The following is a 100,709-nucleotide window of genomic DNA, read 5'->3' as shown; positions in this document are numbered from 1 at the left end:
AGGCCGCTGTGCTCTTGCTGTTGATCTTGGGCGCCCCGTTAAACCACGCTGGCCGAACGCAGGCTTCGGAACCCCGCATAAGTTATCCGGCTATTGTTACTTCACCTGCCCGCCACACACCGGCCACTTATCAATAAGCACACTTGATGTTGCAACTTCCCCAACCTTCTATCTGAACAAACTCTGAACCAGTAACAATTTAAGTCATTAAACGTTGACATCCGGCAACTGCCTGAGTAAATTCCCCGTGCCTGCAACTCAGGGCCATTTTTCAACCTCACAAAAGAAGCCAATGGACACAGTATCTAGTCGTTGTCCGATCACCGTGAATGCGGCGAATCGGGTGCCAAACCCAGAAAAAATGACGGGACTCGCCTTTCCGGCCGAGTAAGCTGCGCTAGAGCCTGACGCTCCAACGTAACTGCCTCACCGGATGCCAGTCCGGTCCCGAGGTGTGTTATGACCTTTCAACTGATTGTTTTACCTGATCTGCGTACGCTGGCTAACGCCCTGCGTGCCAAATTGCGCCGCGAGCCCGTAGGCTTTTCCCCTACCCGCAGCACCTTTGTGACCTCATCCCCCCGCGTGTGCCCGACTCCCCGGGCACACTGGCGTATCTGCCCCACCACCGGCCACCTGGTCCAGCAATGGGATCACGCCGACCCTCAAGACCCACAGAGACGGGACGTTTCCAGCCTGGTCGCGCAAGCGAGCCTGATGCTGAGCCTCTACGTGGACGCTCGCGCGGCATAAGCCAGCTGGAAACAGCAACTTCCTGATTATCCGTTACTTGATTAGCTGGAGTTCTCTATGGACGAAGCCAGTAGTAGCCCGCTGCGCGCTAGTTAACTAACGCGCTGTTAGCGGGCCTGTAGAAAGTTACCCAACACTTTATTTAAACCGATCGCGAAGTCAGCGACTCGGCATGCTTTCGCTCGCCTGTCATCAGGTAAGTACCGGGTATGTTTTGTCGAAAAATTGGCGACAGGAGTACACACAATGAGCGCAGTAAAAAACCCGAAACTGCACAAGAAAAACGGCACGGATACCGACACCAAGCTGTCGATGCGTGCCGCCCGCGAAGCCCAGAACGGCCTCTCGGCAACCCTCGCCAATGTCCGGGCAACCAAGGATGGCCTGACCGAACTGGATGCCTCTGCTCGCCTGCAACGTGAAGGCTACAACGAGGTGGCCCACGACAAGCCGCCTCACGCCATCGTGCAATTCCTCCAGGCCCTGAACAACCCGTTCATCTACGTGCTGCTGACCCTCGGCGCCATCAGTTTCTTCACTGACTACTGGCTGCCACTGCAGGCCGGTGAAGAAGCCGACCTGACCAAGGTCATCATTATCATGACCATGGTCATGCTCAGCAGCCTGCTGCGCTTCTGGCAGGAGCATCGTTCGGCCAAGTCCGCCGAGGCCTTGAAGGCCATGGTGCGCACCACCGCCACGGTGTTGCGTCGCGAGCAAGTGGGCTCCAAGCCGACCCTGCGGGAAGTGCCGATGCGCGACCTGGTGGCCGGCGATATCGTGCAACTGTCTGCCGGCGACATGATCCCGGCCGACATCCGCCTGATCGAGTCCCGTGACCTGTTCATCAGCCAGGCCGTGCTGACCGGCGAAGCCTTGCCGGTAGAGAAGTACGACACCCTCGGGGATGTGACGCAAAAATCCGCCACGTCCACGGCGGCCGACCAGGGCAACCTGCTGGACCTGCCGAACATCTGTTTCATGGGCACCAACGTGGTCAGCGGCCGGGCGAAAGCCGTGGTGGTTGCCACCGGCCCGCGCACCTACTTTGGCTCCCTGGCGAAGGCGATTGTCGGCTCCCGGGTGCAAACCGCATTTGACCGCGGGGTGAACAGCGTCAGCTGGCTGTTGATCCGCTTCATGCTGGTAATGACGCCGATCGTGTTCTTCCTCAACGGCTTCTCCAAGGGTGACTGGAGCGACGCGTTGCTGTTCGCCCTGGCAGTGGCGGTAGGCCTCACCCCGGAAATGCTGCCGATGATCGTCAGCGCCAACCTGGCCAAGGGTGCAACCGCCATGGCCAAGCGCAAGGTGGTGGTCAAGCGCCTCAACGCGATCCAGAACTTCGGTTCGATGGACGTGCTGTGCACCGACAAGACCGGCACTTTGACCCAGGACAAGATCATCCTCGAGCACCACGTCAACGCCTTTGGCAACCGTGATGATTCGGTGCTGACCCTCGCCTGGCTCAACAGCCATCACCAGAGCGGCATGAAGAACCTGATGGACCAGGCGGTCGTACAGTTCTCAGAGCAGAATCCGAAGTTCCAGGTGCCGTTTGCCTACAGCAAGGTGGATGAGTTGCCGTTCGACTTTATTCGCCGTCGCCTGTCGATCGTGGTCAAGGACGCGCAAAACGATCACCTGCTGGTGTGCAAGGGTGCGGTCGAGGAGATGCTGAGCATTTCCACCCACGTGATGGAAGGCGACGTGGCCGTCGAGCTGGATGATCGGCGTCGCAACGAGTTGCTGGCGATTGCCCAGGACTACAACGAAGACGGCTTCCGGGTGCTGGTGCTGGCCACCCGCAACATTCCCCAGGCACTCGCCCGCAAGCAGTACACCACGGCCGATGAGCGCAACCTGGTGATCCGTGGTTTCCTGACCTTCCTTGATCCACCAAAGGAAACCGCTGGCCCGGCGATCGCTGCCCTGCGCGAAATTGGCGTGGCCGTCAAAGTGCTCACCGGCGACAACGCCATCGTCACCAGCAAGATCTGCCGCCAGGTCGGCCTGGAGCCAGGCGTACCGTTGCTGGGGACGGAAATCGAAGCGATGGACGACGCCACCCTCAAGCTGCGGGTCGAGGAGCGCACGGTGTTCGCCAAGCTGACGCCGCTGCAGAAGTCGCGGGTGCTCAAGACCTTGCAGTCCAACGGCCACACCGTGGGCTTCCTCGGCGACGGCATCAACGACGCTCCGGCCTTGCGGGATGCCGACGTGGGCATCTCGGTGGACAGCGCGACGGACATTGCCAAGGAATCCGCCGACATCATCCTGCTGGAAAAGAGCCTGATGGTGCTGGAAGAAGGCGTGCTGAAAGGCCGCGAGACCTTCGGCAATATCATGAAGTACCTGAACATGACCGCCAGTTCCAACTTCGGCAACGTGTTCTCGGTGCTGGTGGCCAGTGCGTTCATCCCGTTCCTGCCGATGCTGTCGATCCACCTGCTGCTGCAGAACCTGATGTACGACATCTCCCAGCTGGCCTTGCCGTGGGACAAGATGGACAAGGAATACCTGGCCAAGCCACGCAAGTGGGACGCGAAAAACATTGGCCGCTTCATGATCTGGATCGGGCCGACCTCGTCGATCTTCGACATGACCACCTTTGCCCTGATGTGGTACGTGTTCTCGGCCAACAGCGTGGAAATGCAGACCCTGTTCCAGTCCGGCTGGTTCATCGAGGGGCTGCTCTCGCAAACCCTGGTGGTGCACATGCTGCGCACCCGCAAGATCCCGTTCTTCCAGAGCAACGCCGCATGGCCGGTGATGATGATGACCTGCATCGTGATCGGGCTGGGCATCTACGTACCGTTCTCGCCGCTGGGCGCGATGGTTGGCCTGGAGCCGCTGCCACTGGCGTACTTCCCATGGCTGGTGGGCACCCTGGTCGCCTACTGCTGCGTGGCACAACTGATGAAAACCCTCTACATCCGCCGCTTCAAGCAGTGGTACTGATCAACCGCCCCTGAAAGCGCTGGCTATCGGTAGATAGCCAGTGCACGCGGAGACAGACAATGAACACACTTATGAGCTACCTCGACAACGCTGCTCGCGCGCTGCTGGTGTTCGGCCTCGCCCAGGCGGCCAAGGCGGTGATGGTGCTGGGCGTACGGCTGTACGCGCGCAACGTGCTCAGCGCCGTGGAAATGCGCTTCATGCTGGGTTTTTCCAGCAGCTTGAACAGTACGTGCATCCGCTTGCTGCGCCCGCGTCGATAAATGGCAATACGCACTACAAGGAAACATCATCATGCGCGTCTTGATCTGTGCAGGTCGTCATTACGCCGATACAAAAATGTCCCGCCAGGTGCTGGACGCCTACCACCGCCTGCGCCCGGTGCAGGTGTTGATCCACGGTGGCAGCCAGTTCCTGGGCAGCGACGTGGAAGACTGGGCCCGGGAAACCGGAGTGGATGTGGTGCGTTACCCACCCAACTGGCAACGCCATGGCAAGCAGGCCGAACGCCATCGCAACCAGTTCATGCTCACCGACAGCCGGCCCGACGTGATCATCGCGCTGCCCGGTGGCGACGACACCTCGGAACTGGTGAGCCAGGCCAGGGCCAGTGGCATCCATGTGCTGACTGTAGACAGCTGAATCAACCCTTATTGGAGTATCCAGGCATGAACGAAGAACCCCGTTGTAGCGGTACCCCGTTGCACACTTTTTTCTATTTGAAACACGGCGCGTCCCTGCCAAGTCCGGTCGGGGCGCGCCACCGGCTGTTGATCGAGGTTCACCATGTACAAGAAACACACCCCTGACGGTTTCGCCAAATACCGCAACCGCACCACCCACGTTACCTTCCATCCCCTGCCCGCCTCCAAGCTTCGGGCAGTGCGGCGCAACCTGATTTTCGTCGGCGTGACCGCGGGCATCATGCTGGTGCTCAGCCTGATGTCGAATGCCCATGCGGCAGGCGGCTCCTACGTGGTCGACGACGGCGCAATCAACGCCCCGGGCGAATGCAATGTCGACGCCTGGTTCACCGCCAACCGGCACGCGGGCTCAACCCACAGTGAAACCCTGGCGCCGGCCTGCACCTCCGCTGCCATTCCTTGGTTGCAGTGGACTGCCGCCGTGTCCCGGGCCAACCATGATGGCGACGGCGAAACCCAAGTGAATCCGCAGCTCAAGGCACAGTTGTGGGCCCGGGAAGACCTGGGCCTGGAACTGGCCGCGTCTGCGGGCGTGCATTACGCGCTGAACCGCCAGCACTCGTTTGATGGCGCGGACTTGAATGTGCCGTTTACCTGGCAGCCCATGGAGGCCCTGCGGCTTAACTTCAACGCCGGCTGGAGCCACGCTTATAACGACGGCGACCAGACCCATCGGCCGACCTGGGGCACCGGGTTTGAATACAGCCTGATGGACTCACTGACACTGATCGCCGAACGCTACGGCCAGCAAGGCGGCGACCAGGCGTGGCAAGCCGGGCCGAGGATGCATATCGGCAAGAATGTGGACGTGGACCTGGTGGTAGGACGCAGTTTGATCGGGGATCAGCATCAATGGCTCACGACGGGGGCCACACTGCGGTTCTAACCCGCAGACGATGATCCCAGTGGCGAGGGAGCTTGCTGTGGCGAGGGAGCTTGCTCCCGCTGGAGTGCGAAGCGCTCCCAAAATTTCCGGGGCCGCTACGCAGCCCAGCGGGAGCAAGCTCCCTCGCCACAGGCTTGGTATGACCGTAAATAGCGATTTAAACCTGCCCCTTGGCCTGCTGCTCCAGATGCACCTGCAACGCAGGATCAATCTTCAACTGCGCCGCCAGCTCATCCAGATAATTGCGCTCCGCGTCCCGCTGGTCATCCACCAGCAGCACACTGACCAGGTACACCTCCGACGCCACCGCCGGGTCGCCGGCAAACTCGGCAAAATCCGCCGCATTCAGCGGTTTGGCCACCTCGGCATCCAGCCACGCCTGCAATTGCGGATCATCGGTGTGCTTGCCGATCTCGGCCGAGATCATCTGTTGCTCCCGCTCATCAATCTCGCCATCCGCCTTGGCTGCCGCGATCAATGCACGCAGCACGGCGTGGCTGTGTTCTTCGACCTGCGCGCCAGACAACTGGTCAACCGTCTGCAACGCCTGCTGCGGCGCCGACGCCTGTTGCCGCTGCCAGGCCTGATACGCCTGGAACGCCATCATCCCCAACGACGCCAGCGCCGCGTAGTTGGTGCCGCCGGTGCGCCCCTGAGGCGCCGCACGGGTTCCGCCGAGCATGCCGCCCAGGCCACCGAGCAAGCCACCAAGGCCGCCACCGCCTGAAGCCGAAGCAGCGCTGCCGCCCAGCAAACCGCCAAGCAAGCCGCCCAAACCACCGAGCCCGCCCTGAGACCCGGGTGCAGCGCCGCCCTGCTGGCTGGACGAGGCCTGGCCCGCCCGCAGCAATTGTTCCAGTAGATCGCCGGTATTCATGGTGTCACCCTCCCAGGGCGCAGAGTTCCAGATCAACAACAATAGCTGCGCTGCGCGAGAACACCATGACCGCCCGGCAGGCTCGCATTATCATGGCGACGCCCCCCCATCGAGGAACCTCACGTGACCCGTACCGAGCAGATTGCCTTGATGGCGACCTATAACCAGTGGATGAACCGCAAGGTGTATGAAGCGGCCCACGGCCTGAGCGACGAAGACTTGATTGCCGACCGTGGCGCGTTCTTCGGGTCGATCCTTGGCACGCTGAACCACCTCGCCCTGGGTGATCGCGTCTGGCTCAAGCGTTTCGCCGAGCATCCGGCAGGCTTTGCCGCGCTGGTACCGTTAGACGCGTTGGGGTTGCCGCCACGTCTGAATCAACTGGCCTTCGCCGATATCCGTGAACTGTCGGCCCACCGCGCCTGGCTCGACCAGCTCATCATCGACTGGGTGCAGTCGATCAGTGAGTCGGACCTGGATCAGCCCCTGCAGTACCACAACATGGCGGGCACGCCCATGAACAAGAATTTTCATGCCCTGCTCGTGCACTTCTTCAATCACCAGACCCACCACCGGGGCCAGGTGACAACGCTGCTGACCCAGGCCGGGCGCGACGTGGGCGACACCGACCTGCTGGCGCTGATGGACTAGCTCAACCGCCGCTGTACTCGGCGTACGCCTGTATCAGCGCGGGGAAATTCTCCCTCTCCGGGAGCTGCGCAAAGCTGTGCTGCGCCGGGGTAGTCGCCCACGGCAGCTTTTCACTGGTCCAGGTCTCTATGAATGGCACATAGCCGCTGGCGTCATCCAGCATGGTGGGACGCAGGTTGATCAGATCTTCCACGCCATTGGGGCGGGAAAACATCCAACTCATGCAGTGGGGGCAGCAGTAGTGGCGGTCTACGCCATGCAACCCGCCGATCACCGGGTTGCCCTGGGTGATGGTGAATCCGTGGCTGGGGATCAGCGCGCTCAGCGAGAACGCGCTGGATGACATCTTCTGGCACCCGGTGCAGTGGCACGCCATGGTGATCAATGGTTTTTCGGTTACGGTAAAACGCACCCGGTCACAACGGCAGCCGCCTTCCTGGGACTCTTGATTGCTCATCTTCCACTCCAGTCACATTGTGTGTGTGACCGGAGGATAAACGAGCGGGTGCGTCGCGAACAGCAATGCCGGTCAGGTTACGGCGCGGCAATCACCATGGATACGCCAGGTACTTCTGCAACTGGCCTTTGCGTCACCAGCAAGCGCAATGGGTGTCGAAAGGAGCGCAATACCCTCAAACGAACGCATGGAGCAGCGAACTGTCATAAAAGACAGAGCGGTGAACATCAGCCAATGGCTGCCCCGCCCTGCCCGCGCGCATCAGCAGATTACCGATGCGACGCATCCCCCAAGAAGGAGACGCTTACATGGTCATTCACTTCAAGGTCGCCGGGCATCTTGCCTGCGGTCATCACGGCAACAACCTCCCTTCCAGCACCGAGCTGAATCGGGTCAAGTGCCGTACCTGCCGTAACACCGAAGTCTTCAAGGAAGCCCGCCGCACCCAACGCAACGCCGCTCGGCGTGCCGCGCGCAAGTCCAAAACCGCCCATGCCGCCGGTGACTGGCGCAGTGCCTGGACCCAGCGCCTGACCGACCTGCCAGGCCGTCAGCGCCTGCCACGCGGGTTCCACGGCCAGCCATTCGTTTAAGTTACGCAGCCGGGGCACGACGGTAAGCGGCCAGCAGCACGCCCATCGTCATCAACAACCCACCCGCCCCGCGATTGAAATGCTGCAAATGTGCGGGCCGCAGGCGACTGAGCAAGCGTGCCCCGCATACCGCGTAGAACATCATGATGCTGACATTGAGCACGCACAGCGCCAGCAACAGGCACGCGTACTGCGGCAGTTGCGCCTGGGTGCTGTCGACAAATTGCGGCAGGAATGCCGACATGAACAACAACGCCTTGGGATTGGAAATCGCCACCAGGAAACTGCGGGTGAAAATACTCGCCGAGCGGGTGCCGCCATCCTCACCTTCGCCCACCGATGGCAACGCCGCCTGGGGTGATCGCAACATCTGCCAGCCGATCCAGATGAGGTACGCCGAACCGATCCATTTCAGCGCCTGAAACAACCCTTCGCTGGCCGCCAGCAGCAATCCCAGGCCACACGCCACCGCCGTCACCAGCAACGCGTCGGCCAACACCGCCCCGGCCATGCCCCAGAACGCCGCCTGCAAACCATGGCGCGAACCATTTTGCAGGGCCAACAGAACCGTCGGGCCAGGTATCGCGATAATCGCGGCGCTCATCATGACGAACAGAAATAAGGTTGCCAGGGACATGACAGGTTCCTACGGGCTGATCAGCTGCGAATCATCCCACCATATCCACTGTGTGGCGAGGGAGCTTGCTCCCGTTGGGTTGCGTAGCGGCCCCAAAATCCTGGGAGCGCTTCGCACTCCAGCGTGAGCAAGCTCCCTCGCCACCGTTTATGTATTGCTCAAGCGAGACCCAATAAAAAGCCCCGGATTGACCGAGGCTGTTGAGGGCTCATGCATCATTGGCGACCGGCCTCGACCGTGCCTTGTAACCCGGTAGCGCCGCGGCATACGCCAGCGCCTGCTCACGGGAACCGAAGGATGCCAGGCGATCAGCCTTGGTACAGACGCGCCACGGGCCGCTGTTGACCTGCACGATGTCATAACCGTTGAGATGCAGCTTGTTCAGCATGGGAGTGCTCATAGTCACCTCTCTCTCCAGAGATAATCCAGGTGTTTGCCCGGTCTACCATACACCCGCTGACGACGAGGCAGCCTACCGGACGTCGAGTCAGCGGTAGGCTGGCAACCCCCATCGCGCGAGGTCAAACGCCTCCAGGCTCAGCAGTCTTCCATCCGCATGCAGGAACTTCTCCTGCGGCATCGCCGGGTCCGGGATGGCCACGGCGTACATCCCGGCCGCCTTGGCCGCAGTGATGCCAAATGGCGAATCCTCGAACACCAGGCATTCAGCGGGCGTCACTCCCAGTCGCTCGGCAGCCACCAGGAAGATATCCGGCGCCGGCTTGGCAGCGCCTACCTGGGGGTCATCGGCGGTGACGATGGCATCGAACAAGCAGAACCAGTCGCGGTGCAAGGTGGTTTTCAGTTCGAAATAGTGCCGCGACGAACTGGTACCCACCGCAATCGGCACACCGTGGGCCGACAAATGCCGCACCAGCGCCTGGGCCCCGGCCATGGCCGCCGCCTGGGGAAACCGCGCATTCATCAATGGTGTGCGTTCCTGCAAGAACGCCTCGGGGCTCATCGGCAAGCCCACGGCCTGCACGATATAGCTGGCCAGTTCATAAGCCCCCAGGCCGATGGTGTTCTGCTTCATGCTCCAGTCAAAGGTGCGGCCGTAGCGGTCGGCAATCAGTTGGGTGACTTCGGTGTAGATGCCTTCGGTGTCGAGCAGCAGGCCGTCCATGTCGAAGATCACGGCCTTGATCGGCGCGGGTAGCGGTGCATTCATCACGGTGTCCTCAGGTGCGCCCGGCGTAATGGTCGATCAAGCGGTTGAGCAAAATCGCCAGCACGATGATCACCCCGGTGATCGCCATCTGGTAGAACGAGCCCAGCCCCAGCAGGTTGAAGATATTGCGCAACACCTGCAGCAGCATCACCGCCACCGCCGTGCCTACCACGCTGCCGCGCCCGCCGAACAGGCTGGTGCCACCCAGCACCACGGCGGCAATTGCATCCAGTTCCAGCCCCTGGGCTGCGGTCGGTTGGCCGACGTGCAGGCGTGAGGTCATCAACAAGCCGGCGAATGCTGCCAGGCCGCCGCAGATGGCGAACACCGCAATCGTCACCGCCCGCACCGGCACGCCGGACAGCCGCGCAGCCTCCAGGTTGCCGCCGGTGGCCAGCACATACTCGCCAAACACCGTGTAGCGCAGCACCAGCCAGGCGATGACGGTGATCAGGATAAAGATCAGCCCCAGCACCGGAAACGCAATGCCAGCGCTGGGCCAGATGTCGATCATGGCCGAGCCGAACGAGGTGAAGCTGGCCGGCAATCCGCCAATCGGCGCACCGTCGGATGCCAGGAAGGTGGCCCCGCGCAGCGACACCAGCCCGGCCAGGGTGATGATAAAACTCGGCACCTTGCCAAACACCGTGAGGCTGCCCATCAAGGTGCCGATGGCCAGTCCCACCAGCAACGTGGCCGGCACCGCCAGCCAGCCGCTGACCTGCTGCTGCAGGAGCACCGCCACCAGGATCCCGCCGAAGGCACACAGGCTGCCCACCGACAGGTCGATATTGGCCGTAAGGATAACGAAGGTCATGCCGATGGCGATGATCCCGACAATCGCCCCCTGCTGGAACAGGTTGGCGATGTTGCCGAAGGTCAGGAAGTCGTCCGACAGGAACGTCGCCACCACCACCGCAAACAGGAAAATGAACACAAAGTTGTAGCGCATCACCCACTCCAGCACCGCACTGCGACGGCGGCTGGTGAGGGTGACGGGCTTATCGAAAACCGGGCTTGGGTTGCTTGCAATAGTCATGGTTCTACACTCGTTCTACCGATAAGGATGGCCTGGTCGATCTGGTCGCGACTGGCAGTCAAGGGGTCGAAACACAGCGCGTTGCGCCCCTCATGCATCACCCAGATGCGGTCGCAATTGACGTACAACTCGTCCAGCTCGCTGCTGGCGACCAGCACCGCCGCCCCTTCCTGCGCCAGGCTGCGGGCCAGGGCATAGAGGTCGGCCTTGGCGCCGACATCCAGGCCACGACTGGGCTCGTCCAGCAGCAACAGGCGCGCGCCGTCGATCACCCACTTGGCCATGACCACCTTCTGTTGATTGCCGCCGGAGAGCTGGCGTACCGGTTGCTCAAGGTTGTCGAGCTTGGTCTGCAAGCGCTGCAGCACCGGGCCGGCGCGGTCCTTGGCCTGGCGATGGGAAAACCAGTTCAAGTGCCGGGTGTGCACCAGGCAGGCATTGCGGTAGATCGGCGCATCCAGCAGCAGGCCTTCGGTCTTGCGGTTTTCCGGCACCAACCCGACGCCCTGGCGGATCGCCTGGCGCGAGGTTTGCGGCTGATAAGGCTGGCCAAACAGTTCAACATCGCTGTCGTTGCGCCCCACGCCAAACAAGGCTTTGAGCAACGTGCTGCGCCCTGCCCCGTTAAGCCCGGCAAGCCCGACAATTTCGCCCTGACGCACTTCCAGCCCCTGCACGTCCAGGCCCTGCTCGCCTTGCAGCCGGCGAATATTCAGCGCCAGGTTGTCCCGCGGCGCCTGACGCGGGCTGCGTTCCAGCAGGTCGCGGTGCTCGCCGACCACGGCGGCGATCAGCGCCTGGTCGTCGATCTGCGCCAGCTCGTGGGTTTGCAGGGTTCGCCCGGCACGCAGCACCGTGACCCGGTCGCCGATCTCGCGAATTTCATTCAAGCGGTGGCTGACATACAGCACCGCCACACCCGCCGCAGTGATCTCGCGAATCACCTGGAACACCCGCTTGAGTTCGGTCTCGTTCAGCGCCGCCGAAGGCTCATCCATCACCACCAGCCGGGCCTCACAGGTCAGTGCCCGGGCGATGGCCGCCAATTGCTGGTTGGCAATCGACAGGCTGCCCACCCGGTCGGAACTCGAGAAGTTGGCCCCGACCCGCAACAGTGCGGCCTTGGCCAACGCACTGCGCTTGCCCCGGGAAATAATCCCGAAGCGCTGGGGCGCATAGCCGAGCATCAGGTTCTCTTCGACGGTCATCTGCGGGATCAGGTCGAGCTCCTGATAGATCATCGCGATCCCGGCCTGGCGCGCCTGTTGCGGATTCTTCAGTTCCACCCGCCGGCCCGCCACCGACATCTCGCCGCCATCCGGGCGATGGGCGCCGGCGACGATTTTCAACAGGGTACTTTTGCCCGCGCCATTAGCGCCCAGCAGGCAATGCACCTCACCGGGCCGAACGTCGAGGGAGGCATCGGTCAGCGCCACCACATTGGGCGGAAAACGCTTGCTGACATGACGGATATCCAGGGCCAACTCACTCATGATCCTGCTCCAGCAAATAGCGGGCGGTGGCCGCGTCGGTGGCCAGCACATTGACATAGCCGGCCTTGACGCTGGCGTGGACGATGCGGTGCTTCTGCGCGCCGACGCACACGGCAATGGACCAGGCCTTGTCGCGCAAGGCGGCCAACGGCAGGCCCAGGGTGCGGGCGTCGAGTTCGGGCATCACCGGTTCACCGTCCATGCCGATAAAGCGGCCCATGATGTCGCCGACCGCGCCCAGGCGTTCCAGCTCTTCGAGCAATGGCCGGTCGATGTAACCCGACTCCATCAACACCGAATGATCAGACAACTCCCCCAGGCTGAAACACGCCACCGGCGCCTGTTGCCCGAGGCGCAATACCTGGGCGATCACCGGGTCCTGCTCCAGCGCTTCGCGGGTATGCGCATGCCCGAGAATCGCCGGCACCGGCAGCAACGTGGCCTGGCCACGGGCAGCCTGGGCGAAGCGCTCGGCGACGTTATGGCTGGACTCGCCCATCGAACGGGTATTGATCGCGCCGTTCAGCAGCACCACGTTGACCCCCTCGTTCCAGCGCGGCACCAGCCACTGGGCCATTTTGGTCAGGGTGCGGCCCCACGACACGCCGATCAGCGCCGGCATCGGCTGCAAGTTGCACAGGTAACGGGCGGCGGCCTGGGTCACCACGTTCAGCGCGGTGTCGGCATCTTCCACATCCAGCACCAATGCTTCACGCAGGCCGAAACGCCGTTGCAAGGCTACTTCCAGCTGCGGCAAGCGCGCCGAGCGGGCGACGATATCGATGCGCACCACCCCGCAATCCCGCGCCTCGCGCAGCAAGCGGCTGACTTGCCAGCGGGTCAGGCCGGTCTCCCGGGAGATATCGCTTTGGGTCTTTTCCAGGTCGTAATACAGCTTGGCCACCTGGACCATCAAGTCATCACGCTGGGAATCGGCCGACAACCGCGTGGCAAACGTTTCTTCAGGATGGGCGCTCATGCTGCCGGCCTTACGCCGAGCGTGCGGTTCGCCGGTGGCTTGCAACTGATGGGCGCGACGCTGTCGGTGGCGGCGCGGTAGCGGCCCAACAGCTCGATGTATTGCTCGTGGGCGTAAGGGTCGGGCTCGATCAGCCGGCCGATGGTGGTGAAGTCGGTAGCGGCTTCCTGCAAGGTGCCGAACTCGCCGAGGGCGCAGGCGGCAGCGGCGGCGGTGCCGATCAGGGTGAGGTTGTCGTGGGGCACCATTTCGAACGGCACACCGGTGGCATCCACCGTGGCCTGCAACCACAACGGGTTCTTCTGGAAACCACCGGCGGCGACCACCCGGGTGATCTCGATGCCCTCGGAGCGCCAGGTGTGAAAGATGTTCGCCGAGCCCAGGGCAATCGCTTCCACCGAGGCGCGGTACAGGTCATGCCGGTCATGGTTCAGCGACAGGCCCATGATCGCGCCGCGCATGTCCGGTGAGCGGTACGGTGTACGGTTGCCCATCCAGTAATCGAGCACCAGCAAGCCGGTGGAGCCGGGCTGCAGTTCTGCGGCCTGGCGGATCAGGCGCTGGTGCCCGGCATCGTCGAGGCCGAACATCTTTTGCGCCAGCCAGTTGAGGATCGAACCGGCGGAGACTTGCCCGCCTTCCATCAACCATTGGCCGTCGAGCAAGGCGCCGGGGTACGGGCCCCAGATGCCCGGTACGTCGATGCGTTGCGGGGTGTGCATCAGTTGCACCACCGAGGTACCACCGATAAACAACAGCTCGCCGGCGCCAGTGGTGCCGGCACTGAGCATTGCCATGTGGGCGTCGATTCCGCCCTGGGCCACCAGCGTGTCGCGGCTCAGGCCCAGATGATTGGCAGCATCGGCGCTCAATGGGCCGATCCGGCCACCAACCTTGATCACTTCCTGAGGGAGTTTTTGCGCCAGTTCAGGCACGCCCAGTTCGGCGTACAATTCCACCGGAAAACGCTGCTGCAAGGTGTCGTAATTCCACTTGCAACTGGCATTCAATTGGGAGCCGACCCAGCGCCCGGTCAACTGAAAGTTGATCCAGTCCACGGCCTCGCAAATACGCTCGGCGCGCTGGTAAACCTGAGGCTCGTGCTCGGCCAGCCACATGGCCTTGGGCACCAGCCATTCCACCGCGTCACCGCCCTGGTTCATCATCGGGTGGCTGACGTGGGCGGTGCGCGCCGACTCGGCAGCGGCGCGGCAATCCATCCATAACAACGCCGGGGCCAGGGGTTGGCCGTCCGCCTGGGCAACCACCACGGTGGAGGCTGTGGTGGCGACGCACACCGCCGCCACCTGCGGGTGCCCGGCCTGGGCCATCAACTGCCGGCAGGCCTTGCCCAGCGCCGACCACCAGTCCGCCGGCGCCTGCTCGGCCCAACCCAACTGCGGGTATTGCGTGGCATACGGCGCCTCGGCGACGTGTACCAGTTTGTGGCTGTGCAGGTCATACAAACCAGCCCGCACCCCACCTGTTCCGAAATCCAGTCCCAACAACAAGGTCATCGGTAGTTCTCCTGCGTCTTGTAACAACGCTTTTTGTTTTAAGCCCGGCAACGCACAGCGTCGTCGGGCTTGGCGACACACAGCTGACGCGGCTCAGGGACGGAAAATTACCTTGGCCGCGACTTCGCTGCGATCGGCATAGCGCTTGAACATCGCCGGCAACTCATCCAGCGGCAAGTCGTGGGTAATCATGAACTGCCACTGCAATTCACCGGAAGCCAGCTTGTCGATGGAGGCCGTCCACTCATCGCCCGGGAACGGTGCCGAGAACGAGTTCCAGGCGCCGTGCAGGGAGATTTCCTGGCGCAGGAAGTGCGAGAACGTCGCAGTGCTGAGGGCCACGTCACTGGTGGGAATGCCGATAAACACCACATGCCCGCCAGCCTTGGTCAGTTGCACGGCCTGGTTGATCGAGCTGGGATGGCCTGCCGCTTCAATCACCAGTTGGCAACGGGGCAACTCGGCATCCGCCGCGCCGCTGAGCAGGGTGTGGGTGGCGCCGGCTTCGCGGGCCATGGCGAGTTTCTCTTCGGCGATGTCGATGGCGACGATGTCCTTGGCCCCCATGATCCGCAGCCACTGGATCGCAAACAGGCCGATCGGCCCGCAACCTACCACCGCCCCGCTCTGCCCGGCCTTGAAGTCGGCTTTCCAGATCGCATGCAGGGCAATCGCCGCCGGGTCCACCAGGGACGCGGCAATCGGGTCCATGCCTTGGGGCACCTTGATCAGGTTGCTCAGGGGCACATTGACGTACTCGGCATACGCGCCGTCGCGGCGGCTGCCGAAGTAATCGTAGCGCTCCGAGCGGGACGGAAAGCCTCGGGCATATTGGTCGCTGCTGACGTCCGGGATCATCGGCGGCACTGTCACCAGTTCGCCGATGGCATAGCCTTCGACACCGCTGCCGATCTCTTCGATAAAGCCTGCGAATTCATGGCCGCAAATCAGCGGCATCACATGGGCGCCCTTGCTCAGCATGCGCGGGATATCCGAGCCGCACACGCCGCAGGCGGCGACCCGAACCAGCGCGTGGCCGGCCTTGACCGCAGGTTTTGGAACATCTTCGACCCGGATATCGCCCGGTTGGTACATGACGGCAGCTTTCACAGTGAATTCCTCTGTTGAGTGACGAGTGCGTTCGAACAGGCACCTCCCGCAAGAGGTGCCCGCAAAAATCCATAGCGTGGCGGCGCAGATCCGTCAGAGCGCGCCGGGGCGGTATTCGCCGAAGGTAGAGTCATGCTTGACCTCGGCCACGTTGGCCTTGGTCACCACCTGGGTGCCGGCGTCGACAAAGTTCGGCACCGACTTGCCGGCCGCCAGGGCCCGCGCCGCCTCAATGGCGACCTCGCCCAGGTAGCGTGGGTCGTTGAGGGCGGTGGCCACGTATTGATCGCCGCTCTGGATGGCATTCAAGGCCTCGGACAAGCCGTCGATCCCGGCCACGAGGACGTCTTTCTTGCCGCTTTCGGTAAGCACTTGCAGCGCGCCCATGGCCATGTCGTCGTTATGCGCGATCACCGCCTTGAGGTCCGGGTGCGCTTGCAGCAAATCCTGCATTGCCGTGACTGCGTTGGCGCGCATGTACTCGCTGTAGGGGCCGTCGATGATCTTGAAGTCGGTGCCGGCCAAAGCGGTGTGGAAACCCTTGCGGCGTTCTTTCATCACCGTACCGCCGGCGTCGCCCTGGATCTCGATGATCTTGCCCTTGGTCACACCGCGCTGCTTGAGTGCTGCAAGCAACGCCTTGCCGGACAGCTCGCCCATCTCGGCATTATTACGGCCAATGGTGGTGGCGACCGGGGCATTGATTGCGCGGTCGACGGCAATCACCGGCACCTTGGCGCGTTTGGCGGCGTCGAGGGCCGCGCCCACGGCGTCGGGGTTCACGGCGTTGATGATGAGGATGTCGACCTTGCGGGTCAGCAGGTCCTGGATATCGTTGTTCTGCTTGCTGATATCGCCGTTGGCGTCGAGGAAGATCAGCTCGTCGCCGCCCTTGGCCGCTGCAGCCTTGGCGCCGTCGCGCAGTTGTACGTAGAAGGGAGATTGCAGGGTGACCTGGCTGAAACCGATCTTCAGATCCTTGGCCTGGGCGTTCAGCGCCAGCGCCGAGGCCGCGACAGCCAGTGCAAGGGCCAGCACATGAACAGGTTTACGGGCTATCTGGAGCATGGTGATTCCTATTTTTATTGTTGTCAGGATTCGGGCACGGCCTTCAGGGAGGCCGTGCTCACAAATGTGAACCGCGATCACATTTGAAAAACTATGCCTTGCTCCCGAGAGTGTCAAGGCCAATTTGTTAAATTCCAAACAAATGAAATAAAAATCACAATGCTGTTTGAGTCAGATCAGCAGGATCGCCCCACTGTCCCTGATCACCTGCTGCTGTGCCGCCTCGAGCCCGGGGTCGCTGATCACCCGCTGGAAGTCCGACAGCTCGGCAAAGTGTGCCGCACGTACTTCGTCGAACTTGCTGTGGTCGGCCACCAGCACGCAGGTCTGCGCCCGCGCCATGACCCGGCGCTTGACCTCCACTTCGTTGAGGTTGTAGCAGGTCACACCGTGGGCGGCGCTGACGCCGGCCGCGGAAATGAACGCCCACGCCACACGGATGCCATCCAGGATGCCCGCCTCGGCATGGCTCTCGAAGACCATGTTGCGCCGGTGAAAAGTGCCACCGCAGAGGATGATGGTGCAGTGGGGCTTTTGCTGGAGCTTGAGCAATACGTTGAGGGAATTGCACAGCGCGGTGAACTCCAGGTCATCCGGCAACGCCTCGATAATGAACGGCGTGGTGGTGCCGCAATCGATGAACACCGTGTCGCCGGGGCGCACCAGGCTGGCGGCCAGCACGCCGATCTGACGCTTCTCGGCGACGTGGCGCTGGTCCTGTTCGGCGACCTGGTAATCGGGCTCCGGCGGCCCGCTGCGGGTTACGTGCCCGCCCAACAGGCGCAGGCCCTGGGGGCTGTCTGCCAGGTCGCGGCGCAGGGTCATTTCCGATACACCCAGCAATGCGGCCATGTCACGCAAGTGAATCGCCGACTCGCCCTGCAAGGCCTTGTGCATGGCCCGAAATCTTTCGCTTTTCTTTGAATCCACTGCGTTCCAACCCTCGTTGAATGCGTGCCCTTGATCAGGACAGTCACAAATTCCATTTACAATGTTATTTATTTCACATTTAATGCATCCAACTTAACACAAACCGCCTTTTCCCAGCACCTCATCCTTACAGGACACTTGCCATGCCGACTGATCCGTTGCCGCTCGCAGCCTATATCGACCACACCCTGCTGGCCGCCGATGCTTCCCAGGCGAGCATTCGCCAACTGTGCGCCGAGGCCCGCGAGCATGGCTTCAAGTCCGTGTGCGTCAACAGCGCCAACGTGCCGCTGGCCGCCGAATGCCTGCGCGACGCCGCGCCATTGGTCTGTGCCGTCGTCGGCTTCCCCCTGGGTGCGGGCTTGAGTGCAGCCAAGGCTTATGAGGCAAAGCTTGCGATCGAGGCCGGTGCAGGCGAGATCGACATGGTGCTGAACATCGCCTGGCTGAAGGATGGCCTGCTGGACCAGGTACGCGACGATATTGCCCAGGTGCTGGCGGCCTGCGGCGCGGTGCCGCTGAAAGTCATCCTCGAGACCGGCCTGCTGGATGACCAGCAGAAAACCCATGCCTGCAGCCTGTGCCGCGAGCTGAACGTGGCGTTCGTCAAGACCTCCACCGGTTTCGGCCATGGCGGCGCGACATTGGCGGATGTGCGCCTGATGCGCGGCGTGGTGGGGGCGCAGATAGGCGTGAAGGCGTCGGGCGGCGTGCGCGACCTGGCGACGGCCCAGGCGATGATCGAAGCCGGTGCTACGCGCCTGGGCAGCAGCTCCGGGATCGCCATCGTCAGCGGCGCAAAGGCGGCCGCGGGCGCCTACTGAGTTGAGTGCAGCGCTGGCGCCCTTTCACAACCCTTTCACAGTCGGGCGCCTATGGTCATCTCAGCTCCTGGTGAAAACCTTTAAGCCCGCGCTCCCCATCGCGGGCTTTTCTTTGCCCGGAATTTATCCGCAGGTCAGCTACAGCCGGCGTGGCGGTGAGCCGGCGCAGGCCACGCCCTCCAGGCAGAATACAAACGGGGCTACCACTTGAATTTCGCCTTTGAGCAGCATTGAGGGTGGAGGCGCAGGCACTGGCGACGCCGCCGGAACGAATCGCTCCACGGCGCTGACGAACAGATCCGAACCTGTATGGCTGATGACTTTGTGGCGTATCAGATTGCCTTTGGCGTCAACCACGAATTCAACCCTGACCAGGCCGGTCAATCCTTGCAGGCGAGCTTCTTCGGGGTACGACTTGAAGTGATTGAGGTGAGTGAGCAACTGGTATTCCCATAAGCGTTGTTCTGCCAGTTGTTCCCGGGTGGGGCCGCTCGTGCAGGCACAAAGCAGTAAGACAAGTGCGATCCAGCTGTATTTCATAAACGCAGTTCCGTTGACGTTTGGTGTGCAAGGTGAGGCTAATCAAGGCTCGGTGCGTCAGCGTGTTATCCAGGTCGAACAGAATGGCCCGTGGGTACACGAATGCTTCTTGTGGAAAACCAAATCTGCCTCTCAGGCGGTGGTACTGACGATGGAACCGGTACCGCTTCCACCGTCGGAAGTCAGTGCCTGCAACAACGCCGAAGACGCAGACTGCAATGCAGCTGCCGTTGCGGCAATCTGCGCCTGGGCGGCAGCCACGGCGGCCGCTTTGGCGTCTGCGCTTTGATTGCTGGCTTGGGCCTTTTGCATGTTTTGCTGCTGCTCTTGAAGCTGCTTTTGCAACTCCGCAATCTGCTTTTTCAGCGCCTTGACGGTGTCGGACTCCTGCGACATGGATGCCGCCTGGCCGCCACCTGCAGCGGGCGCACTTTTGGCACCCGTGTCCGGGTTGAGACTCAGGGTTCCAGAGTCTTCGGTCTTGGAGCTATCGTTGACGCTGGCCGGGCTTGGGTTGGCGGGTACTGAAGCGAGACTGCTGACGTTAGTGATCATGTCAAATATCCAATTCCGGTATCGATGTTAATTGATCGGCGCTTAAGCTGATTACTTTAACCCGTTATCGACCCTACCGAACCTGGCGACAACAGCGGACCGATTCAGCGGCAAGGTCTCGAAAAGACGTTGACCAGGCTTCCATCCGGATCACGCAGCAATACCGAAGTGTTGCCCCATGGCATGACCGTCACCGGCATCACCACGTCAGCCCGACCGATACGCAGCAGGACGGCCTCGACATCATCCACTTGAAACTCCAGGATCGCCGAACGGTTGCTGGCGGCGACTGCCAGTCCATCGTTGTGAAGGCGGACCAGGCGTTCATCGGCTATGGCCAGGACGACGCCGTCGAGGTGAATTTCAGCGAACCCGTCAGCCAGGTGCCTTGGCTCGACAGTCGAGAGGTTGTGATAGAACTGAACGAGCCGTTTAAAGTGGTTGGTAACGAGACGAACAGACGAGAATTTCATCATTTGACCTGACAGGAGTGAGAGAACTCACCTTAATTCAAGCCCGCGTCAGTTCCTGACAGTAGTGTTGTTATCGGCGTTCCAAACGACAGCCTGTGCCACCACCACGTACTCGCCATTGAAGGTTGCCGCTGGCGAGCCGTAAAGCTGGTAACCCAGCGCAAGCGCTTCAGAGACCCGGTGACAGAAGGAGGCATCGTCCTTGCCTGTCAGGATCCGATAGGTAGGTAGGCCTTCAGGAGGGGAATTCTGCATGGGAGCACCTGCTGGAACAGTTAAGGAAAGCCACTTGGCGATCGGGTGACGCCGGCTTGTGCCCGATGATATCAGTCAATGATCACGTCGCGACCCTCGGCCTTCAAGCGCGCGAGATTGTCCTTCATCTGCTGCAACCGTTCAGGCGGATGCCCGTGCCATTTCGTGACCTCCGCCACGACGCGCAAAGGGTCAGTGGAGCGATAGGAAAGCGTGGGATTGCCGGGAAACTTCTTATCCGTCACGTTGGGGTCATCCATGATTGCCCCCGTTGGCTCCACAACATAAATCCGTTCCCGCCCACTGCCGAGCGCCAGCTCAGCCCCCCAGATGGCGGCATCCAGCGTGCCCGCAAAGTAAACCCAGGACAGTGCTTTACCTTCTGTAAAGTTGGACGGGTAGCCGACGCGGATCAGATCGCCCGGCTCCAGGTCGGCCCGGGTACCGTGAAAGAACTGACGGATGAACATGCCAGCGGTATTTGACATGGGCTCGTTGCTCCGTGGATGAATGTTATGTTTGGATGCGAATGCCCCCATCGGCTGGGTTCCTCTATACCACCGCACCTCAGGAAACCGTTGTGACGAATCTGACCATACGACGCGCCAGTATCGACGACTTGCCTTTCATTGTTTTGCTGCTGGCAAATGACTCCCTGGGGGCTGTTCGAGAAGATAGCAGTCTTCCGCTTCAGAGTTCCTACACACGAGCGTTTGAGGCCATCAACGCAGACCCGAACCAGTTTCTTGCCGTCGCTGTGGCTGATGAAGAGGTGGTCGGTACTCTCCAACTTTCTTTCATTCCGAATATTTCTCATCGGGGCGCATGGCGAGCTCAAATCGAAGCCGTCCGCGTGCACGAGCGAATGCGTGGGAGCGGATTGGGCCGGCAATTCTTCGAATGGTCGTTTGAGCAAGCACGTCAGCGCCACTGCCAACTGATCCAGCTTACCTGTGATCGTACGCGGCCAGATGCTCATAGGTTTTATGAGTCCCTGGGGTTCTTGCCAACCCACACAGGCTTCAAGATGAAGCTGTGACCATTTGAGGCGAGCTGGCCCGGCGTTTGATTGCCGGGCCAGAGGGCGGAGTCAAAGCAATACAGTAGCAAGCATGCCCAAGGCGCCGAGGACAAACCCGATCAGTGCGCCACGCCCTGGTGCTTCATGGAACAGCGCCCAGACCACCACGGGCTCAAGCAGCAACAGGGAGGTGACTGAGACCACGGTGACGACCCAGATATCACCGACCGCCACGTACCCCAGCCAATACGCACCCAACAGGCAAAGCCCGGCAAAACACATCAGCACAACGGGAAGGACGAACGCCTCCCATGAACCATGCCCTGTCTGGGCAAGCCTGGCGGTTACCACCTCGCTGTAGATTGCACAAAACTCCCCCACCACCATCAACCCTAGAGCAGAAACTCCGAGTAGTTCTTTGGACATATCAAAAACTCCTTCGTATTCAACGCAATATTTTTCAGCTCCCAGCGAGCAATGCCGCTGCCCAGGAGCGTGATGCAGTGATACGAAGCAGCCTTGAACAGGCCTGAATTACCGAAGTGCTTTTCCATGCTCATGTCCTTCAAAGGGTGAGTCTCAGCGCCCGGAAAAGGGCGCTCGCTGCGATCATACGTTCCGACAGCCCGCCTGAACAACCTGCCCCCTCTCGGTCTGCCGCGAAGTGCTTCTGCAGGATCAGTGAGCGTTGAACCAGTCGGGGTGCACAACCGGAAAGTGCTTTTTCAGCCAATCCACAAATGCATTCACCTGGGGTGCAAGATGGGATCGGCTGGGGTAAAGCACGGAAACCAGGCGCGGTGTCGGACGAAGTGCGCCGAGTACTTCAACCAGTTCTCCACTGGCGAGGTACGCCCCGACGGTAATCCCCGGTGCTTGAATAATGCCGAAGCCTGCAACGCCGCATTGAACGTATGCGTTGGATTCGTTCACGGTGATACCGCCGCGTGGAGTGTGTGGATGGTCCTCGCCCGCCATCGAGAAGTGCCAAGGCAGCGGCCTGTTGTTTTGACCCGAAAGAAAGCCGACGCACCGGTGGCCGGCAAGGTCCGCCAGGGTTTCCGGTACCCCGTAGGCCTGGAGATAACTTGCAGATGCACAGGTCACCATGATTGCGCTGCCTATTTCCCTGGCTACCAGGCTGGAATCCGGGAGATCACCGATTCGCAATACGCAATCGATGCCTTCCGCCACCAGGTCTACCCTGCGGTCGGTCACGCCGAGTGCCAGTTCGATCTCGGGAAATGCCTCGGTAAATTGCCTGAGGCTTTCCATGAACCCGTGCTGGGAAAACGCTGTGGGAATATCAATCCGAAGCCGCCCACTCAGCGTCGAGCCACTGCGGTCGAACATGGAAGTGGTTTCTGCGATGGTGGCCAGAATCTCTTTGACACGCTCGTAAAATCGTTCGCCCTCAGCCGTCAGCTTGACTTTACGCGTCGTGCGCTGGAACAGGCGCACACCCAGGGACGCCTCCAGTTCCTGAATAGTGCGCGTGACATAGGGACGGCCGGTCTGCGTCGCCTCCGCGACTTTTGTGAAGCTGCCCAACTCCGCCAGCTTGGCAAATACCTGCATCGACTGTAGAAGCGCCATACGTCTGTCCCCGGGAAGCCGGTGAAGGGTTGATTGTTACTCTCCAGAATAACAATGCTGTTGGATTCTGCCCATTTATGCCGCGCTGCGAAACCTCAACAATGGCCCCAACAACAAGGAGGCACTTGCCTCCCCTGCCCATTCACCGTTGCTGGAGACAGAAAATGAAAGCGTGGCTTCTGAAAGATTTCGGTTTGGACAACCTGGTACAAGGGGACGCCGAGACCCCCGTCCCCAAGGCGGGAGAGCTGCTGGTAAAGGTGGGGGCCGTTTCGCTGAACTTCCGGGACAAGGCCATCGTCGATGGCATCTACGAGCCCCACAAGGTGCCCAAGCCATTGATTCCCGTCAGCGACGCGGCAGGCGTTGTCGTAGCAACAGGTGACGGTGTCAGCCGTTTCGCTATTGGCGACCGGGTCAACTCGCATCTCTACTCCCGCTGGCTGGACGGCATGCCTGGGCCGGATGAACCCGACTACTGCTTCGGCTCGCCTTTGCCCGGCGGCCTGGCGCAATACATGATCATCCATGAGGACAGCGCAGTACGTGTCCCCGACAACCTGTCGGATGAGGAAGCCGCGACTCTTCCGATTGCCGCATTGACGGCCTGGTACGCGCTGGTTGATTTCGGCCAGGTCGAGGCGGGCCAAACGGTGCTGGTTCAAGGTACCGGTGGGGTTTCGGTTTTCGCTGCGCAAATCGCAACCGCCCTCGGCGCCAAGGTTATTGTCACCTCCAGTCGGGATGAAAATCTGGAGGCTATGAAAAAACTGGGGGCGGTCGCCAGTGTGAACTATCGCACGCATCCTGGCTGGGCAGAGGAAGTCCTGAAACTCACCGATGGCAAGGGCGTGGACCTGCTCCTGGACGTCGCAGGCGGAGATGGCATCAATCAATCGATCGCCGCGACCAGGGTCGGTGGACGTATCGCCCAGATCGGATTCCTGACGGGCCAGACGTCTGCATTGAACCTGATGCCGATGATATTCCGGCAAACAACCATTCGCGGCATTGCCGTAGCGCCGCGCTCATCGTTCGACCGCATGAACGCGTTCCTGAGCGAGCACAGGATTCGCCCGGTAATCGACCGTGTGTACGCCTTCGATCAAGCGCGCCAGGCATACGAACACTTGGCCAGGGGCGCCTTTGGCAAAGTGGTCATCAAGGTCGGGTAAAGTCGACCGCCGGGCGTTTCACACAGGCAGGTGATTGCTGCGGGATTTGCCCAGGCGGTTCACGAATGACACCAATGGTCGTTCAAAGACCGGTTCCTGTTATTTATGGAGCAACGCAGGTTTGGTGTAGTCGAAAAGAGGCTTTGCGACTAAACCGGTATAGGGGACATCGCCAAATGAGCAAGGGTAGTCCCCCTACCCCCACGGTGGCCGAACACCCGGCGCACCCGGCACATTGAAGGACCGACGCCATGCAGAACCTCAAGATCGCGACATTCAATGTCAACGGCATAAAGACGCGACTGCCCAACCTTCTGCAGTGGCTGGAAAAGGAGCGCCCGGACATCGTCTGCCTGCAGGAACTGAAGGCGCAAGACAACGCGTTCCCCGCTGGAGAACTTGAGGCGGCGGGCTATGGCTCATTGCACCATGGCCAGGCATCCTGGAACGGAGTGGCAATTCTCGCGCGGGATTCCGAACCTCTTTTGATCCATAAGGGCCTGCCGGGAGCCAAGGACGACTCGCAGTCTCGATACCTGGAAGCGGCTGTCCATGGCGTGATTGTCGGATACCTGTACCTGCCCAACGGCAACCCTCAACCCGGGCCAAAATTTGATTACAAGCTCGCGTGGTTCGAGCACCTGATCTCCCACGCTGCAACACTGCAGGCTAGCGAACATCCGGTGGTCCTGGCCGGTGACTACAACGTGGTGCCCACCGACCTGGACATCTACAACACCCGCTCATGGCTCAAGGATGCCCTCCTCCAGCCAGAAAGCCGTGAGTGCTTTCAAAGGTTGCTTTCCCAGGGCTGGATCGACTCGCTGAGGCACCTGTACCCGGAAGAGCGGGTGTACACGTTTTGGGATTATTTCCGTCAGCATTGGCAGAAGAATTCCGGGCTGCGCATCGACCATCTGCTGCTCAACCCGGTACTCGCCCCGTACCTGAAAAACGTCGGCGTAGATGCATGGGTACGGGGTGAAGAGCATGCCAGTGATCATGCGCCGACGTGGATCGAGATCTCATCACGGCAAACCCGGTCAAGAAAGAAGCCAAAACGCAGTTGATCACAAGCCACGACGCTGACTACCGGCACGCGTGCCGGTACCCGACTCACCCATCCCAAGGTGTGATCCGGGCTTACTGATGGGGCACGAATTTCGTGAGCATCAGCCAGCGACTTATGGCCGCGACGAGTTCGGTCTTGCACTCCACCGGCAGCCAATGCCCGCCAGGCAGGCTCGTCACTGTGAGGTCTGCGCAGGCCGCGCGCATTGGATCGCCCAACTGATTGCCGTTGATGGTATTCATCGGGTCGTAATCACCGTTCACAAACAGGACGGGCATGGACAGGCGGCCGCCATCGGGTGCGCGATGGGCGTATTCGATGTTGGCGTCGTCGTTCAGATACCACGCGCAGGGCGTGCGGAAACCATGCTCCTCGAACGTGCGCACCAGTACCGCGAAGTCCGTCTCGGGCCAGAGCGCCGGGTCTGGTGGGGTCGGGGGAGCCCGGTGCGCTTCGCCAAACCGCCCGCCTTTGCGGGTCACTTCTGCATTGGAGGCGACCCTGGCGATGCTTGCAGGGTCGCCTCTTCGATAAATCGACGACAGCGATGCTGCTTTGTCCGCGTCAAGATCAGCCACGGCGGACGCAAAGTGCGTGTTGTAGTAGCGGTAATAGTCCCATTGGCCGTCTGGATACTGGTCGACCGGGTAAATCCGTCGGTCAACCAGCGGTATGAGCGTCGCCAGCGCGTTCGTGGAAGGAAAGTACGGGACCGAAACCAGCACCACGCCGCGGCTGCGCTGAGGTTCATGGGCGACCAGTTCACCGGCCACGACGCTGCCCCAATCATGGCCCACCCAGATGGCGGGCGTTCCACCGAGATGGTCATGCAGCTCTGTCATGTCTGCCACGATGTTTTCAATCGTGTACGCATTGATCGCGGCCGGCGCCGAAGAGCCGCCATAGCCGCGCATGTCGGGTGCGACGCAGTGCCAGCCTTGGGCAGCGAACGCTTCCATCTGTGCACGCCAGATCAAACCGAGTTCGGGCCAGCCATGCAGGAACATCATCAATGCCCCGTCGGCAGGTCCCGATTCCAGATAATGCGTTGTGTGACGGGGCGTACTGAAGATGCGCGAAGTCAGCTTGAAAGTGGACATAGGATCTCCTCATGTCATACCGGCGCGATGTTTCACTGTAGGTCACCTCGAGTGCGTGAGCACCACTGCCCGCGTATTTTCAGGTCGCGCTTATCCTGGGATCGGGAGCAAAAGAACTGAAGCAACCACACGTCAATCAACGTTGTAGAAAATTTGAATTAGCCAGTTGCCCGGCCGGTCAAGAATTATGAACGCAGTAAATCTGACGAGGTAACAGCAATGACTATCCAGGCAGAGACACTCGTACAACTGACCGAAGCCCTGCAAGAGCGAGGCATGCATCTGGTTTCAGATGTTCACTTCACCCGCGCGCCCTATCGGCAGAATCACCTCTGGGTCTGCACCGTAGCGTAACGATCCCTTATGATGCTTGCCTGCCAGAAGGTCGCCAACCGCGACAGATGGATCAATGCGAACACTCTTATGGATAAGCCCGATGCGGATCAACGTTCTGACAATTTCCCTGGCCACCTTGATGATGACCGGGTGTGCCAACCATGGCGCCAAGCCTTCGACGCACGCGCTGGCGACTCAAGATAACGTAGTTGGCATCTGGGCCATGGTTCCTCTGCGCAACGGAATTGCCAACGTGGTCGAATACAGCGCAGATGCCAAGGCCACCTTGCATCCATTCAACTGCGCTGAACCCGGGAAGCACCAGGAAAAAGAAGTGAGCGACTTCAAGGTGTCCGACGATGGAAAGGTCATCCATCTCAAATCACCTTCAGACAACTTCGACCTGAAGGTCCTGGCATTCGACCCGCAGACCATGACGCTGAGCATGGATGTTTCGGATACGAGCCTGACCTTCAACTACGTGAAAGTCAGTAACGTCGCACCGCTGTGTGCCCTTTATCCAAACGCCGCCGCTGAAGCTGCGCGCAAAACCCCTTTCAAGGCCAGTGACTTTGTAGCGGATCCCGGGATACCTGCCCACTCCGGTATGGAGCGATATATTGGCAAGTGGGCAAATGACAAAGGCGAGCTGGAGGTAGAAGTCATCATGGGTCCCAACGGCAGTGCCTACCTATACATGGCTTCCAGCAAAAACTGGCACTTCCTGTACAACGAGGTGCATTGGGTAGGCGACGAACTGCATTTTGAAAGCTATGCGTATTCAGACCTCCCCTCTCTTTACAGCCACCCTTTCCATAAATCCAAGACCCACAGCATTCTTCAGCCGAGCGGCGACGGAGGATTACGTTATTCGATCTTTATCGATAAGCGCCGGTACGAATTTCTATTGAGCCGGGCGAAGAACTGAGGTTGAGGTAGCGCAGTACTGTTGCGATGACCGGGCGGTGCATTTGCAACGCAGAGGGCAAGGAAGCCTCGCAAACGAAGTGGATTGCGGACCTGTTGAACAATTGCCGACCGGAAACAAACAAGGGCTTGCATCAGCTTTCGCCCGCAAACCCTTGGTTTTAGATGGTGCCCGAAGCCGGAATCGAACCGGCACGCCCTTACGAGCGGGGGATTTTAAGTCCCATGCGTCTACCAGTTTCGCCATTCGGGCGGTAGCGCTATGCAGCAGGCCAAGCAGCGTTAAAAGCCCTTGAGCGTTGCAGCAGGCTAGGGAATATATAGATCCAGCCCCCTCGATGCAAGGTCGGGTGCGGGCTTTTTCAAACAATCAAGCGGCGCCCTGGCAAACAAAAAAGCTCGCCAGATCAGTCATCTACAGATTTTGCAGGCGGGAGTGGGCAATGGCGATACCGACCGCTTCACCAGGTGCCGCACCCGTGCCCCACGTGCATCAGGAAAAATAAGTCATTACCGCAATAACCACTGAAACCCAAACCAGGGTCATCAAAAACGACAGCGCAGCCAATGTCTTGCCCATTTGCCTACTCGCCCCGATGAAATCACTTCAAGGAACCCTCCCAGCGCCGCTTGAGAATAGCCACGCACGACGCAGTTCGCCTTCAACCTCCCACGAAAATCGTGGATACGATACTCCACGCAAAAGGTTAGTTCCTTCAGCAGTCCCGCCCACACGTTACTGAGCCGCTGTTTATTCCCTGATACCCCAAAATGATCATCCCCGGCTTTCCTGCTCCTGCGGCGCCCCGGCCCATCTGATACGCTTTTTTCTTCTGCATCTGCCCCTGTATCGAAAACCGCCCTGCCCTGACAATACTCCCACTCCCGACACGCCCGTGGAGCCCGGCAGGAACCGTCCTGCCGGCCCGTTCATTTCGGAGGCCTTATGGCTAAGATGGCATTTTTCCTGTTCGGTTTTCTTGCGCTGACCATCGCAATTGGTCTGCTGGCCACCATCTCACCGGTCTAGGATCCATGGCCTGCTGACGCAACCCGCTGGAGGTCAGAGGGCGTGTCAGCCGGCAAAAAACATCGGATACAACGACAGCACCAACAGCCCCGCCATCGACCAGTTGAACACCCGCAACCAGCGTGGCTCGCGCAGTACATTGCGCAAGCCGCTGCCACAGCCGGCCCATACGCAAACGCTGGGCAGGTTTACCAAGGCAAACACCGCAGCAATCAACAGCACGTTGGTGACATAACCCTCGGCAGGCGTGTAGGTGGTGATCGCGCCCAGCGCCATGACCCAGGCCTTGGGGTTGACCCACTGGAAGGCCGCCGCGCCGAGAAACGTCATGGGTTTGCGCTTGTCATCGGTGTCATCGGACATCGCACTGGAGGTTGCAATCTTCCAGGCGAGGTACAGCAAATACGCCGCCCCCACATAACGCAATACGGTGTAGGCCCACGGTAGCGCCTTGAACACTTCTCCCAGGCCCAAGCCCACGGCGATCACCAACAACATGAAGCCGATGCTGATGCCCAGTGCATGGGGAATCGAGCGAATAAAACCGAAGTTCACCCCGGACGCCAGCAACATGGTGTTATTGGGGCCGGGCGTAATCGAGGAGACAAAGGCGAACAGCGCAAAGGCTGACAACAGGCTTGAAGACATGAACATGGGCAACATCCGAACGAAGTACTGTGGCCAAGACAGTAGAACGTTGCGTCGGTATTCGCCCCGTACAGCTACCGGGAGATACGGGCATACACTTCATCAGGCCCGGGCATTCAACAAACAGTAATAGCGCACATGCACTGCCAGCTATACACCAAGCGGTTCCTTGCCCTGTGCCATTAATCAGCGGACAGCGACGAAGTGATTTGCGCAATCGCCTCCTGATCCAGGCAGTCCAGCGTGCGGTATTGGTTGATAATCGATGTCTCCTTTTCACTCAGGTCGTCCTGGTTGATCGCCGCCCTCTCCCCCGTCAGCACGTAAATCACGTCTACCCCCTTGCGCCGAAGGGCAATCAGGTAATCGGACTTGGGCAGCCGCACTCCACTTTCGTAATGCACCTGGGCATTGGCGGCGACACCGCCAATCGCACCAAACTCCTGCTGGGAAAGCCCAAGGACCTTGCGTTCTTCTTTCAGGCGGGCGCCGAGCTTGTCGTCCATGGTGGGTACCTCAAACCGTGTTTAACATCCACCATACGCTTATACGCAGGACCGGAGTCCATTCATATTGACACTAACGGCGAATGCACCTTGCATCACCTGGACTCATTGCTCAGGATAGCGCTCTTGAGCTGAACATCGGCAGGGAAGCAGCAGGTTACCGAGGCCGAAAACACATGACGCTCCATGAAGATAGCCCGCTGCACATAGAGGTGTGCCAGCGCCAGAAACACCTCTGGTTCTGGCTCCCAATTGGTCTTTTGATGGTTTTCTTGACGGTTACCTCGACGATTTTACTGGGTACAAATCCGCCGGAATGGATGTTTGTCGCACTCAACTTTGGCTGGGCAATCGTCGCGCTGACACTGCTGGTGAAGCTATCGGGTGTTTGTTGCGCCAAGTGAAGCACCCAGGCGTTTCAGCTTGCATCGCGCATCACTCGGGCTCGTGCCCTCACCTTGATACGTCGTCAATGCCAGACAAACAACGTGAAACAACTCACATTTATGGAGTTTCACGGTTGAAGGTCAAAATTTGACCAAATATATTTCGCCCCACCCGAGCGCTCACCTCTATACGGATATTGTTCTGCGCCTGCTCGGGCCCCCGGAGATGCGCAGGCAATAAAACATTGAGGTTTGCCATGCGTCTTTCCAAAATCGCCCCAGCCGCCGCCCTGTTCAGCCTGTTCACTTTGCCCGCCCACGCCGCCGACCTGTCTGCCCTCACCGGTGCCCTGTCATCGGCATTGGGGGGGGCCGGCAACAGCAACAACACCGTCAACGCCAACAGTGCCTCCTGCCAGCAACAGATCCGCGACCTGCAGACCAATATCAATGCGGCCAATGCCAAGGGCGATACCTTGCGCGCGACCGCGTTCCAGGCAGCACTGACACAAACCAACAAGAGCTGCAGCAACAGCACCTACAACACCCAGGCACAAGTGGACACTAACCCTCAGCGCCAGCAAAACGTGAACAAGGCTGCGGATGCGATCAACGCAATTGGCGGCTTGTTCAAGTAAGTCGGGCTGCCCTGCGAGAAGGCCCGCGATTGCGGTTTTTTCGCCCATCGTACTTACCGGCAGACAATAAAAAACCCCGTAGACGTTAATCTACGGGGTTTTCTGGTGTGGAGGATTGTCGTCCCCCTTCACCTTAGCCAATGGCCGCCGACAGCTGCCATGTTCGCTTATTTCTTGGCCCAGTTGAGGATGTACTTACCGTAAGCACCTTCAAACCCATCGACGGCAATCGAATAGGTTTCACCCTTCTTGGCTGAAAAAGTCACAGCACTGGTTACATCATTTTCCGACTGGTTATTGTTCGTGCCGGCCACCGGCATCGAATTCAGGCTCGTGCTTTTATAAACGGCAAGCACGGTGTCGAATTTTGAGCCTGTGGTATCAAATGTGAAGCTTGCATCTTCTGGCGAAGTCCATTTGCACCAGACCGAATGGTAAGGCTTGGCAAAAGGAATATGTCCAGACTCACCAGCCTGGCTGGTGGCTAGTGTGGTGTCGCCGGCAACTGTACCTTTAACACCCTCGATAACCGTGGCTTGCGAGAAATCATCTGCGCAGCTCAGCGAGCTGCTTGTGCCGTTGAGGCCCTGATAGATCAGCGTGCCGGCTCCGAGCACGACAACAGCAATGGCTATTGGGAAAATAATGCGTGGTACGGCCATGACTCTTCCTTTTGAGGCGTATAGTTTCTGAACTGCTGCCATAGCAAGCGCAGCTTTAAATGGAAAAATGAATATCGGCTGATTAACGCCCATGAAATCATGCCATGGACGTTAAAAATGGCACATCAAGCTATAAATCTCAGGAAACAAGTGGATTTTCTCTCGACCAGCCTGCCCGCCAGAGGCCCCTCGGTCACGAGGGGTGGCGATATTAACATGATGCATGCACCTGATCATCCAACTCCTGTCATCCCGTAGATGTCTTTAGGGGTGTGAATGCGATACAGGTAGAGATCAATTTAAAAATCAATAAATCTATGCCGTCTCCCGCTCAAAAATGGAAGACGGAGTTCAAAATGGAACAGCAAATAAATCATTTCCCTTGGCATCCGAAGATTGCCGCAAGCGATATACCTCATATTCAAAACGTCAGCGTGACCGCAATCGTGTCGGTATAAGTGCCGGCCGGCAAACCCACCTTGCCTGGGGATTTACCGTAAATATTCACGGTTTGCGCAACCCCGGTGCTGGCCGTGAGATTGATAGTGCCGTTGTTGGCAAGAATTTGCGTGTGGGCGGCGTCGGTGTAGATGTCATAGGGCGCAAAGTGGCCGGCACCGTCTGCCAGGGCACGCGTTCCACCGGTGGATTTGCCATCATTGGCGCCGGACGTGATGGTCAATACCGGCGAAGTACCCGCCGAGCATTGAATAGACAAAGGCGCCCCGCCGCCGCCCAGCACTTGCCCATCAGCCTCTGTATACAGGGTGTTGGCGGTACCAAAGTTCAACGCACCGAAATTCAAGCCTGTGGTGCCTCCTACGCCGTTGACCAGGCAACTATTGATCAATATCAGCGACGCACTGATTTGACCGGTGACGGTGGTCGCGGCCTGGGAGCCGGACACCCAGGCCAGTGTCGTCAACGCCAGTAAGACTCTTGAGATAAGTCCATTCATGAAGCTCTCCTTATGACTTGCCAACCCAGCGCGCCGGCTCAGTTCCCTGAGGTGGACCCTTGACACTTGTACAAGGATGGCCGTTGCGTAGAAGGTTAGTCAGTCAGGAGGAAACTGCCAGCCCGAGGCCAAATCGCTTTCACTTGCAGGCGGTTGCCTGGAGAGCTTTTCGGCCTTGTACCCGCAGGAGTCACTGGCCAGTTTTCGCTCCGTCGCTGCACGTCAGCGAACGGGTATCGGAACCGGAAATTACAGGTACCTCCCTATCGATGATAAGACTTCCGGTAGGTTGTGGGGCTCACGCCCACGATCGACAAAAAGTGCTGACGCAAAGACAGGCTTGTACCAAACCCGCAGGCATCAGCGATCGTCTCGACGCTGTGGTCGGTTGTTTCAAGTTGCAATTGGACGGCCTTGATTCGCTCATTCGTGAGCCACTTTCCAAACGTCGAGCCGGTCAGTTGCTTGAAGTGCCGGGTGAAACTGCGTCGACTCATCGCCAGCCTCGTCGCCACTTGATCGATTGACAACGGTTGTTCCAGGTTTGCCCGAAGCCAGTCCAGCAACTGGCCGAGACGCTGGTCGCTTGCGCCTTGAGGAACAGGCTGGCTGATGAACTGGGCCTGGCCTCCGTCGCGATGGGGGGAAACCAGCAGTTGACGCGCCAACGCGTTGGCAACCCCCCGCCCGTAGATCCGCCTGACGATATGAATACAGCAATCGAGCCCCGCGGCCACGCCTGCAGAGGTCAGGATTTGCTGCGCCTCGACATAGAGCACTTTGGGGTCCACTTCAATGCGTGGGAAATCTCGCGCCAGATGCGCCGCCCACGCCCAGTGCGTGGTAGCCCGCTTGTCGCACAGCAGGCCCGCATGGGCAAGCACGAACGCCCCCAGGCACAGGCCGACCACCAGCGCGCCCCGTTCATGGGCTGCCTGAAGCGTTTCGAGGAGTGCGCTCGGCGGCCTTTCGGTGACGTCCCGCCAGCTGGGAATGATGACGATGTCAGCTCCTGTAACCTGGTCCAAACCATGGTCACAGTGGATCGCGAAACCGGCGTTGGTAACCAGCGCCCCCTCTTCGCCCGCGCAGACCACCAATTCAAACCAGGGCGAATCCCCCACTCGGCGATCTTTACCAAATACGAGGCACGGCACAGAAAGGTGAAAGGGGCTGATGCCGTTAAAGGCGATGACTGCAACTTTCACACTTTTTTTCATAGGGCGGGCCTGATCGAGATTGGCCCGATTCTAATGAAAAATGGTCATTGGGCCAATGGTGTGAGTTCCCGGATGCGTTCACTCTGATCGCAGCTGCATTTCACCGGGAAATGCGCAAATCAGAGCTCAGGGCCTCAATGAACATCGCCACCTTTTGCACGCTGGGAGCACTTATGACCACTCTTTCGATGACCGCACCGGCACACGCCAGCGAACCGGTGCCGTCCGTCCCCTATACCACCGAGTCCACTGACTATCATTGGTCCAGTGTGGACGGCGTGAGGGTTTTCTATCGCGAGGCCGGCCCCAGGGACGCGCCGCCCCTGGTGCTGCTCCATGGCTACCCTTCGTCCTCGCGCATGTGGGATTCGCTGATCCCGCTGCTTGCTGACCGGTATCACGTGATCGCCCCCGACTACCCCGGGTTCGGCAGAAGCGACGCGCCCTCGGCCGCGACCTACACCTACACGTTTGACCATCTGGCCGACACCATGAGCAAGCTGCTCACGCAATTGCAAATCCATGAATACACCCTGTTTATGCAGGACTACGGCGGCCCGGTAGGCTTTCGGATGATCCTCAACGCGCCGCAAAAACTGCACGGCATCATCATCCAGAACGCCAATGCCTATGACGAAGGCCTGGGTGCCAAGTGGGCGAACATCGCCAAGTACTGGAAGGCTCCCGCCGAACATCCCGAACAAGTCGATGGGTTCACGGGGTACGAGGGCACGAAGCAGCGCCATCTGGGCACCAGCCCTCATCCCGAGCGTTACAACCCTGATGCCTGGGAGGACGAGTTTGCCGCCTTATCCCGTCCGGGCCAGCGGGCGATACAGTCGGCGTTGTTGCTGGACTACCAGAACAACGTGGCCTCTTACCCAAAATGGCAGCAATGGTTGAAAGACAACCAACCGCCGATGTTGGTCATGTGGGGAAAATACGACCCGTCGTTCATTGTGCCGGGAGCCATGCGCTACAAGGATGATGTGCCGGGGGCCGAGGTTCATATTCTGGACGCGGGGCATTTCGCGCTCGATGAAAAAACCGAGCAGATCGCCAGCCTGACGCGTCAGTTCATGGCGCGTATCACCGCCGGTAAATAGTAAAGAGTGGGAGGCCCGCGCCCGACTGATCGTCGGGTAACCCTGCAGTTCGTCGCCTCAAGCATTCCACTTCACCCAATCTCGAATACTGTATACACATACAGCACTCGAAATACCTCCTATGAATATCGACGAAGACACCTGCGGGTGGCTTGGCATCCCCACGCCTCTCGAAATGCACAAACAACATGCCCGGCTGCTCGAGAACGAGATCCAGGAACTGAACCTGCAACTGCGCAAGGCCCGGGCGGATATCTTCGGCCTAGTCGCGATGCTGACAGAAGCACAGGCAAAGAACGAAGAGTTTGCCGGATACCTCAGGCTGCGCGGTGCCGAAGCTGCAGCGATGAGGAAGCAGATCGCCAACCTCACCACTTCAGATCGACTCAGCACGCGCGAGGCCGAGAGGCTGCGCAGTGTGCTGAACGAACTGATGTCTCACCCGAAAACCATTGTCTAAGCTCAGGTTTCAGGTTGAGGGCTTGGCCATGTGCGGAAGACTTTCCCAGTACAGCGGCATTCACGACTTCGTCGCGGCGCTGAGCATGCCCAATGCCCTGGCGAACTCCGTGGGTGAGTTGCCGCTGGGAGAAAATCGACCTGCAACCGAGTGGAAGCTGACGCTGTTGATGACGGCGCTGAGGATCGCGCCAATCATCGTTTGGCTGAACGCAAACGCAGCCAAACCACCCCGACCAGCCCCAACGGCACCCCCAGGCTGAGCCATGAAAGCAGGTCATAGACGCCGTCACCAATCAGCGCCGAGAGCAATCCGAACAGGCTTAGAACAAAGAGCAACAGCGGCCAGCGAAAGATCATCCACAGTCCGCGCCTCATGATCGGCCCCCCATTTCCGGCCCGTTGGCATGCAATTCATCCAAGCGTTTTTGCAACGGTACCTTGCGACGGCTCAGCCACAGGTAGAGCCCACTGCCGAGGATGACGATGCTGATGAGATCGAGCAGCGTCCAGATGATCTTCAGCGGCACACCACCGTAATCACCAAAATGCAGCGGCTGCGAAACCAGCAAGGTTTTCACGTACAACGGCATCTCACGCATGTCGGTCAGCTCGCCGGTACTCGCATCCACCAGGGCCGGCTTGAGCAATCGCGCAGTGAGCGGCGTGGTGCCGCGCATGAACACTGCGTAATGGTGCTGGCTGCTGAACTGAGTACCGGGAAAGGCGATGAAGCTGGGCTCCATGCCTGGCGCCGCCTTACGCGCGGTATCCAGCGCTTTTTGCAACGACCCGAGGCGCTCCAGCGGCGGCGCATCCTTGTAGGGCGCGGTCATCTGCGCCAACTGGTCACTCTGCCAAAAGTCGAAAATGGGCAATGCCAGCGTATTGATCACGCCTGTCAGCCCCACCACCAACACCCAGGCGAGGGTGACGATGCCGAGCACGTTATGCAGGTCCAGCCACTTCAAGCGTGAACTGCGCCCGTTGCGCACGGTGGCGAAGTCCAGCTTGCGCATGAACGGTGTGTACACCACCACGCCGGACACCAGCGCCGCGACCAACAGCAGCCCCATGAAACCGAGGAACAGATAACCGGGCAACCCCATGAATAAATCGGTATGCAGGCGCAACATCAGGTTCATGAACCCTTCGTCTGGCGGCACCGCAGGAAATAACTCGCCAGTGCGTGTATCGAACGACTGCGAATGCCCCTCGATCGGTGGCGGCATAATGCTCGTTGCCGTGTACACCGTACCGAGCGGACTTTCCGGATCGAAACCGACAAAACGCACGACCTCCCCCGGCTGCGCCACCAATGCACTGGCAATGACGGTGTCGTAGTCGATTGGTGGTGTATCGGCGGTCAGCGGGCGCAGGGGCGGCGGCGGCTCGAAGTAGTGCTCAATCTCTTCATGAAAGATCAGTGGCAGCCCCGTCAGGCACAGCAACAACAGGAAAACGGTAGCGATCAGGCTGGTCCATTTGTGGACCAGAAACCAGATACGCAAGGTGCGTGCAGTCATGCTCGGTGTTTTTCCTTAAAGCGCCAGGCTCGCCGCGCGTCACGGGGCACAGCGAGCCCCCAGGCGGTATCAGTATTTCCAGGTAACGGAAGCTACCAGGTTACGCGGGGCGCCGTAGCTGGCGGTCGTGGCGCTGTTGTACAGCGATAGCAGGTATTTGCGATCGGTGACGTTGTTCAGGTTCAGCGACGTGCTCCAGTTGCTGTCGATGTCATAGCTGGCCATGAAATCGAGCAACGCGTAGGCGTTCTGGTGGATGGCACTGTTCGTGTCGTTTTCCACTGCACTCTGCCAGCTTACCCGTGTACCGATCTTGGCTTGGGGCAAACTTGGCAAGCGATAGGTGAGCATGCCGCGCACGCTATGAGTTGGCACATACTTACGGGCCTTGTCGCCATCGTCGTTGTCGATGCGCACGTAGGTATACCCGGCGAGCACGTCCAGGCCGGGTAGCGCTTCGCCAGAGGCTTGCAGCTCTACTCCGTGACTCTTGTAATCCATGGGGTCGTAAACGGACCGGCCACCCACCAGGCCGACATACTCCGCGACATTCTGCTGTTCGGTCTTGAACGCCGCGGCGGTGACGTTGAGGCGGTCATCCAGCAAGCTGCCCTTCACACCGGCTTCCATGCTTTTGCCTTCAAGCGGAGCAAGCAGTTTGCCGTCCCTGCCCAGGTTGTACTGAGCGCTGTAGATTTTCGTCCAGCTGCCATACACGCTCCACTGCTTGTCCAGGTCGTAGACCAGGCCGGTGTAAGGCGTCACCTTGCCATGTGCGCGGGTGTAGTAGTCGGAACCATAGCTGTCGCCGGAAGCGTCCAGGCTGATCATCCGCGCGCCGGCGATCCAGTGAAGATCATCGGCCAGACTGAATCGGGCACCGGCGTACACGCTTTTCTGAGTGTCCGTGAAATTCTGCGTATTGGCGTCGCTGGTAAACAGGAACGACGGATGCGCCAGATTGCCCGCCAGCACATCCGAGAATGAAACGTCGTAGTAGCCATCTGCAGCCGCATCGTATTCCCGGGCCTTCTGATGGGTGCGGCCATAGGCGGCACCGAGGGTCAACTCATGCTCTCGGCCAAACAGGCTGAACGGGCCGGAGACCTTGGCCTCGCCCAGCAACTGATGAGCCTCGCTGGTGGTATTGGCGGCAAACACTGAGGCGTCATCACCGCTGACCCCGGCGACATACATCATGTTGGTGTCTTGCTTTTCGGTGATGCCCGTAGCGGTGACCGTAGCGTTCCAGCCGTTGCCAAAATCATGCTTGAGCTCAGCGAATGTGCGCTGGGTACGCAGGTTCCAATAGGTCCACGGCTGGCCGATGCTGGAGCTGCGGCTGCCATAGTGAATGGCGTTGCCATCGTTATCCACCAACGGCAAGTTACCCCAGGTGCTGCCGTTTGAATTGCTGTCGTGCTGGGAGAAACCCACGGTTACGGTGTCGGCATCGGACACATCGAACGCCAACAACCCGGCAGCGACGTTGCGCTCATGGCTGTATCGATCCATCCACGAGTTGCCCTTGTCGTGGGAGTAAATGAAGCGGCCGCGTACGTTGCCGGTATCCGTCAACGGCCCGGAAACGTCCACGTCCACACGACGGCCATCCCATGAGCTGACGCTGGTATCGATTTGCGCCTGGAAGGTCTCGGTCGGACGTTTGCGTACGAAATTGACCGTGGCCGACGGGTTGCCAGCCCCGCTCATCAAACCATTGGCGCCATGCAGGATGTCGATCTGCTCGAACTCGGCCAAGTCCTGATCACCGACCAATACGGTTCCCACGAAGGGCATGCCCACGCCATCGTATTGGAAATTGTTGATATCGAAGCCGCGCGAGGTGAATTCCGTACGATCGGTTTCGGTTTGCTCCACGGTCACCGAGGGCGCAGCACGCAGCGCATCCTTGATGCCCGTAATCTTGAAGTCATCCAGGGCTTGCCGAGTGATGGTGGTCACGGCCTGCGGGGTTTCCTTGTCCGTCAAGCCCAGACGGGTAGTGCTGGACGACGGGTTGCTTTTGTAGCCCACGGTTGGACCGTCAATAGGTTCACTACTCGCTTCGATCTGGGTAGTCGGCAACGTCAAGTCTTCGGTGGCGTGAACGAGGGACGCAGCGCTGCAAGCGCCAGCAAGCAACAGACTGGCAGAAAAGTGATGTTTCAAAACGAGGATTCCTACGACGAGTGGGTCAAGCGCGTTAACATTTCGAGAATGCTAATAGGAATCTAACTCAATTACCAAGTTATGTCGGACATTTTTTTCACATTTCGAAACATTTACCGTCCGGTACATTTGGCTACATTTTGGCGTTTCAAAATGAGGAGGTGCGGAACACTGAAGATTCGCCCTTGAGGAGGTTTCGGCCGCGGCTCAGGCCGCGAGATTGAATGAGGGCGACTGATTCTGCACCGAGTGGCTCCGACTCCACATCGAGCCATGTACTACCCAGTAGATTCGTCGGGAGCTGAAGCTGATGAAGCGCGAAGGCCTGTCAGCAACCTCACTCCAGTAAGAACCCATCCGCACACTCCTTTTTATGGGCACAAGGGTATTCACATGCCTCAGAAAGAAGGTTCAGGAACAGCGTCTGACTGAGATTGGCTGGGGAGCCAGGGCGCTAGTACCGTAATCGTGGAAGGAATCGCCGGGGTCAATTCATGAACTCCGGCCGAAGACCGCAAAGAAGATTGATGCCTGCGTTGGAGCTATCGCTAAACGACAAAATGGAAAAGATCCGGGGGGCGGCTCTTTTTTCGAGCTCAATAAAAAACCCCGTAGACGTTAATCTACGGGGTTTTTAAGAGTGGAGGCCGAGGTCGGAATCGAACCGGCGTAGGCGGATTTGCAATCCGCTGCATAACCATTTTGCTACTCGGCCTCAAACGATCAATGCCCTACAACCGACATTCACCGCATACAAACTTGAGTGGGCTATGTGAAGCTTGCCTCTACTCTATCTCATTGAAAACATTGAAGTTTTTAATGCTTCAGTGCGTTCGATGGGCGCAATTATGTACTCATTTGCCAGGGCTTGCAACCCCTTGATTTCAAAAAATATTCTCTCAAGGGGCAGGCATTCCTGGTGGGCTACCCTACCGCCCGGCTTCTTCCTTGTCACGGATAACCTGCAATTGATACTGCGGGTCCGCCTTGATCTGCTGTTCGGTAAACGGCAGCGGGCTGAGTTTTTTCTCGGAAAACGCCTGGGTCTGGTCCTTGAAGTATTTCGACGCGGGGTCGCTGGACAAGGAGAATGCCAGCACACCTTCGGCATTGGGCCCCTTCTCGTCGAACGTCACGATCTGCAGGTAACTGCTGCCGCTGACTACCTCGCGCTTGCCATCGGCCCGAGGCACGCTTTGCATGGCGTTATAAACGCCCAGCTCTTGCGGGCCGCCGTGGATCGGTGTCTGGCCCGAGACCTGAATATCACCCCAGCGGCTGTCCGCCGTCAGCCCGCGCTTGGCCACGTCGGCGGCTGACGCGAGCATCGCTTCATGCAGCGCCTTGGCCACGTTTGCCCGATCGACCGCCAGCCCACGTGGTGTGGTCAGGGGTTGTGCCGGATCGAAACCCACCTTCCACGCGTCCGGCGCTTGCGCCAGTTGCTCCGCCAGGTTGATGAAGTGCACCAGGCCCAGGCCGCTGTCGAGGTTGGCGCGCTGGTCCCAGTTTTTCAGGCTGTCGCACACCGATTTCACGCTGGCATCGGCACCCGCGCAGAACTTCAGCAAGTCCGGCATCACCTGGCTGGCAAGATACACCTGGTTGTCCATGACCATATTCTGCAGGTCGGCGACCTTGATCGGTTGCTTGTCGAGCTCCTGCAAGCGTTGCAAGGCAAAGCGCGCACGCGGGCCCAAGCCGATCTTGTCCTGGCTGATAACGGGCGAGAACCCGGTCAAGGGTGCCTTGGGGTTGACCAGCCAGGCCGAGTCATTGGAGTGCTGCACGTAGTCGGTGCGCTCCAGTTGCGGCAGTTGCTCGGCGGGGAAGATCCCGGTCTGGGCGGCACGCGGGTCCACGTCCCAGGCGCAGGCGCTGCGAGAGCCGTCGAGCATGATGAATTGCAGCCCGACCCGTGGGTCACTGCACTGTGCGAGCTTTTTCGCGCTGACGTTCGGCACCACCGACAGGTTCATGTACAGGCTTTGACCCTGGTCATCCGCTGCCACCGTGTTGACCCACGGGATACCTTGCAGGGTGTGTACCGAGGTTTGCAGTTCCTTGAGGTTCGCCGCGCGGTTCATCGCGTACCACTGTTGCAGCACACGGTCGTTGCCCAGGTTGGCATCCCGCAGGCTGAAGGCATATTTGGCGTCCCAGTCGAGTTTGCCCGGCCATTGCACGATGGGGCCGAACTGCGAGCTGTAGACCGTGCGGGACTGTTCCCGGGTACCGCCGTCGGCAGTTTTTACCGCTACCTTGATCGTGGTTTTATCCATGGGCACGGACTTGCCGTCCAGCAAATAGCGAGTCGGGTCCTTGGGGTCCAGAGTCAGGCGATACAGGGTGAAGTGCTTGGACGTATCAACGGTGTGCGTCCACGCAACGTGCTGGTTGAAGCCGATATTGATCACCGGCAGGCCCGGCAACGCAGCGCCCATCACATCCAGCTGGCCGGGGATGGTCAGGTGCATCTCGTAGAAACGCATGCCGCCCACCCACGGAAAATGCGGGTTGGCCAGCAGCATGCCGCGGCCGTTGAACGAACGGTCACGCCCCACCGCCACCGCGTTGCTGCCACGGTCCAGGGCGAAACGTTGCTGGTTGGCCGCCGCGACCTCAAACGCCTTGCTGTCCACCTGGGCGACGGTGTTGGGCGGCGTGGCCCCCACCAGGGCCTCGGCAAATTGCCCGACGCCACCTTCCACCAGCAGCCGGCGGGTCAGCTTGACCAGATCTTCGGCCGTGATCGGCCGTACCCAGGCCGCCTGGCACTGCGCCGGCAAACCCTGGGCAGTGCGCTCCTTGAGGTAGTGGTTGTAACCGGCAACATACCCTTCAATGCGCTGCTGCATCGCCGGGGGCTGGGCCTTCCAGAATGCCGCAACGGCCTGGGGGGTGTTCAGCCAGGTGAAGAACACGTCGTTGGCAAGGTTGTTACGCCCTTCCAGGGTCGCCTGCTCGGGACCAAAGTACCTGGCACGCTCGCCATTGACCGTTACCACCTCATTGGCCAGCAGGCACAGGTTGTCCTGGGCATAGGCATAACCGATGCCGAACCCCAGCCCACGCTCATCGTTGGCCCGGATATGCGGGACACCAAAGCTGGTGCGACGGATCTCGGCGGTGGCCTGTTGCTCCTGCACCCGCGCCGTGGCCGAAAGACTCAGCCCCAGCAACGCCCCTGCCACACACATCCTGAACAACCCGTTGGAAATAATCACGCAGACTCCACAGCCAAATTAAACACCGCGACGAGGGACAGCTTCGCCAACACCTCAGTTAAGACGTAAATACCGGGAATAATTTTAGCAGCCGCAGGCGTTTATTCGGACAGGTCGGTATGTCTCCAGGATGTTACCGACAAAATTTCTACATCCCCCGCTTCATGATTTGTGCAGCTCGTACGTCTTATTAACTAAGAGCGCCATCATTTTCCTGATCAGGCTCTGATAAGGAGTTTCTGCATGTACAACTCGCAACTGCCCACGGAAGGACACTCACCCATGCATGACGGAGGTTTTGCCACCGGCAACCAGGCGTTCGGCAAGGCGCCGGAACATGGCAACCAGCGTATTCGTCATTTGCTCAAATGCTTTGGCCTGCGCACCAGCCTGATCCGGCTGAAGGTCATCGACGCCCTGCTGACCGCCGCCGACAACCAGCGCACCCTCGGCGTGCGCGGCGTGCACAGCCATTTGCTGGAGCTGGGCATCCCGTTGTCGTTTCTCAGTGTGCGCGAGGTGCTCAAGCGCCTGTGCACCGAAGGCGTGATCACCCTGAACGCCGACAAGAGCTACAGCCTGCACGAGCAGGCTGCCAAAGTCCTGGAAGGCCGGGCCTGACTCAAAGGTTAGGCTTGACCTTGCGACGCATCACACCGTTGATCACCACCACGGTTACCGCTACCGCAATCGCGATGTACTGGAACGTCTTTTCGCTGATGACCCCGTTGTTCTGCAAGTAGGACAGGCCAAACATCGTCCCCAGCACCAGCAGGGAGATCAGAATCGAGTATTTCAAACGTTGCTTTTGGGTCATGACGGGTTCCTGAAGCTAAAAAATTGTGTCCACTTTGTATCGACTACCACACCAAGCACATACCTGTTAGCGGGGATGGATTGGGGTCGGCGGGGTCTCATGTTACAGGCGATGAAAAACTTTGGCTTGCCCAACGCCTGATTGAACCTGAGAGCCCCCTAGAGGATTTTGAAATGCTTCGTCGAATCACACTGCTGATTCCCTTGCTGATCATGTTGAGCATGAGCGGCTGCATTATTTTCCCCCACGGCGGCGGCGGTTGGCATGACCATCGCTACAGCGAAGGCGGACCGGGGTATTACCATCGCTGATCGGTCATCCGTACATTTTCTGACATCTTGAACACTTTACAGGCGGAGCCATTCCCCCTGCTTCCGACACTCAGCAAGAGCGTCCAGGAAGCAGGGAGGTTTTCCTGAAAGGCGCATTCCTGAATGAGCGTGCCTAAAGGTGTTCACGATGATAGTCAGCAACTCGGTTCCTTCCTCCACTGCATACCCACCACCGCCCCCTCCTCCGATACCACTCCCCGATATACCGTCATACCCCGATGAAATATTGCAAAGCGCAACGGACATTCCGGACCCCGCGGCTGACACACCGCCCCCCAATGGCCCGAAAGCCTTGGAGACCGCGCTGGCTGACCGAAAAAACTGGCAGGCACTGGCGCAGCAGCTCACTCATGTCGCCACGTTGGCAGGACCGAACGCGCCGTTTCTGGTGGTGCGATCTGCGCTGGGAAGCACGCTGATGGACCTCGCGCCCAACTCTTCTTACCCCCCAAATAGTGCTAACGCCGTGAGTCTTGCAAACTTTCTCAAGGCTATGGGCCTGCCCGAGCCAACCACCCATGATGAGCTGCTGACCCTGGCGCGCACATCGCTGACACGTTCCCACCCCCATCCATGGGGAAATCTGGGCGGCGCCTTGTCCTGGCCCCTGCCCTTGAGCACACCTCAGCAGAACGAACTGCTCACCGCCGCCAGAGAACATGCCGCTGGCGCTCCGGATGTTCAGCAAGCAAGCCAGCAGCGGGGGCTCCTGGAGTTTCTGAACGGTAACCTGCCGCTCTCCAGCGACGCCTCGAGCGATCCGGCCAAAACGCTGGAAGCCCTCATCCGTTCCCCCCGAGGCCAGGCGCTGGGAGAGGCCTTGCAGACCAAACTGGAGAGCATTCCGACTGATAGCAGTGTGAATGATCACGTACTGGCAGCCATCAACCTCGATCTGGATCAGGAATCCATCACCCAACCGCATCGCAACAAAGTGGCCGGATTCGACCTGTCACATAAACAATATTGGGGCAAACCCACCTCGGCGATCGTCGCCGGCCTGCGCGAGCACTTGAGTGATACCGGCAAAACCTCACCTGCCAACGCCTCGCTGGGTACGCATCTGCTGTTGATGCGGGCGGCGCCGCAGTTGCTGATCAAGGATATTCCCGACAGCGTGGTCTACGGCAGCCTGGCCTGGGCCAACCTGTGCATCGCGGCGGCCGCCATCGAAGCCAGGTCCCCTGGCAGCGTAGCGAACATGAGTTTTGCCGAAGTGATGATCGCCGCCGACTCAAGTGGGCCCGCGCCCGAAGCTGCCCAAACTGCGGCATTGTTGGACTGGGCCGTGGTCAATGGGGTGCTTGAGGCGAAAGACGACACGCTTTACGAAAAACCAGACATTGATACCGCCATGGACGTGTTCAACTATCAATTGGGCAAGCTGAAACACGCCTCCGGCTTGCTTGACACCCCGATGCCCAGCCGCAAGCAGATGGCGCTGGACCTGCTCAAGGAAAAATTTGGCGAAGGCGTCCCCTTTGAAGAGAAGGTGTTGCTCAAGCCCAACAAAACCGCCAACAAGACGATCCCCACTCGCGGCCCTTATTCCATGCTGGACCTGACCATGCAAGGCGAGAAAATAACGGCATCAGACTGGGAGCTCAAACCTGGAACGCATGGCGTCGACCTTGATGCCTTCGCCACCTTTACCCATGGCCCCGGCTTTAAAGTCCCCGACACCTTTGACAAAGCCATCAGCCAGACCATAAGCGACTATAAAACCGTCAAGAAATATTCCATCTTGAACGCCCTCGCCAACCTTCCACCGGAGGACAAAGAAAACTTGCGGTTAGGAAAGCTGAACTTCTACAAAGAAAAATCCTACAGAGTCAGCTGGACACCATTCGCGGGAGAAACCCTCTTCCATACAAGCAAAAAAATACTGGTCACCACAAAACACCAGAACAAGCCGTCCACCTATGAGTTCGATACCGAAAAAGGCAGCATCAGGAAAGTCAGCAACGCAGTTATCACGCGCCAGGACCAGAAGATCGCCAACGAAGTAACCCGAATAGAAGAGTTCTCCACCTTCGATGCCAAGCGCGACTATATAAAGCAAGAGAACCCGCTCGAGGGATCCAATCCCAACCTGTTCAGGAATTTCCGGGCGGAGTACCTTGCGGATTCAATTGTCGAGGGGCTCGATCTGGAAACCGTCAGGCAACAAGCGGCCGGAAGTACGCCGGATGAGCATAGAAGGACGGTCGCCAGCACCATCGGCAACTTTTTTCTCGACCTTGTTCCGCTCAGGTCGGCCATCGTCAACTTCAGTAATGGCAACTATAAAGATGGGTTCTCCGACCTGGCATTTGATGCGTTCGGCTTTCTCACGGCAGGTGCAGGCGTCGCCGCGAAGGTCGGAAAAACCCTGAGCACTGCCAGCAGCGCGGCCAGCAAAGCCCTCAAGCTGAGCAAGATTTTCGGGGTTACCGCACTCTCGGAACTCAATCCGCTGAGCGGACTTGGCGACCTGGTAGTCGGCGCGGGAAAACTCGCCATCGACGGCGCAAACGCAGCCACCCAGGGCTTGAAAACGCTCAAGGGTACAGCGAGCAACAGCGAGCTTGCCGCCGCCGGCACTCGATATGACGCAGCCGCTACCGGCTCATTCCAGATGGGCGAGCAGACGGTCGAGGGCAGCGCGGTGCAGATCAAGGGCAAGTGGTACGCTTTCGACGCACAAAAGCACCAGTCGTACGGCAGCCCCCTGCAAGCGTTCAGTAGCGCTGATACGCTGGAGCCCTCCCCCAACGCCTATGCCTCTTCGAGCAAGAGCACTCACCGGTTTAACCCGATAAACACTGTCAACCGCCCACCTCGAATCAGGAAGCCGTTACCGGAGGGCCAATACGTGGAAAGTTTGAAAGGACGGCTCGAAGTCGACCATTTCAAGCTCGACACCCGCGAGGCAACGCTGGATAAGTTTCGGGTGGAAATGGAGGACTATTATGAGGCGATCAAGGATGGAGGCCTTCCGCCGCGCCCTACAATCCCCGATATCCCCGTACCGATCCCCGCAGCCGATCTGATCACAGAGGCATTGAAAGCATCAAACGGCGTGGTGTTTGGAGAGTCTCACTCGCAGATGGCCAGCTTTAAAATGCTGTTCGACAACGTCGATACGCTAAAAAGCCAGGGTGTCAAAAAAGTCTATTTCGAAGGGTATATCGACTACATCGGTGGCCCCGTTGATGATGGAATCGGAATGCTCGGAAACAGCAACACTCGCCGCACGAATCCAACACTGGAGCAACTCAAGAAAAAATTTGAAGACAATGGAATAGAGCTTTTACCCCTCGATCACTATTACCTGACGCGACATAGACACGACAAATCCCGTGATCGCACCCGCACTGGCGTCAACTCTGAAAAGCGGCTCAAGGAGTTCAACTACTACGCTGCGGAAACCATCCAGGCAAACTCCGGCACCGAAAAGTGGGTCGCGTTAGTGGGAAGCGCACACATGAACACCTCCGAAGGTGTTCCGGGCTTGGCGGAACTGACGGAAAGCATCGGCATCGGGGTTTTTGACAACAGGAACATGACCCACAGCAGCATCGGGCTTAAAGCAAAAAACCCTGCGCCAGACCCGAACCGGCCATTACAGCCCAACGATATTCCAGGCGACCTGCGCATCTACGTGAAACCCTGAGCACATCGCAAAGGCCCGGAAAGCCTCCGAGCCTTTGCATGAGGTGTTCACCCTCCATGCACCCAGCGCTGATGCAACCAGCGCGCAAACGCATCCAGGGCAAAGCCCAACAAGCCGATCAGCAGCACCATCGCCATCAGCTCCGAGTAGGCCAGCCGGTCGCGAGTGTCGAGGATGTAATAACCCAGCCCGGCACTGACCCCGAGCATCTCGCACGGCACCAGCACGATCCACAGGATCCCGATGGCCAGGCGCACGCCGGTCAGTACGTGCCCCATCACCCCGGGAATAATCACCCGGCGCAAGGTTTCCCAGCGCGTGGCGCTCAGGCTCTTGCTCAGTTGCAACCAGCGCGGATCGAGCTGACGCACACCCGCCGCCGTATTCAGCAGAATCGGCCACACTGCAGCGAACGCAAGCAGGAAGTAGATCGGCTGGTCGCCCACGCCCATCAACATCACCACGATGGGCATCCACGACAGCGGCGAGATCATCCGCAGAAACTGGAACGCCGGCGTGGTTGCCGCCTCCAGCTTGCGCGAACTGCCCACCAGCAAGCCCAGCGGTACACCAATCAGCAATGCCAGGAACAGCCCGACGAAGATCCGCTTGAGGCTCACGGCTATGTTCAGGTACAGCTCGCTGCGGCCCAGCAACTCCCACAGGCTGGCGAGGGTCGCCGACAGCGAAAACCGCGCAGACAAACCGTCCGCGCTGCCAAAGACCTTCACCCCCAGCCACCAGAGCAACAGCAATCCCGCCAGCCCGCTCAAGCCAAGCAACCAGCCCGGCAACCCCAAGGTTTTGCCGTTGTTCAAACGCCAATCTCCTCGTTTCGCTCAAAGCCCTCAGGCAAGCCGAAGGTCTTCATACCGCCCACCGCCGCGATTGCATTGCGCACGAAGCGGTCGTCCACCAGGTCCTTGGCGACAAACGCGGGGTCCAGGTCGGCGAGGAATTTCTTGTCGCCCTCGATCAGCGTGTCTTTCAGGCGGCGTACCAGTTCCTCGGTGTAGCTGGGGAATGGATACGGCTGGAAGTCGATGCGGTGCTCGTCCCAGTTGGCGTGCTGGATCGCGCCGTCAGCCAGGTAAGCCGCACGGTCGCTGGCAGCCGGCGCCAGGACTTTGCGCAGCACTGGTTCGGCATGCGGGGTGTAGCGGTTCTCGCCGTCCTTGGACAGCAGCTTCACCGCCTCTTCACGGTTGTCGCGGGTCCAGACCTGGGCCTTGACGATTGCATTCACCACCTTCTGCGACCATTCCGGGCGGTTGGTCAGGTCATGCTCGTGCATGAACACCACGCAGCACGCATGGTTGCGCCACACATCGCCGGTAAAGCGCTGTACACGGCCCACGTTGAGGTTTTCCGCCAGGGCGTTGAATGGCTCGGCGACGATGTAGCCGTCGATGCGCTTGCTGGCCAGGGCCGGCGGCATGTCCGAGGGCGGCAACACGATCAGGTTGACCTCGTTGGCGGCAATCGCACTGCCGGCGGCACGGGCCACCGGGGTCAGGCCATTGTCGCGGAACAACTGCTGCACCACCACGTTGTGAATCGAGTACCAGAACGGAATCGCCACCGACTTGCCGCCCAGTTGCTTCACGTCGGTAATGCCCGGCGACACGGTCAAGCCCGAGCCACCCACATGGTTCCAGGCCACGACCTTGGCCGGGACCTTGCTGCCATACCGCGCCCATACGGTCATCGGCGACAGCAGGTGAATCACGTTGACCTGCCCGGAAATGAACGCCTCGATCACCTGCGCCCAACTGCGCAGCAGCACCGGGCGCTCGGCCTTGATGCCTTCGGCCTCGAACAGGCCATTGTTGTGGGCCACCAGCAACGGCGTGGCGTCGGTGATCGGCAAATAGCCGATACGTACCGGTGCGTCCGGCTCACTGGCCGCCCGGGCCTGCAAGCTGCTCAGCAGTGGCAAGGCTCCGGCGGCACTGAGCACGGCCGAGAGTTTGAGAAAGTCACGGCGCGAGTGAGTGAGGTCATCCAGACACATGGCAAGGCTCCAGCAGTTCAGGGGGTTGGGGGTCAGTGCGGCTCGCCCGCCGTAGGGTTTTGAGAATCTCGATGCGCAGGGTGCCGATGGCTTCCACCTGTTCTTCCCGCGGTTGCGGCAAGTCGATGCGCCATTCGCCGAGGGTCCGCGCCGGGCGGTTACCCAGTAGCAGAATCCGGTCGGACAACAGCAGCGCTTCGTCGATATCGTGGGTGATCAGCACCGCCGCCGAACCTTGCTCGCGATTGACCTTGAGCAGCAGGTGCTGCATGTCGGCACGGGTCACTTCATCCAGGGCACCGAAGGGCTCGTCCAGCAGCAATACCTGCGGCTGGCGTGCCAGGCAACGCGCCAGCGCCGTGCGCTGGGCCATGCCGCCGGACAGCGCCGCCGGGAATTGCTGGCGGGCGTGTTCCAGGCCTACGGCGTGGATCGCATGGTCGACCCGGCTGCGACGTTCTTCAGGGCTGAGGTGCGGCTGGCGGGCAAAGTCCAGGCCGAAGGCGACGTTCTTTTCCAGGCTCAGCCACGGCAGCAGGCTGGGGTCCTGGAACGCCACCGCCACCCGCGGGTGCGGGCCATTCAACGGCTCGCCCAACAGGCGGATGCTGCCGCCCTGGGGCGCTTGCAAACCGGCGAGCACCCGCAGCAGGCTGGACTTGCCAACGCCGCTGGGGCCGAGGATCGACACCACTTCGCCGGGCTGCAATTGCAGGTCGAAACCTTCCAGCACCGAATTGCCCGCATAGCCCAGGCAAATTCCCTGGGCGTGCAATACCGCCTGGCTCATAGATTGGCCTGACGGTTCAACTCGGTGCGCAACTGCACCAGGCTCGGGGTCACGATCGGCACAAATGCCGACTCGCGCCAGCGCCGGGCAAAACCGCTGCCGTGGGCCGTCAGGTAGGCCTTGCCGCCGCTGGCTTGCAGCTCCAGTTGCACAGCGCTGGCAGCGATTTCCGCGAGGGCGATGCGCAGGCGGAACAACGGTACCGGCTCAGTGCCGAAGCGGCCGGCCAGCAGGCCTTTCTTCAGGTCGTTGACCGCCTGCTCCAGGGAGGTACGCAACACTTCCAGCTCTTCACGCAATACGGTGCGGCTGGAGCCCAGGTGATTGGCCACCTCCGCCAGCGAGCGCCGCGCCAGGCCGATGGACATGCCGCATTGCAAGCCCAGAAACGCCGGGCGCACGGCCGGCAGGAACTTGCGTGCATCCTCATGCAACAACCAGTCGCGGCTCAGTTCCACGGCTTCAAAGCCGAGGGCCGCGGTATTGCTCGATTGCAGACCCAGCAGTTCCAGGTCGCGGGAACGTTGCAGGCCGGACACCGAGTCCGGGATCGCCAGGATAAACGGCGCGCCGCCCTGGGCATGCTCGATGGCGGCAGCCACCACAAACCCGTTCTTGCGCAGGTTGGTCACCCAGTGCAGGCGGCCATTGAGGTTCCAGCCGTCGTCGGTCGGCTCGGCGCTGATTTGCAGCGACTCGATGCCAGACAAAAACTTCATCGCGTTGGACAGCCCGGTCGCCCCGGCCAGCTTGCCGCTCAGCAGGTCCGGCAGCAGTTGCTCGCGCAGGCGCTGGTTCGGGCTTTGCAGCAGGTATTCGATAAACGAGCGTTGGCCCCAGCACACAAACGCCGACGCCAGGGAATGGCTAGCTACGTCGGCGATAGCTTCCACCGCGCCGGTGACATCGCCGCCCAGGCCACCGAGGTCCTTGGGCACACCGATACGTAATACATTGGCCTCTGCCAGCCGTGGCAGCACTTCCTGCGGATCGCAACTGCCCACATCCAGGGCCTGCGCTTGAACATCGAGCCAGCGGCTCAAGATTGGGTCAAGCATTCATGTTTCTCCTTGTTGCAGCATGTTTACCATCGCGAACGCTTGCGCGCCTTCAGCTAGCCGGTTTTTCCCAACGGTATTGCGCCAGTTCCGGATTCAACGGGGTACGGGCAAACACGTTGGCGAAGTTGCACAGGGTGGCCAGGCTCACACCCAGAATAACCTCAAGGGCATGACCGTCGGTGTAGCCTGCCTCACGGAACGCGGTGTAGCCGGCGTCGCTGACATCACCGCGGGTGGCGATCACTTCACGGGTGAACGCGGCCAGTGTCTCATAACGCTTGTTGGGCAGTTCGCCGCGCTGGCGCAGGGCGTCGATCACGTCTTCCGGCAGCTTGGCCTTGTTGCGCGCTACGGCAGTGTGCCCGGCGACGCAGAAATCGCAACCGTGGTTGGTGGCGGCAATCAGTTGCACCACTTCGCGGTCGGCCAGGCTCAGGTCAGACTTGGCGTTCAGGCCCGACACGGTGATGTAGGTTTCCAGGGCTGCCGGGGCGTTGGCCAGCACCGCCAACAGATTGGGGATGAACCCGGAACCCTTCAGGGCATTTTCCAGAAAGGGCTTGGCCGCCTCAGGAGCGGTTTCCAGGGTTAGCATCGGTACGCGGGACATGGAGTGGTCTCCTCATGGATTCGTGTACCAAGTCTGTTGGTTATAAAAAATCCGCTCAATAGTCTAAAGTAGCGATTACTTGCTCTAGAGTCTTTCCGTTAGATGAATTCGTCCAGTTCACTCGTCGATTGGTTATTAGATAGCCTTGAACTCAACACCAGCCTGTTTCACGTCGGGCGTTACTGCGGCGACTGGCACGCCAGCACCCATGGCCTGGCAAGCGCGAGTTTTCATCTGGTGGTGCAAGGGCAGTGCTGGATGCACATCGACGGCGACTCGACCCCTTACCCATTGAACAACGGCGATGCAGTCTTCCTGCTGCGAGACCTGGCGTACCGCTTGTCCAGCGATGGCACCGCCACCGGCGCCCAGGAATGCCCGCGCAAACCGATGCTGCCACTGGACAGCCAGGCCAGTGACGGCGTGGGCCTGGTGTGCGGGTTCTTTCACTTCCAGTCCGGGCTGTCGGCGATGATTGTCGACACCCTGCCCGCCTGGATCATCCTGCGTGCCGGTGATCCATCGCTGACCGCCGCGCGCAACCTGTTCGAACTGATCCTGCAGGAATGCGAGCGCACGCCGGCGCCCTCGCCCGCCCTGCTGGAGCGCCTCTGCCACCTGCTGTTCCTGTATGTGCTGCGCCAACAAGTGCTGGACAACACCGACCTCGGCGGCCTGGCGGCGCTGGCTCGGCAACCGGCATTTGCCAACCTGCTGGAGCAGTTGATCGCACGCCCGGCCGAGCCCTGGACCCTGGAAAGCATGGCCGCCTGCACCGGCCTGTCGCGCTCGGCGTTCTTCAAGCGCTTCAATGAACTGTGCGGGCAGTCGCCGGGGCAAGTGCTGCTGATGATGCGTGTGCGCCACGCCTGCCAACTGTTCAAGCAGGACCAGACCGTAGCGGACGTGTCCCTCGCCGTGGGTTATCAATCGGTGGCGGCGTTTACCCGGGCCTTCCATAAGGTCACCGGCTTCCAGCCCGGCGCCTACCGCAAGGCTCAAGGTTGACGCTGCAACCCATTGCCCGGCCGGGCACACAACTCCACCAGCCAATCGACAAACACCCGCACCCGTTGCGACAGCTGGCGATGCGGCGGGTACAGCGCCGTCAGCGGTAACCTGGGCGGCGGCTGATGCGCCAGCACCTCCACCAGCGTGCCCGCTTCCAACTGGCGAACGGCGTGGTAGTACGGCGTCTGTACCAGGCCGTAACCCGCCTCACAGGCCGCCAGGTAACCATCGGCACTGTTGACCGCCACTTGCTTGGGCAGGTCGACCAAGCGGATGTCGCTGCCGATCTGAAACTCCAGGCCATAGCGTTTGCCGCTGGTGCTGGAGAAATACTCCACCACTTGATGGCCGGCCAACTCATCCAGCGTCGATGGCACGCCGAACTGCTGCAAGTAGCCGGGACTGGCGCAGGTCACCTGATCCATCATCGCCAGCGGCCGGGCCACCAGCGACTCGTCCAGCGCCAGGCCGCCGCGCAACACGCAATCCACGCCTTCGCGGATCAGGTCCACCGGGCGGTCATTGAGGCCGATTTCCAGATCGATCTGCGGGTAACGCGTGGTGAACTCGGGCATTGCCGGAATTACCAGGAAGCGCCCGATCCCCGACGGCATATCAATGCGCAACGTGCCGCGCGGGTTGCGCCGGCTGGTGGAGAACACCGCCTCGGTTTCCTCAAGGTCCGCCAACAGGCTCACGCAACGCTGGTAGTAAGCGGCGCCGTCCAGGGTCGGGCTGACCTGGCGCGTGGTGCGCTGCAACAGTTGCACCCCCAGGTGCGCCTCCAGTTGCTTGATCAGGATGGTCACCGAGGCACGCGGCAGTTGCAGGCTGTCGGCCGCCCTGGCAAAGCCGCCCAACTCGACAATCCGCACAAACACGCGCCTGGCGTTGAAACGGTCCACTGGCTGGTTTCCTTCAGGGATTATTTAGAATTTCATAATAGTGATAGCGGTTTTAGCCGGTTTATCCCGCTTTTGTCGAGGGCAACAATGGAGGCCTTCCCACACAGGAGCTGGACCCATGCACACACGTCAACTCGGTAAAAATGGTCCCCAGGTGTCCGCCATCGGCCTCGGCTGCATGGGCATGACCGATTTCTACACCACCGGCACCGATACCACCGAAGCCATCGCCACTCTGCACCGCGCCCTGGAACTGGGGATCAACCTGCTGGACACCGCCGACATGTACGGCCCCCATACCAACGAAGAACTGATTGGCAAGGCCATCGCCGGCAAGCGCGACCAGGTGTTCCTCGCCAGCAAGTTCGGCATCGTGCGCGACCCGGCGAACCCGGCACTGCGTGGCGTCAACGGCCGCCCGGAATACATTCGCGAGGCCATCGACGGCACCTTGAAGCGCCTGGGCGTGGAAACCCTGGACCTGTATTACCAGCACCGCATCGACCCCGAAGTGGCGATTGAAGAAACCGTTGGCGCCATGGCCGAGTTGGTCAAGCAAGGCAAGGTGCGTTACCTGGGCTTGAGTGAAGCGTCGGCGGCTACCCTGGAGCGCGCTCACAAGGTGCATCCCATCAGCGCCCTGCAAAGCGAATATTCGTTATGGAGCCGCGATCAGGAAGACAACGGTTGCCTCGCGGCCTGCCAACGCCTGGGAATCGCGTTTGTGCCCTACAGCCCACTGGGCCGCGGCTTCCTGACCGGCGCGCTGAAAAGCCCGGATGACTTTGCGGCGGATGACTATCGCCGGTTCAGCCCGCGTTTCCAGGGTGAAAACTTCGCGAAGAACCTGCTGCTGGTGAAACAGGTACAAGCCCTGGCCGCCGACAAGGGCGTGACCGCCGGGCAACTGGCGTTGGCCTGGGTGCTGGCGCAAGGGGATTACCTGATCCCGATCCCGGGGACCAAGCAACGCAAATACCTGGAAGAGAACGTCGCGGCACTGGAGGTCAAGCTCAGCCCGACCGAGTTGGCGGCGCTGGAGGCCATCTTCCCGGCCAACGCCACAGCCGGGCTGCGCTACCCGGAAGCGGTCATGCAGATGCTGGACAAATAATCCTGCCACGCCGGATCGGGGCTGGCTCGCCAGCTCCGCGCCTTAAATCCCTGCCCTGGGTTTTCTTGCACGATAGTGCCTCAAGCTCGCCCGTCCCAAGCCGATAGCCCTTCGAAGCTCTAACAAAGCCGCGTCGCACAATAAACGCTTCGTAAGGACGACCCCATGCCCTCATTGCGCTCTATCCAAGCCCGCTACACCCTGTTCCTGGTGCTGTTCGTCCTGTTGTTATTCGTCTTGACGGTGGTGGGCATCGGACAGTTGGTGGCCCCCAAGCTGCGCCACACCGAAGAACAGGTGGCCCTCAATCGCATTGCCGAAGTGGCCGAGCAGATCCAGGGCGAACTGAACAAGGTTCAGGCCCAGCAACGCAGCATCACCCAAACCATCCCGCTGCTGGACAGCGACGCCATCGACAAGGTGCTGCCAGGCCTGGTGGACCAGTACGGCGAATTGAAAGTGTTCGGCGGCGGCATCTGGCCCCTGCCCAACCAACGCACCCCGGGACGCAACAAGCACAGCACCTTCTGGCACCGCGATGCCTCGGGCAAGCTGGCGGTGAATACCTTCTGGAACAGCGACGCGGCCCCCAACTACTACGACCAGAGCTGGTACAAGGGCGGCCTCGCTTCGCCCCGCGGCCAGTGCGCCTGGGCGGCGGCCTACAAGGATGACGCCAGCCAGGAGCCACGCACCAACTGCGCGATGGCGATCCAGCGTGACGGCGCAGCCTATGGCGTCGCCACCATCGACGTGACCCTGGGCTTCTTCAACGACCTGGTGGCCAGCAAGGAAAAAGACCTCGGCGGGCAAATGCTGATCGTCGAAGGCGACGGCAAGATCATCAGCAACAGCACGCGCATCAGCGGCCCCGTGGTGTTGAAGAACATCAGCGAATTGACCGGCACCTCGGCCTTTGCCGCCCAAGTCAGCGCCGGCCTGGCCCATCGTGATCAAACCCTGCAACGCAGCGAGTTCGACAACCAGGGCGTGGCCAGCACGTTCTTCATGCGCCCGATCGAGGGCACGCCGTGGTTCCTCGCTACTGCGCTGCCGACTTCGCTGATCACCGCCCAACGTGATGACGTACTGGGCACATTGGCGATGCTGCAAATCCCGATGATCCTGCTGTTGGTGCTGTTGGCGGTGTACGCCATCCGCCAGCTGGTGCACCGGATGACCGCGCTGAAGACCAATATCGACGCACTGTCCAACGGCGATGCCGACCTGACCCGGCGCATCACCATCCGCGCCGAGGATGAACTGGGGGCGATTGGCCATTCGGTGAACCGCTTTATCGTCTACCTGCAAAACATGATCGGAGAAGTGACCCTGGCCACCGGCGCCATGTCGTCGAGCCTGGCGCAATTGCAGCAGACGTCGGCCCAGACCAACCAGATCCTGGTGCGCCATGCCTCGGAAACCGACCAGACCGTCACGGCCATCACCGAGATGAGTTCCACCGCCGACACCGTGGCCGAGAACGCCGCCGAAACGGCTGCGTTCACCCAGCGCGCCAATGAGCACGCCGACCGTTCGCGGGTGGTGGTCGGGGAAGCTTCCCGCAGCGTCAGCGCGTTGATCGGCGAGGTCTCCAGCGCCACCCACACCGTGGAAAACATGCGCCAGGATGCCGCCCGCATCACCGAAACCCTTGGTGTGATCGGTGCTATTGCCGGCCAGACCAACCTGCTGGCACTCAACGCGGCCATCGAAGCCGCCCGGGCCGGCGAACAAGGCCGGGGTTTTGCGGTGGTGGCCGACGAAGTCCGCGCCCTCGCCGCCCGCACCCAGGCCAGCACCTCGCAGATCAATGAGATGCTGGCGCGCCTGACCACGGGCGTGAGTTCCTCGGTGACGGCCATGGAAGCCACCCAGGCCAGCTGCCAGTCTGCGGCTGACGCCACGGCCCGGGTGAACACGGGATTGGACGAGATGGCCGGCTCCGTCAGCCATATCAACAACCTCAGCACCCAGATCGCCACCGCCGCCGAACAGCAAAGCGCGGTGACCGAGGAAATCAACCGCAGCATGGTGCACATCCGCCACATGGTCGAAGAGCTGGTGCAAAGCGGCCACGCCACGGAGCACAACACCCAGAGCCTGCTGGATGCCAATGGCCGGGTTATTGCATTGATGGGTCGCTTCAAGGTGCGTTGAAAAAATAGCCTGAAAGCTCCCGTGCAATGCGCGGGAGCCGGACTATTCTGACAGTTCGCTCCGCCACACAGGAGGTGTGTCATGCACGCAGTTGAGCACCCGATCCGTCTGGAGCGGATCAGTCAGGAACGCTATATACAAGCCTCTATCGACGACGTTTACGACTACGTTACCCAACCGGATCGCTGGCATGAATGGCATCCGACATCCCTGGGCGCCGACACCGGTATCGCCGGCTCATTGCCTGCCGGTCATCGTTTCACTGAAACCATCGACCTGCTGGGTGTGCGGGTTCCCATGAGCTATCGCGTGCAGATTGCGCAGCGACCGCGGGAGTTCAAGACCGCGTTCACCTCATTGGCGGTCGATGGCTGTATTCATTATCTGCTGCAAGTACAGGGCAACGGCACGCTGTTCAAGCGCATCCTCACCTATGAAACCGAACTGCAACTGACCACCCTGCATGAGCGCATGATCGCACTGTCCAACCAGGCCCTTGATCAGCTCAAGCAGCGCCTGGAATCCCCGCCAGCCTGACAAAACCGTCATATCCCTCTCAGTTTTCCGACAGCACCAGGCGGTTATTCTGGTGCTGTCGGTTTTTCGTAAAACCTCGTAACACTCCCGGGAAACCCTTTTCCAAAAAGCAGGGAGAATGCCCCGCTGTTGCCCTTTATCCGACGAGATGACGATGAAAACCACCCTGCGACTGGCCGCACTGTCGGCCCTGCTCATGAGCACCCTGGCCCAGGCTGCCGAGCTGATCCCGATTGACGTGCACCGTGATGCCAACTGCGGTTGCTGCAAAAAGTGGATTGCCCACCTGGAAAGCAACGGGTTCAAGGTCAACGACCATGTGGAAAGCAACATGAGCGAGGTCAAGCAACGCCTGGGCGTGGCGCCGCGCCTGGCGTCTTGCCATACCGGCGTGATCGACGGCAAGTTCGTCGAAGGCCATGTGCCAGCCGACCAGGTCTTGGCCCTGCGCAAGCGCGACGACTTGCTGGGCATTGCGGCGCCAGGCATGCCCATGGGCTCGCCTGGCATGGAGATGAACGGCAGCAGCGATGCCTATCAGGTCATCGGCCTGACTCGCGATGGCAAAGACGTGGTAGTGGCTGACTATCCGGCACGCTGATTGATGCTTGCCGGTTACCTGGGACTGTTTTTCGCCGCCTTCGGCGCAGCCACGCTGTTGCCGATGCAATCGGAGGCGGTGCTGGTGAGGCTGTTGATCAGCGGGCACTACAGCCTGTGGTTGCTGCTCGGGGTTGCAACGGCCGGCAACGTATTGGGCTCGGTGGTCAACTGGCTGCTGGGCCGCTCGGTCGAGCGCTTCAAGGATCGACGCTGGTTTCCGGTCAGCCCCAGGCACCTGGAAAAGGCCCGTACCCATTACCAGCGCTGGGGCCATTGGTCGTTGCTGCTCAGTTGGGTGCCGATCATTGGTGACCCGCTGACCCTGGTGGCCGGGGTCATGCGCGAACCGTTCTGGCGGTTCCTGGTGCTGGTGACCCTGGCCAAAGGGGCGCGCTACGGGGTACTGGCCATGCTCACCCTGCACTGGATTTAATCTCCCGTTAATCCCCTCGCCACAGCATCCGGGCACTGTTCCCGGAGCTCTAACCATGTCCAAGATCCGCTCTCTGTGCGTCGCCAGCCTGTTACTCGGCAGCGCCCTGCCCGCCTTCGCCGCCAAAGAAGGTCCGACCTACGGCCCCGAGCTGCAAGGCTTCAAATACCCGTACCCGGTAGAGCACTTCACCTTCCAGTCCCAGGGCAAATCCCTGCAGATGGGCTACATGGACGTGCCGGCCAAAGGCAAGGCCAACGGGCGCAGCATCGTGCTGATGCACGGCAAGAACTTCTGCGGCGCCACCTGGGATGAATCGATCAAGGCCCTGAGCGACGCCGGCTACCGGGTGATCGCTCCCGACCAGATCGGTTTCTGCACCTCCAGCAAACCGGACAATTACCAGTACAGCTTCCAGCAACTGGCGATCAACACCCATCAACTCCTGGAAAAACTCGGTATTCAGAAGGCTACCCTGCTCGGCCACTCCACCGGCGGCATGCTTGCCACACGCTACGCCCTGCTCTATCCGCAGCAAACCGAACAACTTGCACTGGTAAACCCTATTGGCCTGGAAGACTGGAAGGCCATCGGCGTGCCCTACCGCAGCGTTGACCAATGGTACGAGCGCGAGTTGAAACTGACCGCCGAAGGCATCCGCAAATACGAGCTCGACACCTACTACGTCGGCCGCTGGAAGCCTGAATACGACCGCTGGGTCGATATGCTCGCCGGCATGAACAAAGGCCCCGGCCACACCCAGGTGGCGTGGAACTCGGCGCTGATTTACGACATGATCTTCACCCAGCCGGTGTACTACGAGTTCAAGGACCTGCAGATGCCCACCCTGCTGCTGATCGGCACGTCCGACAACACCGCCATTGGCAAGGACCTGGCGCCACCGGCGGTCAAGGCGAAGCTCGGCAACTACGCGGTGCTGGGCAAGCAAGTGGCCAAGTTGATTCCCCACGCCACCCTGGTGGAATTCCCGGGCCTGGGCCATGCACCGCAAATGGAAGAGCCGGCACAGTTTCACAAGGCACTGTTGCAAGGGCTGAACGCCCTTTAATCCAACCTTTTTCGAGGCATGCGTGAATGTCGGTACAGATCGCAGTGATTGATGATTGGCAGAATGTGGCCAGTGGCGTGGTGGACTGGTCAGTCCTGGCGTCGGTCGGCCAGGTGCACTTCCTCCACGATTACCCGGCGGACACCGCCACGTTGATCGAGCGTTTGCAGGGGTTCGAGGTGATCTGCGTGATGCGCGAACGCACCACCTTCGACCAGTCTCTGTTGCAAGGCTTGCCCAGGCTCAAGTTGCTGGTGACCGGCGGCATGCGCAACGCCGCCATCGACATTCCTGCGGCCAAGGCCCTGGGTATCCAGGTAGGCGGCACTGACAGTTACAAGCACGCCGCCCCGGAACTGACCTGGGCACTGATCATGGCGTCCACCCGCAACCTGCTGGCCGAAGCCAATTCCCTGCGCGCCGGGGGTTGGCAAGTGGGCCTGGGCGGCGATTTGTACGGCAAGACCCTGGGGATTCTCGGGCTGGGCAGCATTGGCCAGAAGGTCGCCAAATTTGGCCAGGCCTTCGGCATGCACGTAATTGCCTGGAGCGAAAACCTTACCCCAGAGCGCGCTGCCGAAAGCGGCGTGACCTGGGTCAGCAAGCGCGAGTTGTTTGAACAGGCAGACGTGTTGTCGATTCACCTGGTGCTCAGCGACCGCAGCCGCGGGCTGGTGGACGCCGAAGCGTTGGGCTGGATGAAACCTACAGCGCATCTGGTGAACACGGCACGCGGGCCGATTGTCGATGAGGCCGCCTTGATTGACGCCCTGGCCAATGGCCGGCTGGCGGGCGCGGCACTGGACGTGTACGCCCAGGAGCCGCTGCCAGCCGGGCATCCATTCCGCCAGTTGCCCAACGTATTGGCCACCCCTCATGTGGGGTACGTCAGCGAGCAGAACTACCGCCAGTTCTACCAGCAAATGATCGAAGACATCCAAGCCTGGGCCAAAGGAGTGCCCCTTCGCGCACTAAGCTAGTGCACACATTTCACCTCCCACTCCCCCCGTAGCAGCTGTCGAGCCTCAGCGAGGCTGCGTCGGGCGCACTGCCGATCCTGAACCGGAGCGCGCTCGACAGCTGCTACCGGGCTCATGAAAAAAATTTGTCCTACAAAAATACCCCACAGACCCCACAGGCTCTGGGATCTGTCCTAGACTCATGACCGATGGGTCCGATCCAAAACAAAAACCCCGCAAAAAATCGAAACTTTCCAACTCTGCCACAGGTCAGGTTTAAGGTAAGGCGAGTGCTGACGGTTCCCACCGAACGCCCGTCCATCCACTCTATTTAAGACTCCAGCACAACTGGCATAAGGCTTGCCAGTCTGTGTAGCGCTTGTGCGCCTGGCCGCAGGACGCGGTCAACCTTCGCTGATTGCCATATGCCATCAGCCGACCAGAACTCGGGAGAGAACTATGATCAGTGCCGCTGTAGATACTCAGGGAGAGCGTTTTAGTCAGCCGGTTGGCGGGCCGACCTCATTGGCCGACCTTCCCAACACGGTGCGGCCGGTCTCACGTGTGAATCCCAATCGCAAAAAAGTGCTGTTTGTCACTTCCGAACTGGCCGACTTGGTGAAAACCGGCGGCCTGGGCGACGTTTCCGCCGCACTGCCCCGCGCCATGGCGCACCTGCACGATGTGCGCGTGCTGATCCCCGGCTACCCGCAGGTGCTGGACAGCGACAACCCGATTCATATCATCGGTGAGCTGGGGGGCCACGCCGCGCTGCCACCGTGCAAGATCGGGCGCATGGACCTCAAGGACGGCCTGGTTATCTACGTGCTGATCTGCCCCGAGCTTTACGAGCGCGAAGGTACGCCCTACGGCGCCAACAACGGCCGTGACTGGCCCGACAACCATATCCGCTTCGCCCGCCTGGGCCTGGCCGCCGCCGATATTGCCGCCAACCTGGCGCAGATCCACTGGTGCCCGGACCTGGTGCACGCCCATGACTGGCCAGCAGGCCTGGCGCCAGCCTATATGCACTGGCGTGGGTCACGCACTCCAACGCTGTTCACCATTCATAACCTCGCCTACCAGGGCGTGGTCAGCCTGGCCTCGTGCCCGGAGCTGGGGATTCCCGAACACGCCTTGCAGCAAGAAGGCATGGAGTTCTACGGCAAGCTGTCATTCCTGAAGGCCGGCATGGCGTATTCCAGCCATATCACCACGGTCAGCGCCACCTACGCCCAGGAAATCACCACCCCCGAATTTGGCTGCGGTCTGGATGGCTTTCTCGCCAGCAAGACCCAGCAAGGCTTGCTCAGCGGCATTCCCAACGGCATTGATGAAAGCTGGGAGTCGTCCACCGACCCGCACCTGACCCACCCTTTCAACATTGGTGACTGGGAAGGCAAGGCACAGAACGCCGCCCATGTGCGCAACCTGTTTGGCTTGCACGACTCCACCGGCCCGCTGTTCGCCGTGGTATCGCGCCTGGTCTACCAGAAAGGCCTGGACCTGACCGAAGCGGTCGCCAGTTTCATCGTCGAAAATGGCGGCCAGATCGCGATCATCGGCCGTGGTGAGCCGGAAGAAGAACAAGCCATGCGTGCCCTGGCCCTGCGCTTTCCCGGCCAGATCGGCGTGCGCATCGGCTTCAACGAGACCGACGCGCGCCGCATGTTCGCCGGCAGCGACTTCCTGCTGATGCCGTCCCGTTATGAACCGTGCGGCCTGAGCCAGATGTATGCCCAGCGCTTCGGCTCGTTGCCGGTTGCACGCAACACCGGCGGCCTGGCCGACACCATCGAGGATGGCGTCACCGGCTTCCTGTTCAACGAATCCACTGTCGAAAGCTACGAAGCGGCCCTGAGCCGCGCGTTCAAGGTCTTCGCCTTCCCAGGCTTGCTCAACGCCATGCGTTGCCGGGCTATGGCCGCACCGTTCAACTGGTGCCAGGCAGTGGAACCCTATGCCGAACTTTATGAGCAACTGGTAGCGAAAGCGCTGGGAAGATCGGGGAAACAGTAAAAAGAGGTCTTCATAGATGCCGTCACGGACTCTGGAAACCTGGCCCCACGGCGCGATCATGCTGGATGCGGAACACACCCGCTTCGCGTTATGGGCGCCAGACGCGTTTTATGTCAGCGTTGAATTTGAGGAAGGAAAATCGGTAGCGATGCTGCCCCAGGCCGATGGCTGGTTTGTGGTGCAGCTGCAATGCCCGCCGGGCACCCGCTACCGCTACAACATCGACGGCGAACAGGACGTTCCCGACCCGGCTTCCCGGGCACAGGCCACGGACGTTCACGGCTTCAGCGTGGTGGTCGACCCCCTGGCCTATCAGTGGCGCCAAAGCCACTGGCAAGGCCGGCCGTGGCACGAAGCGGTGATCTACGAGATACACGTGGGCGTACTGGGGGGCTACGCCGAGGTCGAGAAACAACTGCCGCGCCTCGCCGAACTGGGGGTCACCGCCATTGAGCTGATGCCCATCGCGCAGTTCCCCGGCGAACGTAACTGGGGTTACGACGGTGTCCTGCCCTACGCTCCCCAATCCTCCTACGGTTCGCCCGAGCAGCTCAAACAGCTGATCGACAGTGCGCACCACTATGGCCTCGCGGTAATCCTCGATGTGGTCTACAACCACTTCGGCCCCGACGGCAACTACCTCGGCACCTACGCCAAGGGTTTCTTTCGCGAAGACGTGCACACGCCCTGGGGCGCGGGCATCGACTTTGATCGCCGGGAGGTCCGGGATTTCTTCATCGACAACGCCCTGATGTGGCTGCTGGAATACCGCTTCGACGGCCTGCGCCTGGACGCCGTGCACGCCATCAACGATCCCGAATTTCTGCAGGAGCTGGCGCAAAAAGTACGCCAGCAAGTCGACACGGGGCGGCATGTGTGGCTGGTGCTGGAAAACGAATTCAACCAGGCCAGCCTGCTGGAAAGCGGTTTCGACGCCCAGTGGAACGATGACGGCCACAACGCCCTGCACGTGCTGCTCACCGGCGAAACCGACGCCTACTACAGCGATTTCGCCCAGGACCCCACGGGAAAACTGGCGCGCTGCCTGAGCGAAGGATTTATCTACCAGGGCCACACCACGCGCCACGGCCACACGCGCGGCGAGCCCAGCGGGCACCTGCCGCCCAGCGCCTTTGTGCTGTTCCTGCAGAACCACGACCAGATCGGCAACCGCGCCCTGGGCGAACGCCTGCATCAACTGTGTTCGCCCCAGGCCCTGAGCGCCGCGACGACCTTGCTGCTGATGTCGCCGATGATCCCGCTGATGTTCATGGGCGATGAAGTCAACGCCGAGGAGCCGTTCCTGTTCTTCACCGACCATCACGGCGAACTGGCCGAGGCGGTACGTGAAGGCCGGCGCAACGAGTTTGCCGACTTTGCCGCGTTCAGCGACCCCGAACGCCGCGAACGCATTCCCGACCCCAACTCCCTGCAGACCTTCCGCCGCTCGGCACCCGCCCTCGCCGACTGCGGCGACTCGCAGCTCTACCGGCACCTGCTGAGCCTGCGCCACCAACATATCGTGCCGCACCTGCCCGGCAGCATGGCCCTGGGTGCGCACGTGCTGGCAGAGGGCGCGGTCACGGCGCGCTGGCGCCTGGGCAATGGCAGCCTGTTGCAGATCGACCTCAACCTGAGCGCCGATTCTCTGAACTACCCGGCTGCCGAGCACCTCCTATTTGTGACGCAGGCCAGCGGGGCCGAACAATTGGCTCCCCTCAGCGCCCGCGTCAGCCTCACCCATTCCCCTGTTGGAGAGCACCCTTGAGCGACGCGCAATTGGAAATACTCGCCAGCCGAGCGGGCCTGGCCGTCGATTGGATCGACGCGAATGGCCGCCCGCAACATGTAAAGCCCGACGCCCTGCGCGCCGTGCTCAAAGGCCTGGGCCACCCGGCCGACAGCGACGCCGAGATCGAAGCCAGCCTGCTGGACCTCGAACGCGTGCAACAAGACAAGCATCTGCCGCCCCTGATGACCGTCGACAGCGGCGCCGGCCTGGACCTGGCGCGCTACTTCGCCCCCGGTACGCCGTGCCAGATTCACCTCGAAGATTCCAGCGTGCTGGACCTGAGCCTGGACGAGAACGCGGTGTTGCCCGGCTCGATTCCGGTCGGCTACCAACAAGTGCATATTGCCGACCAGCATTTCACCCTGGCCGTGGCACCGACGCATTGCTACACCGTTGCAGAAGCGGTCGACATCCAGACCGCCCGCGCCTGGGGCCTGAGCGCCCAGCTGTATTCCCTGCGCCGCAGCGGCGACGGCGGCTTTGGCGATACCCAGGCCCTGGAACAACTGGCCCGCGCCGCCGCCGAACGCGGCGCCGACGCCCTGGCGATCAGCCCGATGCACGCGATGTTCAGCGCCGACACCGAGCGCTTCAGCCCCTATTCCCCGTCCAGCCGCCTGTTCCTCAACAGTTTGTACGCCTCCCCCGGCTGCATCCTCGGCGAACGTGCGGTGCAAACCGCCATCGAAGCCAGCGGGCTGGCCGACGAATTGAATGACCTTGAGCAACAAAGCCTGATCGACTGGCCGGCCGCGGCCAAAGCCAAGCAGCGCCTGTTGCGCACCCTGTATGACGACTTCCGCCAGGGCGACCACCCGCAACATGCCGACTTCCTGAGCTTCCGCCAGGCTGGCGGTGAAGCCCTGGAAAACCACTGCCGCTTCGAAGCCGTACAAGCCGAACGCGCGGCCAACGGCGAGAGCCTCGACTGGCGCCACTGGCCAGAGGACTGGCACAGCCCGCAAAGCCCGGCCCTGGTGCAGTTTGCCGAAGCCAATCGGGACGAAATCGGCTTTTACGCCTTCAGCCAATGGCTGATTGCCCGGTGCCTGGAACGCGCGCAACAAGCGGCGCGCGGCAGCGGCATGGGTGTCGGCCTGATCGCCGACCTCGCAGTGGGCGCCGACGGCGGCGGCAGCCAGGCCTGGAGCCGCCAGGATGAACTGTTGGCGGAACTGACCGTGGGTGCGCCACCTGACATCCTCAACCGTGCCGGCCAGGGCTGGGGTATCTCCGCGTTTTCCCCCGAAGGCCTCAAGCGCAACGGCTTTCGCGCGTTTATCGAAATGCTGCGGGCCAACTTCGCCCACGCCGGCGGCTTGCGCATCGACCATGTGATGGGCCTGCAACGCCTGTGGGTGATCCCGATGGACGCCTCGCCACGAGACGGCGCCTACCTGTATTACCCGGTGGATGACCTGCTGCGGCTGTTGGCCCTGGAGTCGAGCCGCCACCAGGCGATCGTCCTCGGTGAAGACCTCGGCACCGTACCCGACGGCCTGCGGGAAAAACTCATCGCGCGCTCGATCCTCGGCATGCGCGTGCTGCTGTTCGAACAAGACCACGGCGGCCAGTTCAAGCCGATCCTCGATTGGCCGGACAACGCGCTGGCCACCACCAGCACCCACGACCTGCCGACCCTCAACGGTTGGTGGCACAGCCGCGATATCGACTGGAATGTCCAGCTGGGCCTGATCGATGCACCCACCGTCGAGCAATGGAGCGAACACCGCCTGCGGGAACGCCAGGCACTGCGCCAGGCCTTGAGCCAGGACCCGCAGAACTTCATCGACGAAGTGCGCAACGAAACCGACCACGTCATCGACGCCAGCGTGCGCTACCTGGGCCACACCCGTGCACCCTTGGTATTGCTGCCGCTGGAGGACGCCCTGGGGGTCGAGGAACAATCCAACCTGCCCGGCACCACCGACACCCACCCGAACTGGCGCCGCCGCCTGCCGGGCGATGCCGCCACCCTGCTCGATGACGACAATGCCGCCCGCCGCCTTGAGCTGCTGGCCGTGGCGCGCATCCAGGCCCAAGAGCGTGACCGATGAAAGCATTGACGCTTCGGGCTACCCAGCGCCTGCAATTTCATAAGGGCTTCACCCTCGACGACGCCGTGCCGCTGGTGCCGTACTTCGCCGAGCTGGGCATCAGCCACCTCTACGCCTCGCCATTGCTGAGCGCCCGCGCCGGTTCGATGCACGGCTATGACGTGGTCGATCCCACCACCGTCAATCCCGAGCTGGGCGGCGAACCGGCGCTGCGGCGATTGGTTGCGGCGTTGCGCGAACATGACATGGGGCTGATCCTCGATATCGTGTCCAACCACATGGCCGTCGGCGGTGCCGATAATCTGTGGTGGCTGGACTTGCTGGAATGGGGTCGACTGAGTCCCTTCAGCGAATTCTTCGACATTCAATGGCACTCGCCAGACCCGCTGCTCAAGGGCCAACTGCTGATGCCGTTCCTGGGCAGCGACTACGGCGAAGCCCTGCAGTCGGGTGCCCTGCCGCTGCGCTTCGACCCGCTGCACGGCAGCTTCTACGTCGAGCATTACGAACATCGCTTCCCGATCTGCCCGCGGGAATACGGCGAGCTGGTGCCCGTCAAGTCACTGGCCGATCGCTTCAGCAGCCTGGCCTACCAGCCGGACGCCTATCCCCAGGCCGCCGCGCTGAAACAGATACTGATCGAGGCCGCCCGCGACCCCGAAACCCTGAAGGCCATCGAAGCGAACCTCGACCTCTACGACGCCCGCCATCCCGAAGGTTTCGCCCGCCTGCACCACCTGCTGGAACAACAAAGCTATCGCCTGGCCAGCTGGCGCACGGCAGCGGACGATATCAACTGGCGGCGGTTCTTCGACGTCAACGAGCTGGGCGGCCTGCGGGTTGAACGCAGCGCGGTGTTCGAAGCGACCCACGGCAAGATCTTCCAGCTGATCAGCGAAGGCCTGATCGACGGCCTGCGCATCGACCACATCGACGGCCTCGCCGACCCGCGCGGTTACTGCCGCAAGCTGCGCCGCCGGGTGGACTCGCTGGCGATTGGGCGGCACTTGCCGATCTTCGTCGAGAAGATCCTCGGCGAAGGCGAAACCTTGCGTGAAGACTGGCGCGTGGACGGCACCACCGGCTACGAATTCATGAACCAGCTGTCATTGCTGCAACATGACCCGAAGGGCTTCGAACCCCTGGCCGAGTTATGGACCCGCCACACCGAACGCCCGTCTTCATTTATCGAAGAAGCCTGGCTGGCCCGGCAGCAGATCCTCAACGGTTCCCTGGCCGGGGATTTTGAAAGTGTGGCCCAGGCCCTGCTGCAAGTGGCCCGGGACGATGTGATGAGCCGCGACCTGACCCTGGGTGCAATTCGCCGCGCGTTGCAGGAACTGATCGTGCATTTCCCGGTGTACCGCACCTACATCAGCGCCCGGGGCCGCAGCGAACTGGATGACGTGTTTTTCCTGCAAGCCCTGGCCGGTGCCCGCAGCACCTTGAGCGAAGGCGACTGGCCGGTGCTCGACTACCTGGAAAAATGGCTCGGCGGCCAACCCTGGCGCGACCGCCCCCTGGGCCGCAAACGCAAGATGCTCAAGCACGCCTGCGTACGCTTCCAGCAACTGACCTCGCCGGCGGCGGCCAAGGCCGTGGAAGACACTGCGTTCTACCGCTCGGGTGTGTTGTTGTCGCGCAATGACGTGGGTTTCAGCACCGAACAATTCAGCGCCCCGCTGGAAGACTTCCACGCGGTCAACCAGCAACGACTGCGCACCTTCCCCGACAACCTGCTGGCCACCGCCACCCACGACCACAAGCGCGGCGAAGATACCCGTGCGCGCCTGGCGGTGCTCAGCGAGGCCGCCGACTGGTATGCCGAGCAGGTGGAGCAATGGCGCCCCCTCGCCGCCCGCCTGCGCAGCGATGTCAACACGCCGTCCGCGGGTGACGAACTGATCCTCTATCAGGTGCTGCTGGGCAGTTGGCCGCTGGACCTGCACCGCGACGATACCGAGGGCCTGGCGGACTATCACCAGCGCCTGTGGCAGTGGCAGCAGAAAGCCCTGCGTGAAGCCAAGCTCAACAGCAGCTGGAGCGCACCCAACGAGTTGTACGAGCAAGGTGTCGAAGCGTTCCTGTCACGGCTGCTGCTGGAGGACGCCGGCAAGACCCTGCGCGATGCCATCGGCGAGGCCGCCCAGGCCATCGCCCCGGCCGGCGCGCTCAACGGGCTGGCGCAATCCTTGCTTCGCCTCACCGTGCCGGGCGTGCCGGACCTGTACCAGGGCGATGAGTTCTGGGACTTCACATTGGTAGACCCTGACAACCGCCGCCCGGTGGACTACCCCGCACGGCGACAGGGGCTGCACACGCCGCCGGACATCGGCGAGCTGATGTTCAACTGGCATGACGGGCGTATAAAACAGGCGTTGATCAGCCAGGTCCTGGGGTTGCGCAAGGCGTATCCGCAACTGTTTCGCCAGGGCACGTACGAGCCTCTGGAAGTGGTGGGCGAACACGCCGAGCGGGTGGTCGCTTTCTACCGCGAATACCAGGGCAAACAGCTGCTGGTGGTGGTGCCACGCTGGCCTCACCGGCTGCTTGAAAACGGTGTGTATCCCCTGATCAACGCGCAGATTTGGGGCGATACCCGGGTCCGATTACCGTTCGCCGCTCCAACCCAAAATTGGAAGGGACTTTTCCGAACAGGCGCAGTCACACCAAACAAGGAGCTCATGATCAGCGCTGCCCTGGGGGATTTCCCGGTCAATGTCTTTATCAATCCTGATGATCAAGAAAGCTGAAATTTTCTGTGAGGAGCATTGCGATGAGTACTGAAGACAAACGCATCCGCGAATTGGCACATCAGATCTGGGAATCTGAAGGTAAACCCCATGGCGAGGACGCACGACACTGGGAAATGGCGCGCAAACTGGCGGAAGCCGAAGCGCTGACGCCATCCAAGGCACCGAAGGCCGCCGCCAAGGCCAAGCCAAAAGCCAAGCCCGCAGCGGCAGCGCCCAAACCGGCAGCCAAGCCAAGCGCAGTGCCGGCGGCGAAGAAGCCTGCTGCGAAGAAGCCCAAGGCACCCTGACCCAAAGATCCTCCTGCAGGTGCGCCCGCACCGCAGGAGGCTATCCAACTACCGATATCTACCCGGCATCACGCCGGAATGGCCCCGTTCGGCCCGGAAAAACCCTTTTGCAGGAGCATCTCAATGAGCAAACCCAACAAGCCCAACTCGACGCCGGAAAACGAGCCGTCGCGGATTCGTGAAGGTTTGCCCTTCCCTCTCGGCGCGACCTGGGACGGTCTGGGGGTCAACTTTGCGCTGTTCTCGGCCAACGCCACCAAAGTCGAACTGTGCATCTTCGACGACAGCGGCGAAGTCGAGCTGGAGCGCATCGAACTGCCGGAATACACCGACGAGACCTTCCACGGCTACCTGCCCGACGCCCACCCCGGGCTGATCTACGGCTACCGCGTGTACGGTCCCTATGACCCGGCCAACGGTCATCGCTTCAACCACAACAAATTGCTGATCGACCCCTACGCCAAACAGCTGGTGGGCGAGCTCAAATGGTCCGAGGCCCTGTTTGGCTACACCATCGGCCATCCGGACGCCGACCTCAGTTTCGACGAACGCGACAGCGCGCCCTTCGTGCCCAAGTGCAAAGTCATCGACCCGGCCCACACCTGGGGCAACGACCAGCCAGTGCGCACGCCGTGGGATCGCACGATCATTTATGAAACCCACCTGCGCGGCATCACCATGCGCCACCCTTCGGTGCCTGAGGAAGTGCGCGGCACCTGCGCCGGGCTGATGGTCGACGATGTGCTCAAGCACATTCGCCAGTTGGGTGTGTCATCGGTCGAGTTGCTGCCGGTGCACGCCTTCGTCAACGACCAGCACCTGCTGCAAAAAGGCATGACCAACTACTGGGGCTACAACAGCATCGCCTTCTTCGCCCCGGACCCGCGCTACCTGGCCAGCGGCAAGATCGCCGAGTTCAAGGAAATGGTCGCGCACCTGCACGAAGCCAAGCTGGAAGTGATCCTGGACGTGGTCTACAACCACACCGCCGAAGGCAACGAGCAAGGCCCGACGCTGTCCATGCGCGGCATCGACAACGCCTCGTACTACCGCCTGATGCCCGATGACAAGCGCTTCTACATCAACGATTCCGGCACCGGCAACACCCTCGACCTGAGCCACCCGTGCGTGCTGCAAATGGTCACCGACTCGTTGCGCTACTGGGCGACCGAGATGCATGTCGACGGCTTCCGCTTCGACCTGGCGACCATCCTTGGCCGCTACCGCGACGGTTTCGACGAGCGCCACAGCTTCCTCGTGGCCTGCCGCCAGGACCCGGTGCTGCGCCAGGTGAAAATGATTGCCGAGCCTTGGGACTGTGGCCCCGGCGGCTATCAGGTCGGCGGTTTCCCGCCGGGCTGGGTGGAATGGAACGACCGTTTCCGCGACACCGTGCGCTCGTTCTGGAAAGGTGATGACGGCCAACTGGCCGACTTCGCCGGACGCATGACCGCCTCGGGCGAGATGTTCAACCAGCGCGGCCGCCGGCCTTACAGCTCGGTGAACTTCATCACCGCCCACGACGGTTTCACCCTGCACGACCTGGTGTCCTACAACGACAAACACAACGAAGCCAACGACGAGAACAACCAGGACGGCAGCAACAACAACCTGTCGTGGAACCACGGTGTCGAAGGTCCTACCGACGACCCGGAAATCAACGCGCTGCGCCTGCGCCAGATGCGTAATTTCTTCGCCACCCTGCTGCTGGCCCAGGGCACGCCAATGCTGGTAGCCGGTGACGAGTTCGCCCGGACCCAGCACGGCAACAACAACGCCTACTGCCAGGACAGCGAGATCGGCTGGATCAATTGGGAACTGGATGAAGACGGCAAGGCCCTGCTCAAGTTCGTCAAGCGCCTGATCAAGTTGCGCCTGGCGTACCCGATCCTGCGTCGCGGGCGCTTCCTGGTGGGCGACTACAACGAAGATATCGGGGTCAAGGACGTCACCTGGCTCGCGCCGAGCGGCGATGAAATGACCATCGAGCAATGGCAGGACAGCCATGGCCGTTGCCTGGGCATGCTGATGGATGGCCGCGCCCAGGAAACCGGGATTCGCCGCCCGGGGGCCGATGCCACGTTGTTGCTGGTGGTCAATGCACACCACGACATGGTCAATTTCCGCCTGCCACCGGTGCCGGATGGCGGCTTCTGGACCTGCATGCTCGACACCAACCAGCCGGCAGTGCGTGGCCAGGAACGCTTCGATTTCGATCACGAATACGCGGTCACCGGGCGTTCGCTGCTGCTGTTTGAATTGCAGCATGAGGACGAGGTGTGACATGGCCTTGCATGAGTTTCTTCGCGGCTACCGGGATTACCCGGACACCCAGGCCCTTGGCGCTGCGCTGAGGGCTTTGGTGGAGGAAGGCCTGGACCAGTTGCCCTTGCCGGGCAGCGGACAAACGTTGGAACGCTTCAGCCGGCTGGCGCAAGTCGCCGGCCATGACCTGCGGTTGTGCAAGTTGTTTGAAGGCCACACGGACGCCCTGGCGATCATCGCTGAACTCGACAGCCCCTTGCCGCCGGTTGGCAGCACGTGGGGCATGTGGGCGGCCGAGCCGCCCACCGCCAAGGTGCGGATCCGGCGTGACGGCCAACGTGTGCGGCTGGAGGGCCGCAAGGCCTGGTGCTCGGGCGCGGCGGTGGTCAGCCACGGCTTGCTCACGGCGTGGGATGAAGAAGATCGCCAGCAACTGGTTGCAGTGCAAATGCACCAGCCCGGCGTAACCGTCACCGATGAGGGCTGGGCCGCCGTGGGCATGGCCGCTACGGGCAGTGTTGAAGTGCTTTTCCAGGACGCCGTTGGCCTGGCCATCGGCAAGCCTGGGGACTATTTGGCGCGCCCCGGCTTCTGGCAAGGCGGCATCGGCATCGCCGCCTGCTGGTACGGCGCGGCACAACGCCTGGCGGAGGCCTTGCGCGAGCAGTGTGCAAAACGCCCGGAGCCCCACGCCCTGGCGCACCTTGGCAGCGTCGACAGTGCCTTGCACAGCGCGGCCTGTGTGCTGCGCGACAGCGCCACCCATATCGACCGGCAGCCCAAGGCAGATGCCCGGCTGTTGGCACAACAGGCACGGGCCTGTATCGAAGAAACCGTCGACCAGGTGATTCACCATGTCGGCCGAGCACTGGGCGCCGGGCCGTATTGCAAGGATCCGCATTTTGCCCAGTTGATGGCCGACTTGCCGGTGTACCTGCGGCAAAGTCACGCCGAGCGCGACCTGGCCGCCCTTGGTCAACAAGTCGCCGATGAGCGCCCAGGGAGATGGGAACTATGAAGATCAATCCAATCGTCGGCCAGGGCACGCCCTTGCATGTGTGGCAAAGCTCGTCGCGACTGGCCGAGCTGCCTTGCGTAGACATTGCCGAACTGGTGCCTGAAGGCAGCCGCGCCGTGATCATCGCGCCACACCCGGATGACGAAGTCCTGGGCTGCGGCGGCCTGCTGCAAGGCCTTGCCGCGCTGGATCGCCCTATCCTGCTGATCTCCGTCACCGACGGCAGCGCCAGTCATCCCGGCTCGCGCCGCTGGCCGGTGGAACGCCTGAGCGTGGTGCGGCCGCAAGAGTCGGCGCAGGCCCTGCACCGGCTGGGATTGCCGTTGCACAGCCTGAAATGGTTGCGGGCCGGGTTCAGCGACAGCCAGGTCGCCACAGGTGAAGAAGACCTGAGCCGCTTTATCGAGCGTTACCTCAAGCCCGGCGACGTGGTCTTCACCACCTGGCGCGAAGACGGCCATTGCGACCACGAGGCCGTGGGCCGTGCCAGTGCCAAGGCGACCCGGGCGGTGGGCGCAACCTTGCTGGAGTTGCCCGTTTGGACCTGGCATTGGGCAACCCCGGAAGACAGCCAGGTGCCCTGGGATCGCGCTCGTAAAATTCTCCTGACACCTGAAGCCGTGGCCCGTAAACGGCACGCCATCCATGCCTTCGCCAGCCAGTTGGAAGGCGACCCGCAGATCGGCCTGCCGCCGGTGCTCGCGCCCTATGTGCTGGAGCGCCTGCTGCAACCTTTTGAAGTGGTGTTCGTATGAGTGTCGCCACGCCCTATTTCGACGAGCTGTTTGCCGGCAACGACGACCCTTGGGCCTTTCGGCAACGCTGGTATGAACAGCGCAAGCGGGCCCTGACCCTGGCGCTGCTGACCCGGCCGCGCTATGCCTCGATCTTTGAACCCGGCTGCGCCAACGGCGAGCTGAGCTTCGAGCTGGCCCCGCGCTGTGACCGCCTGCTCTGCTGTGACACGGCGCAAGCGGCGGTCAGCCTGGCACAGGCGCGGCTGCGGGGTTTCAGCCATGCCACCGTGCAGCAGAGCCGCCTCCCGCAGCAATGGCCCAGCGAAACCTTCGAGCTGATCGTGCTCAGCGAGCTTTGCTACTACCTGGACCCGAAGGATTTCGATGGGCTGATCGATCGCGCGCTCGCCTCCCTGACGCCTGATGGACAAATCCTCGCCTGCCACTGGCGCCCGATCATCGAAGGCTGCCCGCAGACCGCCGAACAGGTGCATGCGCGCCTCGGCCAGCGCCTGGGCATGCCACATCTGGCGCAGCATCACGAAAGCGATTTTCTACTGGATTTGTGGAGCCGCGACGGCACCACGGTTGCGACCCTGGAGGGACTGCGATGATCGGCATCCTGATACCCGTGCATAACGAAGAAAAACTGCTGCCCGAATGTCTGAAAGCTGCGATGGTCGCCGCCAGTCATCCGGGCCTGCTGGGTGAAGAGGTGCAGATTCTGACAGTGCTCGACAGCTGCAGCGACCGCAGCGCCATGATCGCCCGCGAATACCAGGTGCACAGCCTGGAAGTGCAGGCGCGAAACGTGGGCCACGTGCGCGGCGTGGGTGCGCGGCACCTGCTTAACAACGGCGCGCGCTGGATTTCCTGCACCGACGCCGACAGCCGCGTCGCTCCCGATTGGTTGGTGGCGCAACTGGCCCTGGGCGTGGATGCGGTGTGCGGCACGGTGACGGTGGACGCCTGGAGCGAGGGCTTCGACCCGGCGGCGCAGATCCGCTATCACCAGGCCTACACCGCCCGGGACGGGCATCGGCATATCCACGGCGCCAACCTGGGCGTCAGTGCCGGCGCCTACGTGCGGGCCGGCGGTTTCGAGCCCCTGCCCTGCCATGAAGACGTGGAGCTGGTGCGCCAGTTGGAGCGCTGCGGGGCTTCCATTGCCTGGAGCCACTCGCCCCAGGTGATTACCAGTGCCCGCCTGGATTGTCGCGCCCAGGGCGGCTTCGGTGATTACCTGAAGAGCCTGATGCAGGCCTCCTGAAAAAATTGCGACACCCGGCGGTGTTAAAGCGGCAATTCATAACTATCATCACTGTTCCTTGCACGGCAATCCAGGGTTGGAACGCCGTCGCGCCGCGAGCGTGCAGTACCTGACGCTCGCGTACCACAAGAGCCGTCCCGTCAACGGGGTACGGCCTGCACCACCGATAAACAAGGACGTGACACCCATGAAGCCTGCACTGTTAAGTGACAACCGCCGGGGCCCCGCGCAAATCTGGAACAGCGCCCCGCAACTCGCGCAAATCCCTGCCATCAACCCCGCAACCCTGGTGCCCAAGGGCGCCCGCGTGGTGATCATCGCCCCGCATCCCGGCGATGAAGTGATCGCCTGCGGCGGTCTGCTGCAATTGCTCAGCACCCTTGAATACTCCCTGCAACTGATCTCCATCACCGACGGCAGCGCCAGCCATCCGGGGTCTGCCGTGTGGCCGGCCAAACGCTTGAGCGTGGTGCGGCCCCAGGAAAGTGTCGAAGCCCTGCGCCGCCTGGGCGTGCCCCTGCACAGCCTGAAATGGATCCGCGGCGGTTTCGCCGACAACGCCCTGGCCGCGCGGGAACAGCAAATGAGCCAGTTCATTGCGCGCTACCTGCAACCCGGCGACGTGGTGTTCACCACCTGGCGCAACGACGGCAATGACGACCACGACGCCGTCGGCCGTGCCGCTGCCAAAGCCTGCGCAGTCAAGGGCGTGCGCTTGCACGAACTGCCGATCTGGGCGTGGCACTGGCCGCTTCGGGAAACCGCCGCCATCCCCTGGCAGCGCGCGCGCAAGGTGCGGCTCGACACCTGGAGCGTCGCCCGCAAGCTGCACGCCGCCCACGCCTATGCCAGCCAACTGGCAGGCGACCCGGAAATCGGCCTGGCGCCGATCCTGGCGCAGGTGCTGCTGGAGCGCATGCGCGAGCCCTATGAGATTGTATTTTTGTAGGCGCACCCACTCGTCTATACCTGTAACTTCTGACAGTAGCGTACGCCCTCTCTGTGTGGCTAGCTTGGAACACCGGCTTGCAGGGAGGGCGAATCATGAGCACGCGGTTTTCATCAGTGACGTATCTGAGCGTCTGCAGCGTGACGACGCTGTTGCTCAATTGGCCCCTCCCCGCGCAGGCCGCCTGTACGTTGGTCATAACCGCAGGCAACGACACCACCCTGTGCAGCGATGGCAGTGCTGGCGCGCTGACGGATTTACAAGGAAGCAACATCCTTGAGTTCCCCGTCGGCGGCACCGGCATCATCGTCGGCAACGTGACTTATGGCGCGGGAGATGATCGGGTCACGATGGATTCCGGTGCGATCAATGGCGCGATCAACCAAGGTGACGGAAGAAATATTTTCCAGCTGTTCAATGGCAATATCTCCGGCACGGTGACGCAAGGCGCGGGCGGTGATATTGCGCAAATCAGCGGCGGCAGCTCCGGTGCAATCTCCCAGGGTGACGGGGTAGACCAGTACTTCCAGAGCGGTGGCACCGTCGCCTCACTGGCTCAGGGCGACGGCCGTGACGAGTTCACCATGAGCAGTGGCAGGATTGTCGGCGCCTTTGAAGATGGAGATGTAGCGCTGATGACCGGTGGCAGCATCGGACGGGTCGACATGAAGCTCGACAACAACCTGTTTGACCTGCGGGGTGGAGCGATCATCGGCAACCTCGTTACTGGCTTCGGAAACGACACCATCCTGGTGTCCGGAGGAACGGTTGGTGGCAACATCAGCGTCAGCGGCGGCGACGACATCATCAAAGTCAGCGGAGGGGAAATAAGTGGGCAGATCCTCGCCAGCTTTGGCAACGATGAGTTCACTTGGGAAGGCGGCGGTCTGATCCATAAGGAAATCCTCATGGGTGATGGCGCTGACAGGGGTTTCCTGCTCAACCTGACCGAAACCACCCTGGCTTCCACTCCGCTTCTGGACGGTGGTTTGGGTAACGACACCCTGACCTTCGACAACACCCGATCCGCCACGCCAACCCGCTATGTCAACTGGGAAACCGTCAACCTGGACAACAATTCGCGCCTGACCCTGGGTGGCGACTTCAAGCTCGGTGACAGCGCTACGGCCACCGGCACCCTGAATATTTTTGGCAGCGCCGCCCTGCAGGTAACACAGGGCAGCATCAGCCCCTTCACGGCCGGGCAACCAGCCAACCTGAACAACGGCGGCCTGATCGACATGACCACCGGCAGTTCCAGCGCCACCGACAGCCTGACGGTCGACGGCAACTACACCGGCAATGGTGGCGAACTGGCGCTGCAATCGGTACTCGGCGCCGACGGCTCGGCCAGTGACAAGCTGGTAGTCAGCCAGGGCACGCTGCAAGGCGGCACCACCATCACCGTCACCAACCTTGCCGGCCCCGGTGCCATGACCCTGCAGAACGGCATCCAGGTGGTTGAAGCGCTTAACGGTGCCACGAGCAGCGACCTGGCGTTTACCCTGCGCGGTGGATCCGTTTCCGCAGGCGCCTATGAGTACTACCTGTTCAAAGGAGGCGTAACGCCGGGCACCGGGCAAAACTGGTTCCTGCGGTCCTCGGTGGTGGCGCCGCCGCTGCCCAACCCTGAGGATCCTGACGACCCAGTGGGCATTCTCCCCCCCGTCCCCGCCGATGGCACGCCGGACCTCCCGGGGATTTTCCCGGGAGAAGACCCCATACCCATCTATCGCCCGGAAGTCCCGGTATATGCCGTGTTGTTTCCCGCCGTGCAGCAGATGGTCCAGGGCATGCTGGGCACCTACCACGAACGCACGGGCGATCAAAGCCTGCAACGTCAACCTGGCGCTTTAGCGGCCGGTTGGGGCCGGGTGTATGGCAGCAGCACGCGGCAATCATTCGCCGGCACCGTCAGCCCGTCGCTGGACAGCTCCCTGTCCGGTTTCCAGGTTGGCACTGACCTGTATGCCTGGACCAACGACGCTGGCCTGACCCAACGCTTCGGCTTCTTTGTCGGCCACAGCCGCCTGACCGGCAATGTGGCGGGCTTCAATGGCGGTTTTCAGGGCAAGGACGCCGGCAACACCACCCTGCGCGGTGACAGCCTGGGCGCGTATTGGACGCTCATCGGCGCCAACCGCGCCTATATCGATGTCGTGCTGATGGGCACGCGGTTCGATGGCCACAGTGAATCCGACCGGGGCGTCAAACTCCCAACCAAGGGCCACAACGTGCTGGGGTCTGTGGAGGTGGGAATGCCGTTTGCGGTGTCGGAACAGTGGGAGGTCGAGCCGCAGGCCCAGGTGATTGTCGATCGAAGCTATGTGGACAGCCAGAACGACGGAATCTCGGATGTCTCATTCCGCGCCGACACTAACGTCGTCACCCGTCTCGGTGTCCGCCTCAAGGGCAGCTACAGCGTGAGCGGCATGCCCCTGCTGCCTTACGTGCGTAGCAACGTGTGGCACGCCAGCGCCGGGAATAACACCGTCACGTTCAATGACAGCACGGACATCAACACCGAACAGAAGTCCACCACGCTGGACGTCAGCGCCGGGGCAACGATGCAGGTATCGAGCACGGTCAGTGTGTATGGCGAGGTGGGGTACAACAGCAATCTGGACAGTAATCAGCTGAATGGGCGCAAAGGCACGATTGGCATAAGGGTCGACTTCTAAGCCACAACACATCCCCACTGTGGGAGCGGGCTTGCTCGCGAATGCAGTGTGTCAGCCAAAAAATCTGGCACTGGTACTGCGCATTCGCGAGCAAGCCCGCTCCCACATGGGGTCTTCATCGGCTGGAAGTCAGGCGTCCGGTCGCAGGATCAGCACGCCCAATGGCGGCAGGTTCAACGACAGCGACAACGGCTGCCCATGCCTGGGCTCCTCCTCCGTAAACGCCCCGCCACCGTTGCCGAAGTTGGAACCGGCATAGGTGTCGGCATCGCTGTTGATCACCTCGCTCCAGCGCCCGGCAAACGGCACACCGACCTTGTAGGCCTCACGCGGCACCGGCGTGAAGTTGGCCACCACCAGCACCGGCCTGCCGTCCTTGCTCCAGCGCAACCAGGCGTAGACGCTGTTGATCGCGTCATCCCCAATCAACCACTGGAAGCCCTGTGGCGCGTCGTCCTGGTCATGCAGCGCCGGCTCTTCGCGGTACAGGCGGTTCAGGTCGCCCACCAGTTTCTGCACGCCCCGGTGTTCGGGGTATTGCAGCAGGTACCAGTCCAGTTGCTGATCGTGGTTCCACTCGCGCCATTGGCCGAACTCGCAGCCCATGAACAGCAGCTTCTTGCCCGGGTGCATCCACATGAAGCTCAGGTATGCCCGCAGGTTGGCAAATTTCTGCCAGCGGTCGCCGGGCATCTTGTCGATCAACGAGTGCTTGCCGTGTACCACTTCATCGTGGGAAATCGGCAGGATAAAACGCTCGGACCAGGCATACACCAGGCCGAAACTCAGCTCGTTGTGGTGATGGGCACGGTACACCGGGTCCTGCTGGATGTAGTGCAGCGAATCGTGCATCCAGCCCATGTTCCACTTGTAGTTGAACCCCAGGCCGCCCTGTTGGGTCGGCTGGCTTACGCCCGGCCATGCGGTGGACTCCTCGGCGATCACCAGCGCGCCGGGGGCCTCAAGGGCAACGACATCGTTGAGGTGGCGCAGGAAGTCGATGGCCTCGAGGTTTTCCCGCCCGCCGTGGCGGTTGGGTACCCATTCACCGGCCTTGCGCGAATAGTCGCGGTACAGCATCGAGGCCACCGCATCCACCCGCAGGCCATCGATATGGAAATGCTTGAGCCAGTGCAACGCCGACGCCAGCATGAAGCCGTGGACTTCGGTGCGGCCGAGGTTGTAGATCAGGGTGTCCCAATCCTGGTGGAAGCCTTCCAGCGGGTTGGCGTATTCGTACAGCGCGGTGCCGTCGAATTGCGCCAGGCCGTGGGTATCGGTGGGGAAATGCGCCGGCACCCAATCCAGGATCACGCCGATGTCGGCCTGATGGCAGGCGTTGACGAAAAATGCGAAATCCTCCGGCGAGCCGAAACGTGCCGTCGGGGCAAATTGCGACAGCGCCTGATAACCCCATGAGCCGCCGAACGGGTGCTCCATGATCGGCATCAGTTCGATATGGGTGAAGCCCAACTGCTGTACATAAGGGATCAACCGCTCGGTCAGCTCGCGCCAACTGTACTGGCGGGACACCTCGCCGACTTCATCCAGCTCGCACTGCCAGGAACCGGCATGCAACTCGTAGATCGACAAGGGTGCGCTGGGCTTTTGTCGCTCGCTGCGCGATTGCATCCAGTCGTGGTCCTGCCAGTCGACCTGCAGCGGCGAAGCGACCTTGGACGCAGTATCCGGCGGCAACTGCGTGGCCAGGGCCATGGGGTCGGCCTTGAGCGGCAGAATCCCGTGGGCACCGAGGATTTCATACTTGTAGGCCGCGCCGGGTTGCAGGCGCGGGATGAAAATCTCCCACACCCCGGACGGATGGCGCAGGCGCATCGGATGACGGCGCCCGTCCCAGATATTGAAGTCGCCCACCACCGAGACCCGGCGGGCATTCGGTGCCCATACCGCAAAACGCACGCCCTGGACCCCGTCGACGCTGGTCACTTGTGCCCCGAGGCAACTGCTCAGGTCGCGGTGATTGCCTTCGGCAAACAGGTACAGGTCCATCTCCCCCAGCAGCAGTTGCTGGAAGCTGTAAGGGTCTTCGGTGATCTGTTCGCCACCGGCCCACTGGATCTTCAGCAAGTACGCCTGACGGCTGCCGAAATGCCCGACAAACAAGCCCGGCACCTGGGTCGCATCAAGGCTGCCGATGTGCTCGCCGCTGTCGCGGGCCAGGACCTGGACACTCAGCGCTTCCGGCAGGAAGGCGCGAATGAACTGGCCGCCCTGCTCGTCGTCATGGGGACCCAGGATCGAGAATGGATCATGGTGCTCGGCCCGCACCAGGGCTTCGATATCAGCAGGTTTGGGCATCACACTCAACTTTTCCTGCAGCGGTTCTTTGCTTGTAAAACTCATGACGTCTCCCCACCGCGTGCAGTTTTCGATATTGGTTTCAACCCGCTGAGCAGCCCGTGCAAACCTTGCAACGGCACCGGCAACCAGCTCGGGCGATTCTCTGCTTCGTAGGCCACTTCGTACGCGGCCTTCTCCAGGCTGAACAACGCCAGCGCTGCGTCCTGGCCTTTGGCATCCTGCCAGTCATGGGCCAGTGTAGTCGTGGCAGCGTGATAGGCCTGGATAAATGCCTGCCTGGCCTCATGCAAGTAGCGATCCGCCACACGTTGTCGGGACGCATTGGCCTGGGGCGACTGGTCGACGCCCTGCACATTCACCGCCATGGCCGCCGCGTAATCAAACGAGCGCAGCACCCCGCTCACATCCTTGTACGGGCTGTGTTTGCCACGACGTTCAGGCAGCGGCCGCGCCGGTTCGCCCTCGAAGTCGATGAGGTAGGCATCGCCCTTGACCACCAGTACCTGGCCCAGGTGCAGGTCGCCGTGCACGCGAATGCGCAACCCGCCCACCGTGGCTTTCGCCAGGTCCTGAACGTGACTGGCGATGGCCTTTTTCTGCTCCAGTAAAGCACTGACCAACGCCTGATCGGCAGGGTTCAACTTGGTTTGATGCTGTTTGAGCAACTGCAAGGCGTGGTCGATTTGTGCGCCTACGTGCCTGGCCCAGCCCTGGCTGTCCTTGAGGGTTGTGACCTCGGGCTTGAACGCCTTGTTAGTGGTGGGCGCCGCCAGCACCAGGTGCATCTCGCCCAGGCGCTGGCCGAGCAAGCCGGCGAAATCCGCCAGCTCGCCAAGGGCGTTGTAGTGCTGTTCCTGCTCGGACATGGCTTCGGCCAGTTCGTCGCGAATCGCTCGCTCCAGGTTATTCTGGGTCCAGCCCCAAGCGTCGCCCTGGTTGCTCAGGTAACCCTGGGCGATCATCAGCAGGTTGTCCTGGCCATCGGCATCGTGGCGGATCACCGAGCCCAACAGCGGCGAGATATGCTCGTAGCCGGCCTCGGTCAGGTAGGCGCCCATTTCCAGCTCGGGGTGAACCCCGGCGCTGACTTTTCGGATCAACTTGAGCACCAGGCTGCCGCCCACCACCACGGAACTGTTGGACTGCTCCGCCGCGAGGTAGCGCACTTCCGACTCGTCGTTCAATTCCAGTTTGGCCAACTGCGCCGTGGGCTCGAAGCGAATCTCGCCATCGGTGGAGTCGAGGACGGTTTTGGCCTGCAGGCCTTGGATCACGCTGCGGATATAAGTGTCGAGGCTGAAGGCATCGGTCACCAAACCTACCTGACGCACTCGCCGTACACGGGCAAGCGCGAGTTGTTGCGGCAAGGCGCTGGTGAACTGGTCTTCGCCAAGGAAGCCGAACGGCAGTTGATAGCGGCTGACCTGGCCGGCGCTGGTGACTTCGATTTCACTGAGCAGCACCGGATGCTGCGGGTCGCCGAAGCGCACGCCATAAGCGATGTGCACGCTGTCGATTGCCGTATCCTTGCTGGCAAACCAGCGGCGCTTGGGCAGCCACGCCGGCAACGCATTCTGTTCCAGGGTGGTGCGGCACGGTGCTTCGAGCAATTCTTCCATGCGCTTCTTCAGCACCAGGGTGGTGAAGTCCGGGATGCTTTGCGCCGGTTCCACGTGCCAGCTTGGCATCTGGTTTTCCGCCGCCAGCACGAACCAATAGAAGCCATACGGCGCCAGGGTCAGCAGGAAATTCAGCTGGCCAATGGGCGGGAAGGCATTGCCACCGAGCATCTCCACCGGAACCATGCCGGCAAACGCCGAGAGGTCCAGTTCTGCGGCCTGGGCACTGCGGGACACGTTGGCGACGCACAGGATGATTTCATTCTTGCCATCGGCGCCTGCGTATTCGCGGGTATACGCCAGGATGCGGCGGTTGCTGGGCGAGAGCATTTTCAGGCTGCCGCGACCGAACGCCTTGGACTGTTTACGCACCGCGAGCATGCGCCGCGTCCAGTTCAGCAACGAGTGCGGGTCCTGGGTCTGGGTTTCGACGTTGACCGACTGGTAGCCGTATTGCGGGTCCATGATCGGCGGCAATACCAGGCTGGCCGGGTCGGCGCGGGAGAAGCCGCCGTTGCGGTCGATGGACCATTGCATCGGCGTACGCACGCCGTCGCGGTCACCTAGGTAGATGTTGTCGCCCATGCCGATCTCATCGCCGTAGTACAGGGTCGGCGTGCCCGGCATCGACAGCAGCAGGCTGTTGAGCAGCTCGATGCGCCGGCGGTCGCGTTCCATCAGCGGCGCCAGGCGGCGGCGAATTCCCAGGTTGATACGTGCACGGCGGTCGGCAGCGTAATAGTTCCAGAGGTAGTCGCGCTCTTTGTCGGTGACCATTTCCAGGGTCAGTTCATCGTGGTTGCGCAGGAAGATTGCCCATTGGCAATTGGCCGGGATCTCCGGGGTCTGGCGCAGGATGTCGGTGATCGGGAAACGGTCTTCCTGGGCCAGCGCCATGTACATGCGCGGCATCAGCGGGAAGTGGAACGCCATATGGCACTCATCGCCGTCGTCGCCCTTTTTGTCCCCGAAGTACAACTGGGTGTCTTCCGGCCATTGGTTGGCTTCGGCCAGGAGCATGCGGTCGGGGTAGTTGGCGTCGATCTCGGCGCGGATCTGCTTGAGCACGTCGTGGGTTTCGGGGAGGTTTTCGTTGTTGGTGCCGTCGCGCTCGATCAGGTATGGAATGGCGTCCAGGCGCAGGCCGTCGATGCCCATGTCGAGCCAGTAGCGCATCACCGACAGGACGGCTTTCATGACCTGCGGGTTATCGAAGTTGAGGTCCGGCTGGTGGGAGTAAAAGCGGTGCCAGAAGTATTGGCCGGCGACCGGGTCCCAGGTCCAGTTGGACTTTTCGGTGTCGAGGAAAATGATCCGGGTGCCGTCGTATTTCTGGTCGTCATCGGACCATACATAGAAATCCCGCGCCGCCGAGCCGGGCTTGGCCTTGCGGGCGCGCTGGAACCAGGGGTGCTGGTCGGAGGTGTGGTTGATCACCAGCTCGGTGATCACCCGCAGCCCGCGTTTATGGGCTTCGGCGATAAAGCGCTTGGCGTCGGCCATGGTCCCGTAGTCGCTGTGCACACCGCGGTATTCGGCGATGTCGTAGCCATCGTCACGGCGTGGCGAGGGGTAGAACGGTAGTAGCCAGATGGTGTTCACACCAAGGTCGGCGATGTAGTCGAGCTTGGCGATCAGCCCGGGAAAATCACCGATGCCGTCGTTGTTGGAGTCGAAATAGGATTTGACGTGAACCTGATAAATCACCGCGTCTTTGTACCAGAGCGGATCTTTGATAAAGGTGGCAGCCTTGGGTTTCTTCGCCATTGGAAACTCCTGGGAATTCGAAAAATTCTGCCTGAAGGAACTCGGTCAATGTGGGAGCGGGCTTGCTCGCGAAAGCGGTATATCAGTGGACCGATTCGGAGACTGACACTCCGCTTTCGCGAGCAAGCCCGCTCCCACCTTTGATCTCCAGTGGTTTGGAGATCGGTGTCGATTCAGGAAACGGTAATGCGCCAGATGCCAAACGGCTGATGCCACGGTTCGATGCGCATCCACTGGGTCTTGCCGTACCACGTCCAGCGGTGGCCGGTCATCAGGTCTTCGCCCTGGGTCTGGGCGTCGTCCGGCAGGCCCATCTCCCACAGCGGCAACTCGAAATTGGCCTCCTGGGCGTTGAACGGGTCGAGACTCACGGCCACCAGGATAAAGTTGCTGCCATCCTCGCTGCGTTTGCCGAAGTACAGGATGTTGTCGTTCCACGCGTTGTAGAGTTTGAGCCCCAGGTGCGTCTGCAAGGCCGGGTTCTGCCGGCGGATGCGGTTGAGCTGGGCGATCTCGGCAATGATGTTGCCCGGCGCCGTGAAGTCTCGCGGGCGGATCTCGTACTTCTCCGAGTCCAGGTACTCTTCCTTGCCCGGCACCGGTGCCGCTTCGCACAGTTCAAAACCCGAGTACATGCCCCACAGGCCTGAGCCCATGGTGGCCAACGCGGCGCGGATCAAGAAGCCGGCGCGGCCGGATTCATGCAGGAAGCCGGGGTTGATGTCCGGGGTGTTGACGAAGAAGTTCGGCCGGAAGCACTCGCGCCACGGCGACTCGTTCAGTTCGCTCAGGTACTCGCTCAACTCGGCCTTGGTGTTGCGCCAGGTGAAGTAGGTGTAGCTCTGGGAGTAACCAACCTTGCCCAGGCGCGCCATCATCGCCGGGGTGGTGAAGGCTTCGGCGAGGAAGATCACTTCGGGGTATTTAGAACGCACATCGCTGATCAGCCATTGCCAGAACGGCAGCGGCTTGGTGTGGGGGTTGTCGACGCGAAAGGTCTTCACGCCCTCTTCCACCCAACCGACCACGATGTCGCGCAACTCGACCCACAGGCTGGGAATCGCGTCGGCCGCATAGAAGTCGACGTTGACGATGTCCTGGTATTTCTTCGGCGGGTTCTCGGCGTATTTGATCGTGCCGTCGGGCCGCCAGTTGAACCAGCCCGGATGCTGTTTGAGCCACGGGTGGTCCTGGGAGCACTGGATGGCAAAATCCAGGGCGATTTCAAGGCCATGGTCGGCGGCGGCCTTGACCAGGTTGCGGAAATCTTCACGGGTGCCCAACTGCGAATGGATCGCCTCGTGGCCGCCCTCTTCGCTGCCGATGGCATACGGGCTGCCCGGGTCGTCCGGCCCGGCGGTCAGGGAATTGTTCTTGCCCTTGCGGTGGCTGCGACCGATCGGATGGATCGGCGGGAAGTACAGCACGTCAAAGCCCATGTCGTGGATCATCGACAGCCGTGAGTGCACATCGTTGAATGTGCCATGGCGCGCGGGATCGTCGGTGATCGAGCGGGGAAACAACTCGTACCAGCTGGCAAATTGCGCAGCCTCGCGCTCTACATCAATCGGATACACCGGGCTGATGCTCAAATAGGCGCGGTGATCGGCCTGGGTCATCAGGTGTGCACTGTCTTCGTGCAGGAACAACGCGACCTGCTCGGTTTCCAGCAAACCGGAGAGTTCGTGGTGCAGCAACATCAAGCGGTCACGCAGCTCATTGTCACTGCGCTCGGCGGCTTGCAAGACCTGGCTGCGACCTTCCTGCAACTCCAGGCTGACGGGCACCCCGGCCTCGTGTTTCTTGCTCAGTTCGTAGCGAAAGCTGGCAAACGTGTCGATCCAGGCTTCGATGCAATACTCATGCGGGCCCTGGGCGGTCACGGTGAATGCGCCTTCCCAGCCGTTGTTGCCGACATCGGTCATCACCACGCTGTGCCAGCTTTCTTCACTGCGCGGGCGCCAGCGGATCATCACCGCAAGCTTGTCGTGGCCATCAGCGAACACCTTGCTGGCAACCTGCACGCGCTGGCCAACTACAGCCTTGACCGCGAACTCGCCGCCATCGATCACCGGGGTCGTGCTTTCAATCGCGATCCTTGGCAGCAACAGTGCCTGGGACAGCGGTAATGTGGAGGTTGAATCGTCTTGAGTCAGTGTTTCAGCAGTCATCGAGCATCTCCCCTTAACGCCCAGTGGACGCTCTTGTGCTTGATTCAAATTCTGAAACGACGCCACTCTCCCTGAGCAGGGCCGTCTAGGTTCCGAGCATGCCGACGAGTGAAAAGTTCAGGCGGATATCCCGCCATCGGGCGGGGAATCAAATCCACCACGCGATTGTCCACCGATAGAGCAAAGCACAAAGGAGGCCACACCGATGAATATCCCTATTCCGGCTGAAACGCCTGATCCCAATATAGATAAGCCCACATTACCGCCGACCGAACCCGACCCGGTTCCCGAGCAGGAACCGCCAGGCACACAGCCACCACCGGTGGAGGAACCACCGACGACGATGCCGCCGGTGATTGTCTGAAGAGACCGATCACAGGAAGTAAAAAGCGGAAGCTTCAGGCTTCCGCGTTTACTTGAATCTATAAGCTGCAACTTCATTCACAAAAAATTATAAAGAACTGTCAAAACCGACAGTATCAGCCGAGACGAACGCCGCCCATGATCAAAGTGTGCGACGCGCGAACAACAGAACAATAAAACCTCTCGGAGATACCTCATGAAAAGAACAGCCGCCTACCTGCTGCTTTCCCTTTGCACCTTGACCGCCTGCACCACCGAACCCTCCGGCCCGTTCGAAACGGAAATCGCAAGCAAATTAAACAACCGCTACCAGGACACCGCTGCTCAGTGTGCCAATGGCCTGGCCCTGTATCACTGCAATGGGGTGCTTATTCGCGTCACTGACAGCCTCATAGCATCGCCCGGCGAGCTTGAGCGCAATGCCGCCGCATTCTCTTACCTGCGAGCCGACCTGGGTATCAGGAAGCTGTTTGCACGGGACGCTGGCGTAATAATGTCGGCATTGCCCTCCACCGCAGCGGGCCCAATCAGCGTGCGCTGCTCTTTTCCCACCAATGGTGCGACAGGTGACCGCCCGGATGGATGCGGCGAAACTTCCAGGGAGCTGCCAGGCTACCAGCGTGAATGGAGCCGGCACTGCGATGAGCAAGGCGTGGTGGATGGCCCCACCTGGCTGGCCCACTTCAACAAAGTCAAACCGGCTTATTTTTTTATGTGTGCGTTTCGTGGATCGGTGCAGCAGTTTTCTCTAAGCATCACTGTCAGAAAACTGATGCCGGCAAACTATATTGAAGATTGGAATGAAGTCGTCACCTCAGCCTGGACAGTGTCCGAGATTGATAAAGTCCCCTTCCAGGCTTTCTTCTATAACGCTGCCAACTTGCCAGGAAGAGATGCGGCCAAGAAACTTCAGCGCGAGTATTACGGCTATACGCAGCGCCTGCTTCCGGTGGTTCGTGTTGACTTGCTCGCTCAAGACCAACGCATATTCGCGTATCACAAAGAAGATCAAATCACCATTCCGGTACGGTGATCAGTCCAGCAGGAGCGTGAAGTTGCACACGCCTCGATATCACCTGTCAGCCCATTCACGCGCGACCTGATGAAACATACGGCGACTAATTCTTTTCCAATAGCCTGACGATTCTTGGCATCACACTGAACACCGCCAAGGCCAACAACGTGCTGAGTACCGCCGTGGATTCCCGCCCCATTCCCGCCGCCACCCCAATGGCGGCGGTCATCCACAAGCCGGCGGCGGTGGTCAGGCCTTTGACGTGCTGACCCTCCTCGTCTTCCTTGCCCTTTAGGATGGTGCCGGCGCCAAGAAAGCCGATGCCCGCGATCACGCCCTGCAGCACACGGCTCATGGCGTCTGCCTGGGAGCCGGACATGCTCGGCACCAACACGAACAGCGCGGCGCCCAGGGCCACGAGCATGTGGGTGCGTACCCCGGCGGCCTTGCCTTTCTGTTCGCGCTCGTAACCCAGGATCCCGCCCAATATCGCCGCAATCAGCAGCCGAACGGTGATTTGCGTGAGTTGCCGGGCATCGCCGATATCGGCAAATTCCGCTTGCAGGGTTACCCAGACTTCATGCCACCAGGCGTCCATGGACGTTTCCTTGTTGGGGGTCGATAGAACATGGACAGCATCGACCGTCAGTCAGTTGCGCAGAACCATTGCCTGCGCATCCCACCCTAATCAGTAATAGCCCACAAAAAGGAGATCGATATGCCCGTACGTATCGAAGGTCAGCAATGTTTCTTCACCGTCGATGTGGACGGCCACGAGAAACAACTGGAAGCCACCCATGTCACGGTCGAAACCGACAGCGAAAAATCCATGTCGTTCGTGAAGCTGAACGGTGACCGCACCTATATCACCGAAGCCGAAGCCGACGCATTGACCGTAGCGGGTGCCAAAGACGGCCGTAAGCACTTGAAAGCTACCGACGGTGATTCGGTGATTTGATTGACCTGGATCAGCCCCGCCTCAAAAGCGCTGCACCCCGCGCACCACCGGGTGCAGCACATTGTCGCAGGCATGCACGGGCGGCCCATCTGATCCGCTTTTTATCGCCATACCTGAGTCTGTTATGCAAACAGAGCGCCGGTCATAGTTCATCTGCCTGATGGAGGCTGATGAGCGAAAGACCATGAGCGATAGAATCCCCGTCCGAACCGTAGAAGTGTTTGAGCCTGCACATCCAAAGAAGATGAAGGCCAAATCCAGCGACAACCTGATTCACACCCGCAGTTTTACCGGCCTGTTCCGTACCTTGCGCATGGCAGGCGCAGGCTTTCTGTTCCTGGCATTTTTCGGCACCGTGTGGCTGAACTGGGGCGGACGGCAGGCGGTGTTATGGGACCTGGCTGAAAGCAAATTCCACATCTTCGGTGCCACGTTCTGGCCCCAGGATTTCATCCTGCTGTCGGCGCTGTTGATCATCTGCGCGTTCGGCCTGTTCGCCATCACCGTATTCGCAGGGCGTGTGTGGTGTGGCTATACCTGCCCGCAAAGCTCGTTTACCTGGCTGTTCATGTGGTGCGAAAAGGTCACTGAAGGCGAGCGAAACCAACGCATCAAGCTGCAAGCTGCGCCCTGGAGCCTGGACAAGCTGGCGCGGCGCTCGGCCAAGCACACGCTGTGGCTGGGGATCAGCGTGCTGACCGGGCTGACATTTGTCGGCTACTTCACGCCGATCCGGCCGCTGGCCGAGGAGCTGCTGACCTGGCAAATGGGCGGCGTAAGCCTGTTCTGGGTGCTGTTCTTTACCGGCGCCACCTACATCAACGCCGGCTGGCTGCGTGAAGCAGTGTGCATGCACATGTGCCCGTATGCGCGGTTCCAGAGTGTGATGTTCGACAAGGACACCCTGACCATTTCCTACGACGTAGCCCGCGGCGAGAACCGTGGCCCGCGCAAACGAGACGTGCAACCGGCGGACGTCGGCCTGGGTGATTGCATCGACTGCCAGCTGTGCGTGCAGGTATGCCCCACCGGCATCGACATCCGTGACGGCCTGCAAATGGAATGCATCGGCTGCGCCGCGTGTATCGATGCCTGTGATTCGATCATGGATAAAATGGGCTATGCCCGCGGCCTGGTCAGCTACACCTCGGAGCATCAGTTGCAAGGTGGCAAGACCCATCTGCTCAGGCCACGCCTGATCGGCTACAGTGCCGTGCTGCTGGTGATGATCGGCGCGCTGGTGGTGGCGCTGGTGGAACGCCCGATGGTGTCGCTGGACGTGACCAAGGACCGGGGGATGTTCCGCGAGAACAGTGACGGCTTGATCGAGAACATCTACAGCCTCAAGGTCATCAACAAGACCCAGCAGCGCCAGGATTACCGCCTGGAGCTGATGGACGGCGACGGCTTCCAGCTGCAGGGCAAGACCGAGATCAGCCTGGCACCAGGTGAGATTACCGATGTGCCGGTGTCGGTGGCGATGACCGCAGAGAAGCCGGCCAGCAGTTCGCAGACGATCCGCTTCAAGGTCTCGGATGTGGATGAGCCGTGGATTTACAGCGCGGCGGACAGCCGGTTTGTGGCGCCATTGAATCGCTGAGCCCAGCTTTCAGCAACACTGGAGATCAAATGTGGGAGCGGGCTTGCTCGCGAAAACGGTGTGTCAGTCAATGGATACATCAACTGAAAGATTGCTTTCGCGAGCAAGCCCGCTCCCACCGTTTGATCTGTGTTCAATCAGCAAAATCTGTTCAAAGCACTGAGCCCCAATGAAACGCTACGAGAAATTCGCCGACGACATCGCAGAACTGATCCGCTCCGGCGTGCTCGGGCCCGGCCAGCGCGTGCCTTCGGTGCGTTATGCCAGCCAGACCTACGGTGTCAGCCCGTCCACGGTGTTCCAGGCCTACTACCTGCTGGAGCGACGCGGGCTGATCCGCGCCCGGCCGCGCTCCGGGTACTTCGTCAACACCCATGCGCCCAGCCCGTTTTCCGAGCCGGTGGTGAGTGCCCATGTGCACGAGTCCACCGAGGTGGACGTCAGCGAATTGGTGTTCTCGGTGCTCGATTCCATCAAGGACCCGCAAACCGTGCCCTTCGGCTCGGCCTTCCCCAGCCCGACGCTGTTCCCGCTGCAACGCCTGGCCCGTTCCCTGGCCAGCGCCAGCCGGGAAATGGACCCGCGCATGGTGGTCACCGACATGTCGCCGGGCAACCCGCAACTGCGCCGGCAAATTGCCTTGCGCTACATGGTGGGCGGGCTGATGCTGCCCATGGAAGAACTGTTGATCACCAACGGCGCCCTTGAAGCACTGAACCTGTGCCTGCAAGCCGTGACCGAGCCGGGCGACCTGGTGGCCATCGAAGCACCGGCGTTCTACGCCAGCCTGCAAATCCTCGAGCGCCTGAAACTCAAGGCGGTGGAAATCCCCGTACACCCACGCGATGGCATCGACCTCAAGGTGCTGGCGCAAAGCCTGGAGCGTTACCCGATCAAGGCCTGCTGGTGCATGACCAGTTTCCAGAACCCGATGGGCGCAACCATGCCCGAGGCCCGGAAACAGGAACTGGTGGAGTTACTGCGCAGCCACCAGGTGCCGCTGATCGAAGACGACGTGTACGCCGAGTTGTACTACGGTCAACAGGCGCCCAAGCCGGCGAAGGCGTTCGACACCGAAGGCCTGGTGATGCATTGCGGCTCGTTCGCCAAGAGCCTGGCTCCGGGCTACCGCATCGGCTGGGTCGCCGCCGGACGTTATGCGCAGAAGATCGAGCGGCTGAAGTTGATGACGTCGCTGTGTGCCTCGATGCCCGCGCAGGCGGCGATTGCCGATTACCTGCAACACGGCGGGTACGACCGGCACCTGCGTAAATTGCGTTACGCGCTGGAAGAACAGCAAAGCGCCATGCTCGCCGCCATCGCGCGCTATTTCCCGGCGCAGACACGGGTCAGCCAGCCTGCCGGCGGGTACTTCCTGTGGCTGGAATTGCCGGAACAAACCGACTCGTTGAAGTTGTTCCAGATGGCGCTGGCCCAGGGCATCAGCATCGCACCGGGACCGATCTTCTCGCCGACACAGCGCTTCAGGAACTGCATTCGCTTGAACTACGGCAGCCCGTGGGATGAGTCGTGTGAGAAGGCGATGGAGACGCTGGGGAAGATTGTGCGGTCGTTTTAACCTACGGATGGGAACCGTAGCCGGGCTAAGAACCACACAGGAGTGCGCTATTTCTTACGATAGAAAGAGCGCATTCACTTGGTTCACATCAGAGATGCCTTATGACTATTTCTTCAGCTGCCGGCCTGCGACCCCTTCCCGTTCCTCCCCACTATATGCGTGCCGCAGAGCAGCAACAGGTGCGCGAAATGACAGGCGCTACCGGGCGCCCCGCGGGAGATCATCGATCAAGTAACCAGATTACCGAACAAAGCCCTGTGCTGAAGAACTTCCTGGATAACCGCGACCACTACGAAGTGAGCGATGACCTGAAGCGCCAGGTGGGTGACTGGAGCGCGGCCAACCAAGACCCGGACTCTCGCGCCGACGCCACCTACAACCTGGATAAGGTACTGCGATTTATCGACAACGTGGACGATCTCAAATTAAGCGCCAGCCATAGCCGCAACGGTGTCCTGGACGGTTTTTCGAATCACGGCTACACCATTCATCCAGACTCGGAGGCCAGCCTGCTCAAGGCGTTTTCCCTCAGGGGCTATGAAGCGCTGCGCGGCGCCTGATACCTGGGCTGTGGCGAGCGGCGTGCCCCTCGCCACAGGCGGTACAAAACTAACGACCGCCCGCCAGGTCAAGAAAGGTTCCCGTCGCATAGGACGCCTTGTCCGAGAGTAGCCAGATAATCCCTTCCGCGACTTCCTCTGCACGCCCGCCACGGGCCATGGGGATGCCCGGCTCAAGCTTGCTGACCCGATCCGGGTCGCCGCTCAGGGCGTGGAAGTCGGTGAAAATAAACCCGGGACGCACGCCATTGACCCGGATCCCCTCGCCCGCCACTTCCTTGGAGAGCCCGAGAGTGAAGGTATCCAGCGCGCCCTTGGACGCGGCGTAATCCACATATTCCCCCGGCGAGCCCAACCGCGCGGCGGCCGATGAAACGTTGACGATGCTACCGCCCTGCCCGCCATGCTTGGGCGACATGCGCAGCAGCGCATGCTTGGCACACAGGATCGGCCCCAACACATTGGTCCTGAGGGTCTTCAGGATGCGGAACTCGGACATCTCATCGACCCGCGACTTGTGCCCGACGGTACCTGCGTTGTTGACCAGTGCCGTCACCCGGCCCAGTTCGGTATCGACCCGGTGGAACAGGCCAATCACTTCGTCTTCAATGCTGACATCAGCCCGCACGGCAATCGCCTGGGCGCCGAGGGCACGCACTTGCTCAAGTACGCGGTGGGCGGCGTCTTCATCGGCCTGGTAATTGATACAGATGCGATAGCCCTGGGCGGCGGCCAGCAGCGCCGTGGCGGCGCCGATCCCACGACTGCCACCGGTGATGACGACGACTTTGTCCATGTGTAAGGTCTCCTGGTTCAACGTGAGCTGATGGATCCAATACTACCTGCGCCCTGCAGGTTTTGCATGGGCTCACATCACCGAATGCACACTCACCACCTGCTCGGCGCGCTGGATGTCGGCCATGAAACCCTCGGCCGGCAACGGATGCCCCAGCAGATACCCCTGAAGCGAATCGCAGCCCAGCCGGGTGAGGAAGCTCTGCTGTGAGTCGGTCTCTACACCCTCGGCCACAATGCGCAGGCCCAGGGCTTGACCGAGGGCAACGATGGCCGAGACGATGGCGGCGTCGTCGCTGTCGTGCTCCAGGTCACGCACGAAGCCCCGGTCGATCTTCAACTCATTGGCCGGCAGGCGCTTGAGGTACATCAGGCTCGAATAGCCGGTACCGAAGTCATCGATGGACAGGTCGACGCCCATGTCCGAAAGCTTCTGCAACACCGTCATGCTCGCGTCGGCATCGCTCATGGCGGTGGTTTCGGTGATTTCCAGGGTCAGGCTGTTGGCTGGCAAGCGGTGGCGTTCCAGGGCAGCGGCGACACTCTTGACCAGCCCGGCGTGGCAGAACTGCAACGCCGACAGGTTCACGGCAATGCGCCAGTCGTGATAGCCCTGGGCATACCACACCTGCATCTGGCGGCAGGCTTCGTTGAGTACCCATTCGCCGATGGGGATGATCAGGCCGGTCTTTTCCGCCAGCTCGATAAACTTGTCCGGCAACAACAGGCCTTGTTGCGGGTGCTCCCAGCGCAGCAGCGCCTCGGCACCGACCGGGCGGCCGCTGATGGCGTCGAACTTGGGCTGGTAATAAAGCCGGAACTGCTCGTGCTCCACGGCATTGCGCAAGTCCTGCAGCAGTTGCAGTTGCTTGCGCGCATTGGTGTTCATCGACACGTCGAAAAAGCTGTAGCCGTTCTTGCCCATGCCCTTGGCGTGATACATCGCCGCGTCGGCGTTCATCAGCAGTTCCTGGGGCGTGGCGCCGTTGCCGGGGAACAGTGCGATGCCGATGCTGGCGGAGATTTTCAGCTCATGCTCGGCGACGTGGAAGGCCTGGTTGATCATGCCCACCTGGCGCTCGGCCAAGCGCAACGCATCGTCGGGCTGGCCCAATTGCACCAGCAATACAAACTCGTCACCGCCGATGCGGGCCAGGGTGTCCTGGCTGCGCAAGTCTTCGCGCAGGCGCAGGCCGACTTGCTGCAACAGCTGGTCGCCCATGTGGTGACCAAAAGCGTCATTCACCGGCTTGAAGCCGTCCAGGTCGATAAACATCAGCGCGAAGCAGCCGCCCTCTTCGTTCACCCGCTGTATCGCCTGCTGGATCCGGTCGGCGAGCAGGGTGCGATTGGGCAAGCCGGTGAGCATGTCGTGCAGGGCCAGGTGGGTGAGTTCCTGGTTGGCCTGGGTCAGGGAGTCGGCCAACACCGCGGTGCGGGCTTCCAGGCGGGCGTCGGCCAGGGAGGTCAGCAGCGCGATGATCAACACTGCCAGGGTGGTGACCAGCACCAGGTTATCCAGGCCCTTGCCACTCAAGCCGTCCAGGGCCGCGCCGCAGAAGCTGCCATCGGCGAAACGCGCGGCGGCCATGCCGGTGTAGTGCATGCCGACAATCGCCACGCCCATCACCATCGCCGCCCCGCCTCGGGCCAACCGCACATACGGCGTGTTGCGCCGCAGGTTGAAGGCAATCCACAACGCCGCCGCCGACGCACCCACGGCAATCAGCAACGAGGCGGTGAACAGCGTGGGGTCGTAGTCGATGCCGGGGGTCATGCGCATGGCGGCCATGCCGGTGTAGTGCATGGCGCTGATGCCGGCGCCCATGATCAATGCGCCAAATGCCAGTTGCCACGCCGGCAAACGCGGCTGGCTCACCAGCCACAAGGCAAAACCGCTGGACAGGATCGCGATCAACAACGACAGCGCCGTGATGCCGACGTCATAGCCAAGGCTGATGGGCAGGCGGAAGGCGAGCATGCCGATAAAGTGCATCGACCAGATCCCCACGCCCATCGCCAGCGCGCCGCCGCCCATCCACAGGTACACCGCGCGGCCCCTGGCAGTGGCGATGCGGCCGGTCAGGTCCAACGCCGTATAGGATGCGAGGATCGCGACGAACAGGGAAATCAGGACCAGGGCGGGGGAATAACTACCGGTGAGCATGGGACTTCTCGTGACCTATGGGCCGAACGGCATCCGTGCCGGGCTGAAAAGTCAGGGATTGTAGCGAGAATAAATCTTGTACACCTGAAATATTGTCGTATAGCCATCATTCAAAATTTGACGCCAATCCGCTGGCTCAAAAACACCGCAGAACCCTTGTGGGAGCGGGCTTGCTCGCGAAAGCGGCGGGTCAGTTCATACACAGTTGACTGCCCCACCGTTTTCGCGAGCAAGCCCGCTCCCACACAAGCCCGTACACCAGCCAGAGCGGTGTTTACTTCTTGTCGCTCAGCTGCATTTGGCCATCCCAGCCACCGCCCAGTGCAGCGATCAGTTGCACACTGGCAACCAGCCGGGTTTGCAGCAGGGTCAGCACCGTACGCTCGTTGCTCAGGGCGGTGGCTTGCACGGTGACCACATCGAGATAGGCGATCAACCCGGCCTTGTACTGGTTCTGGGTCAGGCGCAGGGATTCCCGGGCCGCTTCGAGGGCCTCGTTACTCACGACCGCCTCGTCTTCCAGGACCTTGAGCTGGACCATGTAGTTTTCCACCTCACGGAACCCATCGAGTACGGTCTGGCGGTACTTGGCCACGGTTTCATCGTAGGACGCCTCGGCGCGGTCAACTTCGGCCGAACGCTGGCCCCCGTCGAACAGGGTCATGGCGAGTTTCGGCCCCACCGACCAGAAGCGGTTCGGCAGGCTGATCCAGTCGGCGTAGGTGCTGCTGGAGTAGCCGCCGGCCAGGCTCAGGGTCAGGTCCGGGTAGTAGGCGGTCTTGGCCACGCCGATGTTGGCATTGGCCGCGATCACCGAGCGCTCCGCCTGAGCGATATCCGGGCGGCGCTCCAGCAGTTGCGACGGCAAGCTCACCGGAATCTGCGGCAGCGCCGGAATGTCCTTGCTCACCGCCAGGTTGAAGTTGGCCGGCGGCACACCGATCAGCACGGCAATTGCGTTTTCCAGCTGCGCCCGCTGCCAGATCAGGTCGATCATGCTGGCCTGGGTGCTTTTCAGCTGGGTCTGGGCCTGGGCGATGGCGTCCTTGCCCGAGACACCGGCGCGGTATTGGTTCTGGGTCATCTGCAGGGAGCGCTGGTAGGTGTCCACCGTGGCTTGCAGCAAACGGGTCTGTTCGTCCATGACCCGCAGTTGCAGGTAATCCTGCACCAGTTCCGATTGCTGGCTCAGGCGCATCGCCGCAAGATCAGCCGCGCTGGCTTCGGCGCTGGCTTCATTGGCTTCCAGGCCCCGGCGCAGTTTGCCCCAGATATCGGCTTCCCAGCTCACGCCCAACTGGGTGTTGAGGGTGTCGCGAATACCGCTGCTGGAGCTGCTGAGGCTGGCGTTACTGCTGCCGGTACCCTGGCTGGCCCGGCTTTTCGAGGCACTCAGGTCAACCGTGGGGAAGAACGCCCCACGGGCACTGCGCACCTGCGAGGCGGCCTGGCGATAACGCGCCTCGGCCTGGGCCACGGTCTGGTTGGAGCTGTTGAGTTTTTCTACCAGCTCATTGAGTTGTTTGTCGCCGTACAGCTCCCACCAGGCGCCCCGGGCCAGCGAGTCGCTGGGCGCGGCCTGGCGCCAGCCCTGGGCCTCTTTGTACTGGGCAGGCTCGGTCAATTCGGGGCGTTTGTAGTCCGGGCCGACGGCGCAGGCGCTGAGCATCACGCCGCACAGGGCCAGGCTCAGCAGCTTTGAGCCGCGAGTCATCGCCAGACGTTGCACGGTGGGAAACGTTGAATCGGTCATAGCGCAGTGTCCAGGGCAGCATCGGTACGCACTCCGCGCCAACCGTTGAAACGGTGGCGCAGGCGGTCGAGATAAAGGTAAACCACAGGCGTGGTGTAGAGGGTCAGGATCTGGCTGAACACCAGCCCGCCGATAATCGTCAGGCCCAGGGGCTGGCGCATTTCCGCGCCTTCGGCCGTGCTGAGCAGCAGCGGCACGGCGCCAAGAATCGCCGCCAGCGTGGTCATCAGGATCGGGCGCAGCCGCACCAGGCAGGCGGCGCGGATCGATTCCAGCGGGCTCATGCCGTCCTTGCGTTCCAGTTGCAGCGCAAGGTCGATCATCAGGATCGCGTTTTTCTTCACCACCCCGATCAGCAGGAACAGCCCCAGCAGCGAGATCAGGCTGAACTCGCCCCCCAGCAGGTAAATCGAAAGCAAGGCGCCCACCCCCGCCGACGGCAAGGTCGACAGAATGGTCAGCGGGTGGATATAGCTCTCATACAGAATCCCCAATACCAGGTACACCGCTACTAGTGCACCGAGGATCATGAACGGCTGGCCTTTCTGGGTGGCGGCGAAGGCGTCGGCCGTACCGGCCATCTTCGCGATCACCTCTTCCGGCAGGCCGACCTTGGCAATCGCCCGCTCAATGGCGGCCGTGCCCTGCTCCACCGTGACGCCGGGCGACATATCAAACGCAATGTTTTCCGAGGCGAACTGGCCTTCATGGCTGACCCGGTCGTCCGCCAGGCTGTTCTCATAGTGAGCGATGGCCGACAGCGGCACGCGCGCACCGGTGGACGTGATCACCTGCATCTGATTGAGGGTGATCGGGTCCTGGGCGTACTTCGGATTGACCTCCATCACCACCTGGTACTGGTTGAGGCTGTCGTAGATGGTGGAAATCTGCCGCTGACTGTAGGCGTTGTTGAGCACGGCAGTGACCATGTCCATGTCAATGCCCAGGCGCTTGGCCTGGTCGCGGTCGACAATCAACGTCACCTGGGCCGCCCCACGTCCTTCACGGGCATCGATGGCGGTCAGCTCCGGCAGCTCACGCAACGCGGCAACCACTTTCGGGTACCACAGGCGCAAGGCCGCCAGGTCGCCGCTTTGCAGGATGTAGGAATACTGCGAGGTGGTCTGGTCGCGGCCGCCGCCGAATTGCAGGTCCTGGTCAGCCATCAGCATCAGGCGCCCGCCGGGCACCAGTGGCACATTCTTGCGCATGCGCTCGATCACCGCCTGGGCAGAAATCTTGCGTTCGCTGATGGGCTTGAGCCGCACCAGCATCACCGCGTTGTTGGTGCCGCTGTTGCCGCCAATAAAACCTGCCACGCTCAACACCGCAGGGTCCTGCAGGACCGCCTTGCGGAAGATTTCCATCTTCGGCTGCATCACACTGAATGACAGCCCGTCGTCGCCACGCACAAAGCCGATCAGTTGCCCGGTGTCCTGCTGGGGCATGAAGGTTTTCGGCACCACCACATACAGCGCGACGTTGACCCCGATGGTCACCAACAGGCTGAGCAGCGTCAGGCGCTTGTGGCGCAGCACCCAGTCCAGGCTGCGGGCATAGCCTGCCACCATGCGGTCGTTGATCTTCTGGCTCCAGCGCTGCAAGCCTGTCTCCTGGCCTTTGACATGGGGCTTGAGCCAGCGGGCGCAGAGCATCGGGGTCAGGGTCAGCGACACCACCAGCGAGACGATGATCGCCGCTGCGAGGGTGATGGAAAACTCGCGGAACAGGCTGGTGACGATCCCGCCCATGAACAGGATCGAGAGGAACACCGCCACCAGCGAGACGTTCATCGACAGCAAGGTGAAGCCGACTTCCTGGGCCCCCAGGTACGCCGCCTTCATCGGCGGCACACCCTCGTCGATGTGCCGGGAAATGTTCTCCAGCACGACGATGGCATCGTCCACCACCAGGCCGGTGGCGAGGATCAGCGCCATCAGCGACAGGTTGTTCAGGGAAAAGCCGAACAGGTACATCACTGCAAACGTGCCCACCAGCGACACCGGCACCGCCAGGGTGGGAATCAGCGAGGCGCGGAAGTTGCCGAGGAACAGGTACACCACCAGGATCACCAGGGCCACGGCAATCAGCAGGGTCATCTCGGCTTCGTGCAAGGTGGCGGTGATCACCGGCGAACGGTCCATGGCCAGGTTCAGCTTGACGCTGGACGGCAACACCGCCTGCAAGGCCGGCAGTTGTGCCTTGATCTGCTTCACCGTCTCGATGATGTTGGCGCCGGACTGGCGGTTGATCACCAGCAGCACCGCCGAGTCATTGTTGAAGAAGCCGCTGTTGTAGCGGTCCTCGACGCCGTCGCTGATCTTCGCCACATCCCCCAGGCGCAAGGCCGCGCCATTCTGGTAGCGGATCAGCAGCGGTTCGTAGTCCTTGGCCTTTTCCAGCTGGTCGTTGGCCTGGATCTGCCAGTTGCGCTGGCTGTCCTCCAGCGAACCCTTGGGCCGGCGCACGTTGGCATTGGCGATGGTATTACGCACATCGTCCAGGGCCACGCCGTACTGGTCGAGGGCCTTGGGTTCCAGTTCGATACGCACGGCGGGCAAGGAGCTGCCGCCGATCTGCACTTCACCCACGCCCGGCACCTGGGACAGGCTCTGGGACAGGATGGTCGAGGCCAGGTCGTACAGCTGGCCCTTGGGCAACACGTCCGAAGTCAGGGACAGCACCATGATGGGCGCCTGGGACGGGTTGATCTTCTTGTAGGTGGGCATGCTGCGCATGCCACTGGGCAGCAGGTTACGCGAGGCGTTGATCGCCGCTTGCACTTCCCGCGCCGCGCCGTTGATGTCGCGATTGGAGTCGAACGCCAGGATCACCCGGGTCGAACCCTGGCTCGACGAACTGCTCATGGTGGTAATGCCGGCAATCGCGCCGAAGGAACGCTCCAGCGGCGTGGCCACCGTAGACGCCATCACCTCGGGGCTGGCCCCCGGCAAGCTGGCCGACACCACGATCACCGGGAAATCGATCTGCGGCAATGGCGACACCGGCAACAGGTTGAAGCTGACGCCGCCCAGCAGCATGATCGCCAGGCTCAGCAGCATGGTGGCTACCGGCCGGCGAATGAAAGGTCCGGACAGGTTCATGACTCAACCGGCTCCAGGCGCACCGGCTCTTTGCGCCAGCGACGGCCGAGGCGGTCGAAATACAGGTAGATCACCGGGGTGGTAAACAGGGTCAACACCTGGCTCACCAGCAACCCGCCCACCATCACCAGGCCAAGCGGCTGGCGCAACTCGGCGCCGGAGCCGGTGGCGAGCATCAACGGCACGGCACCGAACAGCGCCGCCAGGGTGGTCATCAGGATCGGCCGGAAGCGCAACAGCGCCGCCTGGTAGATCGCGGTTTGCGGGTCCAGGCCCTGGTTGCGCTCAGCGTCGAGGGCAAAGTCGATCATCATGATCGCGTTCTTCTTCACGATGCCGATCAGCAGGATGATGCCGATGATCGCGATCATCCCCAGGTCGTTGCCACTGAGCAGCAAGGCCAGCAAGGCGCCCACCGCTGCCGACGGCAGGGTCGAGAGGATGGTGATCGGGTGGATGTAGCTCTCGTAGAGCACCCCGAGCACGATGTACATGGTCACCACCGCCGCCAGGATCAGCAGCAAGGTGCTCGACAGCGAAGCCTCGAATGCCTGGGCCGCGCCCTGGAACTGGGTCTGCACGCCCACCGGCATGCCGATGTCTTTCTGGGTCTGGTTGATCAGTTCGACGCCCTTGCCCAGCGCCACGCCAGGGGCCAGGTTGAACGACATCATCACCGCCGGGAACTGACCGATATGCGCGATTGCCAACTGGGCCTGGCGCTGTTCCACATGGGCCAGGCTCGACAGCCGCACCTGGCCACCGTCGGTGGTTTTCACATGGATCTGGTTCAGGGC

At 61.2% G+C, this 100,709-nt stretch carries 92 protein-coding genes, 2 tRNA genes and 2 pseudogenes (1 of these 96 running past the window's edge); 48 read left to right on the top strand and 48 right to left on the bottom strand.

The window, feature by feature from the left end; genetic code table 11:
- From HX817_RS31190 to HX817_RS05775, 6 genes and pseudogenes are all read left to right on the top strand, one after another.
- Positions 1–187 (top strand): annotated as a pseudogene (locus tag HX817_RS31190) (hypothetical protein); the annotation flags it as partial.
- Between the two features lie 272 nt (positions 188–459).
- Positions 460–753, top strand: a complete 294-nt coding sequence (locus HX817_RS05795) for a hypothetical protein (protein WP_177039936.1) — start codon at positions 460–462, stop codon at positions 751–753.
- 246 nt (positions 754–999) lie between these two features.
- The gene (mgtA, locus tag HX817_RS05790; protein ID WP_023658814.1) at positions 1,000–3,714 is read left to right on the top strand and encodes a magnesium-translocating P-type ATPase; all 2,715 of its coding nucleotides are present in this window, start codon (positions 1,000–1,002) and stop codon (positions 3,712–3,714) included.
- 59 nt (positions 3,715–3,773) lie between these two features.
- Positions 3,774–3,977, top strand: a complete 204-nt coding sequence (locus tag HX817_RS05785) for a hypothetical protein (RefSeq protein WP_256343952.1) — start codon at positions 3,774–3,776, stop codon at positions 3,975–3,977.
- A gap of 31 nt (positions 3,978–4,008) precedes the next feature.
- A complete protein-coding gene (locus HX817_RS05780) occupies positions 4,009–4,356 on the top strand; it encodes a DUF2493 domain-containing protein (protein ID WP_003217865.1) in 348 nt (115 codons plus the stop codon).
- Positions 4,357–4,500: 144 nt separating this feature from the next.
- Positions 4,501–5,304 carry a hypothetical protein gene (locus HX817_RS05775; protein WP_087693912.1) on the top strand — a complete coding sequence of 268 codons (804 nt, stop codon included), beginning with the start codon at positions 4,501–4,503 and terminating at the stop codon, positions 5,302–5,304.
- 157 nt (positions 5,305–5,461) lie between these two features.
- Here HX817_RS05775 and HX817_RS05770 read toward each other — a convergent pair whose 3' ends face one another.
- Positions 5,462–6,181 (bottom strand): tellurite resistance TerB family protein, encoded by a 720-nt coding sequence (locus HX817_RS05770; protein WP_087693913.1) that lies wholly within the window; start codon positions 6,179–6,181, stop codon positions 5,462–5,464.
- A 123-nt stretch (positions 6,182–6,304) separates the two neighbouring features.
- Here HX817_RS05770 and HX817_RS05765 point away from each other — a divergent pair, with 123 nt between their 5' ends.
- The gene (locus HX817_RS05765; protein ID WP_134326561.1) at positions 6,305–6,832 is read left to right on the top strand and encodes a DinB family protein; all 528 of its coding nucleotides are present in this window, start codon (positions 6,305–6,307) and stop codon (positions 6,830–6,832) included.
- 1 nt (position 6,833) lies between these two features.
- Here the strand turns inward: HX817_RS05765 and HX817_RS05760 are convergent, their stop codons facing one another.
- On the bottom strand, positions 6,834–7,289 hold the full coding sequence (locus tag HX817_RS05760) for a GFA family protein (RefSeq protein ID WP_003207766.1): 456 nt from the start codon (positions 7,287–7,289) through the stop codon (positions 6,834–6,836).
- Between the two features lie 308 nt (positions 7,290–7,597).
- On the opposite strand from HX817_RS05760, the gene HX817_RS05755 reads away from it, so the two are divergent.
- Entirely contained in the window at positions 7,598–7,882 is a 285-nt protein-coding gene (locus HX817_RS05755; protein ID WP_003207761.1) for a hypothetical protein, read from the top strand.
- A 1-nt stretch (position 7,883) separates the two neighbouring features.
- Here the strand turns inward: HX817_RS05755 and HX817_RS05750 are convergent, their stop codons facing one another.
- The 10 genes from HX817_RS05750 to deoR form a co-directional block, all read right to left on the bottom strand.
- The gene (locus HX817_RS05750) at positions 7,884–8,519 is read right to left on the bottom strand and encodes a LysE family translocator (protein ID WP_008435048.1); all 636 of its coding nucleotides are present in this window, start codon (positions 8,517–8,519) and stop codon (positions 7,884–7,886) included.
- A 208-nt stretch (positions 8,520–8,727) separates the two neighbouring features.
- Positions 8,728–8,919, bottom strand: a complete 192-nt coding sequence (locus tag HX817_RS05745; RefSeq protein WP_023658809.1) for a hypothetical protein — start codon at positions 8,917–8,919, stop codon at positions 8,728–8,730.
- Positions 8,920–9,006: 87 nt separating this feature from the next.
- The gene (locus tag HX817_RS05740) at positions 9,007–9,690 is read right to left on the bottom strand and encodes an HAD-IA family hydrolase (protein ID WP_177028280.1); all 684 of its coding nucleotides are present in this window, start codon (positions 9,688–9,690) and stop codon (positions 9,007–9,009) included.
- Positions 9,691–9,700: 10 nt separating this feature from the next.
- Positions 9,701–10,729 (bottom strand): ABC transporter permease, encoded by a 1,029-nt coding sequence (locus HX817_RS05735; protein ID WP_003207754.1) that lies wholly within the window; start codon positions 10,727–10,729, stop codon positions 9,701–9,703.
- Positions 10,726–12,222: a sugar ABC transporter ATP-binding protein gene (locus HX817_RS05730; RefSeq protein WP_003207752.1), complete on the bottom strand. Its 1,497-nt coding sequence runs from the start codon at positions 12,220–12,222 to the stop codon at positions 10,726–10,728. The genes HX817_RS05735 and HX817_RS05730 overlap by 4 nt, the downstream gene beginning before the upstream one ends.
- A complete protein-coding gene (locus HX817_RS05725; RefSeq protein WP_003207750.1) occupies positions 12,215–13,201 on the bottom strand; it encodes a sugar-binding transcriptional regulator in 987 nt (328 codons plus the stop codon). Before HX817_RS05725 ends, HX817_RS05730 begins: the two co-directional genes overlap by 8 nt.
- Positions 13,198–14,718, bottom strand: a complete 1,521-nt coding sequence (locus HX817_RS05720) for a ribulokinase (RefSeq protein WP_177039935.1) — start codon at positions 14,716–14,718, stop codon at positions 13,198–13,200. Before HX817_RS05720 ends, HX817_RS05725 begins: the two co-directional genes overlap by 4 nt.
- Before the next feature lie 93 nt (positions 14,719–14,811).
- Positions 14,812–15,828, bottom strand: a complete 1,017-nt coding sequence (locus tag HX817_RS05715; RefSeq protein ID WP_023658808.1) for a galactitol-1-phosphate 5-dehydrogenase — start codon at positions 15,826–15,828, stop codon at positions 14,812–14,814.
- 93 nt (positions 15,829–15,921) lie between these two features.
- Entirely contained in the window at positions 15,922–16,896 is a 975-nt protein-coding gene (locus HX817_RS05710) for a substrate-binding domain-containing protein (protein WP_003207745.1), read from the bottom strand.
- Positions 16,897–17,067: 171 nt separating this feature from the next.
- Positions 17,068–17,826, bottom strand: coding sequence for a DNA-binding transcriptional repressor DeoR (deoR, locus tag HX817_RS05705; RefSeq protein ID WP_008435058.1), 759 nt, complete (start codon positions 17,824–17,826; stop codon positions 17,068–17,070).
- A 143-nt stretch (positions 17,827–17,969) separates the two neighbouring features.
- Here deoR and deoC point away from each other — a divergent pair, with 143 nt between their 5' ends.
- The gene (deoC, locus tag HX817_RS05700) at positions 17,970–18,650 is read left to right on the top strand and encodes a deoxyribose-phosphate aldolase (protein WP_177039934.1); all 681 of its coding nucleotides are present in this window, start codon (positions 17,970–17,972) and stop codon (positions 18,648–18,650) included.
- Positions 18,651–18,788: 138 nt separating this feature from the next.
- Here the strand turns inward: deoC and HX817_RS05695 are convergent, their stop codons facing one another.
- The 5 genes from HX817_RS05695 to arr all read right to left on the bottom strand — a co-directional run bounded on the left by HX817_RS05695 (position 18,789) and on the right by arr (position 20,961).
- The gene (locus tag HX817_RS05695) at positions 18,789–19,190 is read right to left on the bottom strand and encodes a TonB family protein (protein WP_003207740.1); all 402 of its coding nucleotides are present in this window, start codon (positions 19,188–19,190) and stop codon (positions 18,789–18,791) included.
- A 132-nt stretch (positions 19,191–19,322) separates the two neighbouring features.
- Entirely contained in the window at positions 19,323–19,745 is a 423-nt protein-coding gene (locus tag HX817_RS05690; RefSeq protein ID WP_177039933.1) for a hypothetical protein, read from the bottom strand.
- A gap of 104 nt (positions 19,746–19,849) precedes the next feature.
- Positions 19,850–20,218, bottom strand: coding sequence for a VOC family protein (locus HX817_RS05685; protein ID WP_177039932.1), 369 nt, complete (start codon positions 20,216–20,218; stop codon positions 19,850–19,852).
- A 48-nt stretch (positions 20,219–20,266) separates the two neighbouring features.
- On the bottom strand, positions 20,267–20,473 hold the full coding sequence (locus HX817_RS05680; protein WP_008435062.1) for a DUF1737 domain-containing protein: 207 nt from the start codon (positions 20,471–20,473) through the stop codon (positions 20,267–20,269).
- A gap of 71 nt (positions 20,474–20,544) precedes the next feature.
- Positions 20,545–20,961, bottom strand: a complete 417-nt coding sequence (gene arr / locus HX817_RS05675; protein ID WP_023658807.1) for an NAD(+)--rifampin ADP-ribosyltransferase — start codon at positions 20,959–20,961, stop codon at positions 20,545–20,547.
- Positions 20,962–21,053: 92 nt separating this feature from the next.
- On the opposite strand from arr, the gene HX817_RS05670 reads away from it, so the two are divergent.
- Positions 21,054–21,512 carry a GNAT family N-acetyltransferase gene (locus HX817_RS05670; RefSeq protein ID WP_177008540.1) on the top strand — a complete coding sequence of 153 codons (459 nt, stop codon included), beginning with the start codon at positions 21,054–21,056 and terminating at the stop codon, positions 21,510–21,512.
- Positions 21,513–21,563: 51 nt separating this feature from the next.
- Here the strand turns inward: HX817_RS05670 and HX817_RS05665 are convergent, their stop codons facing one another.
- The 3 genes from HX817_RS05665 to HX817_RS05655 form a co-directional block, all read right to left on the bottom strand.
- Complete coding sequence (locus HX817_RS05665) at positions 21,564–21,881, bottom strand: hypothetical protein (protein WP_032899360.1); 318 nt, start codon at positions 21,879–21,881, stop codon at positions 21,564–21,566.
- A 5-nt stretch (positions 21,882–21,886) separates the two neighbouring features.
- Complete coding sequence (locus tag HX817_RS05660; RefSeq protein ID WP_023658806.1) at positions 21,887–22,048, bottom strand: hypothetical protein; 162 nt, start codon at positions 22,046–22,048, stop codon at positions 21,887–21,889.
- A 124-nt stretch (positions 22,049–22,172) separates the two neighbouring features.
- Positions 22,173–23,072: a LysR family transcriptional regulator gene (locus HX817_RS05655; protein WP_102370266.1), complete on the bottom strand. Its 900-nt coding sequence runs from the start codon at positions 23,070–23,072 to the stop codon at positions 22,173–22,175.
- A gap of 182 nt (positions 23,073–23,254) precedes the next feature.
- Between HX817_RS05655 and HX817_RS05650 the strand changes: the two genes are divergently transcribed.
- Positions 23,255–24,265 carry an NAD(P)-dependent alcohol dehydrogenase gene (locus HX817_RS05650; RefSeq protein WP_102368990.1) on the top strand — a complete coding sequence of 337 codons (1,011 nt, stop codon included), beginning with the start codon at positions 23,255–23,257 and terminating at the stop codon, positions 24,263–24,265.
- Between the two features lie 251 nt (positions 24,266–24,516).
- The gene (gene xth, locus HX817_RS05645) at positions 24,517–25,335 is read left to right on the top strand and encodes an exodeoxyribonuclease III (protein ID WP_177039931.1); all 819 of its coding nucleotides are present in this window, start codon (positions 24,517–24,519) and stop codon (positions 25,333–25,335) included.
- Between the two features lie 73 nt (positions 25,336–25,408).
- Here xth and HX817_RS05640 read toward each other — a convergent pair whose 3' ends face one another.
- Positions 25,409–26,437 (bottom strand): alpha/beta fold hydrolase, encoded by a 1,029-nt coding sequence (locus HX817_RS05640; RefSeq protein ID WP_177039930.1) that lies wholly within the window; start codon positions 26,435–26,437, stop codon positions 25,409–25,411.
- 219 nt (positions 26,438–26,656) lie between these two features.
- Here HX817_RS05640 and HX817_RS31280 point away from each other — a divergent pair, with 219 nt between their 5' ends.
- Entirely contained in the window at positions 26,657–26,791 is a 135-nt protein-coding gene (locus HX817_RS31280; RefSeq protein ID WP_023658805.1) for a hypothetical protein, read from the top strand.
- Positions 26,792–26,873: 82 nt separating this feature from the next.
- A complete protein-coding gene (locus HX817_RS05635; RefSeq protein ID WP_087693924.1) occupies positions 26,874–27,701 on the top strand; it encodes a hypothetical protein in 828 nt (275 codons plus the stop codon).
- Positions 27,702–27,866: 165 nt separating this feature from the next.
- Here HX817_RS05635 and HX817_RS05630 read toward each other — a convergent pair.
- From HX817_RS05630 to HX817_RS05620, 3 genes are all read right to left on the bottom strand, one after another.
- Positions 27,867–27,953 (bottom strand) — tRNA-Leu (locus HX817_RS05630).
- A gap of 822 nt (positions 27,954–28,775) precedes the next feature.
- Positions 28,776–29,384 (bottom strand): LysE family translocator, encoded by a 609-nt coding sequence (locus HX817_RS05625; protein WP_177039929.1) that lies wholly within the window; start codon positions 29,382–29,384, stop codon positions 28,776–28,778.
- A 176-nt stretch (positions 29,385–29,560) separates the two neighbouring features.
- Positions 29,561–29,884, bottom strand: coding sequence for a helix-turn-helix domain-containing protein (locus HX817_RS05620; protein WP_177028201.1), 324 nt, complete (start codon positions 29,882–29,884; stop codon positions 29,561–29,563).
- 176 nt (positions 29,885–30,060) lie between these two features.
- Here HX817_RS05620 and HX817_RS05615 point away from each other — a divergent pair, with 176 nt between their 5' ends.
- Together HX817_RS05615 and HX817_RS05610 are read left to right on the top strand one after the other, a co-directional pair.
- Complete coding sequence (locus HX817_RS05615; protein WP_256348658.1) at positions 30,061–30,288, top strand: hypothetical protein; 228 nt, start codon at positions 30,061–30,063, stop codon at positions 30,286–30,288.
- Positions 30,289–30,527: 239 nt separating this feature from the next.
- A complete protein-coding gene (locus HX817_RS05610) occupies positions 30,528–30,908 on the top strand; it encodes a DUF1090 family protein (protein WP_177039927.1) in 381 nt (126 codons plus the stop codon).
- 167 nt (positions 30,909–31,075) lie between these two features.
- On the opposite strand, the gene HX817_RS05605 is transcribed toward HX817_RS05610, so the two are convergent.
- From HX817_RS05605 to HX817_RS05595, 3 genes are all read right to left on the bottom strand, one after another.
- Entirely contained in the window at positions 31,076–31,663 is a 588-nt protein-coding gene (locus HX817_RS05605; protein ID WP_177020016.1) for a hypothetical protein, read from the bottom strand.
- Positions 31,664–31,991: 328 nt separating this feature from the next.
- Positions 31,992–32,528, bottom strand: a complete 537-nt coding sequence (locus HX817_RS05600) for a spore coat protein U domain-containing protein (RefSeq protein ID WP_177008548.1) — start codon at positions 32,526–32,528, stop codon at positions 31,992–31,994.
- Between the two features lie 263 nt (positions 32,529–32,791).
- Positions 32,792–33,748 (bottom strand): GlxA family transcriptional regulator, encoded by a 957-nt coding sequence (locus HX817_RS05595; protein WP_177039926.1) that lies wholly within the window; start codon positions 33,746–33,748, stop codon positions 32,792–32,794.
- Between the two features lie 173 nt (positions 33,749–33,921).
- On the opposite strand from HX817_RS05595, the gene HX817_RS05590 reads away from it, so the two are divergent.
- From HX817_RS05590 to HX817_RS31275, 3 genes and pseudogenes are all read left to right on the top strand, one after another.
- Complete coding sequence (locus HX817_RS05590) at positions 33,922–34,854, top strand: alpha/beta fold hydrolase (RefSeq protein WP_256348657.1); 933 nt, start codon at positions 33,922–33,924, stop codon at positions 34,852–34,854.
- A 121-nt stretch (positions 34,855–34,975) separates the two neighbouring features.
- Positions 34,976–35,314: a hypothetical protein gene (locus tag HX817_RS05585; protein WP_008435088.1), complete on the top strand. Its 339-nt coding sequence runs from the start codon at positions 34,976–34,978 to the stop codon at positions 35,312–35,314.
- A 28-nt stretch (positions 35,315–35,342) separates the two neighbouring features.
- Positions 35,343–35,483: pseudogene (locus HX817_RS31275) on the top strand (DUF159 family protein); the annotation flags it as partial.
- A 25-nt stretch (positions 35,484–35,508) separates the two neighbouring features.
- Here the strand turns inward: HX817_RS31275 and HX817_RS05580 are convergent.
- The 5 genes from HX817_RS05580 to HX817_RS05560 all read right to left on the bottom strand — a co-directional run bounded on the left by HX817_RS05580 (position 35,509) and on the right by HX817_RS05560 (position 42,238).
- Positions 35,509–35,691: a hypothetical protein gene (locus tag HX817_RS05580; RefSeq protein WP_023658797.1), complete on the bottom strand. Its 183-nt coding sequence runs from the start codon at positions 35,689–35,691 to the stop codon at positions 35,509–35,511.
- The gene (locus HX817_RS05575) at positions 35,688–36,839 is read right to left on the bottom strand and encodes a PepSY domain-containing protein (RefSeq protein ID WP_177035493.1); all 1,152 of its coding nucleotides are present in this window, start codon (positions 36,837–36,839) and stop codon (positions 35,688–35,690) included. Before HX817_RS05575 ends, HX817_RS05580 begins: the two co-directional genes overlap by 4 nt.
- A 69-nt stretch (positions 36,840–36,908) precedes the next feature.
- A complete protein-coding gene (locus HX817_RS05570) occupies positions 36,909–39,011 on the bottom strand; it encodes a TonB-dependent siderophore receptor (RefSeq protein ID WP_256344366.1) in 2,103 nt (700 codons plus the stop codon).
- A gap of 641 nt (positions 39,012–39,652) precedes the next feature.
- Positions 39,653–39,726 (bottom strand) — tRNA-Cys (locus HX817_RS05565).
- Between the two features lie 214 nt (positions 39,727–39,940).
- On the bottom strand, positions 39,941–42,238 hold the full coding sequence (locus tag HX817_RS05560) for an acylase (protein WP_177039925.1): 2,298 nt from the start codon (positions 42,236–42,238) through the stop codon (positions 39,941–39,943).
- Between the two features lie 243 nt (positions 42,239–42,481).
- Between HX817_RS05560 and HX817_RS05555 the strand changes: the two genes are divergently transcribed.
- Complete coding sequence (locus tag HX817_RS05555) at positions 42,482–42,859, top strand: hypothetical protein (protein ID WP_032899365.1); 378 nt, start codon at positions 42,482–42,484, stop codon at positions 42,857–42,859.
- A gap of 1 nt (position 42,860) precedes the next feature.
- On the opposite strand, the gene HX817_RS05550 is transcribed toward HX817_RS05555, so the two are convergent.
- Positions 42,861–43,055, bottom strand: coding sequence for a hypothetical protein (locus HX817_RS05550; RefSeq protein WP_003207574.1), 195 nt, complete (start codon positions 43,053–43,055; stop codon positions 42,861–42,863).
- 173 nt (positions 43,056–43,228) lie between these two features.
- Between HX817_RS05550 and HX817_RS05545 the strand changes: the two genes are divergently transcribed.
- Positions 43,229–43,366, top strand: coding sequence for a hypothetical protein (locus HX817_RS05545; RefSeq protein ID WP_003207572.1), 138 nt, complete (start codon positions 43,229–43,231; stop codon positions 43,364–43,366).
- 313 nt (positions 43,367–43,679) lie between these two features.
- The gene (locus tag HX817_RS05540) at positions 43,680–47,042 is read left to right on the top strand and encodes a membrane-targeted effector domain-containing toxin (RefSeq protein ID WP_256348656.1); all 3,363 of its coding nucleotides are present in this window, start codon (positions 43,680–43,682) and stop codon (positions 47,040–47,042) included.
- 47 nt (positions 47,043–47,089) lie between these two features.
- On the opposite strand, the gene HX817_RS05535 is transcribed toward HX817_RS05540, so the two are convergent.
- From HX817_RS05535 to HX817_RS05515, 5 genes are read right to left on the bottom strand one after another with little or no spacing between them, the layout of a single operon-like run.
- Complete coding sequence (locus tag HX817_RS05535; RefSeq protein WP_172834573.1) at positions 47,090–47,842, bottom strand: ABC transporter permease; 753 nt, start codon at positions 47,840–47,842, stop codon at positions 47,090–47,092.
- Positions 47,843–47,856: 14 nt separating this feature from the next.
- On the bottom strand, positions 47,857–49,056 hold the full coding sequence (locus HX817_RS05530; RefSeq protein ID WP_010171568.1) for an ABC transporter substrate-binding protein: 1,200 nt from the start codon (positions 49,054–49,056) through the stop codon (positions 47,857–47,859).
- A complete protein-coding gene (locus HX817_RS05525) occupies positions 49,043–49,846 on the bottom strand; it encodes an ABC transporter ATP-binding protein (RefSeq protein ID WP_003207565.1) in 804 nt (267 codons plus the stop codon). Before HX817_RS05525 ends, HX817_RS05530 begins: the two co-directional genes overlap by 14 nt.
- Complete coding sequence (locus HX817_RS05520) at positions 49,843–50,904, bottom strand: acyl-CoA dehydrogenase family protein (protein WP_003207563.1); 1,062 nt, start codon at positions 50,902–50,904, stop codon at positions 49,843–49,845. The genes HX817_RS05525 and HX817_RS05520 overlap by 4 nt, the downstream gene beginning before the upstream one ends.
- A 52-nt stretch (positions 50,905–50,956) precedes the next feature.
- Positions 50,957–51,517, bottom strand: a complete 561-nt coding sequence (locus HX817_RS05515; RefSeq protein WP_177039923.1) for a carboxymuconolactone decarboxylase family protein — start codon at positions 51,515–51,517, stop codon at positions 50,957–50,959.
- Between the two features lie 102 nt (positions 51,518–51,619).
- Here HX817_RS05515 and HX817_RS05510 point away from each other — a divergent pair, with 102 nt between their 5' ends.
- Complete coding sequence (locus tag HX817_RS05510) at positions 51,620–52,525, top strand: AraC family transcriptional regulator (RefSeq protein WP_087692364.1); 906 nt, start codon at positions 51,620–51,622, stop codon at positions 52,523–52,525.
- Here HX817_RS05510 and HX817_RS05505 read toward each other — a convergent pair.
- Positions 52,516–53,433 (bottom strand): LysR family transcriptional regulator, encoded by a 918-nt coding sequence (locus tag HX817_RS05505; RefSeq protein WP_177039922.1) that lies wholly within the window; start codon positions 53,431–53,433, stop codon positions 52,516–52,518. The genes HX817_RS05510 and HX817_RS05505 overlap by 10 nt on opposite strands.
- A 118-nt stretch (positions 53,434–53,551) precedes the next feature.
- On the opposite strand from HX817_RS05505, the gene HX817_RS05500 reads away from it, so the two are divergent.
- From HX817_RS05500 to HX817_RS05410, 19 genes are all read left to right on the top strand, one after another.
- Positions 53,552–54,547: an aldo/keto reductase gene (locus HX817_RS05500; protein ID WP_102605556.1), complete on the top strand. Its 996-nt coding sequence runs from the start codon at positions 53,552–53,554 to the stop codon at positions 54,545–54,547.
- A 165-nt stretch (positions 54,548–54,712) separates the two neighbouring features.
- A complete protein-coding gene (locus tag HX817_RS05495) occupies positions 54,713–56,707 on the top strand; it encodes a methyl-accepting chemotaxis protein (RefSeq protein ID WP_003207555.1) in 1,995 nt (664 codons plus the stop codon).
- A gap of 81 nt (positions 56,708–56,788) precedes the next feature.
- Complete coding sequence (locus HX817_RS05490; RefSeq protein WP_003207553.1) at positions 56,789–57,244, top strand: SRPBCC family protein; 456 nt, start codon at positions 56,789–56,791, stop codon at positions 57,242–57,244.
- Between the two features lie 154 nt (positions 57,245–57,398).
- Positions 57,399–57,845: a DUF411 domain-containing protein gene (locus tag HX817_RS05485; RefSeq protein ID WP_087692368.1), complete on the top strand. Its 447-nt coding sequence runs from the start codon at positions 57,399–57,401 to the stop codon at positions 57,843–57,845.
- Positions 57,846–57,848: 3 nt separating this feature from the next.
- Positions 57,849–58,280 carry a YqaA family protein gene (locus HX817_RS05480; RefSeq protein WP_177039921.1) on the top strand — a complete coding sequence of 144 codons (432 nt, stop codon included), beginning with the start codon at positions 57,849–57,851 and terminating at the stop codon, positions 58,278–58,280.
- A 55-nt stretch (positions 58,281–58,335) separates the two neighbouring features.
- Positions 58,336–59,349 carry an alpha/beta fold hydrolase gene (locus tag HX817_RS05475; protein ID WP_177039920.1) on the top strand — a complete coding sequence of 338 codons (1,014 nt, stop codon included), beginning with the start codon at positions 58,336–58,338 and terminating at the stop codon, positions 59,347–59,349.
- A gap of 26 nt (positions 59,350–59,375) precedes the next feature.
- Positions 59,376–60,329, top strand: coding sequence for a D-2-hydroxyacid dehydrogenase family protein (locus HX817_RS05470; RefSeq protein ID WP_177039919.1), 954 nt, complete (start codon positions 59,376–59,378; stop codon positions 60,327–60,329).
- A 438-nt stretch (positions 60,330–60,767) separates the two neighbouring features.
- Positions 60,768–62,327 carry a glycogen synthase GlgA gene (glgA, locus tag HX817_RS05465; RefSeq protein ID WP_177039918.1) on the top strand — a complete coding sequence of 520 codons (1,560 nt, stop codon included), beginning with the start codon at positions 60,768–60,770 and terminating at the stop codon, positions 62,325–62,327.
- A 16-nt stretch (positions 62,328–62,343) separates the two neighbouring features.
- Positions 62,344–64,095, top strand: coding sequence for a malto-oligosyltrehalose trehalohydrolase (gene treZ / locus HX817_RS05460; RefSeq protein WP_087692373.1), 1,752 nt, complete (start codon positions 62,344–62,346; stop codon positions 64,093–64,095).
- The gene (malQ, locus tag HX817_RS05455) at positions 64,092–66,176 is read left to right on the top strand and encodes a 4-alpha-glucanotransferase (RefSeq protein ID WP_177039917.1); all 2,085 of its coding nucleotides are present in this window, start codon (positions 64,092–64,094) and stop codon (positions 66,174–66,176) included. The genes treZ and malQ overlap by 4 nt, the downstream gene beginning before the upstream one ends.
- On the top strand, positions 66,173–68,929 hold the full coding sequence (locus tag HX817_RS05450) for a malto-oligosyltrehalose synthase (RefSeq protein ID WP_177039916.1): 2,757 nt from the start codon (positions 66,173–66,175) through the stop codon (positions 68,927–68,929). The genes malQ and HX817_RS05450 overlap by 4 nt, the downstream gene beginning before the upstream one ends.
- A gap of 23 nt (positions 68,930–68,952) precedes the next feature.
- Positions 68,953–69,219 (top strand): DUF2934 domain-containing protein, encoded by a 267-nt coding sequence (locus HX817_RS05445; protein WP_003207537.1) that lies wholly within the window; start codon positions 68,953–68,955, stop codon positions 69,217–69,219.
- Positions 69,220–69,342: 123 nt separating this feature from the next.
- A complete protein-coding gene (glgX, locus tag HX817_RS05440) occupies positions 69,343–71,502 on the top strand; it encodes a glycogen debranching protein GlgX (RefSeq protein ID WP_003207536.1) in 2,160 nt (719 codons plus the stop codon).
- A gap of 1 nt (position 71,503) precedes the next feature.
- Positions 71,504–72,502: an acyl-CoA dehydrogenase family protein gene (locus tag HX817_RS05435; RefSeq protein ID WP_134326429.1), complete on the top strand. Its 999-nt coding sequence runs from the start codon at positions 71,504–71,506 to the stop codon at positions 72,500–72,502.
- Complete coding sequence (locus HX817_RS05430; protein ID WP_177039915.1) at positions 72,499–73,257, top strand: PIG-L deacetylase family protein; 759 nt, start codon at positions 72,499–72,501, stop codon at positions 73,255–73,257. Before HX817_RS05435 ends, HX817_RS05430 begins: the two co-directional genes overlap by 4 nt.
- Complete coding sequence (locus HX817_RS05425; RefSeq protein WP_177039914.1) at positions 73,254–73,853, top strand: SAM-dependent methyltransferase; 600 nt, start codon at positions 73,254–73,256, stop codon at positions 73,851–73,853. The genes HX817_RS05430 and HX817_RS05425 overlap by 4 nt, the downstream gene beginning before the upstream one ends.
- The gene (locus tag HX817_RS05420; protein WP_003207526.1) at positions 73,850–74,509 is read left to right on the top strand and encodes a glycosyltransferase family 2 protein; all 660 of its coding nucleotides are present in this window, start codon (positions 73,850–73,852) and stop codon (positions 74,507–74,509) included. The genes HX817_RS05425 and HX817_RS05420 overlap by 4 nt, the downstream gene beginning before the upstream one ends.
- 187 nt (positions 74,510–74,696) lie before the next feature.
- Positions 74,697–75,458 (top strand): PIG-L deacetylase family protein, encoded by a 762-nt coding sequence (locus HX817_RS05415; protein WP_003207524.1) that lies wholly within the window; start codon positions 74,697–74,699, stop codon positions 75,456–75,458.
- A 95-nt stretch (positions 75,459–75,553) separates the two neighbouring features.
- The gene (locus tag HX817_RS05410) at positions 75,554–78,139 is read left to right on the top strand and encodes an autotransporter outer membrane beta-barrel domain-containing protein (protein ID WP_177039913.1); all 2,586 of its coding nucleotides are present in this window, start codon (positions 75,554–75,556) and stop codon (positions 78,137–78,139) included.
- Positions 78,140–78,268: 129 nt separating this feature from the next.
- On the opposite strand, the gene glgB is transcribed toward HX817_RS05410, so the two are convergent.
- The 3 genes from glgB to HX817_RS05395 form a co-directional block, all read right to left on the bottom strand.
- A complete protein-coding gene (glgB, locus tag HX817_RS05405; protein WP_003207521.1) occupies positions 78,269–80,503 on the bottom strand; it encodes a 1,4-alpha-glucan branching protein GlgB in 2,235 nt (744 codons plus the stop codon).
- Positions 80,500–83,847, bottom strand: coding sequence for a maltose alpha-D-glucosyltransferase (treS, locus tag HX817_RS05400; protein ID WP_177039912.1), 3,348 nt, complete (start codon positions 83,845–83,847; stop codon positions 80,500–80,502). The genes glgB and treS overlap by 4 nt, the downstream gene beginning before the upstream one ends.
- 173 nt (positions 83,848–84,020) lie before the next feature.
- Positions 84,021–86,018, bottom strand: coding sequence for an alpha-1,4-glucan--maltose-1-phosphate maltosyltransferase (locus HX817_RS05395; protein ID WP_003207517.1), 1,998 nt, complete (start codon positions 86,016–86,018; stop codon positions 84,021–84,023).
- Positions 86,019–86,223: 205 nt separating this feature from the next.
- Between HX817_RS05395 and HX817_RS05390 the strand changes: the two genes are divergently transcribed.
- Both HX817_RS05390 and HX817_RS05385 read left to right on the top strand, forming a co-directional pair.
- Positions 86,224–86,382 (top strand): hypothetical protein, encoded by a 159-nt coding sequence (locus HX817_RS05390; protein WP_166742161.1) that lies wholly within the window; start codon positions 86,224–86,226, stop codon positions 86,380–86,382.
- A 195-nt stretch (positions 86,383–86,577) separates the two neighbouring features.
- Entirely contained in the window at positions 86,578–87,414 is an 837-nt protein-coding gene (locus HX817_RS05385) for a hypothetical protein (protein WP_177039911.1), read from the top strand.
- Positions 87,415–87,499: 85 nt separating this feature from the next.
- Here the strand turns inward: HX817_RS05385 and HX817_RS05380 are convergent, their stop codons facing one another.
- Positions 87,500–87,994 (bottom strand): MgtC/SapB family protein, encoded by a 495-nt coding sequence (locus HX817_RS05380; protein WP_087692384.1) that lies wholly within the window; start codon positions 87,992–87,994, stop codon positions 87,500–87,502.
- Positions 87,995–88,114: 120 nt separating this feature from the next.
- Here HX817_RS05380 and HX817_RS05375 point away from each other — a divergent pair, with 120 nt between their 5' ends.
- From HX817_RS05375 to HX817_RS05360, 4 genes are all read left to right on the top strand, one after another.
- Positions 88,115–88,354 (top strand): DUF3203 family protein, encoded by a 240-nt coding sequence (locus HX817_RS05375; protein ID WP_003207514.1) that lies wholly within the window; start codon positions 88,115–88,117, stop codon positions 88,352–88,354.
- A 184-nt stretch (positions 88,355–88,538) separates the two neighbouring features.
- Positions 88,539–89,954, top strand: coding sequence for a cytochrome c oxidase accessory protein CcoG (gene ccoG, locus HX817_RS05370; protein ID WP_177039910.1), 1,416 nt, complete (start codon positions 88,539–88,541; stop codon positions 89,952–89,954).
- Between the two features lie 169 nt (positions 89,955–90,123).
- Positions 90,124–91,533, top strand: a complete 1,410-nt coding sequence (mapR, locus tag HX817_RS05365) for a GntR family transcriptional regulator MpaR (RefSeq protein ID WP_003207510.1) — start codon at positions 90,124–90,126, stop codon at positions 91,531–91,533.
- A 188-nt stretch (positions 91,534–91,721) separates the two neighbouring features.
- Positions 91,722–92,093 carry a hypothetical protein gene (locus tag HX817_RS05360; protein ID WP_177039909.1) on the top strand — a complete coding sequence of 124 codons (372 nt, stop codon included), beginning with the start codon at positions 91,722–91,724 and terminating at the stop codon, positions 92,091–92,093.
- A 49-nt stretch (positions 92,094–92,142) separates the two neighbouring features.
- Here the strand turns inward: HX817_RS05360 and HX817_RS05355 are convergent, their stop codons facing one another.
- The 5 genes from HX817_RS05355 to HX817_RS05335 form a co-directional block, all read right to left on the bottom strand.
- Positions 92,143–92,889, bottom strand: a complete 747-nt coding sequence (locus HX817_RS05355; RefSeq protein ID WP_008435175.1) for an SDR family oxidoreductase — start codon at positions 92,887–92,889, stop codon at positions 92,143–92,145.
- 72 nt (positions 92,890–92,961) lie between these two features.
- Positions 92,962–95,055: a bifunctional diguanylate cyclase/phosphodiesterase gene (locus HX817_RS05350; RefSeq protein WP_003207505.1), complete on the bottom strand. Its 2,094-nt coding sequence runs from the start codon at positions 95,053–95,055 to the stop codon at positions 92,962–92,964.
- Between the two features lie 274 nt (positions 95,056–95,329).
- Positions 95,330–96,808, bottom strand: coding sequence for an efflux transporter outer membrane subunit (locus HX817_RS05345; RefSeq protein WP_003207503.1), 1,479 nt, complete (start codon positions 96,806–96,808; stop codon positions 95,330–95,332).
- Entirely contained in the window at positions 96,805–99,912 is a 3,108-nt protein-coding gene (locus HX817_RS05340) for an efflux RND transporter permease subunit (RefSeq protein ID WP_003207502.1), read from the bottom strand. Before HX817_RS05340 ends, HX817_RS05345 begins: the two co-directional genes overlap by 4 nt.
- On the bottom strand, positions 99,909–100,709 hold the final stretch of the coding sequence (locus HX817_RS05335) for an MdtB/MuxB family multidrug efflux RND transporter permease subunit (protein WP_177039908.1). 2,301 nt of this gene lie beyond the right edge of the window; 801 of the gene's 3,102 nt are visible here — the last part of the coding sequence; its start codon lies off the right edge, out of view; the stop codon is at positions 99,909–99,911. The genes HX817_RS05340 and HX817_RS05335 overlap by 4 nt, the downstream gene beginning before the upstream one ends.

This window comes from Pseudomonas sp. C6002 (assembly GCF_013385805.1).
Taxonomy (GTDB): domain Bacteria; phylum Pseudomonadota; class Gammaproteobacteria; order Pseudomonadales; family Pseudomonadaceae; genus Aquipseudomonas.
This window is presented reverse-complemented; position numbering and strand designations above follow the sequence as displayed.

What these genes read in the sequence shown, in the direction of transcription:
- HX817_RS05795 (WP_177039936.1), top strand. Translation starts at nt 460, where the DNA reads ATGACCTTTCAACTGATTGTTTTACCTGATCTGCGTACGCTGGCTAAC.
- mgtA (WP_023658814.1), top strand. Translation starts at nt 1,000, where the DNA reads ATGAGCGCAGTAAAAAACCCGAAACTGCACAAGAAAAACGGCACGGAT.
- HX817_RS05785 (WP_256343952.1), top strand. Translation starts at nt 3,774, where the DNA reads ATGAACACACTTATGAGCTACCTCGACAACGCTGCTCGCGCGCTGCTG.
- HX817_RS05780 (WP_003217865.1), top strand. Translation starts at nt 4,009, where the DNA reads ATGCGCGTCTTGATCTGTGCAGGTCGTCATTACGCCGATACAAAAATG.
- HX817_RS05775 (WP_087693912.1), top strand. Translation starts at nt 4,501, where the DNA reads ATGTACAAGAAACACACCCCTGACGGTTTCGCCAAATACCGCAACCGC.
- HX817_RS05770 (WP_087693913.1), bottom strand. Translation starts at nt 6,181, where the DNA reads ATGAATACCGGCGATCTACTGGAACAATTGCTGCGGGCGGGCCAGGCC.
- HX817_RS05760 (WP_003207766.1), bottom strand. Translation starts at nt 7,289, where the DNA reads ATGAGCAATCAAGAGTCCCAGGAAGGCGGCTGCCGTTGTGACCGGGTG.
- HX817_RS05755 (WP_003207761.1), top strand. Translation starts at nt 7,598, where the DNA reads ATGGTCATTCACTTCAAGGTCGCCGGGCATCTTGCCTGCGGTCATCAC.
- HX817_RS05750 (WP_008435048.1), bottom strand. Translation starts at nt 8,519, where the DNA reads ATGTCCCTGGCAACCTTATTTCTGTTCGTCATGATGAGCGCCGCGATT.
- HX817_RS05745 (WP_023658809.1), bottom strand. Translation starts at nt 8,919, where the DNA reads ATGAGCACTCCCATGCTGAACAAGCTGCATCTCAACGGTTATGACATC.
- HX817_RS05740 (WP_177028280.1), bottom strand. Translation starts at nt 9,690, where the DNA reads ATGAATGCACCGCTACCCGCGCCGATCAAGGCCGTGATCTTCGACATG.
- HX817_RS05735 (WP_003207754.1), bottom strand. Translation starts at nt 10,729, where the DNA reads ATGACTATTGCAAGCAACCCAAGCCCGGTTTTCGATAAGCCCGTCACC.
- HX817_RS05730 (WP_003207752.1), bottom strand. Translation starts at nt 12,222, where the DNA reads ATGAGTGAGTTGGCCCTGGATATCCGTCATGTCAGCAAGCGTTTTCCG.
- HX817_RS05725 (WP_003207750.1), bottom strand. Translation starts at nt 13,201, where the DNA reads ATGAGCGCCCATCCTGAAGAAACGTTTGCCACGCGGTTGTCGGCCGAT.
- HX817_RS05720 (WP_177039935.1), bottom strand. Translation starts at nt 14,718, where the DNA reads ATGACCTTGTTGTTGGGACTGGATTTCGGAACAGGTGGGGTGCGGGCT.
- HX817_RS05710 (WP_003207745.1), bottom strand. Translation starts at nt 16,896, where the DNA reads ATGCTCCAGATAGCCCGTAAACCTGTTCATGTGCTGGCCCTTGCACTG.
- deoC (WP_177039934.1), top strand. Translation starts at nt 17,970, where the DNA reads ATGCCGACTGATCCGTTGCCGCTCGCAGCCTATATCGACCACACCCTG.
- HX817_RS05695 (WP_003207740.1), bottom strand. Translation starts at nt 19,190, where the DNA reads ATGAAATACAGCTGGATCGCACTTGTCTTACTGCTTTGTGCCTGCACG.
- HX817_RS05690 (WP_177039933.1), bottom strand. Translation starts at nt 19,745, where the DNA reads ATGATCACTAACGTCAGCAGTCTCGCTTCAGTACCCGCCAACCCAAGC.
- HX817_RS05685 (WP_177039932.1), bottom strand. Translation starts at nt 20,218, where the DNA reads ATGAAATTCTCGTCTGTTCGTCTCGTTACCAACCACTTTAAACGGCTC.
- HX817_RS05680 (WP_008435062.1), bottom strand. Translation starts at nt 20,473, where the DNA reads ATGCAGAATTCCCCTCCTGAAGGCCTACCTACCTATCGGATCCTGACA.
- arr (WP_023658807.1), bottom strand. Translation starts at nt 20,961, where the DNA reads ATGTCAAATACCGCTGGCATGTTCATCCGTCAGTTCTTTCACGGTACC.
- HX817_RS05665 (WP_032899360.1), bottom strand. Translation starts at nt 21,881, where the DNA reads ATGGTGGTGGGGGAGTTTTGTGCAATCTACAGCGAGGTGGTAACCGCC.
- HX817_RS05660 (WP_023658806.1), bottom strand. Translation starts at nt 22,048, where the DNA reads ATGGAAAAGCACTTCGGTAATTCAGGCCTGTTCAAGGCTGCTTCGTAT.
- HX817_RS05655 (WP_102370266.1), bottom strand. Translation starts at nt 23,072, where the DNA reads ATGCAGGTATTTGCCAAGCTGGCGGAGTTGGGCAGCTTCACAAAAGTC.
- HX817_RS05650 (WP_102368990.1), top strand. Translation starts at nt 23,255, where the DNA reads ATGAAAGCGTGGCTTCTGAAAGATTTCGGTTTGGACAACCTGGTACAA.
- xth (WP_177039931.1), top strand. Translation starts at nt 24,517, where the DNA reads ATGCAGAACCTCAAGATCGCGACATTCAATGTCAACGGCATAAAGACG.
- HX817_RS05640 (WP_177039930.1), bottom strand. Translation starts at nt 26,437, where the DNA reads ATGTCCACTTTCAAGCTGACTTCGCGCATCTTCAGTACGCCCCGTCAC.
- HX817_RS31280 (WP_023658805.1), top strand. Translation starts at nt 26,657, where the DNA reads ATGACTATCCAGGCAGAGACACTCGTACAACTGACCGAAGCCCTGCAA.
- HX817_RS05635 (WP_087693924.1), top strand. Translation starts at nt 26,874, where the DNA reads ATGCGGATCAACGTTCTGACAATTTCCCTGGCCACCTTGATGATGACC.
- HX817_RS05625 (WP_177039929.1), bottom strand. Translation starts at nt 29,384, where the DNA reads ATGTTCATGTCTTCAAGCCTGTTGTCAGCCTTTGCGCTGTTCGCCTTT.
- HX817_RS05620 (WP_177028201.1), bottom strand. Translation starts at nt 29,884, where the DNA reads ATGGACGACAAGCTCGGCGCCCGCCTGAAAGAAGAACGCAAGGTCCTT.
- HX817_RS05615 (WP_256348658.1), top strand. Translation starts at nt 30,061, where the DNA reads ATGACGCTCCATGAAGATAGCCCGCTGCACATAGAGGTGTGCCAGCGC.
- HX817_RS05610 (WP_177039927.1), top strand. Translation starts at nt 30,528, where the DNA reads ATGCGTCTTTCCAAAATCGCCCCAGCCGCCGCCCTGTTCAGCCTGTTC.
- HX817_RS05605 (WP_177020016.1), bottom strand. Translation starts at nt 31,663, where the DNA reads ATGGGCGTTAATCAGCCGATATTCATTTTTCCATTTAAAGCTGCGCTT.
- HX817_RS05600 (WP_177008548.1), bottom strand. Translation starts at nt 32,528, where the DNA reads ATGAATGGACTTATCTCAAGAGTCTTACTGGCGTTGACGACACTGGCC.
- HX817_RS05595 (WP_177039926.1), bottom strand. Translation starts at nt 33,748, where the DNA reads ATGAAAAAAAGTGTGAAAGTTGCAGTCATCGCCTTTAACGGCATCAGC.
- HX817_RS05590 (WP_256348657.1), top strand. Translation starts at nt 33,922, where the DNA reads ATGACCACTCTTTCGATGACCGCACCGGCACACGCCAGCGAACCGGTG.
- HX817_RS05585 (WP_008435088.1), top strand. Translation starts at nt 34,976, where the DNA reads ATGAATATCGACGAAGACACCTGCGGGTGGCTTGGCATCCCCACGCCT.
- HX817_RS05580 (WP_023658797.1), bottom strand. Translation starts at nt 35,691, where the DNA reads ATGAGGCGCGGACTGTGGATGATCTTTCGCTGGCCGCTGTTGCTCTTT.
- HX817_RS05575 (WP_177035493.1), bottom strand. Translation starts at nt 36,839, where the DNA reads ATGACTGCACGCACCTTGCGTATCTGGTTTCTGGTCCACAAATGGACC.
- HX817_RS05555 (WP_032899365.1), top strand. Translation starts at nt 42,482, where the DNA reads ATGTACAACTCGCAACTGCCCACGGAAGGACACTCACCCATGCATGAC.
- HX817_RS05550 (WP_003207574.1), bottom strand. Translation starts at nt 43,055, where the DNA reads ATGACCCAAAAGCAACGTTTGAAATACTCGATTCTGATCTCCCTGCTG.
- HX817_RS05545 (WP_003207572.1), top strand. Translation starts at nt 43,229, where the DNA reads ATGCTTCGTCGAATCACACTGCTGATTCCCTTGCTGATCATGTTGAGC.
- HX817_RS05530 (WP_010171568.1), bottom strand. Translation starts at nt 49,056, where the DNA reads ATGTGTCTGGATGACCTCACTCACTCGCGCCGTGACTTTCTCAAACTC.
- HX817_RS05525 (WP_003207565.1), bottom strand. Translation starts at nt 49,846, where the DNA reads ATGAGCCAGGCGGTATTGCACGCCCAGGGAATTTGCCTGGGCTATGCG.
- HX817_RS05520 (WP_003207563.1), bottom strand. Translation starts at nt 50,904, where the DNA reads ATGCTTGACCCAATCTTGAGCCGCTGGCTCGATGTTCAAGCGCAGGCC.
- HX817_RS05515 (WP_177039923.1), bottom strand. Translation starts at nt 51,517, where the DNA reads ATGTCCCGCGTACCGATGCTAACCCTGGAAACCGCTCCTGAGGCGGCC.
- HX817_RS05510 (WP_087692364.1), top strand. Translation starts at nt 51,620, where the DNA reads ATGAATTCGTCCAGTTCACTCGTCGATTGGTTATTAGATAGCCTTGAA.
- HX817_RS05500 (WP_102605556.1), top strand. Translation starts at nt 53,552, where the DNA reads ATGCACACACGTCAACTCGGTAAAAATGGTCCCCAGGTGTCCGCCATC.
- HX817_RS05495 (WP_003207555.1), top strand. Translation starts at nt 54,713, where the DNA reads ATGCCCTCATTGCGCTCTATCCAAGCCCGCTACACCCTGTTCCTGGTG.
- HX817_RS05490 (WP_003207553.1), top strand. Translation starts at nt 56,789, where the DNA reads ATGCACGCAGTTGAGCACCCGATCCGTCTGGAGCGGATCAGTCAGGAA.
- HX817_RS05485 (WP_087692368.1), top strand. Translation starts at nt 57,399, where the DNA reads ATGAAAACCACCCTGCGACTGGCCGCACTGTCGGCCCTGCTCATGAGC.
- HX817_RS05480 (WP_177039921.1), top strand. Translation starts at nt 57,849, where the DNA reads ATGCTTGCCGGTTACCTGGGACTGTTTTTCGCCGCCTTCGGCGCAGCC.
- HX817_RS05475 (WP_177039920.1), top strand. Translation starts at nt 58,336, where the DNA reads ATGTCCAAGATCCGCTCTCTGTGCGTCGCCAGCCTGTTACTCGGCAGC.
- HX817_RS05470 (WP_177039919.1), top strand. Translation starts at nt 59,376, where the DNA reads ATGTCGGTACAGATCGCAGTGATTGATGATTGGCAGAATGTGGCCAGT.
- glgA (WP_177039918.1), top strand. Translation starts at nt 60,768, where the DNA reads ATGATCAGTGCCGCTGTAGATACTCAGGGAGAGCGTTTTAGTCAGCCG.
- treZ (WP_087692373.1), top strand. Translation starts at nt 62,344, where the DNA reads ATGCCGTCACGGACTCTGGAAACCTGGCCCCACGGCGCGATCATGCTG.
- HX817_RS05450 (WP_177039916.1), top strand. Translation starts at nt 66,173, where the DNA reads ATGAAAGCATTGACGCTTCGGGCTACCCAGCGCCTGCAATTTCATAAG.
- HX817_RS05445 (WP_003207537.1), top strand. Translation starts at nt 68,953, where the DNA reads ATGAGTACTGAAGACAAACGCATCCGCGAATTGGCACATCAGATCTGG.
- glgX (WP_003207536.1), top strand. Translation starts at nt 69,343, where the DNA reads ATGAGCAAACCCAACAAGCCCAACTCGACGCCGGAAAACGAGCCGTCG.
- HX817_RS05435 (WP_134326429.1), top strand. Translation starts at nt 71,504, where the DNA reads ATGGCCTTGCATGAGTTTCTTCGCGGCTACCGGGATTACCCGGACACC.
- HX817_RS05430 (WP_177039915.1), top strand. Translation starts at nt 72,499, where the DNA reads ATGAAGATCAATCCAATCGTCGGCCAGGGCACGCCCTTGCATGTGTGG.
- HX817_RS05425 (WP_177039914.1), top strand. Translation starts at nt 73,254, where the DNA reads ATGAGTGTCGCCACGCCCTATTTCGACGAGCTGTTTGCCGGCAACGAC.
- HX817_RS05420 (WP_003207526.1), top strand. Translation starts at nt 73,850, where the DNA reads ATGATCGGCATCCTGATACCCGTGCATAACGAAGAAAAACTGCTGCCC.
- HX817_RS05415 (WP_003207524.1), top strand. Translation starts at nt 74,697, where the DNA reads ATGAAGCCTGCACTGTTAAGTGACAACCGCCGGGGCCCCGCGCAAATC.
- HX817_RS05410 (WP_177039913.1), top strand. Translation starts at nt 75,554, where the DNA reads ATGAGCACGCGGTTTTCATCAGTGACGTATCTGAGCGTCTGCAGCGTG.
- glgB (WP_003207521.1), bottom strand. Translation starts at nt 80,503, where the DNA reads ATGAGTTTTACAAGCAAAGAACCGCTGCAGGAAAAGTTGAGTGTGATG.
- treS (WP_177039912.1), bottom strand. Translation starts at nt 83,847, where the DNA reads ATGGCGAAGAAACCCAAGGCTGCCACCTTTATCAAAGATCCGCTCTGG.
- HX817_RS05395 (WP_003207517.1), bottom strand. Translation starts at nt 86,018, where the DNA reads ATGACTGCTGAAACACTGACTCAAGACGATTCAACCTCCACATTACCG.
- HX817_RS05390 (WP_166742161.1), top strand. Translation starts at nt 86,224, where the DNA reads ATGAATATCCCTATTCCGGCTGAAACGCCTGATCCCAATATAGATAAG.
- HX817_RS05385 (WP_177039911.1), top strand. Translation starts at nt 86,578, where the DNA reads ATGAAAAGAACAGCCGCCTACCTGCTGCTTTCCCTTTGCACCTTGACC.
- HX817_RS05380 (WP_087692384.1), bottom strand. Translation starts at nt 87,994, where the DNA reads ATGGACGCCTGGTGGCATGAAGTCTGGGTAACCCTGCAAGCGGAATTT.
- HX817_RS05375 (WP_003207514.1), top strand. Translation starts at nt 88,115, where the DNA reads ATGCCCGTACGTATCGAAGGTCAGCAATGTTTCTTCACCGTCGATGTG.
- ccoG (WP_177039910.1), top strand. Translation starts at nt 88,539, where the DNA reads ATGAGCGATAGAATCCCCGTCCGAACCGTAGAAGTGTTTGAGCCTGCA.
- mapR (WP_003207510.1), top strand. Translation starts at nt 90,124, where the DNA reads ATGAAACGCTACGAGAAATTCGCCGACGACATCGCAGAACTGATCCGC.
- HX817_RS05360 (WP_177039909.1), top strand. Translation starts at nt 91,722, where the DNA reads ATGACAGGCGCTACCGGGCGCCCCGCGGGAGATCATCGATCAAGTAAC.
- HX817_RS05355 (WP_008435175.1), bottom strand. Translation starts at nt 92,889, where the DNA reads ATGGACAAAGTCGTCGTCATCACCGGTGGCAGTCGTGGGATCGGCGCC.
- HX817_RS05350 (WP_003207505.1), bottom strand. Translation starts at nt 95,055, where the DNA reads ATGCTCACCGGTAGTTATTCCCCCGCCCTGGTCCTGATTTCCCTGTTC.
- HX817_RS05345 (WP_003207503.1), bottom strand. Translation starts at nt 96,808, where the DNA reads ATGACCGATTCAACGTTTCCCACCGTGCAACGTCTGGCGATGACTCGC.
- HX817_RS05340 (WP_003207502.1), bottom strand. Translation starts at nt 99,912, where the DNA reads ATGAACCTGTCCGGACCTTTCATTCGCCGGCCGGTAGCCACCATGCTG.